This window comes from Christiangramia portivictoriae DSM 23547, from assembly GCF_000423045.1.
In the GTDB taxonomy this organism is placed as follows: Bacteria; Bacteroidota; Bacteroidia; order Flavobacteriales; family Flavobacteriaceae; genus Christiangramia; species Christiangramia portivictoriae.
Window position 1 is genome coordinate 425539 of record NZ_KE383972.1, and the last position, 115343, is coordinate 540881.

Below are 115343 nucleotides of genomic sequence, written 5' to 3' on the forward strand. Positions count from 1 at the left end.
TCAGGTATAAGTATAAGTCCCAGTCCAAAGAATATCGCAAAAAATATAACCTGAAGCATATTTCCATTATCGCTGGCAGCACCAAAAATATTACTTGGCACAAGATCCTCGAGAGCCTGCAAAGGTCCGGCATCCTTCTGCTTTTGAGCATCGGTAATTCTAACCGAAGCGTCCCCCTCATAGCTGGCAATAAGATCACTGCGTGTTTCTTCACTAATTGCTTTTCCTGGCGCAATAAGATTGACTATAAGCAAACCAATGGAAACTGCTATAACGGTGGTGACTATATAAGTAGCAATGGTTCTTGTCCCCATTTTGGACAACTTGGAAATATCTTTTAGATCTGAAATTCCCTTGATAAGTGACGCCAGGATCAAGGGCACCGCAATTAACTTTAAGGCATTGATAAAGATATTTCCGAAAGGTTTGATCCAATCCTCAGTAAAGTCTGGTCCCCAACTAAAATTAGTCATGATAAGTCCAAAGATGACCCCTGCAGCCATTCCTAAAAGTATCTGCCAGTGCAATGCGAGTTTTTTCATATACCTGTTGTTCTACTATTAAATTTTAGATGATTTATTCTGAAGAAAATAGTCGGCCATCACTATGGCTGCCATGGCTTCTACGATTGGTACTGCGCGGGGAACAACACAGGGATCATGTCTTCCTTTTCCCTGCATGTCTACCTGTTCGCCTTTGGAATTGATGGTTTGTTGCTTTTGCATAAGCGTGGCAACTGGTTTAAATGCTACCCTGAAATAGATATCCATCCCATTGCTTATTCCTCCTTGAATTCCACCGCTTAGATTTGTTTTCGTAGAGCCATCCTGATTAAACTGGTCGTTATGCTCACTACCTTTCATAGCAGTTCCGGCAAACCCACTACCGTACTCAAAACCCTTGACAGCATTGATGGAAAGCATCGCCTTCCCAAGTTCAGCATGTAATTTGTCAAATACAGGTTCTCCTAAACCTTTTGGCACGTTTTTAATGACACAATCTACAATTCCACCCACAGTATCACCGCTGGAGCGAATCTCTTTAATGTAACTTTCCATTTCTGAAGCCTTAACAGGGTCTGGACAGCGAACCGGGTTATTTTCAATTTCTGAAAAATCCAGATCCTGATAGTTCTGGTCGAGCTCAATATGCCCTACTGATGATACGTAAGCATTAAACTGAAGTGAACTCAAAAGTTGCTTTGCTATGCTTCCTGCAACTACCCTGCATGCCGTTTCTCTGGCTGATGATCTTCCGCCGCCGCGATAATCCCGAACACCATATTTTTCGTCGTAAGTGTAGTCGGCATGGGAAGGCCTGTAAGTATCCTTTATGTGAGAATAATCCTTGGATTTCTGGTTGGCATTTTTGATCACAAAACCAATAGGCGTTCCAGTGGACTGTCCTTCAAAAATTCCTGAAAGAAACTCCACGGTGTCCGGTTCTTTTCGCTGGGTTACGATAGCAGATTGCCCGGGGCGCCTTCGATCCAGGTCATTCTGGATTTTATCAAGATCTAATTTTACACCAGCAGGACAACCATCAATCACACCGCCAATGGCCACACCATGAGATTCACCAAACGTAGTTAATCTAAAAAGTGTACCTATAGAATTTCCTGCCATTTATTCGATTTTGAACAAATGTAATTTTTTAAGAACATATTTGAAAGTGGAATCCTATATATTACTAATAGTGCCACAAGGTCTCGTGTAATTTAGAAATATGATAGGTCTTCTATACCGTATTAAGAACTGGCAGATTCTCCGCTTTTATCTCTCGCAAGTACTTCAGTAACTCTGTTCAGGAGCGTATCCATATCAAAAGGCTTCGGAATAAATTCCACGGCGCCTACAGATTTACAAAGTTCACCAACATTATGCAGTGCAGACATCATGATGATAGGCACATGCGCAACTTCCGGGTCTGCTTTGAGTTCTGCACAAACATCAGTTCCATCTACACCAGAGATAAGCTTATCCAGCAATATGAGTTCAATATCATTTTTGATGATATTTTCCTTGGTCTGCTTAGGTTGCTGAGATACAGTGACTTTATGATCTGAAAACTCAAGTATATCTTTAAGCATCAGTCCAATAGTTTGATCGTCATCTACAATTAAAATTCTGGCCATTACTGTGATTGATTTAAGGGTAGTAGAAAAGTGAATTCTGATCCTGTTCCAGGTTCACTTGTCACTGTTATTTTTCCTTGATGTTTTTCAATTATTTCATTTGACAGATATAGTCCAATCCCGAAGCCTTCATAGGTGTCATCATTATTGCCGGAGACTCTGTAGAAACGTTTGAAAATTTGTTGCTGTTCCTTTAAGGCGATCCCAATGCCGTAGTCTTTAACACTTACGGCTGCCTGGTTATCCTGAGTCTTAAAAATTCTTACCGATACCTTTTTTGCATCTGGAGAATATTTGACCGCGTTGGTTATTAGATTTGATATCACCTGCCCTATTCGCTCCCTATCTGCTCTAATTTCAATATGTTCTTCATGGTCTATATCTATCTGCATTTCGCAGTGAGAGAATGACAGATCTTCAATTACGGTTTCAACCTGTTTGTTCAGCTCAAAGTCGCTGAGTTCCAGAATAAGTTCATTTTGCTCAATTCTGCTTAGATCAAGCATTTCTGAAATTAACCGGATGAGCCGTTCAATCTGACTCTCGATTCGATTTAAATATGGTTTTACTGGAATATCTCTGGAATCTGTTTTAATTTTTTCAGGTAAAACAGTTTGTAGTAACTGAATATACCCTTTAATGGAAGTTACAGGAGTCTTCAGCTCATGACTTACTAGTTTTAAAAAGCCTTCCTTGTGCACTTCTTCATCTTTCATACTCTGGATTTCGGTACAGGAAGTAATCCAGGATGAAATTGTATGATTTCCTTTAACAGGAACAGATTTCATTAGATGCCATCTGTACTCGTTCTCCTTATTCAGAAGACGAGCTTCAAACTCAAATTCCCTGCCCTGCTCTTTAAATTGACTTAGCTCCTTATCCAGATGTATATATTCCTCTGGGTGAACAAGGCTTAACCAGCCTTTATTCACAAGTTCTTCCGGTTCAAGACCGGTATAATCCAACCAGTTTTTGTTATAATAAAACGAATCCCCATTTTCTGTAGCGATATTGATCTTATTCGGGATCAGATTTACCAGTTCTCTGAATTGGGCTTCGTTCTTCTTGATCTTTTCATTGAGCAGTGCCTGGTTTGTCACATCACTTGAAATGTTGGCAACACCTATGATGTTTCCGTCACCATCTCTTTGCGGTTGATATATAATATCAAAATATCTGTCTTGTTGAACTCCATCGATAGTCAGGGAAACATGTTTTTCGCTGGCGTGAAAAGCTTCGCCTGTTTCATACACATGGTTTAGCAGGTCTACCAGGCCCTGTTCTTCTATTTCAGGTAATACTTCCAACAGTGGTTTTCCCAATACATCCTTTCCCTTTCCCCAAACCTCAATAATAGCATCATTAGCCATATCGACAATATGATCTGGTCCAAGAAAAATGGCTATTAAACTTTCTGAAGAATAGAAAAGATCATGGAATTGCTGCTGACTCTTTTTTAGATTATCCTGTGCAATTTTGCGTTTGGTAATGTTTTCAATACTTAATAATATGCAATGTTCATTTTGATCTGATAACTTGATCTTGCTGGCGTTTAATAGCAAATGCTTTACTTGCCCATTGCTTCCATCCACCTGCATCTCAAAATTATTCATCTTACTACCGGAAGGCAGTATCATTTCCAATACGTTTTGCAGCTGCGGAATTTTCCACTGTGAAATGTCAAGCTCGTAGATCAAGCGATCAACAATAGCCTCTGAAGTGGTCTTAAAAGTTTTGCAGAAATTTTGATTGGCAAAGACAACTTTCAGATCACAATCCAGTATAACAACAGGGTGATGCAAATGGTCGATAACAGACTCCTTAAGTTCTAAAAGATTATTGGAAAGCGATCTTACGGTTTCTACACCAGCAATTGAATTCGCATTCTCCAGCTCTCGAATTTTACGGTTGGCCTGTTGTAGGTCTTGCTCAAGTTGTGCAATTCGGGATTTATCGTCCATTAAATCTGTAACATTCTAAAACAATTAATTCCATTTTTACCAAACGCTAAATTTACTGTTTTGAACGAGTCGGCATCTACAATGTCCTGGTATTAACAAAACTTTGCATTTTATATTAGAGCATGGTAGAGAATGCTAACCGGATGTTGGGCTGTCCTTCCGGTTCCCCTTGATCTGATGCCTGCAACTTGTACCATTCGCAGAAATGATCGTATTTTCTTTAGATTTTCTAATGGCTGGAAACAGGCTGTTTTCACCAATCCTCATACTAATTTCATAATGTTCTTTTTCATAGCCAAAAGAACCTGCCATCCCACAGCAGCCGGAGGGAATGATTGTTACCTTATAATTTTCAGGTATATTCAGAATATCAAAGGTTCTAGAAGTATTGGATAGGGCTTTTTGATGACAATGACCGTGAATTTTGATAGTTGCCGGTGCCTGGGTGAACTGCTCCTTACTAATGTTACCGGCTGAAAGCTCCTGTTTTAAAAATTCTTCGACGATAAAACAATGATCGGCCAGATTTTTTGCAGCTTGCTTATCTCTAGCCAGTCTTAAATACTCATCCCTGAAGCTTAAGATAGCTGAAGGCTCCACTCCAAGTAATGGAGTTTTATGGTTTATAATAGGGTTAAATATCTGAATATTCTCATTAGCAAGTTTTTGAGCTTCGTCCAGAAATCCTTTGGAAAGATAGCTTCTACCACTCTCGGGATGATCTGTCATTTCCACCTGGTATCCCAATCTGCTTAGAAGTTTAAGTGCATGTATCCCAACTTCCACATCCAGAAAATTTGTGAATTCATCATTAAAAAGATATACTGTCTTCACCGGATTTTTGACTTTTAACTGGTCTTTATGTGCCAGGTAATATTTCTTAAGTGTGGTTTTTGCAACTACTGGAAGTTCCCTTTCCTGTGCCACACCAAGTAACTGCTTGGCTATGCCGGAAGTAAATTTGTTCTGCATTACAAATCGGGATATTCCGGGAGCCTTGGACGCCAAAACGTTTTGCCTGGTAATGCCAGCGAATGTTCGATCCCTCAGACCAGGCTTATTCGATTTATAATATTGGTACTGAAATTCAGCCTTCAGAGCGGCCATATCTACATTGGATGGACATTCACTTTTACATCCTTTACAGCTAATACACAAATCCAAAACTTCCTTCAGCTCGGGTTGGTCAAATCTATTCTCCTTGTCTGAATTGGTAAGAAATTCTCTCAATGCATTGGCTCGGGCCCGCGTGGTATCTTTTTCATCCCTGGTAGCTCGATAACTGGGACACATGGTACCACCTGCTTCTACAGATTTGCGACAGTCTCCACTTCCATTGCATTTTTCAGCTAGTTTAAGCATTCCTTCAGCATCAGAAAAATCCATGATGGTTTCAATCTTTGGCTCTATTCGATCTGGCACATATCTTAAAGAAGTATCCATCGCCGGGGCGTCTATGATCTTACCTTTGTTGAAAATATAATCGGGGTCGAAAGCTTGCTTGAGCTCCTTCAGTAAAGCGTATACTTTCTGTCCATACATGAGCTCAATGAATTCAGCTCTTAATCTTCCATCACCATGCTCACCACTAAGAGAACCATTGTATTTTTTTACCAGCTTTGCTACGTCCAGCGTTATACTTCTGAATAAACCAACATCTTCAGACTTTTTCAGATTCAGTATAGGTCTTAGGTGTATTTCTCCTGCCCCAGCATGCGCATAGTATACCGCTTGCTGGTCGTAGCTCTCCATAATCCTGGTAAATTCCGCAATATAATCTGCCAGCACCGGTATGGCAACGGCTGTATCTTCTATACACGCAACCGCTTTGCGATCACCTTTCATATTGCCCAGTAATCCAAGGCCAGCTTTCCGAAGTTCCAGCGCAAGATCTATTTGGTCTCCATACAGCACAGGAAATGCATAGCCCAGATTAGCGTTCTGTAGAGTGTTCATCAAATCTTCAAGCTCCATTTCAAGTTTTTGCTGACTCTCTGCTCGTATTTCCAGCATCAGGATGGCTTCGGGATCATCCTCTATAAAAAACCTGTTCTCGCGATATTTTAAGTTATCACTGGTACAGTCCAAAATGATCTTATCCATCATTTCACAAGTAAAAAGCGAATGCTGCATGGCAGGAACAACGGCCTGCATACAAGCGTCTATAGATCGAAAATGTACAGCGATCATTGCCTTTTCCGGAGGAGGCAATGTATCCAGTTTTAGAGTGATTTCGGTAATAAATGCAAGGGTGCCCTCGCTACCGGCAATGAGATCGCAAATATTCAGTTTACGTTCGGTGTCCTGAAACACTTCGGTGTGCAATAGTTCATCCAAAGCATAACCAGTATTACGCCGATGCAATTGCATGGGAGGAAAATTACTGATAATTTCTTTCTGATTGTCTTCTGAAGCTAGGATCTCATAAATCTTACGATAGATATCTCCCTCCAATCCAGCGCTCTCTAATTTATGCTGAAATTCGGTTTTATCAAGATCTTTAAATTCAACTTCAGTTCCATCGCTCAACAGTGCTTTAAGGGATTTGATCCTGTCCCGGGTCGTACCGTATTTTATAGAAGTGGTTCCACTGGAATTATTACCTACCATCCCTCCTATCATACAACGATTGGATGTTGAAGTATTAGGACCAAAGAAAAGTTTGTGCTTATGTAACTTCCTGTTGAGATCGTCACGAATTACTCCGGGTTGTACAGTAACTGTCCTGTTCTCCGGATCGATCTTAATGATATCTGTAAAATGTCTTGAAACATCCACCACAATACCGTCTCCGGTACATTGCCCAGCCAGGGAAGTTCCGGCGGTTCTTGGGATGAGTGTAGTATTGTTTTCCCTGGCAAACTTTATGAGATGAATTAAATCATTTTGAGATTTGGGAATGCTTACCGCTAAAGGAATTTCCCGATATACAGAAGCATCGGTCGCGTAAATAGTTCTCCAGAGCTCATCAGTATATAGCTCACCATCCAGGTTTTTTGCAAGTTTCAACAGGGAATTCTTCAATTTCATACTCAAATTTAGCAAGTTTCAGAATACCTGCTTAACAGATTCTTAATTAATATTAACAATACATTTACTAGCCTGAACGTTCTCATATTGGTAAACGGCATAAATTTGCCGTGATGAATATAAAACAATCAAAAATGAGAAAAGTAGTTCTTTTTGCAGCTTTAATTTTCGGAGCTGTTTTTCTGAATGAGGCAAATGCACAGCAAATCTCTCAAAACGCACTTGGTTTAAGAGTGGGTGATGGGGGTGGATTTGGAGCTGAAGTTTCATATCAGAGAGCAACACGTGAGAACAACAGGTTGGAGTTCGATCTTGGATGGAGAAATGACAGTAATTACGATGCCATTAAGCTTGTTGGGTTGTACCAATGGGTTTGGAACATTGAAGGAGGTTTCAACTGGTATGCTGGTGCTGGTGCAGGACTTGGGAATTATGACGATAACCGGAGAGGTGATATAGATCGTAACGATGGAGTTTTTGCTTTACTGGCAGGTAACGTTGGGATAGAATATAATTTTGACTTCCCCCTATTATTATCGCTGGATTTCAGACCTGAAATTGGATTCTCAGATTATGATGATCACGATGAGTTTACTCCAGATATCGCTCTAGGTATTAGATACCAATTCTAATTGAAAAGAAGATATAAATAAAAAAGGAGCCAGCCAGCTCCTTTTTTTATTTATTGCTCAATGCTATATTATAAAGCTCTTCGTACCTGGGAACGATCATATTAATGTCAAAATCCCGTGCTGTTTCCCCAGCCTGACGTTTGAACCTTTGTAAATCTTCATCGTTTTTCAAAATGGAAACAGCGCTTTTTGCCATGGAATCCACATCACCCACATCATGCAAAAATCCTGAGACACTATCCTTGTTCACTTCCGGTAAACCACCTGTATTGGTGGAAATTACAGGGACTGAGTGAACCATTGCTTCAAGAGCAGCCAAACCGAAACTTTCTGTTTCTGAAGGTAGCAGAAACAGATCAGAAAAGCATAATATTTTATCAATCTCATTACTCTGCCCCAAGAAAAGAACTCTATCTTTAATGCCCAGTTCTCGAACCAGTTTTTCGGCTGTTTCTCTTTCCGGGCCTTCTCCTACCATCATTAATCTGGCACCAATAGACTTCTGAATTTCGAAGAATATCTTCACCACATCATCCACCCTTTTGACTTTTCTGAAATTACTCACGTGAGTAATGATCTTCTCATTGGAAGCCGCCATCAATTCTCTCTGGCAATCTGTAAAAGTCTTTTTCTGAAATTTAGATACATCGATAAAGTTCGGGATCACCTCTATAGCTGTTCTTACATCAAAATGCTTTAGCGTATCTTCCTTCAGGCTTTGTGAAACTGAAGTAACATAGTCACTTTTATTAATACTAAAAGTAACTGCAGGTTTATAAAATGGGTGATTTCCAACAAGAGTGATGTCTGTACCATGCAAGGTGGTTACCATTGGGATCCTGATTCCTTCCTCTGCGAGCATTTTCTTTGCCATATAACCAGCATATGCATGAGGAATGGCATAATGCACGTGCAAAAGCTCTATACCATAATTTTTAATAACGTTGACCAGCTTACTGCTCAAAGCAAGTTCATAGGGCTGGTAATGAAACAATGGATATTCAGGAACGTTTACTTCGTGAAACCTGATATGGCTGGAGATTGTTTCCAGTCTTACCGGTTGCTTATAGGTTACGAAATGCACCTCGTGCCCACGTCTGGAAAGTGCTAGGCCTAATTCTGTGGCCACTACTCCGCTACCACCAAAAGTAGGATAACAAACAATTGCAATCTTCATTAATTAGAAATCTATAGATTCGTATATCACTTTCTGGATCTCAGACCGGATATCTTCCCTGATGAGCTTCCTGTTTGTTGAATCAGGAAAAGTTCTGTTTGATAAAAATACATAAACTATTTCTTCCTCAGGATCTGCCCAGGCAAAGGTACCTGTAAAACCACTATGGCCAAAACTTTTCATGGACACACAATTGCAAGTTGGTCCTGAGGTTCCAAGTTGTGGTTTGTCGAACCCCACGCCTCTTCTTACATCCTGTTCACAATAATAACAGGTATTGTACTTTTCGATAGTTTCTTCGCGTAAAAATCTTTTTCCGCCATAAGTACCGCCGTTAAGGTAGGTTTGCATTAATTTGGCAACATCATTGGCAGTACTGAACAAACCTGCGTGCCCACCTATTCCACCCTGCATGGCAGCGCCCTGGTCATGAACATAACCTCGAACAATCTGTTTTCTCCAAAGTTGATCATTCTCTGTTGGAGCTATCTGTAAACTATCAAACCTGGTTTTTGGTAAATATCCGGTATAATTCGCGCCCATTGGTTTGTAGAAATGCTCCTGAGCTATGTTCTGCAAGGAAGTTTCATAATAGCTCTCCAGGTAATATTTTAATAGATAATAAGGAAGATCACTGTATTTATAAGACCTTGTCTTTTCAAGGTCGCTAAGCCTGATGGTATTGATAATGCTATCACTAATATCCTTTCTTATAAACATATTATCTGCTACCTGCGTATTGTAAGTTTCAGAGGGTAGAGCATTATAATAGGCGGTAGAAAGCTCTTTGGTTTTAGGATCCAGAGTAGAGATATAGAACGGGATCCAGGCTTGCAGGCGGGCGTAATGCATTAACATATCCTGTAACCTGATATTGGATTTATTCGAGCCTTTGAGTGATAGCAGCAATTCTCCAAGTTTCGTATCAAAATCCAATACTTCCTGCTCATCCAGTTCCATGACCAACGGTAAAGTTGCAAGAATCTTGGTAAGTGAAGCCAGGTCATATACAGTAGTATCTGTCACCGGCAGATCTTCGTTATAAGTTTGATATCCAAAATTCTTCTGATATATCACCTTTCCCTGGCGGGCTACCAGAATTTGTGCCCCCGGGGTCATTTTTTCTGAAATAGCATAGTTGATGATACTGTCAATCTTCTGAAGTTTGAAAGAATTCATTCCGACACTTTCCGGAGTCCCGTAGGCCAGCCTGTTCAAATCCTTCGTATTAAAGCCAGTCCCAACCGGAAATTCATTTTGAATACTTACTGGAAGACGACCTTTAGCCTGAGCTGCTCCAAAGATTATCTGCCCTACTTTTTGCTGGGCAATTGGATGATTTTGATAGCCAACGATAATTCCTTCAATATTAGTGAAACTCTTGATATCGAGTAAGGCATAAGGTCTGGCGAAAAGTGCAAGGATCGTTTTATTTTTACGAGCTATCTCGTGCAACCACACCAATTCGTTATTGGAAAATTTATAGGATGCCCATGGACTAGCATTCGATTTATGAAATCCAATAATGACCCGATCATAATCCTCGAGTTTTTCCAGTAGTACAGCAAGCTTATCTGCCTGTACCCAATCTACCCTAGCATACTTTTTCAGTTGCTGAAGAAATATACTGCCATCGTCATCTCCAAAATTTACATAAGCGATTTTTTCCTGGGAAAGATCTTTAACCGGTACAACTGCTTTATTGTTTTTGATAAGGGTTACAGCATTTTCATAGAGTTTTTCCAGCAAAGCTTCGTCCCGCGAAGTATAAAGTTCCTCTATCAGGAAATTTGTATTAATTGGTTTAAAGTTGTGTAGACCAGCCTTATATTTAGCGTATAATATTTTCTTTACTGAAAGTGCCAGTCTATTTTCGCTGATTGTACCTGCATTCACCGCATCCATGATACTTTGAGAAGCCCTACCAATATCCTCACTCATAAGTAAGATATCATTACCTGCTCGAAAAGCATCCAGATCTACCTCGCCCGGTTCCATATTTCTTGAAACGCCTTTCATATCCAGAGCGTCAGTGAATATAAGTCCATTGAATCCCAGTTCCTTTTTTAAAATATCTGTGATAATATCTTTAGATAATGAGGCGGGTTTGCCATCCGTAGGCTCTAGGTCTGGAACATTAAGATGCGCTACCATGATACTGCTAAGCCCTTCCGGGATCAATTTCTTGTAAGGATATAATTCAACACGTTCGATCCTTTCCGCAGAAAAATTGATGGTTGGTAAGGTTTTATGAGAATCGCTATCTGTATCTCCGTGCCCCGGAAAGTGTTTTGCACTGCTAAGAGCACCTTCCCGATGCATTCCACGCATAAATACGAGTGATTTTTCAGTTACGTTCAGTTTATCTTCACCAAAAGATCTATTTCCAATGATTGGATTATCCGGGTTGGTATTAATGTCTACTACGGGAGCAAAGTTAAAATGCACTCCTAATCTCCTGGTTTGTTTGGATATGGCTGCTCCGGCTTCCTCCACAAGCTGATTATCCTGTATGGCGCCAAGTGTCATATTCCATGGAAGTGCAAAAGTACTGTCGAGACGCATGGCAAGACCCCATTCCGCATCCATTCCAATAAGTAATGGAACACTAGACATTTCCTGAAACTCGTTGGTTAACTGCGCCTGTTTTACCGGGCCTCCTTTAGAGAATATAAGTCCGCCAATATGATGTTCTGAAATCAACTTGCGAATACTATCAGCTTCATTCTCATTTTTTGACCAGATACTTGCCATAAAGAGCTGTCCTACTCGCTCCTTCAAATTCATCGAATCATAAGTGCTGTCAACCCAGCGTTTCTGGGCCGCATGATCTTTAGTGAACAGCGGGTTTTTTACTTGCGAGAAAGCAGAGATACTGAACAGAAAGAAAACCAGAACTGGTAATTTGAGGGGCAGGGATCTCAATCTCATTATTTCATAAAGCGTTTGTGCCAGCTTTCAGAAGCAGGAACCTCCCATTCTGAAAGATATTCGGCTTTGGTATTAACGAGATTATTGAACACGATCGTATTCATTGATACCGCTTTATCCTTTGCCATTTTTCTGAAATCGGTAAGAGTTTTATAGGCAACAAATTCTCCCTGTTTATAGGAAACATTCATTTTATCAAGCAGGTCTACTTTGTAATCTTTTTCTAACTGCTGTATGAATTGTACAGAAGTATCTATAGAGCAGCCTGTCGCAGCGTTCAGCTTTTGATCCAGGGCTATGGTAATAAATCTTTTGTACCTGATATCGTACGAAGCCTTAAGATCTCCACCATGAGCAGTCCACTTTTCAATGAACTCGTCTAACTTCAGGGAAATCTCCTGTAATTCCTCTTCAGTGAAAGATCTATTCGCCTGGTAAATCCAAACTCGTGAATCTTCTGGCAGGCTATCAAAAGGTACTAACATAGGCTAAATTTGTGTTCCCACAAATCTAATTGATTTCGCCCTGCAGTCAAATAGAGACCGGTGTTTTAACTTTTATAAACTTATAGTTCGTCTGCATTTGCAATCATTTCAGCAACATCCATAACCTCGATGCTATCTTCCTTCTCTTTATTCTTCACACCGTCTGTCATCATCGTATTGCAAAATGGGCAACCCGCAGCTATGATTTCAGGCTTTACCTCAAGAGCCTGTTCGGTACGTTCGATGTTGACATCCTTGTTTCCTGGCTCCGGTTCTTTGAACATTTGTCCTCCACCGGCTCCACAGCACAGACCGTTCTTTTTGCATTTGCGCATTTCAACCAGCTCCACTTCAAGCTTTCGCAGAAGATCTCTAGGAGCTTCATATTCGTTATTTGCCCGACCTAAATAACAAGGATCATGGAAAGTAATTCTCTTACCTTTAAATTTCCCTCCTTCAACTTTCAAACGACCTTCATTTAAAAGATCTTTTAAGAACTGTGTATGGTGAATTACATCGTAATTTCCCCCTAGAACCGGATATTCATTTTTAAGAGTATTGAAGCAGTGAGGACAGGCAGTAACCACCTTTTTTATCTCATAGCCATTCAAAACTTCTATATTCGTTGCTGCCTGCATTTGAAAAAGAAATTCATTTCCAGCTCTTTTTGCAGGATCTCCTGTACAGCTCTCCTCGGTTCCAAGTACAGCAAAATCAACGCCAGCTTTATGTAACAATTTTACAAATGCCTTGGTGATTTTTTTAGCACGATCATCGAAACTTCCTGAACAACCAACCCAAAATAAAACTTCAGGCTTCTTGCCTTCTACCATATATTCGGCCATTGTAGGTACCTTGAGTGCTTCTGCCATAGTATCGTTCTTTAAATAATTCTTATGTATTAATTTTCTTTGGCCCAATTCAAACGATCCATCTGGTTGTAAGGCCATGGAGCGCCGTTGTTTTCAATATTGGTCATCGCTATGGATAACTCGTTTGGAGCGGCACTCTGTTCCATTACCAGGTATCTTCTCATATCCAGAATAATAGACAAAGGATCGATCCCTACTGGACAGGCTTCCACACACGCATTACAAGTTGTACAGGCCCATAATTCTTCACGCAGGATATAGTTGTCCAAAAGTTGTTTCCCATCATCCTCGAATTTACCGTTTTTGGTAATATTTTCACCAACTTCTTCAAGTCTGTCACGCGTATCCATCATGATCTTTCTAGGTGAAAGTTTTTTCCCGGTCTGGTTTGCAGGACATTCTGAAGTACAACGTCCACACTCTGTGCACGTATACGAATTGAGCAACTGAACCTGGTTTAGATCAAAAACATCGGATGCACCAAATTTTTCTGGTTCTGCATCTTCTTCTCCTTCTGCAGGTGCAGCAAATGGATCTGCATTTGGATCCATCATCAAAGCAACTTCCTTCTGAACCGATTCCAGGTTATCAAATTTCCCCTGAAGGCTCAGCTTAGAAAAATATACGTTCGGAAACGCAAGTAAAATATGTAGATGCTTTGAATAATATAGGTAATTCAGAAAGAAAAGAATTCCTAAAATATGTAACCACCACGCAGCTCTTTCAATAATAATAAGTGTAGCATTGCTCATTCCGTCGAAAAGAGGAAGCAAAAACTGACTTACCGGAAAACTTCCCATTATTCCAGCCTCGGAAGCATAATGATCTGCTCCATTCAATTGAAGCTGATAATCTGTAGCATTCATAATAAGAAACAGCGCCATAAGCACCATCTCAAAATACAGGATGTAATTAGCATCGTTCTTTGGCCAGCCCTTAAGTTCACGACCTAAGAATCGATAGATGTTCAATGCGTTTCTACGAATCCAGAATATTACCACGCCAACGAATACCAGAAAAGCAAAAATTTCGAAGCTTGCAATCAACACATCGTACGTACCTCCTAAAAACGAAAAAATTCTATGAGTTCCAAAAATACCGTCGATAACGATTTCGAGAACTTCGATGTTTATAATGATGAATCCAACGTAAACAATGATATGCAAGAAACCAGAGACAGGTCTTTTCACCATTTTGCTCTGCCCCAAAGCAATGCGAGCCATTTTCGCGAATCTTTCACCGCTATTATCTGTACGATCGATTTCCCGACCTAACTTGATATTGCGGATAAGTCTTTTAATATTTCTGGCAAAAAAGCCAACGCCCGCTAACAGAGCGATCACAAATAGGATTTGCGAAACAATTTGCATGATGGTTTATTTTAAGGAATCTTTCGGTTCTTCGTAATCTCCAGGCTTCTTCCCGAAAACTGAGAAATGAACATAGCGCTTTGGATTGAGTTTTATATCCTGTAAGAGTTGTTCCAGCTGCTTGGTAGCCTGATCTAGATTGTTGTATACAGCATCATCATTGATCAATTTCCCTGCGGTTCCTTCCTTGCTGTTCAATTTGTTCGAAATTCCTTCAAAATCTGCGATCACCTTTTCAAGATCTGAGGTGATCTTTCCTATATCCATGGTAGATAAAGTGTCTGAAAACTTATTAAAGTTCGTAGACATTTCGTCAAGATTCGTAAAAGTTCGGTCTAGCTTAGCACTGTTTCCTTTAACGATACCCTGAAGTTCATCTGCGGTAACCCTAAAAGACGATACCGTAGCATCGAGGTTTCTAAAAGTTCCTCTAATATTATTTCTGGTAGAATCATCAAGAATCTCAGTAATGGCGGTCAACATGGAATCTGCACTGGTAATGGTGTTTTCCAGCTTATTTTGCAGTGGAGTAAGTTTGTCATTAACAAGTTCCATGATCCCTTCCTCCTTGTCACCCTGAAGCGTATCTCCAGACTGAGCCCATTCAGATTGTTGATCATATACGGGAACGATTGCCAGCGATTTTCCACCTATGATGCTACCACCATAAATATTTACCTTACTGTTTTTAGAAAACTGGAAATCATTCTTTACAGTAAAACTCACCACAAGCCTACCTGAATTATCTTTGAAATCTATACTGCTAACCTGCCCGACTTTGAGTCCATTGATGGTAACTTCAGAAGATGGCGAAAGTCCTTCAACATCATCATATTCAGCATAAAAAATTCGATTCTGGGCAAGAAGGTTTTCTCCTTTCAGAAAACTATAACCAAACAACAGAATGACTATCGCTACGATAGCTAGAACGGCAGTTTTTACCTCTCTGGAATATTTCAAAAGCAATTTTTTAAGTGAATACGCACAAATTTAGAAATAAAAATAGAAAAGCTGTTCTATTTTAGCTTTGATTTTAACGCATCATTAAGCGTTATTTTCTGCTCATTCCTAAAGGCTACGATATAACTATCTGGGTATCCACTTTTTACTGCTTCGGAGTGCATTCGCTGTATTTTCAGATAATCTGAAGTTGCACCATAATAATACTTATAAAGTTTCCCTTCTTTCTCCCTGCTTACATCTTTAATCCCCTTGAAATTATAAGGTTTGGTGTCCAGTTTTTTAGATCCAGCCGCTAGCTGCACCCGAAAGAGAATATCTTTGAAAACCTGAGACTCTGGTAAAACGCCCTGATCAACAGTTTTATTCGATTGATCTGCAGATATTTGCTCAAGGGTATTTAAATTAATGGTTTTACTATATTCCAGGATCGCATTCGTGATAGCTCGAGCCATGTCATCCTTCCCTCTGGAACTATTTAAATAAGGCCCTTCCTGATTATTAGTTAGAAAACCTGTTTCCACCAGCACACTTGGCATATAGGTTTGATGCAATACGATAAGCCCCATTTGCTTCACTCCTCTATTCTTCCTTTTCAGCGTGTTGGTGAATTGTTTCTGAACAAGGTCTGCCAGAAGAATACTTTGATCAAGATATTCCTCCTGCATAATCGTAAGTCCAATAGTAGATTCTGGAGAATTTGGATCATAGCCAGCGTAAGTGACCTCATAATTATCCTCCAAATAGATTACAGAATTCTCCTTTTTCGCCACTTCAAAATTTGTTTCGTTTCGGTTGAGACCCAGCACGAATGTTTCGGTTCCTGAAGCCTGTGAATTATGGGAATTACAATGAACGGATACAAAAAGATCGGCATTGGCTTCATTGGCAATTCTTCCTCGCTCAAAGAGTTCTACAAAAACATCAGATTTTCGAGTATAGACCACCTTGATATTCTTATATTTTTCAAGCTCAGCACCAATCTTTAATATAATGCTAAGAGCTATATCCTTTTCCTTATAACCATTACCCATATTCCCGGGATCTTTCCCACCGTGACCTGCATCCAGAACCACCACAAAATCATCCATATTAGGAGGAATTTCAGCAGAGAAAGTTGCTGTTGATGTTAAAAAGAAAAGACTTGTGAATACGAAAAGTTTAAGTAAGTTCGTTCTCATAGAAAGCTAACGCTAGTGTGGGGTGAATATTTTATTACTATTTTCCTGCAGTCTCAAAACTCAGCTAAAAAAATATATGTAATTTTGGATTTGCAAAAAGCAAGCCAATCCGTACAAAAATAGCACTTAAAGCATTGCAAACAAATATCCCCAATACACTTTTTTGCTTAGTTTTCGCGCTATTTATGACCTCCATTTTACCTGCCCAGGAGATCGGAAATAACTCGATTCCCGTTGAAAGTCAAAAGGATAGCATAGCTCCGGCAATTACTTCTGAAGAGATCGTTCAAAACCTGCAGGCGACCGATACCGTAAAACAGGATTCAGTTAAAAAATCTCAGTTTATTACCGATGTTGTGGACTATAGCGCTAAGGATTATATGCGCTTAAGCCCTAAGGAGAATAAGATATACCTATATAATGAGGCGAAGATCATATATGGCGATATGACCATTGAAGCCGGACTCATTGTAATTGATAATAACAAGAATGAGTTCTTCGCCTATGGAATAGAGGACTCCCTGGGAGAATATATCCAAAAACCCATTTTCACCCAGGCTACTAGAAAAGTGGAACCAGATTCGCTTCGATTCAATTTTGATACAGAAAGAGCTTTGGTTTATAACTCCCGAACCCAGGAGGCCGACTTTAATGTGAAAGGCATGGTGACCAAGCGTGAAAATGATTCGGTTTACTTCATGAAGAACGTAAGGTTTACCACTTCTCAGGATGTAGATGACCCGGAGTATTTCTTCTATGCGAGGAAGATCAAGTTCGTACCTGAAAAGAAGATCGTGACCGGCCTGGTGAATATGTACATTGCCGATGTTCCAACTCCCTTAGGACTTCCTTTTGGATATTTCCCGTTAACAGATGAGGAAACTTCAGGCTTCATCATTCCGTCCTTTGGTGATTCCCAGTATGGATACAACCTTCAGAATGGTGGTTATTATTTTGCCATTAGTGATTACGTGGATCTCCTGGCTCTGGGTAGTTATTACACAAACGGGTCATATACGCTGGAATTTTCTTCCAATTATGCGAACAGGTATAAATACCGCGGTAACGCGAGAGTGAGATTTGAGAAATTATTTACAAGCGAAAGAGGTTTTCCAGATTTTGCAGAAAGATCCAGCTATAACATCCAGTGGTCTCATAGCCAGGACCCAAAAGCCAGTCCCAACTCAAGGTTTTCAGCTTCGGTGAACTTAGGAAGCAGTGAATATTATGCTGAATCCATCAACCAGGCGAATACAGGGAATTACCTGAACAACGAACTGAACTCATCGGTCTCCTATAGTAAAACCTTTCCTGGTGAGCCACAGGTGAATTTAAGTCTGGCAGCCCGACATTCTCAAAATACCAGGACCAATTCGGTAAACCTTAGTCTGCCTACCTTGCAGCTAAGCATGTCTCGTATTTACCCCCTAGCTCCTGCAACAGGAAGTAAGAAAGGATTTATAGAAAACATCAATCTGCAGTATAATTTACGCGCAGAAAACCAGATCAATACTGCAGACTCCCTTTTTCTGACTCCGCAAATGTTTGATGACGCCAGGCTGGGAGCACAACACAGTATTCCGCTAAACACCAACTTCAAGCTCTTTAAATATTTAAGTGTTTCTACAGGAACCAGTTATGAAGAAACATGGGTTTCAAGAACATTTGAAAGATCCTATGACCCAGTACTGGATGACGTGGTGATCGATACCATACGGGGATTTGATTCTTATCGCACCTATAACTTTAACACCAGCCTTGGAACCACTCTTTATGGTTTTAAAAACTTCGGAAAGGATAAAAAAATACAGGCGATCCGCCACGTAATGAGACCTTCGGTAAGCTACAATATTAACCCAGGGTTTGATCAATTTTACGATCGATACATTCAGGAATCTGAAGATGAGAACGGTGAAATATTTGAAGAAATCGTAGATTATTCGCGATTTGACGGAACTTTATATGGAGCGCCGGGAAGAAATTTCTCCAGTTCGCTAGGTTTCAGTTTAAGCAACACCATAGAGGCAAAAGTAAGATCGAAAGACAGCACTGCCATAGAACCTGAAAAGATCACTTTACTTAATAACTTCAGTATTGGTACAAGTTATAATCTCGCAGGAGATTCCCTGCGCCTGTCTCCAATTTCACTTCGTGGATCTATTCCGGTAATCAAAAACAAGCTGGACATTAACTTTGGCGGGAATCTGGATATCTATGCGCTGGATAATAATAATAGAAGAATCGACAAGCTGAATATCGAAAATGGCGGAAGTTTGTTTCGTTTGACTGCAGGAAACGTAAACTTTGGCTATTCTTTCTCCAATAAAGATTTTGAAGGCGTAGAAGAGGAAGAAACCGATGATATGGATAATGAAACCTATAGAAACGGTGGCCGTCCAGATGATCTATTTGGAACAGGAATGGGCGAAGATGGCAGACTTTTCGACGAAGATCCATTTGAAGGTGAAGAAGAGGAAAACGAAAATGGCTGGTATAACTATAATATTCCATGGGATGTACGGGTGGCGTATGCTATGAATTACACCAATTCTGCCCGGCAGAACACCGTATCAGCACATTCGTTGATGTTTAATGGAAATATAGAGATCGCACCAAAATGGAAGATTGGAGCAAGTACAGGATATGACCTGGTAAACAGCGGGGTAACTCCTACCCAATTGCGTTTTCAACGTGATCTGGATAGCTGGTTGATGAGTTTTAGCTGGGTGCCTTTTGGACCAAGAAAATCCTGGAACTTCCTCATTAGGATCAAGGCAAGCGTCTTAAGTGACATAAAATATGAAAAGCGACGAGATCGCGATAGAACCTTATAAAATTATTGAGCAATGAAAAAGATTATCAATACAGACAACGCACCAGCTCCAATAGGCCCTTATAACCAGGCAATATTTGCCGGTAATACCTTATACATTAGCGGACAGATAGCGATTGATCCTTCCACCGGAGATTTGAAAACCGAAGATCTGGAAGCTGAAACCACACTGGTTTTAGAAAATTTAAAAGCTATACTCACTGAAGCTGGATTGAGTCTAGATCATGTCATAAAAACCTCTATTTTTATAAGTGACATGAATAACTTCGGAAAGATTAATGATGTCTATTCCAGATATTTTGATTCTGAAAACGCTCCAGCAAGAGAAACTGTGGAAGTTGCAAATCTTCCGAAATTCGTAAATGTTGAAATAAGCGCGATCGCAGTTAAGTTCTAATCAAAGGCCCTGAATCAACAGTCTTGCGGTCGCCGGATTGGTCGCCAACGGAACATTATGCACATCGCAAAGGCGCATTAACATGAAAATATCTGGCTCATGTGGATGCTTATCCAGTGGATCTCTGAAAAATATGACCATGTCCACCTGTTTTTCAGCAATTCTGGCAGCGATCTGAGCATCACCACCTAAAGGCCCGGAAAGTAATTTCTCCACTTTGTAACCGGCTGCTTCGGTTTTTCCACCCGTAGTCCCCGTAGCAATGATCTTGATCTCTTTGGAATGGAGGATCTCTTTAAATTGATTCAGAAACTGAACCATTTCAGGTTTCTTCCCATCATGGGCAATAATCGCAATTGTTTTCATTAAGTTGAGAGGATTTCAGAAATACGTAAAAGGTCTTTGTTAATCGTATGCTTACCCTTTAAAGCCTTGTCCAGACTGCAGCTTTCAATTTCATTGTTCATCATTCCTACCATCAGGTCTCGTTTTCCATCCAAAAGCAATTCCACAGCTTTGACACTCAGCCTGCTGGCCAGTACTCTGTCGAAACAGGTGGGTCTTCCTCCTCTTTGAATGTGTCCCAGCACTGTAACCCGTGCGTCATAAAAAGGCAGGTTCTCCTTGACATATTCTGCCAGCTCAAAAACATTCTTTCCTATTTTATCACCTTCAGAAACTACAACGATACTGGAGGTTTTTCCAGCTCTCCGGCTTCGCTCCAGTGAATCGAGCAATCTATCCAGACCAAGATCTTCTTCAGGAATCAAAATCTCTTCAGCTCCAGCGCCAATTCCGGTATTAAGCGCTATAAATCCAGCATCACGCCCCATAACTTCCACAAAGAAAAGTCTGTTATGAGAACTTGCGGTATCACGTATCTTGTCAATCGCCTCAATTACAGTATTCAATGCTGTATCGTAACCAATGGTATAATGCGTTCCAAAAATGTCATTATCGATAGTGCCTGGTACACCAATCACAGGATAATTGTGCTCTTCACTAAACACCTTACCTCCGGTAAATGTTCCATCACCTCCAATAAGGATCATAGCGTCCACGCCTTCTTTCTTCAAATTGGCAGCAGCCTTCGCCCGCCCCTCTTTGGTCATGAATTCCTTGGATCGTGCCGACTGTAATATGGTTCCTCCCTGGTTGATCGTATTTCGCACACTACGTGCGTTTAGTGGAATAAAGTCTCCCGAGATCATACCCTGGAAACCACGATAATATCCAACACAATCTATGTGGTAATATGCGCAGGTTCTAACCACCGCTCTAATGGCAGCGTTCATACCCGGAGAATCTCCTCCGGATGTCATTACCCCAATCTTCTTTAATTTCTTGCTCATGAATGCTTTTCTTGATCATCTAAAACTACAAACTTAATTTTAGGAAGCCAATCATTTGTTCTGCTAGATTTTCGTTAATTCTGAAGTTTTCAAATCACTCATTTTCGTCTTCAGATTTAAAATTCATGAAATCCGGAGCAGGTGACGGCGTTGCTGGTTCTTTTTCTTCTTCTTCTTCTGAATCATTAAAACCTTCAATAGTGGTGTTGGCGATCTTCCTGATCAATTCCTTGAAGGTATCAAAGTCTACATTATAGGATAACCCAACTCCCTGGGTAAAACCTATCTCTTCACCAATAAATTGAATGTTATTTTCACGGTTGAAGACCGATGCCCTTAAACTACCATCTGCATTTAAAAGGAAGTCGATCTCCAGGTCTCCAATAATCACGGACTCTGTTACTCCGCCAATGGGCACACCCACCTGGCCGTTGATTAATACACGATCTGATATCTGGGTAGATAATGTCAACCCAAACCTGTCCACGGTTTGTTGATCTGGTGTACGATCACCCTGTACGTAATTAACACCTACCTGGAATTTACCATCATCATCAGCAAAAATATCGTTAACAATGCTGGATGCTCTTTCGGCCAGGGTACCGTAGATTGCCGCTCCACGCAATCCAAACTCACTGTAGAACGTTCCCTGGGTTACCAGGAACAAAGCCTGTAATTCTGTAGTAGCCCTGTCGTCGATTCTATACTGCAATTCAGATTTTACGGTTGAACTGGCACTTGGAAAATCTATAGCGAAGCCAATTTCCGGCTGAGCGATCTCGCCCTGCAAATTAATAATGACATCTACCGGAATCTTCCTGTTTACCGAGGGGTTTTCCAGTAAAACTGCCGGGTTTGCATTGAGAGAATATACCGCACTTACATCCAGTTGCGCATCCATAGGGTCTCCGTCCCAGTTAATGCTACCTCCAGTTTCTACCGTAAAAACCTTTTGAACCAGTCCGGCATATTTAAAATTATACACACCTTCATAAACAATGAAGTCGCCCCACATATTAAATTTACCATTGGTATTGATTTCCAGCAGCAGGTTTCCGGAGCCACGGCCCCGCAAAGTGCTACCACTCGTCTGGTCTACCACTACTTCAACTTCAGCATCATTGGTGATGTCAAGATCAAAGACCAGTTCGAGACCTTTTACTTCTGGAATTTCAATTTCTTCACCGGCAAGTCGGGCTGCTTTTTCCTCCGGACTCAAAAATCGTATAAATGAATTATCTCCCACAGATTCAGTATCACTTAGCGGAATCTTGAAAACAGTACCACGCTCGGTCGCCGCATTCACTTCTATCACCAGCTCATCTGTTGGTCCCATGATCGAGGCTTCCCCATCGATAAAGGCGGTTCCATAATAAAGAGCATCTTCGTCTGCCTCTGTATCCAGTACCAGCATCCGGTCTGAAACCAGGGTGAGATCCAGGAACCATTCAGAGAAATTGCGGTGAGAGATAAGGCCGTCCAGAGTTCCTCTGGTATCAAACTTGGTATCCACAATATCTATGTTATCAAAAACAAATTGCTGTTGGGTTAAATCTACTTCTGCATTTTGCTGAAAATCTATATCTACATTCAGGTAAGGAATCCTTAGTCCGGCATCTGCAAGGCTTAACGATCCTGAGAAATCGGGGTTTTTGTAATTTCCGGTCACAAAGGCCCGCCCTGTGGCAAAACCTCGAATATCTGTAAGCACATCTGCTCCCAAAGGAGTAAATACGCCCATGTTTAGACGGTTCATATTCACTTCCAGATCGATTCTTGGTTCGCTACCGTTCACATTAATATCACCAATGGCAGATAATGACTCGATCCCCTGTTTTTCGAGCTGAGCGTAAATGGAATAATTACTAAGATCCTGGTTTCCGGTGACATCCAGAGCCAGATTACCCATTACCAGATCATTTACTTCAAATTTATCAATCCTCAAATTTGAAACCGGGAAATAAGCACCGTCTTCCTGAAGTAGTTCCAAATCACCATTAAGAATCCCAGCCAGGTCCAGGCTATCAATTTCTGGAGTGATCTTGCCAATATCCACTTCACTAAATTTCATTTTAAAGTTCTTGTAAGTGCTGTCACGCATATTCCCACTAAGCCTGATCTCCTCGTTTTTATGACTCATCACCAGAGAATCTATCTGCAGATCCCGGAAACTGTTATCAAAAATAATTTTGTTGCTGCGATCGCTATTTTCATTAAGGTACCAGACCTTTTCTTTGAACTTAAAATCTGATCGCTGGATACCCACCACAGATTTAGTATTCTCATTGATCGTATGAAAAAGGTTCAGGTTAAATTCATCAGTATTATTCTTTCCTCCTTTAAATTCTGAACGAATAAATAGAGTGTCACGCTGGGTCACATTAATAAAGCTGAACTCTGAGAATTTGTAAAGATCTGTTGAAACGCTATCGGCTTCGAAGAAGGTATTGTAAATAGGGTTAGTATTATCGACCTGCAGATTGATATCTTCGGCCATATTTTCAAAGAAATCGATTCTGGGCGATCTGAAGGTTAGTTTGAATTCAGATTCATCAGACTCCACCCTGCCACGAATAAACGTATTTGGTGCCAGTTCAATCTCAGGATAAAAAACTTCGACGATCTGGTTATAGATGTCAAAATCAAACTCCATATACTGGTTGGTCGTGATCGTTTTCGGTTGGTAATTAGTATAAATACTTCCTATGGAATTCTCAATAAGCGCCCCAACCTCATTCACTTTAAATATTCCGCTTACTTCTCCATTAATCACATCTGGAGAATTGATCGTAATCGTTCGCACAGGACCTTCAAATGAGGAAGCTATGTTGAGATCATCAAAATAATAAAGATCGTTCTGGTTTTTGTAGGAGGTATTCAGCAACAAAATTTTCCCAAAAGCATTGTCAATATTGGTTCCCTGCATGTTCATGATGACGTCACCTTTAAAGACTGATACCGTATCTCTATTTACAAAATTAAGTGCATGTAGATCTGCATATCCTACAGAAGCCTCAAAATCATATACATTAATTTCTTCTGAAACATCTGCCAGACCATTAAATTCCATTTCCAGATTTGGATCATTCGATTTAAAATATCCATTAAATAGAGGATTCCGAAGGTTCCCCATGATCTGGATGTTCGAATACGCATAATTATTGAATTCCAGTTTGGTAATGCTTCCTTTTAGCTGCGTGTTCAGGTTTTCCTGGTCCAGGCCTTTTCCGTCAAAATCGATATCGAAACTTGCTTTTCCCAGTTGAGAATTACCAATCAGGCGACCCAGATTAAAGTTTTTAAATATCAGTTTACCTTTGTAACTTGAGGCAGCTGAATTATTGAAATTATTCAGCTCAAAATCTGCATCTGCCGATCCAAGTTGAGTGCTCACGATCACATCTGCATCCAGAAAACCGTTTGTTACCACCGTATTTCCTTTGATATTCACATTCCCAAAATCCCGAAGCGTTTCCGGTAACTGTCCTGCCAGTGCCCCTGGCAGAAAATTGATCATATCGTAGTAATTGGTATTGAAATCTGAAAAACTACCGTCTAACTTGAATGAATTTGGTTCATCTGAAAATGATCCTACCACCTGAAAATTCCCATATATCTCGGTTCTGTCCAGACCCTGGAGACGGAATCCTTCCAATTGAAAATCATTTAAAGTACCCGCAAGTTCTGTCTGGAATTTTACAAGTTGATTTTCTCCAAAACCATCGTAAAATGTGATCAGGTCATTCGTATTCAGAATACTTTCACGAAACCTGGCTTCTACCTGTACGAGGTTTTCAAAATCTGAAAAATCTGAAAGGTCATATTCAAAAGAAAGATCTGCATCCACCAGGGATCCGGGAGTTTGCAGGATCATATTTTGCAGGCTCATCCTGTTTGGATCGTAATGGAAAAGTGTAGAAAGCTGATCTATTCTTATTCCGCGATGTTCATAGCCTCTAAGCATTCCAATATCTATATCAATATTGGAATTGAATATTCGCAGCTCATTGGCGTAAATATTAAGATCATCCACTACCAGAACATCAGAGCGGTCCAGGTTTTCATCTATAAAACTATAGCGGCTGTTCGTGATCTGCACATCTTCCGCAGTAAGCTGAAAATCCTTCGGGTCACCTGTGGGTTCTTTCTGAAGTTTTTGAATGAGCACGCCAAGGTTATCACGATCTTCACCTTTATACCTGCGCATATGCATGTTCAGGCCGTCTATTCTTGTATCACCTAGCTCTGGAGCGTTACTCATAAGTTTAGAGTAACTTAGAATGGAAGAGCTTATCTCATTTGCCGTAAATAAGGTATCCTCATGATGATCTTCCACGTAAATGTCATTCAGCAGAATATCGCCGAAATAGCTAATAGAGACCCGACCAATGTTGATACGAACATCGCTATTCTCCTGAAGAGAGGTGGTAAGTTTTCGTGCTACCGAAGTCTGAACAGCAGGAATGGAAAACACGATCAATAAAATAATGAATAACAAAACAAGTGCAACCACTGTTTTCGTTAGTATTTTCCAGAATTTTTTGATACGTTTTTATGTTTTAACTTTGCGACTAATTTACAATATCTATTCCCAAATAAATCTGATGGCTGATCATTTAATAAACATTCTCGCAATAGAATCCTCCTGTGATGACACGGCGGCTGCCGTAATCTCCAACGGTAGAATTCTTTCCAATATTGTTGCGACCCAGGAAGTACACAAACAATATGGCGGAGTTGTTCCAGAACTTGCCTCAAGGGCGCATCAACAGAATATAGTTCCAGTGATCCACCAGGCTTTGGAAAAGGCAAATATCGACAAAAAAGATCTCTCTGCAATCGCATTCACCAGAGGTCCGGGACTTATGGGCTCGTTGCTTGTAGGCACCTCTTTTGCGAAGTCTCTCGCGATGGGCCTGGAAGTACCTCTTATTGAGGTAAACCATATGCAGGCACATATCCTGGCACATTTTATTGAAGAAGATGGTTTTGACAAGCCTGAATTCCCTTTTCTGGCGATGACCATAAGCGGTGGTCACACCCAGATCGTTAAGGTTTCCAATTATTTTGAGATGGAAGTTATAGGTGAAACTCTTGATGACGCTGTTGGCGAGGCATTTGATAAAAGCGCAAAAATTCTGGGACTGCCCTATCCTGGTGGTCCTTTGATCGATAAGTATGCCCGGGAAGGTAATCCCAAAGCATTTCAGTTTCCAAAACCTAAGGTTGATGATCTAAACTTCAGCTTTAGTGGATTCAAAACTGCAGTTTTATATTTCGTTCAGAAAAAGACAAAAGAAGATCCAGAATTTATTGAGAACAACCTGAAAGATATTTGCGCCTCCATACAATATGCGATCGTGGGAATTCTTGTGGATAAACTGAAGAAAGCAGTGAAAAGAACCGGGATCAACCAGGTAGCCATAGGTGGCGGAGTTTCAGCAAACAGCGGTATACGCCAGGCTTTAGTTGATGCCGAAAAAAAATGGGGCTGGAAATGTTTTATACCTAAATTTGAATATACTACAGATAACGCTGCCATGATCGGGATCGCTGGCTATCACAAGTATCTACAGCAGGATTTTGCAGATTTTTCAGTAACCGCACAGTCGAGATACAAAATTTAACATGCAATTATTCTATAATCCAGATATTTCAGAAAATGATAAGCAGGTAATATTTCCAAAGGAGGAAAGCAGACATATCGTTAAAGTATTGCGAAAAACCGAAGGAGATGAATTAAGCATTACCAATGGAAATGGGGTGCTTTTTAAGGCGGAGATCATACAGGCAGATATGAAGCAATGTGTTGCCAGAATAAGTTCTTCTGAAAATCAGCCACCACCACCCTATTATTTACATATGATCGTTGCCCCTACCAAGATGAACGATCGCTATGAATGGTTTCTTGAAAAAGCCATGGAGATTGGGGTACACGAAATCACTCCGGTAATTTGTGATCATAGCGAACGCAAAACCGTAAAACTGGAACGATACCAAAGAGTACTTCTAAGTGCCATGAAACAGTCCCTGCACCTGCACTTCCCAAAATTAAACGAACCGGTTAGTTTTGCTGAATTGATGCAGAAACAATTGCAGGGCAATAAACTGATTGCACACTGCGAGGAAGATGAAAAGAAACCCTATCTTCAAAACAAACTCAAGACAGGTGGAAGTGTTCATATTCTCATTGGACCTGAAGGTGATTTCAGTCCTCAGGAGATCCAAACTGCAATGGATGGAGAGTGGCAGCAAGTAAGCCTGGGAGATAGCAGGTTACGTACAGAAACCGCCGCGATCGCAGCCTGTCACACGGTTGCCCTAATCAATCAAACCTCATGAGCAGGCTGGCATTTGTCATCTTAATTTTTGTATCCTTATCATGCAAGTTAAGCGCACAGGAAATTGCGGTTCTTAAATATAATGGTGGCGGTGACTGGTATGCCAACCCTACTGCTCTACCCAATCTCATAAAATTTTGTAATAAGTATTTACAAACTTCATTAGACGAAAAGCCAGAAACGGTCGCTCCCGGAAGTACAGATATCTTTCAATATCCATTCATACATATGACCGGGCATGGAAACGTGATATTTAGCGAGGCAGAGATGAAAAATCTTCGGGAATACCTGGTGAGTGGAGGATTTCTTCATATAGACGACAATTATGGGATGGATGAATACATCAGACCTTTGCTGAAAGAATTATTTCCGAATCAATCTTTACAGGAAATTCCTGTAGATCACGAAATTTTTAAAAATCATTATAAGTTCCCAAACGGCCTTCCCAAAATCCACGAACATGATGCGCAAAGACCTCAGGCTTTTGGAATTTTCACAAACAGTAGATTAGTGCTCCTTTATACAGTTGAAAGTGATCTGGGAGATGGCTGGGAGAGTCAGGAGGTTCACAATGACCCCGAAGAAGTCAGGGTAAAAGCTCTGCAAATGGGCGCGAACATTATTAAATACGCATTTGAAAATTAACTATGCAGCTTACTCACGACACCACTAATTTTAACTCGAAGAAATTCCCGGTAATTTTACTTTTGGACAATATCACCAGCGAGGCGAACATTGGCAGTATCTTTCGGCTGGCAGATGCCTTTGGAGTTGAAAAGCTGTTATTTCATGGAACACCACCTAATCTTGACAGTAACCGGTTAAAACGCACGGCCAGAAACACCCATAAAACGGTAGACTTCGAAGTGTACGAGGACGCTACACCAATGATCACAGATCTCGTGGAAGATGGTTATAAGATGATTGCAGTCGAGATCACTTCGTCAAGCCAGCCAATATCAGATTTTAAAGCCGATTCTGAAAAAATCCTTTTAGTAGGCGGAAACGAGAGGCATGGTATTTCCGAAGACATTTTAAAAAACTGCGATTTGGCATACCATATCGAGATGTTCGGGAAGAATAGCAGCATGAATGTCGCCCAGTCCCTGGGAATTGCTTTGTATGAAATTACAAAAGTACTGTGCAGTTAATCTAGAAATAATATATTTACGCTGTGAAAGCAAAAGAATTCGCGAACGGTATTTTAAGGGCAGTGGGTATCATGATAGGTATCGTCCTGGCGCTTTATTTTCTATGGGAAATCCAATCGGTGATCGTATATATCGCCATTGCCGGAATTATTGCTTTAGTGGGGCGACCCGTCGTTATTTTTCTTCGGAATAAACTCAAACTCCCCAACCAGATTGCCGTGATCATAGTATTACTGCTGGTCTTATCGATATTTGTGGGTATCATTTTTGTTTTTGTTCCCATAATCATTGAACAAAGTAAATATCTGGGACAAATCGATGTAGAAGCTTTTAAAAGCGACCTTAACGATCTGAATGATCAGGTTAATAATTACCTGGGCGTAAACGAATTAAATTTAATCGAAGGTTTAAAAAGAAGTGAATTTGTAAGAAACTTTGATGTTGCCCTCATTCCGGAATTTCTGAACAATGTTTTCGGGATTTTAGGAACTACCCTGGTCGCCGTGTTTTCGATCATCTTTATTTCCTTTTTCTTTCTGAAGGATTCCAAATTAATGCTGAACAGTATTCTGGTATTTGCAAATCGTGGTGATGAGAAGAAGTTTCAAAGAGTTTTTAATAAGATCAAGGTATTATTAAGTCGCTATTTTGTAGGGTTAACAATGCAAATTGCCGTTTTGTTTTTCCTCTATTCTATTCTGCTAAGTGTTTTTGAGATTAATAACCCCATTGCGATCGCGTTTATTTGTGCGTTCCTGAATCTTGTTCCTTACCTTGGACCGCTTTTAGCCGGAATTTTAATGGCTTTATTCGTTATTTCCAGTTTTCTTGGAGCAGATTTCAGCAGTATTATTCTCCCCAGATTGATCTACGTAATGATGGGATATGCGATTTGTCAATTAATAGACAATTTTATTTCGCAACCTATGATCTTTGGCGCCAGTGTAAAATCTCATCCTTTAGAAATATTCCTTATCATTCTCATCGCCGGCCTTTTGTTCGGGATCGCAGGGATGGTGGTCGCGGTTCCATTTTATACGGCGTTAAAAGTAATCGCCAAGGAATCTTTGAGTGAATACAAGATCGTGAAACGATTAACCCGAGACCTGTAAAGCTGATGCTAAACAAGGCCCTTTTGGACGAGGAGGTACGGTCATTTATCAGGGAAAATCAACAAAAAGATCTGCCTGAATTGATTTTGAAAGGCAGTCCATTTTCTCAAATTAGCATACAGGAACTTGCAACGCAAATAAAAGGAAGACGTGTTGCAGAAAAAAAGTTTCCGCTGCTTTTCCATAAACAGCGTATACTGTATCCGCCAAAACTTAACCTGGAACAGACTTCATCACAAATTACAGCTGAATACAAAGCAAGCCTGGTAAAAGGCGACTCCGGAGCCGATCTTACCGGTGGTTTGGGTATAGATACCTATTTTCTGTCAAAACGATTTGAAAGTTTTCAGTATTACGAGATGAATAGAGATCTCTCTGAAATTGCTGCCCATAACTTCAAGGAACTGGAAGCTACCAACATTAATGTTCAACATGGGAATAGCATCCAGCTATTAAAAGATACTGAACAGAAATTTGACTGCATCTATGCAGATCCTGCGAGAAGAGATGAACGTGGCTCTAAAGTCTACCAACTCTCTGACTGTTTACCTGATATCCCTGAACATCTTGATTTTTTGCTGGAAAAGTCACATCGCATACTACTGAAAACTTCGCCCATACTTGATATTAAAGCCGGATTGCGTGAACTACATTCTGTAAAAGAGATCCACGTTGTAGCTGTAAATAATGAAGTAAAAGAAGTGATCTGGCTCATTGAAAAAGACTGGAATGCCGATCCAGAACTCACAACCATCAATTTCCAGGGTAAGAAGCTGCAGAAGTTTGGTTACGACACAGGAATCAAAACCCTGGGTGCAGTGCTTTCGCAGCCATTAAAGTATCTATATGAGCCGAATGCCGCGATCATGAAAAGTGGTTTATTTACTGAAATAAGTAACTCTTTCAAAGTTCCAAAGCTTCATCTTAATTCCCATTTATACACTTCAGAAATATTGCGGAAAGAGTTTCCTGGAAGGATATTTCAAATAACTGATATTAAGAGATATAGTGATAAGGACCTAAAGAAAAAATTGAAAAATACAAAAGCCAATGTTACTACGAGAAATTTCCCAGTTTCAGTAGAAAATATCCGTAAAAAATACAGAATACAGGACGGTGGAAGTGTTTACATTTTCTTTACCACAAATCCTGACGACGAGAAGATCGTGATCTTCTGCAAAAAGGCCCAACTAGCGTAGGTCGTAAAAGATCTTAGGCTTTCTACTACCTGCAGGAAATTTTAACTGCTGAAGTTCTTTAGAATCTTTTGAAATAATTTCGGGAGTCACATTTAGGCCTGCTTTTAAATGTTTCTTCAGAACATCGAGTTCACTAAAACTTTCCGGTATTAAGATCTGTAGTGTATCGCCGCCAATTTGGTCGAGGGAAACTTCGATAATGAAATTTTGGAGCCCGTTGAATTCATTCAAAATTTCAATAATATGCTGTGGGTACAGGCTAACGCCTTTTAGCTTTATTTTTTGCTGCCTTCTGCCAATAACAGAACCCAATCTTCTTCCATTTCTTCCGCAAGCGCAGGTTTGATCTGTATAAGTTAGCATATCGCCTGTTGCAAATCGAATAAGAGGCATCGTTTTCACCTTTAAAGGCGTGACTACTAATTCCCCTACTTCACCTTCAGCCACATGATTGCCATCCTGATCAAGGATTTCAGTGTATATGAGATCTTCCTGGACGTGATTGCCCTGATGGTGTTCACATTCAGTAAATGCAGTTGCCATCTCTGTAGAGGCATAGGTTGAAAACAACTTGATATCCCAGAGAGAAGAGATCTTTTTTCCGAGACTATTCAGCTTAAAATCTGAAGTCCTTAGTGGCTCACCAATACAAATTGCCGCTTGAATAGAGCAATTTTGATAATCGATCCCATTCTCTTGTGCATACTGAATCAGCTTCAGTAAAAAGGATGGAACTGCGATGATATAAGTTGGTTTGAACCTGAAAACACTTTCCCACTGTAAGGCTGGCAGCCCGCCTCCTGTTCTTATCGCTCCTGCGCCCAGTTTTCTAAGGCCCAGAAAATAAGCCATTCCAGCCATAAATCTTCGATCCAGTGTTGTGGTGATTAATACTTTGTCAAGCTTAGTAATCCCGGCAAGTTTGAATGAAGCAGCCTCATTCATGGCAAGCCTGTTCAGGTCATGCTCGTTCAAATAAAATGAAACAGGTTTACCAAGAGTCCCACTGGTGGTTACATGATCGATAATTTCTTCCTGAGGAACAGCTATGAAATCACAGTTTTGTTGCTGAAGCTGTTCTTTGGTAGTCACCGGTATTTTTCTAAAATCCTTATATGAGCTCATTGCCTCAAGGTATAAAGCCTGCTTCTTAAAAACATCCTGATAGAACCTGGAATTTTCCAAAGCATACTTTAATTGTTGCTGAAGTTCCTGCCAATGCATACTTTGATCCTTCTTTTGCACAATTACTTATTTAAATTTTTCTGCTGGATTTTCTAATCATTTTTTCCACTTCTTTCAAATCTGGAACCGTGGTGATTTCTCTTTTCCTGGCCTGTTTAAAGTGGATCAACGCCTTTTTATATTCTTCCTGATCATAGTATATCTTTCCAGCTAGATACCATGCTTCCCAAAAATTAGGATTAAGCTTTATCAATTTCCGGGCCTTGGCCTTTGTCACAGAGCTGCCACCGTTAATTGCTCGTTTCACTTCACTCTCCAGTTTTCTGAAAGCTTCGTAATCCTGGTATTGTTTAGTCTGAAGAAAATCACTTTTAGCAATATTCAGCTCTTTTGTAGCTACAGAACTTTTCACAGGACCGTTCTTAAATTTTGAGAATACCTGTTTGAGATCATAATGTATAAATTCACCCATCTGGTAAGGATTTGAACTCACCCAGACTTTTCTTTCAGAAGGTTTGAAAACGATCCCATGATGTGCCAGAAGCTGATTGATGGCTTTTTCATTTCCCATACCAATGGAACTTCCATCCTGTCCCTGTCTATCTCTTAAAATTTGTACAGCGGTTTCCGGATTCAATTTCTTTTCCTGATCAAGTAATTGCTGCATACGGTCGAACCTGTACTGCGTATGACTTTCCTCGCGAGTCAGCTTATTATTCTTATCTGTACTATAGGCTGCGCTTTGAAAATGATTGCTGCAAACAAGTTGGTCACGATTCTCTACTTCATACACTCCAAAGTTACCAGGAGAGACTTCGATTAAAACTGTTCTTTTTTCCTCACCACTTCCAATCATAATAGATTCTGAAACAAACACATCACGTTTTTTCGCAATGGCTATTGCCTCCTCGATGGATCCCGCATATTGTAAAATTTCGCGGGCTAACAGACTAATGGGAGTTTTTGCAACCAGCGGCATTCTGGATTTCCCGGCATTGATGGTTACAGTGATTCCCTGCATGTTCATTCCGCTCAAAGCACCTATCATCCCGCCCCAGGTATACATCATAAATCGGTGCCCATTATCAGGTTTCACAAATGCTGCGATCTTTTGTTCTCCAAAATCATCACCGGCATAAAAATCGAAATTTCTACCTATTAATAATTCTCCATCACTGGTTTTGCCATCCCAGGCTGCAAAACTTGTACATCCCACCAGCATGAGATCCTGTAAAGCATGACCTATATCATGAGCGCCGTGAAAATAAAGCATGCGAATATAGCCTGGTGCAAAATCATCATATTTTTCCAGTCCGTACCTGGAGACGCCATAGATTTCCTGTTTATATTCTTCGGAAACGTGAAGATATAATTTGCGGTTAAACCAGCTTACGAAGGTTTTCAGAAATCCACGATAATTATCTGAAGGCACCATTTCTTCCAGCTTGGACATAAAAGCATTTTCCTGGTGGTGAATAAGTTCGCGTCCAAGGCTCCCGTGCGCTACTCCTCTTTCCAGCGCGTTGCCTTCCAGATACATTTCCCAAACACCAAGATCATTCTGGTAAAGCTGATTCCTGCCTAAACTATATAGACTATCTGAATGTTTAATTCTTGTAGTATCGATTGCCTCGAGTCCGCTAAGATCTGGCCTGTGCTGCATGGACTTTTTGATTCCGCAGGAACTAAATAGAAGCAGTATTAGAATATGTACAAGATGATTCTTCATTAACTAAGTTTACGATAAATAAGAATATCGTTCTGTCGATAAACAAGTTCAAAGTTTTGATCCAGTAGCCAGCGTGTTGAGGTTTTGGTATCAACAAACAACATAGAATCGGCATATTTAGAGAGATCTTTCAAAAGCGCAGAATCCTGAATTTCACCCTGAATAACATAATTTTTCAATAATGGAAAATCGTTTAGATCTTCCAGTATGTAAATCTTTTCCTCCCAGGCTCTGTATGCATTCCTGGCTCCAATCCTTGGCAATTCTTCAGGCTCAAAGCTATATACCTCCATTTCAGGATATTTCTTCTTGAGGAACAATGGCAGTATTCCTATTCCTGAATTTAGTACAAGAACTTCGTCTGCTTCAGCAAGATAACGTGAAATCTTTAAAAACTTTTCCCGGTTTTTTCTGATTTCAGCTTTTGCTTCAGAATAAGTCGAGTGAAAGCGGTAATGCTTTAGAATTGCATGTTTATGATAGAGCTTTTCAGCAATAGAATTGTCTTTATTTCTTCTGAAGGAAATTGATGCAGGCTGCTGAAAGATCAATTTTCTGAATAGACTACGCTGTAATATAAAACTTACTGAAACAGCCGTAAGTACACCAATGATCGAAACTATCGAAATAGATCGTAGAGCAGGATGAACTGCAAAAATGAGCGCTCCCATTCCCAGCAAGGTTGTGATCACCGATAAAAGGATGGAGGCCTGGTAAGTCTGTAACTCAGATGTTCCTGTTTCATATTCCCTGAGACATGAATTAGTTATAAAAATACTATAGTCGAGGCCGAGCCCAAAAATAAAACTCGAGATGATGATATTTAGAATATTGAATTCAATATCGAAAAAATACATAATCCCCAACGCGCAGATCCATGTAATCACTATAGGCAGCAGGGTAATGATACTTAGCAGGAGATTTTGATAGAACAGCAGAAGTATGATAAAAACCGCGATGACAGAGGCGGCTATCAATATATTGAAATCGGCTTTAAGATCCCCTAAAAAATTCTGATTGATCGCCTTTCTATCCAGGGCCACCACTCCCGGTACATTTTCGAAATAGGTCATAAAACGCTCCACTTTATCCTGCTCGAGGTTGACAGTGCTGGTAACTGTGGATAGATTAGCGTCCCGGGATATAAAATCGTTGAGATACAAAGAGCCTGCCTGCTGATATTCTTTAAGCCCTATACTGGAATAATTCTTCTGCAGTACCTCCTCAAATTTGCTGAAACTATTGGATTTAAATCCGAAATCACTGGAGATCTCATCGAGTTGGTTTTTCAGTGAATCCTGCCTTTTTACAGTCCAGAAAGTATTCCATTGTTCGATATGCGAATCCTGGGTATCTGTGGAAAGCACAACTCCTCCAATACTACTGAAATTTCTGATATCGCCTTCCTGTTCGAAATTTTTAAGGTCCTGGTAAAGTTCATTATTTCTGTAAAGCGCCTCATCCAGTGAATTCCCATAGGCTACCAGCAGAATGGTCTTTCCCGATCTTCCCGCTAGTGCTTCCAGTTCAGTTTCTACTTTCTTAATATTTTCAGGCTGGTAGTTTAGCGCTGAGAGATCTTCATTAAAACTAACCTTTGTAAAAAACAGCAGAGAAACTAAGAACAATCCTGAAAGCAGGTACACCAAAGGTTTAAACCGGGAGTAATCCAGGCCTGCGATTTTGTCTAGCCAGGTTGTCTTGGATGGGATAGTATCTGGAGTGTATAATAGCGGAATGAGAATGAGTGCAAAGATCGAAGAGAAAAGTACACTTAAACCTGCAAAAATTCCCAGATCACGCAGCGCTGTACTTTTTACAAATACAAGGCATAAAAATGCAACTGCCGTAGTAAGACTACTCATAATGACTGGTCTGGTGATTTCGCTGTATAGCTTTTTTACATCAGAACTATTTCGAAGATGAGTTAAGATATGCAAAGAATAATCCAGTGTAATCCCCAGTAATATTGCCCCAATTCCTAAGCTTATGGCCGAAACTGAACCCTGTGCAATGTAGAGTATCGCAACAGCCGTAATTCCGGCAAAAAGACCCGGCACGAATAACAGAACCGGAACATAGAATTTTCTGTAATAAACCACCAGCAGTATAAGCAATATGGCTACGGTAATCATCACAGTGGTACGAATGTCTTTTTTAATCTGTTCTGCATTGGCTACCGAATAGCGCAGACCTCCAAAGTAATCTCCAGTAACATTGACGTAATGTTTATTAAGCGATTCGATTTTTTGATCCAGTTTGCTCGTGAATTCTTTATTCCTGTTAGATTCTGAAGCTGGATAAACGGGATCTATGAAAAAAAGGATGTTCCTTTGATCCAGCGTTATGATATAGTTCTCGTATAAAACGTATTGATCACCTACCTGTAATTCCTGCAAGCGAGCCAGACCAAGACTGGTAAGGTTCAATGGATCTGAAAGGAAATATTTCTTGGTTACGAAACCAGTGGGCGAAATTAGTTGTTTGTAACCAGATTCTATACTGGCAGCGATACTGTCTGGATGGGTTTTACGCTCTATTTTGGAGTAATCCTGATCGTTTAGAAAGATCGGCAAATTAGACTGAACAAAATTATAGATCTGGTTAATGTCCTGATTCGGGATCTTAGCTTTTACATCGGTTACATATTCTGAAAGTTCAGAGTTTAAAAATTCTGACATTTCATCGGCATAAGCGACCAGACTGTCCCGGTCTGCATTTTCATTTGCTTTGACCCGAAATATGATTTTGTCTGAAAATTTCGATTCGTCCAGAATTGTTTTTACAAGATCCTGATCGCTCCCGGATGGAACAAGTTTAGTGATATCTTCTTCCAGCTTGATTCCTGAAGCAAGAAAGGACATCAACCCGAGATAAATGAACGAGAGAACCAGCGCCAGATTTTTTCTGCTGTGTAATATATTGTAGAGTTTACAAAACAATCTAGACATTCGCAGCTTACTTTGATTTGAGAACAGAAAAGAGACCGTAAAACAGAATCCAGATGATAGCGGCACTAAGGCTGGCCAGGGTGATACTTCCCGCAATATACTGGGTTAGTCCTAAAAAAAGATCCTGGCCAGAATTGAAATTTTCCAGGTTCAATTGCCAGTCTAAACCTTTACCTAGAATAAAACTTCCCATCTGGTAACTCAGGTAGAGAAGAATTGGAATAAAAGGCGGTATGCTTATATTACTAAATAAAAAGGCTATAGGCTTATTTAATCCTAAAAGCGCTGCTAGGGTAAACACAAGTAACGTATGTAATCCCCAAAATGGTGAGATACCCACAAATATTCCCAAAGCAATAGCAGCAGCCTTTCTTTTTGGGGAGTCCTGGTTTCGTAATATATCCTCTTTGAAAAATTTGCTTATTCCTTTTTGCTTAAACTCTTTATATTTATTCCTCGGATGTATGTAAAAAAAACTGACTAGTACGAAATACATATACAGCAATACAATGCGTACAATATCCCAGAATGGCCGGAAATGAGTTACCCGCTCATAAGGATCATAATGCACTTTAATGGGAATATTCTTCACTTCCACCTTTTTCCATGCCGACTTCACCAGAACCTCGATCTCCAGTTCAAATTTCCAGGTGATCAATTTCAGAGAGTTTACGAGCGAAACCGGGTACAGTCGATAACCGCTTTGAGTATCCTTTAATTCCTGAGTGGTGACCACCAGGTACCAGAAGCTGGAAAATCGATTACCTTTGCTGCTTTGTCCTGGAATACCTGCCTGCGCCATATTTCGATCGCCTACCAGTAATAGTTCTGGGTCTCCAGGTTGTCGTTTTTCAAGTTCTAACAGGAATTTCTCCAGGTCGGCAGGGTAATGCTGCCCATCTGAATCTATGGTAATGGCATAATCATATCCAAGCTCAGCTGCTTTTTTGAAACCGCTTTTAAGAGCAATTCCCTTTCCCCTGTTTATCGTATGTTCAACAATGTTAGCCAGTTGAAATTGTTGAAGGATCTCATGGGTAGTATCGGTGGATCCATCGTTAATAATAATGATGTTACTGGTATAAGTAGCAAGTTCAATTAAAAAAGCATGAAGCGAATGATCATTGTTGTAAGTAGGAACAATTACACAACATTTTTGCGCATCAAAACGCTCTTGAAGAATAGGCAGTGTACCCAATTTATTGGCTTTGGTACAAAAATATCATTTATATAAAGAGTATTTGTCTGCTCCCTAACAAATTTAATTTACCTCGTAAAGCGCATTGATTTTTGTAAAGATCTTATCTTCACTTTTTGCAATCCCTTTAAGCTCGTAGTATTCACCTTTTTTTTCCAGATTGGATTCCAGAACAAGTTCATCGTTGTGCGTAGGATCAAAAACGGCGGTAAACTTTACATTACTGGCTCTTTTAAGACTAAGTTTTTCTTCTGAAATTCTTTCGGCTTCCTCCTTGAACAACTGCATAAGCACCACGCCCGGGGTCACTGGTCTACCCGGAAAATGACCTTTATAAATTTCGTGTGCTGCGTTTACTTTCAAACTTGTTTGTATGATGTCACCATCTTGAACAGAATCGACGACTGTATATAAATTTTTCAAAATCTATTATTTATGTTGGAACACCGAAGCAGGTATGTTCTGATTGATTTTAAAATTACTCAATTTTATTTCGGTATAATCGCCTGATGGTTCTAAAAGCTTGACTTTTTCAATATATTTTTCAGCATTAAAGAACACCCATATTTCAGAAAACATTTCAGCTAAATTCTCATCTTTTGGGATTAAACTTGCTTTGGTTATGGTTCCTTCTTTGGAAAAAGTTGTCCTGAAAAGGCTTTCCATTTCCAAAATACGACCATTAAAACTTCCGGAAACCAATTCACCCATTTTCGCGAAAATTTCGCTATGGCCTGTATTCATTTTTCTGGATTGCCCATCTTCAATAATATATAAACTTGCATCCTTAAATAACAGCTGGTAATCGTAGGGAGCAGTATAAGACCACTTCAGTTTTCCAGGGCTGGCAAACCATATATGACCACCGCTTTCTACCGTTTTTTCCATGGTTCTCATATACTTCAGCTGCCTGAAGTCTGCCTGGAGATTCTCAATGGTTTCAGCTTTACTGGAAACCGATTCTTTAAAGTTTTTAGCTTCCGAAGTAGAAAAGGTCGCATTCTGAGCGAATAGCTGGCAGCTAAAAAGTATCACTATGAATTTAAGTATACGCATCAATATCTAATAAATGATCTGGCCGGATAGCCGCTAAATTTTTCTGTCTCAGAAATACCAATAACTGTTCCAGTACTTCAACCGTTTGCGGAATGTTATCGTGCAAAAGTATTAAATCTCCCTGATTTAGGTTCCTGGTAATACGATCATAAATTCTACCTGGTGAACTGGTAATCGCGTCATAAGGTCTTACACTCCAGCCCACGGTGGTGTGACCGGTTGCCAAAATAGCCCTGGAAACCTTTGGATTAATCACACCAAAAGGCGGCCGAAACAGCCTTGTACTTAATCCAGATACTTCAGTGGCAATACGATCGCATTGCTGAATTTCAGCAATAATCGCGCGTGTGGATAGAAAACCGAATTTTCGCGTATGGGAATATGTATGATTTCCAACAACATGCCCTCTTTTAATGATTTCACGGTAGATTTCGGGATGCTGCTTAATGTTCTTACCAATACAGAAAAATAAAGCTTTTACCTCATAAGCATCAAGAACATCCAGGATCTTCAGGGTATTGGGATGTGGCCCGTCATCAAAACTAAGTCCTATACCCTGCTTCCCTCCGCCAGAATGGAGGGTATGCTGAAAAAAATTGGAACGGATATTCGTGGACAATATTAAAATGATGCACACATAAATGACCACCACCACTAACACGAACCATCCCGACCAGTAATCGTTTAGAGCTCCCAGAACACTGCCAAGAAGCACGAAGCTAAAGATGGTTCGAAGAATTTTATATTTCAAGGTCTTTCCAGTAAGATGAATCCGTGATTTCTACCAAGATATTGGTTATAAATTAGAATTCGTCTGAATTTTGAAGCCGACTTTGAGTTTGCCCTAAATTTCTTCGGAATCTTTTGGTGCTGAAGTACAGAAACTGCAAGTGCGCAACCAATTGCCGATATGGAATTGTTCTCCCCTGTAAGCGATTTATAATTTAGCTGTAGAATATTATTGAAAATACCCTGCTGAAGAATCTGATAATAATCGTCAAACCTGTGATCGCCATTATTCCCAAGCACCACGGCATCCATCTGTTCAGGTTTTAAATCGAATTCAGAAAGAAACTCGACTACTTTTTCTTCAATTTCAGAAGATTGAATCTCATTTATAATTTTTGAGCCAACACAATTTGCCAGTGATCTTGGTGTTTTTTCCCGGGAAATACTGAAGAATGCTGCACTTTCAGAAATAATACTTCCAGGGGAACTGCTGGGAAATAGCTCTTTATTTAGGATAGTCTCTGCCTTGATCTGCCCGTCAAGTTTTTGGAACCCGGTAAATTTTTCTGAAGTTTCATCCACTGCTCCAATTAATACATTTTGAATATCCTCATCCAGTTCGAGTTGCATTTGAGCATCCAGAAGGCAACTTTCAAAGCTCACTGAATTCTGAGTATAAGTCATGTTATATCCATTGCATTTCAGAAAAAGTGCGATCTGCCCGCTAACCGTGTTATGAGTAGACTGTATAAAAGATGTTGGTGTAAGCAACTGCTCCTTGCTTTCTTCTATCTGCTGCATAAACTTTTCGGTATCCTGCATACAACCCTGTCCGGTGCCTACCAGGATCGCATCAGGACATTCCAAACCAGATCTGGAAAGCGACTTTACAGCAGTATAAATCCCCATTTTTACCGCTTTGGACATTCTGCGCAATAACATAGGTTTGATTAGTTCCCTATATGGGCGAACAACGGCTGAGAGTATATTTCCCTGGATATCTATGATTTCTGCAGAAGTAAGAAAGTCATCTGGCTGCGCAGAAATATTAGACATGCCATTAATGTACATACTACTCATGTTTACTGAAAATTAATGAAGTACAGTTCCCTCCAAACCCGAAGGAATTTGACATTACATGGTCTACCTGATGTTTTCGATTCTCCCTGACAGGAATTAAACCATCTTCCATTATATTCTGATAATTGAGATTGGCAAAAACCTGCTGTTCCTGTATAGATAAGATCGAAAATATAGCCTCTACAGCTCCTGCAGCTCCCAGGGTATGCCCTGTAAATCCCTTGGTAGAACTAAACTTTGGAACAGTTTCCTTAAAAATACGTTTTAAAGCATTGGTTTCAGACAGGTCGTTGTTTTGCGTGCCCGTGCCATGAGCATTGATATAATCAATATTTTGCGCCTCCATATTTGCCATCTTCAAAGCTTTGTTCATGGCTTTAAAGGCTCCCTCTCCATCTTCTGAAGAAGCAGTCTGGTGAAACGCATCGTTGGCATTCCCGGCTCCGGAAATTTTTGCCAGAATTCTTTGATCGCTAGTCGCATCTTCGGCTTCCAGCAATAAATAGGCTGCCGCTTCCCCGAGATTGAGTCCGTTTCTATCCCTATCAAAAGGCTTCGCCGGTTCATCGGACAGTATTCGAAGGGAATTGAAACCATTCAGCGTAAATTTTGTCAAACAGTCACTTCCTCCAACGATCACTTTACTGTACCTGCCCGACTGAATTAACCTGGCTCCGGTCATGATCGCATTTGCAGAAGACGAACAAGCGGTACTAATAGTGGTGACCAGTCCCTGGATGCCGAAATATTCTGCGATCTTTTGCGTAGTATAACCGGGATGTTGCGCCTGTATATATGGTCTTAGAGCTGCTTTCTCATCGAAAAGATCAAAATACTGCTCGGTTTTATCGATGCCACCAACACTGGTGCCAGAAACGAAAGCGGTATTTGCATTATCAGCCAGTTTTCCAGAATTTTCGAAAATTTCAGTGATTGCTTTGATACCGAGTAATGATGCACGGGTAATACCCAGGCTTGCAGTAAGTTTTAATTCCTCCAGTAATTCGGCATCGGTAATTTTGATCTCTCCAACCGGGAACTGGTGACCTGTTTGCAGAATATCAGGTTTTGACAACCCGTCTGAATTGTTTTGTAAAGATTGAAGATTAGCCGTTACGCTCGAACCAATGGCAGAAACTATGCCCATCCCGGTAACGACAACAGTTTTCATAGATTATTTGGTACGATGTTTTTCAATAAAATCGGCCATGGTATTAATTGAATTGAAAATCTGTTTCCCCTGGTTGGGGTCGGTTAATTTGATCCCATAATCTTTCTCCAGCAAAACAATCAATTCCAGGGCATCGATGCTGTCTAGCCCAAGTCCATCCCCAAAAAGGGCTTCGTTGTTTTCAATATCTGCAGGTTGCATATCCTCCAGATTTAGTTGTTCAATAATGCTTTCTTTAAGCTCAGTATGTAGGTCACTCATGTGTAGTAGCGTAGATTTTCAGCAGCTGTCCCCGTTGAGATTGCAGATCTTCAAGACCGGCGACATGCCACAAAAATACATCATATTCATTATTGTGCAAGTTTAGCCAGCCACAAAGCACATTTTCGCAGGCTGAATTTTTAAGCTGAATTTCAGCGTAATCCAGGATCAAAGCCGGATCAAATTTTTCGCTGATAAAAAATGCATTTTCAGACTGAATTTGATGTCTGATGCTTATTTCCCCCAGCACGATATTTGGCAATGTATAAACGAAAACTGAGGGTGAAGCAAAAGACTTCATGCTATCCTGAAAGCGTAGATCTGTATCCAGACTGGAACTGGAGTTTGAAAAAATCAATCCGGTATTTTTCTCTATACTAACTTTTTCTGAAAGTAATTCAGCAGCGATCAATCCAGCCTTACTAAGACCATCCATCTTAAAGAACTTAGGATAGGTGATTCCAAAGAATTTATAGGCATCACCGAGAAATTTAAATGGATCTATCTGTTTCTCTGTTTGAAACAATAAGCCTTCAGCAGCCGTGATGCTGTTATTCTGAATTTTTATAAAGTCGATATGTTGATCTTTACTCATGTGCTTCCGTTTTTTCAAACAGCATGGCAATATTACAGCCTCCAAATCCAGAAGCTGTTTTAAGAGCTGTACCAAGTTCTTTCTGCGAAACTTCCGTAGTAATATTTAAGGGTACAGAGGTACCCAGATTTTCGAAATTTTTCGAAATGAGCATTTCATTATTTAGCATGCCATGTTTTAGCATGATGGATTCTATGAGAGCAGAAGCGCCCAAGGTATGACCCAAATAGCCTTTTAAGCTATGCAAGGGAACGTGATCAAGCTGGGACCTGCTGAAAGCCAGTGCCTCCATTTCATCATTATACACAGTGGCGGTTCCATGGGCTGAAATAAAATCTATTTCTTCGGAAGAAATTCCGGTAAACAGCTTCAGCCTGCTAATTGCCTGATACAAGCCCTCTCCGTCTCTGCTCGGGCCAGAAATATGGTTTGCATCATTGGTTGTAACCGCATGTATGAATTCGATCTCTGTATCTTCAGAAGGTTTTGTGTCCAGATAAACGGCTGCAGCTGCTTCTCCCAGACTGATTCCGTTTCTTCGGGCGTCAAATGGTTTACAGGCCAGTTCACTCATCGCCTGAAATGATTGAAAACCCGATAGCACAAAATCTGACACCAGATCTCCTGCTGCTACTATGGCACTATCAAATTTTCCATATTTAATAAAATCTGCCGCGGTTTTAATGGCCAGGCCTCCAGATATACACGCATTGGAAACAACAATTGGTTTTTGCTGAAACTCGAAAAAGTCGGCAACTACCTGTGCCATTTTCCAGAGTTCAACTCGTTCTTTTGTAAATGCATCTGAGTTCAGCAAGTCGATGTTCCCTTTGGTAGTGGCAATGACCAGGGCTGTATGTTCAAAATCGATTGATTCTTTGATCACTACATCATTTATGGCAAGAATCAGCATTTTCTCCAGCTTGCTGTAATTTTTGCAATTACCTATAAGTGAGAAACTATGATCAATAATGTCGTTGTCCAGAATCCCGGCGTAATACCCGGAAGGATATTTAGAAGTGGGTTTTTGCAGCTTCAAAGCTGATTGTTGCAATCGTATTTGCTGTAGGTTCGTTCCCGAGCCAAAGCCCATAGGAGAAATTATACTATCAGATTTTAAAAAAACCTGTCGCATTTACAAGTTCATTTTTGATTTCCAGGATTGATAAAATTCAGGATTGGTGAGCGATAGTTCATTATTTTGATCCAGGAACACCTGCACAGTTTTCCCGGTACATATCAATACATCTTCTTTAAATATCCTGTAATTAAAGATCATTTTCGCGGCTGCAGCATTTTCAAAACTTGTTTCCACAACAAACTGGTCTCCATAGGCCAGAGGCTTTTTATGCTCACAATTTGAAGAAACTATAGGGGTTGAGTAACCATATTTTTCAGCGTGCAGATAGGAAATGCCATGCGTATTGCAAAAATCTTCCCGGCCCTGTTCAAAATACCTGAGATAATTTCCGTGCCAGACGATCTTCAGGGGATCACATTCATGAAACTGCACTTTAAGCTTTGTGGTATGGGTTAATATGTTGGACATTAATCGACCGTTACCGTTTTCATTTCGGAAATAGCGATTACCTCTCCCCTCTCATTTTCGGTTCGGGCAGAGACGGAAGTTACATTCATGATCTCGTGCAGAATCTCCACATAAGTCATAATGCTTTCCCCTATCAAAGGCAGATCAAGTATCTCTACAGTTTTAATAACACCTATAAATCCAGTTTTAGGCTTCGAATTTCCGCTAAGGGATCCCTGATATCCACGATGAAGGGACATGCTTTGTGCCATGTGTTCGATCAAACCACTTTCCGATAATTTTCCATTATCAAGCATTAAGCTATCCTCCGGAATCGTAAAACCGGTGACTCCTGTTAAATTAGTGTATTCAAAAAGTGTGTCTACAAACACAAATGGTCTTTTTTGCGGAATAAGTTTTAGAATTTCTTCTTCTGAACGTATTGGATGATGTAATAAGTTTTCTGCCATAGCTAACTGAAATCGTTCCAGTAATCATAATAATTATACCATTGGTGGGGATATGCTCTCACCATTCTTTCCAGATCGTCAAGATAAGATTTTAAAATTTCTTTCGTCGTAAAGCGCTCAGGTTTATAAGGGCGTGCAAAAAAATGATAGTGAAAATTCTTTTCCCGCATAAGATGTACGAATAAAACCGGAATTTTATTCCTGGCAGCGAGCTTGAAGGGACCTTCGGGAAATTTCACATGCTCTCCTAAAAATTCCGCTTCCAGGGTTGCCGAATGATCCATAAACCTGTCTGCAGCAAACACCAGTAATTCCTGGTTGTCCAGTGCGTTTTTCATCGCGAAAACATGACTTAGATCATCTTTCATCACAATCACTTTTACCTCAGTATCACCGGTAACAGATTGCAGGTATTGTTTGATTTGTTTATGTTCAAAATCGGTCACCACCAGATTTACGACTGCTTCGGCATGGCGTTCTTCAAAAAAATGTTTGGCAAGGTTAAAATTACCTATATGAGCTGTAAGCAATATTCCGCCTTTCTTCTGCTTCAGCAATGATTCGATATGCTCCACTCCGTCAAACTCAAAGCTAAATTTGTTTTTAAAACCATTGGTGATAGCAACTCTATCCAATTGTATTCTTCCAAAGGTAAAATAGCTGCGGTATACCTGGAAAGCCGAACTAAGTGGAGAATAACCCAGTCTTTTTCTGAAAAGATAATAGGTACTGCGTGTCGAAGAAAAGGAAAATATTATAAAATAGGCAGCCACGAAAAGCAGAACGAAATAAGCAGCCAGGAGGCCGAAGCTTTTAATAATCTTTACATAGATCCTGAAGCCAAGTAAAGTTCCCCGGGATTTGCCTTTCCAAGTTGCCATGTTTATGAGTAGAGTCCGCCGTTGATATTGATCACTTCGCCGGTAATATAGGAAGATCTATCTGAAGCCAGAAAACTTACCAGGCTGGCGACTTCTTCAGGATCTCCGAAACGGTTCAAAGGAATTAACTGCTTGTACTTTTCGGCATCAAAATCTTCGGTCATTTCGGTATTGATAAATCCGGGAGCAACAGCGTTCACGGTCACTTTTCGCTTTCCAATTTCCTGGGCGAGTGCCTTGGTTGCGGCGATCACCGCACCTTTTGCAGCAGAATAATTTACCTGTCCAGCATTGCCTTTCAAACCAGAAAGAGAAACCATATTAATGATCCTGCCGTTTCTAGCTCTCAGCATATCCTTCAGGACGCTTTGGGTCACGTTGTAAAAACCCTGAAGACTGGTTTCCAAAACTGAATTCCAGCTATCCTTAGACATGAATATAAAAAGTCCGTCATCACTAATCCCAGCATTATTAACCAGAACCTCAATGCTGGATTCCTTGTTTTCAGTTTTCCAGGCACTTAACATTTCTGAGACTTCAGAAGCATTGGCAACATCAAATTTGAGCAAGTCACAGGAAAGGTTCAAGGCTTCAATTTCCTGTTTAACCAGCTGTGCAGCCTGGTCATTAGATCTATAATTCAGTAATATGTTGAGTTGATGATCCCTGGCCAGTGCCATACAAATCGCCTTTCCTATACCGCGGGAACCACCCGTTACCAAAGCAAATCGCTTCTTAGTCATAAGCCTGCTGAGTTTTAAGATAATCCTTCAATCTTTTCATGTCTTCGTACAGCACCCTGTCCTCTTTTATCTGCGGAAATATTTTTCGCAAATCGCTAATTCTTAAACTTGTTGCTGAAGATAAGTGTTCATCATAGTCCAGAATATAAAGTGCCTGAAGAATGGTTGCGATTTGAGTAGCAAGAACTTCATAGCAATTATCGATCACTTTACGGGTCATCAGTGCTGAATTTGCTCCCATACTTACTATATCCTGATTATCATTGTTGTTGGGAATGCTATGAACATACATCGAATTGGAAAGCATCTGGTTTTCAGCCGTCGTGGAGACAGCTGGAAACTGCGCTCCCTGCATACCAAAGTTCAAACCTAATTTTGAAGCGTTTACAAAAGCTGGTAAAATATCATTCAGTTTTGGATTAAGAAGATAGTTGATCTGCCTTTCAGCAAGCATGGACATTTTTGTCATCACCAGACGCAGCTTGTCCATTTCCAGCGAAATATAATCCCCGTGAAAATTTCCACCATGATAAACCTGTTCGGTCTCCACATCGATAATGGGATTATCATTGGCAGAATTTACTTCTTCCAGTAAGATCTTTGAAGTATGTGAAAGAGTATCTTTTACTGGACCAAGCACTTGTGGCACACATCTTAAACTATAATATTCCTGCACCTTTTCTTTAAATAACTCGATTTTAGCATGATCTGCATTATAAAAATCTTCTTTCCTGGACCTGGTAAGTCCGGAATCATTTAAATGCTTTCGCATAAGAGCTGCGATTTGCTGCTGACCTTTATGTAGTTTTGCCCTGTTCAATTCTTCGGAAAGATGATCATCATAAGCCTTTACGATTTCGTTGATCACAGAAGAACAGAAAACAGACCAGTTTAATAATTGCTCTGCATACAGAGTATTTACCAGTCCGATACCGGTCATCGCAGATGTTCCATTCATGATCGCCAGGCCTTCTCTAATGCTGATCTTTGCTGGTTTAATATTCATTTCCTGAAAAACCTGGCTGGTATTTCTTCGTTCTCCATTATAAAATACTTCTCCTTCACCAATCAGCACCAGGGCAAGATGTGCCAGTTGCACGAGATCACCCGAAGCGCCAACGCCGCCATGTTCAAAGATCAAAGGTGTGATCCTCAAATTGAGCAATTCTATAAGAACATCTGCCACAGAAATATCAATTCCAGACTTGCCCAGGCTAAGAGTATTAAGCCGGGCTAACATCAAAGCACGCACATCGATTTTAGAAAGCACGGCACCTGCACCGCTGGCATGACTTCTTATTAGATTTAACTGTAGATTGACAGCATCCTCATTGGCAACCCGATATTGTGCCATAGGACCAAACCCTGTATTGACACCGTAAATCACTTTATTTTGGGAAAATTTTTCCAGGAATTGATGACTGGCGATCATTCTATTACGCGCATCAATGCTTAGCTGAACCTTTGTCTGCTCCAGAACAACCTGTTGAAAATCTGAAAGTGTAAGTTCTTTGTCCAGGGTAATCATAAAAAGCTGCTTGGTTACGGGATTAGATTTGCTTCACTTCGCGCAAATGTAGCATTTTTACTGGTAAACCTGAATCCTGAATATGTAACTCCTCAGGAAGAAATTCAGAGGATTGGACGAATTTTATCTAAACATTTCCAGAATTTTACCAAACTTCTGCTGAAGTTAATAAACGGTTAGCATTATAGAAACTGTCCTGAAATTTCAGGAAGAAGAGATACATTAGTCCAATAGATCTACCAGCAGGTAAGATCGATTGCTTATATCTCACGAAAGCTCTGTCCTGAATGGCAGAGCTTTTTATTTTTGTAAATTTCAGCTATCATATTTTCTAGTAGCTTTGTAGGGCGAGATCATGAAGAAAATTAATTACGACGTTATAATTATTGGTGCTGGCCCTGCCGGAATGGTAGCCGCCGGCTACCTGGAAAAAACTGCTGTTTCTGTAAGAGTCTTGGAAAAACAACACTTCCCAAGATTTACTATCGGTGAAAGCCTGATTCCACGCTGCATGGACAATTTCGCGGAAGCTGGATTACTGGAAGATCTTCAAAAAGAGAACTACCAGAAAAAAACAGGGGCTCGATTCATTAAAAACGGGAAAATAGCTGAATTTGATTTCAGCAAAAAATTCGGAGCTGGCTGGGACTGGACCTGGCAGGTTCCCAGAGCGGACTTCGATTTGAAGTTAACTGAAAGTATCCAGAAAAGGGGTGTCGAAATTGATTTCGGGATGGAAGTGATATCTGCTGCGTACAATGATGGTCAGTGGGATATAGTCTATAAAAATCCTGACGGCATCTTAGGAAGTTTGTCATCCAGATTTATAATCGACGCAAGCGGAAATGGACGTGTGCTCGCAGGGTTATTAGAATTGGAAGCTCCCGCAAAAATTTACAATCATTCCTCAATTTTCACTCATATTCAGGAAGAAAACCGACCGGTTGGGAAAGAAGGCACACAAATCACTTTTGAAATCATCAATACTGGCGTATGGTTCTGGTATATACCGTTCTCGAACGGCATTTCGAGTTTGGGTTTTGTGGGAGAAAATGACTGGTTTGAAACATTTTCGGGCTCCCAGGATGAAATATTCAAACAGATGCTGAACCAATGTGAGTTCTATAAGGATCGCTTTACAGGACAAAAACAGCTGTTTGAGCCAGTGAAATTATCTGGTATTTCAAAAAATGTACAGCTTCTGCATGGAGAAGGATTTGCTTTGGCAGGAAATTCAGCAGAATTTCTTGACCCGGTATTCTCTTCCGGTGTTGCATTCGCCACAGAAAGTGGGTTACTTAGCGCAAAACTGGCCACAAGGCAACTCGGTGGGGAAGTTATAGACTGGGATAAGGAATATACCCAGCATATACAAAAGGCCATCAATGTTTTTGCTACTTATGTTAAGGAGTGGTATACAGGAAGATTACAGGATATATTTTTCACTGACAACGCCAGTGAAAAAGTAAAAAAGCAGATTTGCGCTGTTCTTGCTGGTTATGTCTGGAATTCTAAGAATCCATTCGTTAGAAATCATGATAAAGCCATTCGAAATTTGCATAGGCTTCTACACGCAGAAAAAATTAATTGATATTTAGAAAGCTATTTGATTGAAGTCAAGTAGTTTAAGGACTATGACTAGAAATAAGCTTATTTTTTATTTCAAAAACACGAAAAAGGTTTGGTTGGTACGTAAGTAAAACTTAGATTTGCAACCGCAAAAATACTTGCGAAGTTCTTAAATAACGGAGAGGTGGCAGAGTGGTAATGCAGCAGCCTGCTAAGCTGTCATCCTTCTTGGATGCCCGGGTTCGAATCCCGGTCTCTCCGCTAGATTTTTAGTCTGTGGTTCTTTTATTCTCTTTTCGACCGGAAAATTGGAATAAGTTTCCTCCGCTTCCCGGATATTCAATAGAATAGTTTGGAACGGAAAAGACTAAAAACACTTTTGACCTTTCGGGGTGTAGCGTAGCCCGGTTATCGCGCCTGCTTTGGGAGCAGGAGGCCGCAGGTTCGAATCCTGCCACCCCGACAAAAGCCTGTCAATCTTTCGATTGACAGGCTTTTTTTTATTACTTCTATCCAGTTTTCATTCCCAGAAGCATTTAAATTTTTACTCATAGCAGGTGCGATGATTGGTCATAATATTGATCTTGTAAGATTTCAGTAAAAAATTCCTACTTCTGTAGATCATAAACTTTGAGATCAGACTGATATATTGTAAGCATGATTATGAAATTTTCTTAATCATTTCAGTCTAACCAGCAAGAAATACTAAGTTTAGAATGGATCAAGAACAGCTCGATAACTTGCATAAAATACGGCTTCGTTTCATATTCAAATCATCAATTTTTTATACCTAACATTCAGAATCAAATTGATTTTACTGTTTAAACAACCTGTAACTATTCGATAGTGAGCGAACCAAGGTTTCAGTAATAATAGACGAAAAAAAAGCCCGCCTTTGATGACGGACTCTTAAATCAATTTTTGTTCTAATTATTAGGCTACACTAATGGATGGGTGTTTAGCCTTGATTAGCATATATACACCGTAGGCAACCAATCCAATGGCTACAATCCCTAAGGCAACACTTCCAAATTCGTTTTGAATAAATCCAAATGCATCGGTTTGTGTTCCTACATTACTTCCACTAGACAAACCAGACTTAAGTGTTAGATAGGCCATTAACCCAATGATAATACCACGTGCAGTATGACCAACTTTTCCAGCGTTGATAAGCAGTTTCTGTTCCTTTCTGTCCAAACCGGCTTCTTCAACTTCTTCACGAAATTTGTTGGAATAAGCTCTATATAAATCGTAAATAGCTTTAATAGCCATCCCTATTCCTATAATAATAGCTATGGTGTCACCATTAGATCCAGACATGATACCACCCATCATTCCGCCGGAACCTCCTGAAGAACTGCTTCCAAAAGCAAGTTTGAATGAATAGAATGCAAGTCCACCATACAGAAGTCCGCTAATGAAATAAGCTACCCGTTTTGCATAACCTTTCATATTATTTTCTATGTCCCTGGGATTCGTAAACACCTGATACATTCTCCAGAAAACATAACCCAAAAGACCAAGACCCATTAATACCAGTAAGATTTGCCCATATGATTCTCCAGCTAGATACTCTAAAGCTCCTTTACTTCCGGATTTCTGACCTCCCTGGCCAAATGCAGCCATTGCGGTTAAGACTCCAATTAAACAATATACTGCTCCTTTCGCAGCCATTCCAAACCGCGCAAAATTCTTTTTCTTACTACTCATTTTAATAATTTGATTGGTTAATCATTTTTAAAGTTATTGGAAATTGCTTGCCCGAATCTGAAATTCGAAAAAATTTAGGCTAATTTTAGCTTAATATGATTCGTAACATCAAGTCATTTTGATGAATTTAAGATTTCAGGCCTTTTCTATGAACTTACGATGATCTTTCAACCATTTATTTAATTTGATGGACTCTGCTTCAGTAGCTCTCTTTTGAGTCGCCTGATTGATCCACGTTCCTGACTCTGTTTCCAACCTGAACATTTTATCATAACTGTATACAGTAGTTCCAAATATCTTGATGTATTTGATGCTTTTGATCTTATAACCACTATCCTCTTTGGAAATATTAACCAGATTCATCTTAATTGAAAATTTACTTTAATAGTTCAGAAATTAATTAGCAAAATTAGTTTACAATGTATACCCATTCACCCAATGCTTTGTTAAGATTGACCTTCAGCATTAATTGGGATAAGAATTGAATTGATTGCGGTATAGATAGGAGTCTGGAAATTCATGTTTCATTTTCTACCTGGTAATCACTCAAGAAGTTTAATAGCTGATTACGTATAACTTACGCTTAAATGTTAATTCTTAAATTTTTCTTAATTTATTCTATTTCTCTTTTTAACTTTACGGCAAACCGAACAAAAAAATCCCCACCCTATGAAAAGATTGAACTGTTTGTTTGTAATCTTCGCTGTATTTTTCCTCGTATCCTGTGATACTGATAATGATGACATGCAACTTGTAGAAACTGAAATGATCGCCTTAAATGAGATCTTACTGGATACTGAATGGCGAATCACCAGTTTTACTGAAAATGGTCAGGACAAGACCGATGATCTTGAAAACTACACTTTTGTTTTTCAAAGTTCGAATGAACTGTTGGCAGATTCCAATCTTGGGTCTTTTAATGGTACCTGGAGAGTCTCCAATGATGCAGGCTCAGAATTTGATCCTTCAAATGATCTGGATTTTATGATCTTTTTTACTCCGAATGGAAAACTTGGAGAACTTACCAACGCTTATGATGTCATTTCTGCAAATGGATCTGAAATTAACTTAAAGCTGGAAGCAAATGCCGATGGCAATTATGGTTTTTTATCTTTTGCCAGAAATTAAGTAGCGCCTCTAAGCTTAGCCTGGCTTAATATTCTTTAAATTGCCTGCAAAATATAAGTATGAGTACATATAAAGCGGCAGACTCCCGATATGATCAAATGGAGTATCGCCGATGTGGCAAAAGTGGTCTGAAATTGCCTCTACTTTCTTTAGGTCTGTGGCATAATTTCGGAGATCATGATGATCAGGATAATGCAAGAGAAATTTTACACACGGCATTTGATAACGGAATCACGCACTTTGACCTTGCCAACAATTACGGTCCTCCATATGGCTCTGCTGAAAGTAATTTCGGGAAGTTCTTTAAGCAGGATTTCAAGCAGTACAGGGATGAGCTTATCATTTCATCAAAGGCCGGCTGGGATATGTGGCCAGGACCTTATGGAGATTTTGGATCCAGGAAGTACCTGATCGCAAGTCTGGATCAATCTCTGCAAAGAATGGGGTTGGAATATGTCGATATCTTTTATCATCACAGGCCAGATCCGGAAACTCCATTGGAGGAAACTATGGGTGCCCTGGACCAGATCGTAAGAGATGGAAAGGCGCTTTATGTTGGAATCTCCCAGTATAATGCTGAAGATACGGCCAAAGCCGCAAAGATTTTAAAGGAACTTAAAACTCCATTTATAATCCACCAGCCCCGCTACAACATGATCGACCGCTGGGTCGAAGATGGATTGATGGATACTCTTGAAGAAAACGGACTCGGCAGTATCGTATTCTCTCCTCTGGAGCAGGGAATACTTACCGGGAAGTATCTAAATGGAATACCAAAAGATTCCAGAGCTGCTACGGAAGGAAGTTACCTGGATAGCTCGCAAATTACAGACGAAGTAGTTTCGCAAATACAACAGCTGAACGAATTGGCCAAAAATCGAGATCAAAGCCTCGCACAAATGGCAGTTGCCTGGTTGTTAAAGGACGAACGGGTAACCTCTGTCTTAGTTGGAGTTAGTAGAAAATCCCAGCTTGAAGATAACCTGAAAGCGATTAGCAATATTCAGTTTAGCGCAGAAGAGCTTGAAAAAATTGATGAAATTCTCAATTTTTAAAATTTGCTGAACTTCTTGCGGTCTACTTTATATAGACTTCCAGAAGTTCTATTTTTTCAGAAGATATATCCAAATCACTGGTTTTTGCCGGTATTAAAACAGATTCTCCCGCTTTGATTTCTTCGGAATAATCTCCAATAATAATTTTTCCTTCCCCTGAAACACACATATAGATCACAAAAGAATCCAGCTCGGTGAGATCCTTTTTCAGATTACCTTTTACCGGAAGAAAATTGGTAGTAAAATACTCACAGCTCGCAATTTCTGAAGATTCATTTTCCACCTGGTCATAATGTAGCTTATAATCATCCTTCTTTTCAAAGTCAATCGCATCAAGTGCAAGATCGGTATGTAGTTCACGGCTCTTTCCCTGGCTATCCACTCGATCCCAGTCATAAATTCTATAGGTAATATCTGAAGTTTGCTGGATCTCTGCAAGTAAGATCCCTCCTCCTATTGCATGAACCTTCCCGGTATTAATGAAAACTGAATCACCTTTCTCTACTTCTTCAAAATTGAGAATATCCAGTATCTGTTTGTTGTTCAGATGATCCAGATATTCCTGCTTACTGATCGTTTTTTCAAATCCAATATTCAATTTGGAATCTTTATCTGCCTGCATCACATACCACATTTCAGTTTTGCCAAATGAATTATGTCTTTGCTTAGCCAATGCATCATTAGGATGTAGTTGAACTGAAAGATCTGTCTTTGCATCAATAAACTTGATAAGTAAAGGGAATTCATCTCCAAATCTTTTATAGATCTCCTTCCCCATAAGATCTGCCTTAAACTTCTTGATAAGATCTGTAAGTTTCTGCCCTTTTTCCGAGCCATTACTAACTTCAGAAATAAAGTCCTTTACCCCGGAAATCTCCCAGCTTTCACCAATATTTTCCTTGTCGGACTCTTTATGAAGAATATCACGCAGCTTGTTGCCACCCCATATTTTTTCCTGAAGAATGGGTCTGAATTTAATTGGATAATCTAACATACCTGAAATTTTAAAATTTATCAATCTTGTACAGATCTCTGTATAAGCGCTCCTTATGTTTGTTTCCCACAGGATTCATATCGATCTCTTCAATCTTTTCAATAGAATAACCTTCAAAGGTTTTAAACAATTCTTCTTTCTCTTCTTCTGTAGCTAACAAAAGGAATTCAGATTCTATGGGTTTTTCATAACCCGTACCATTGTAAAGAATATCGATAGGCTGACCGTATTCCCAGATCAATTCCGGAGTAAAACCACGAAACTCATATACGTTGAGCTTCAATTGCTCTCTGTACATATCGACGATACTGATACTTTGATATGCTGGGTTCTCCTCTATTTTTGAAGCTATAGGTAATCCAAAAAATACGATACTTATAATAAACCACACCGTAAGATAAAAAACTGCTTTGATCTTTTTAGTCTTTAGGTACCAGAAAATTAAAATTCCGATAGAAAACAGAATAATAGAGATCATTATATACCAGCCAAGAAAATTCTGGATCTGTTCACCAAAATAAAGATACCCCGCCAGTGGAAACAAGAGTCCGATCAATGCAATTAGTCCGAAATTGAAAAAAACGATCCAGGTTTCCTTTCTTGGCAACATATCAAACCTACGGAATAAGTACTCAATATAGAAGGCAGTATTTAACGCCATTGGCAGCATTACAGGAAGCAGATATCTCGATTTTTTTTCCGGGATAATAGACAGAAGCACCACACCACATAGCGTCCAGATAAGAGTAAACAAATAGGCTTTCTTATCGAAAACCCTATTTTTAAGATAAGGGTATAAAAGTGCGACGAAACTGGGAATGGTCCAGATACCGCTTTGGATCACGAAACTCCAGTAATAATAAAACGGTCTCACATTATAATCCAGCCAGCGACCGGTTTCCTTTTCTGTGATTTCAGATACAGCATTGGTATCAAATAGAAATACATATAAAGCCCAGGACGCGCCTAAAATGAACGCGACACTCACTGTTAACAATATAGGTTTCCAAGTAACTTTCAAACTTTTATAGCGATATGTCAGGCCATATGCGATCAAAAATGGCAGTAACAGCGCATACATGGATACCGGACCTTTACTTAGAAAAGAACAACCAATAAAGATTCCGCTAAACAGGGCATTTCGCCATAACTTACCTGTACCCTGAAAGATCTGGAACAAACAGTAAATTGCCATGATCATCCAAGCATGCGTATGAATATCCCACTGCCCGTCTCTACCTGAAAAGAGTATATAAAAACTCGTGGCAGCAATGAGTCCACTTAAAAACGCATATTTCTGATTCTTACTATACCTGAAAGCCAATTTGTATAAAAAGATACTCACGACACTTCCCATGACTGCCGCCGGCAATCTCGCGGCGATCAGGTTCTTCGTACCAAAAATCAACATACTGACTGCGGTTAACCACGTGGGTAAGGGAGGCTTCTCATAACGTGGTTCATTATTAAGGGTTGTAAAAATCCAGTGATCCAGGTGTATCATTTCCCGGGCTGTTGTAAAGTTCCTGGCCTCCATGATATTTACAAAAATGGCATCGAGATTTACGAAGAAAATCGCGAAACAAACAAATAGTAAAAGCAGTAAATAATTATCCCTTAACTTCATTCTTCTGGATATAGATATTTCGAAGATACATAATAACACCAAAACTATGACCGGCGAGTAACACTGGGTCTTCCCGAAGGATCGCATAGTAGATGATCAACGAGGAGCCGAGTAAACTCAATATCCAGAACCCAAGAGGTAAGGAAGACGATTGTCTTCTTTCAGAATATGCCCATTGGTAGATAAATCGAAGCGTGAATATAAGCTGTCCTGCGGTCCCGATGATTAACAACCACAGCGGAATATCCACATTGCTAAGTAAAGCTGCTGCATCATACTGGTTATTATTAAACCCATATATCACTACTATAAGAGGAAAGATCCAAAGAAAGTATCTCACAAACTTATTAATCTTATTCCAGTCTCCCTGCAATTGAAGATTCCTGATATATATAAAATAAGTTAGTGTTTGACCTAACATAATGGCAAAGTCATCTCGAAGATATCCATAGATAAATAAAAGAAAGGACGCGAAAAGACTTACATGCCAGAAGAATTGCGGGGTAACCACCCGTTTATTCTTTTCTGAAAGCAACCATTGCGCAATCATTCTACCAGAAAACAGTAATTGTGCGATAAATCCCAGCAGGTAAATTATCCAGTTATTCATACTGAAATAGATCGTTATTTTCCAAAATTAAAGCGTTCGTGGGACAATGCTGTTGATTGATTTAATGAGATCTTTAAGTTCATGATTCAGCAGGCAAATGTAAAATAATATTCGATTTGCAACCTATTTTACCTCTTACCGATTTTTTCTCATATTTTAACTAAAACTTGCTGTGGTTCAGGAATTAATTAAAAGTTCAAATTATATTTGAGAACCCAATCTATTTGACTACCCCTGCTTTGGCTAACCAACAAAACCAATGGTATGCTACAGCAAGAACATTATATCCAAAGTACCGAGGAGGAGATCGCTCATATAGAATCTGTAAAAAAGTCTATAGAAGAGCTTCGAGAGTCTGGGAACTTTTTCAGTGTTTCTCTTCAAACGCTTGAATTGATAAGAAGATTCAATTATTTATATATACAGGTATTCGAAAAAATGGACGAAAATCCAAGTCTGTTACATCAATTAGTAGTAGCCGCAGAGGGCCTTGAAAAAAAATTGGTGATATTGGACTAATTTTTCAAATCGTATCTGTACTGAAAATCAAAAACTTCCATTTGGAAGTTTTTCTTTTTTTAGAATAACCCCAATATTTCCTAAAAAAAGCATTGTTTAATATATAAAGTGGTTTATATTTGCAACCGCAAATCGGTGGCATAGCTCAGCTGGATAGAGCACCTGCCTTCTAAGCAGGCGGTCCCAGGTTCGAATCCTGGTGCCATCACGAAAAGCCTTCCTTACGGAAGGCTTTTTTGTTTTTCTAAACTTCCCTCCGTTTCCTAATTTATATTAAGTCAGTCATAAAAATTTGTCAAAAGATCACAGATAGATTTTGAACGGCTAATTCTTCCTAAATTGGAGTAAACTAATCAATCTAAAATCAACCATATCCTCTCTAAACATGCTGTTTAGGGAAGATTTAAAAATAAGTTTTCAAAATATGCAGGAAATACCTGATCTATCTGAAAATTCTATTCAACAAATCTTAACAATTCTTAAGGAAAATAAAGAGATAAGCTGTATGCTGCCCGGTATGGGAATTCTGCATATAGAAAAAGAGTTACCCTACCTGGTTATCTACCGGAAAAAACCGAATGATAAAGGCACTAAAAGGTTTATTACCAGTGAATCTTCTTATATGGTGATTGGCAACAAAGATTTTGAAGGTTATCAAAATTTATTGATGGCAATTTCCAATTTACTATCAGTAGAAATGAAATCGTATCTACTATTTGAAATTTACGCTGGTGAGGAAGGTTCTCAAAAACTCCGAATTAAAGGACCTGCTGAAAAGCTTCCAACCAGTCTTGAAACCCTTCAGAAGGATCTACTAACAATTAACGAGATTTTTACCGGATTATATCTGGATACAGAACTCGTTGATACGCTGCATCGTCATGCGGATGATTCCGAAGACCTAATGAGTATTGAGGATGCTAAGAATTGTGGTGCCGTTATGGTTAGTCTTGAAATTCCGCCGGTTTATAGAAGTGAACAAAATAAATTATACCCTGTCTTTTTCAGAAATTTCAAAGATTTTCTTATCAAGGCGATGCACAGGTCATTTTTTGACTTTATCAGGGTTCAAACCACGGGCGGAGTGGCCAGTTTCAATGCTTTGGGACGTAAATATTTAAAGCAGGTCGTTTTCGATATAGATAAACAGCTTGCGGATATCGAAAGATCTTATCAATTCCTATGGCTTGTTTCCCCTTCCAATATTCACGAGATCAAACAGAAATTTTTTGAAAGTAACTATCAACAGGTTCTGGACTATCATTACCGTCTCCTACCCGTGGATCCTGATATTCTAAAACGCAGGCTATACAATCTCAAGATCGAAGATATTGACGATCCTGCAATGTCTTTCCTATTTCGTGAGAAGCGTGAAGAGCTGGATATGCAGATAACCATGCTGGGCGAACGAGGGTCAAATAATTTTATGTACGACAGTATTCGTCTTTATAAAGGTGTGGATAGGCAACTGTGCGAGGAGGCTCAGGATATTTTAAATCAGGTACCGGAAGAAACCTATAGTGTCTCCAATGACATCTTAGACGCAAATGCGTTCAGCAGCCTGGCACGCAAAGAATTTGATTACTATAAGGAACAGGATGCGAACTTCAATTGTAAGGTTCACATTAGAAAAGATGTGAACGTCATGATGGTTTCCCATGGTGAATTATACATTCCTGCAGACTACGAAATGAGTAGAATCGAAGCCGAAGCGCTCATACAGCATGAGGTTGGAACACACGTTCTTACACATTACAATGGGAGCAGACAGCCATTGAAGCAGTTAAGTATCGGGCTCGCAGATTATGATCCCTTGCAGGAAGGCATGGCCGTAATGTCTGAATTTATGGTAGATGGCCTTACAGCAAACAGACTCAGGATCCTGGCCGGAAGAGTTCTGGCAGGCCAGGCTGTTGTCGAGGGTGCCAGCTTCCAGGAAATATTCAGATTATTGAAAACGGATTATGGATTTTCTGCGGAAAGGGCTTTTAATATAACATCCCGAATCATGCAGGGTGGCGGCTTTATCAAAGATATTATCTATTTAAAAGGTCTTGTTCTTCTGAAAGAACATCTTAAAACCAATGATGACTATGAAATCCTGCTTGCAGGAAAGTACGGGATCAAGCACACGAATATCATCAGGGAACTAACCGATAGAAAAGTACTGGAACCGTTGAGAATAAAACCACGGTTTCTACATAGCGAACAAATGTTCGCAAAATTAAAATTAATCAGGAATGGCTTAAGCCTTCCACAAATGGTATGTAAATGAAAATATGTTTTGTATTAAATGATGTCGCAACAGAGAAGGATGGTACATCGAACGCACTTATGCAGATGGCTCATCAAAGAGGACACGAAGTTTATGCAATGGGTGTTGGTGATTTTAATTTTCACCACGATAAACCAATATCTATTAATTCTACTCAACCACCAAAAGACACTAAAACCAAGTCTACCAAGAAATTTCTGGAAGCATTACAAGGCCCCAAGGCTATAAAAAAGCAGATTGACTGTACCATTCTGGATGTACTATTCATTAGAAATAATCCTACAGAGGAAGAAGGTAGACAATGGGCTGAACAGGCCGGAGTGGCCTTTGGAAGAATGATCCAGCAACTGGATGTTCTCGTCTTAAACGATGCCTATGCCCTATCCCACGCGTTTATCGATAAATTATACTTCGAAGAGTTACCACAGGAAATTAAACCTGCTTCCATTATAACCAGGGATAAAGATCAACTTTTAGATTTCTGGGAAAAACAGAACAAGAAAATGGTCTTAAAACCTCTTGAAGGTTCTGGCGGACAGGATGTGTATCTAATCGATGAGCATGAAAAGAATACCAACCAGATCATTGACCATCTAAGTTCGCAGGGGTATGTGATCGCACAGGAATTTTTACCAGACGTGAAGGATGGTGATGTACGCGTTTTGCTTCTGAATGGAAAAGTGATGGAAAGAGATGGTGAAAAAGCAATAATTAGAAGAGTTGCTGGCGAGGGAGAATTCAGAAGTAATTTTAGTCTTGGCGCTACTGCAGATAGCAGCGAACTAACTCCGGAAATGCAACGTATCGTTGATCTCACCGCACCTAAACTAATTCGTGACGGGTTGTTTTTTGTAGGACTTGATATCGTAAAGGACAAATTGATCGAGATTAATGTTCTGAGCCCGGGTGGAATGGAACATTTTAAAGATATAGGTCTTTCACCTTTTACAGATTATATTATTGAAGCGATAGAAAGAAAAGTAGAATACAAGAAGATGTATAAAGGTCAGTTAAGCAACAGGACTCTGGCCACAATGGATTAATTTTTATGAAAGAAAAGCTAGAAGAAAACGTAAACAGGATCATAGGGGAATATTCATCAGGAAAACCCGGGCCGTTATTATTCGTCACAGCCGGAATTCATGGAAATGAACCAAGTGGTGTATTTGCATTAAAAGAAGTTTTTAAGCAACTTGACAAAGCTAAGCCTGAGATCGAAGGTAAAATTGTTGGAGTCTCCGGAAACCAGAAAGCGCTGAACGAAAATAAGCGGTACATAGACGAAGACCTCAACAGAACCTGGACTGAAGAAAATGTCCAGAAAAATGATCCTCAAACACATGAACAAAGAGAGATGTTCGAGATCATTGAAGTACTTAATAAATATTCTGAACAGGATTATTCAAAACGCTACTTTCTGGACTGTCACACTACCTCATCTGCAAGTTTGCCTTATGTTTCAGTTCAGGAAGTAAACGATAATGATGAATGGGCACATCACTTTCCAACGTATATCATTAGAGGTTTTAGTGATATCATTACCGGAGACATAGATCACTATTTAAGCAGAACCGGAATGACCGGTTTTGTATTTGAAGCTGGTCAGCATACAGATGACACTTCGGAAGAAAATCATGAAGGGGTTATCTGGCTGGCTCTGAAGGAAGCAAATAAATTAGATCTAACAGAAATTGCTACCTACCCGGAGTGTGTTGAAAGATTTAGTAAGAAAAACGCTCCAGAGCAGAAAACCTTTGAAATTATTCATCGCCATGGTTTGGAAGATGGAGATATTTTTGAAATGAAAGAAGGCTATGAAAACTTTCAGAAAATCGAAAAAGGCGAACTATTAGCCGAACAGAACGGTGAGAAAGTTTATAGTGAATGGGATGCTTATATATTCATGCCGCTATACCAGGCACAGGGGAACGATGGTTTCTTTGTCGTACAGAACGTATAGGAATAAAGCAGCCAAATGGCTGCTTTTTTTATTTCTGAAACTCCAGACAAACCGGAGTTTTGATTTCAAAAATGGGCTCCTGTATCTTTAACTTTCCATTTTCAGGATTGATTGTATAAGTGGTAATATTTCCAGTATCCTGGCTGGCGGCATACAAGAACTTTCCAAAAGGCGAAATTGCAAAGTTTCGGGGTGTTTTTCCCGCTACCGGGACAAAGTCAACATTCTTCAATTTGCCGCTTGCCTGGTCTATACTAAAAATAGCGATACTATTATGACCACGATTGCTAGCATATAGAAATTTTCCCTCTTTTCCTATATGAATATCTGCTCCAGAGTTTTTGTCCAGATAACTTTCTGGCAGAGAGCTAATATGCTGTACGATTTTCAATGATCCGCCTTTTAAAACCTGATAGGTCGTGATGGTAGAATTAAGCTCATTAATGCTATACACATAATTGCCGTTTCTACTCAGGCTTAAATGTCTTGGTCCAGCTCCTTCAGGAAGTTGAATCTTAAGGTTTTCATTCTCTGTAAGCTTTCCGGTGGCCACGTCAAATTCATACACCAGGAGTCGGTCATTTCCCAGATCTGAAACATAGGCTGTCCTGTTATCACCGCTTATTTTAACTGAATGAGCATGAGCGGTTTTCGCTTCAGGAAGTTTTAGTTCATTGATTTTCTTTAGTTTTCCATCAGATTCAACCTGGTAAATAGCTATGACTCCACCCATATAGTTACTAACAAAGACAAATTTACCAGACCTGTCAAGCGCAATATGGCAGGGAGCGTATCCTCCCGTGGAAAGTTTGCTCACTTCCTTTAGGCTTCCATTTTCCTGAATCTGATAAGAGTAAATATAACCAGATTGATCGTCTGCAGGACCCAGCTCACTTACTGCAAAGAGAAACTTTCCCTGGCGTCCCGCCTTTACAAAGGATGGATTGACTATTTTGGCCTGGGTTCCACAATTAGTAAGACTGCCATTGTCAGGATCCTGGTGCAACAGGTAAATACCTTCGGCCTTACCATCCACATGGCCTTCTTTCTTTGTATATGTTCCTACATACATTCTATTGATCTTCTTACCTGTATCAGCTTCAGTTTGAGCTGAAGTTTTGGAACTGATAAGGATGAATATACTACATGCTGTAATCTTTGCGATTCTGGTAAGTTTTAAAGCCATTTTTTTCGTTTAAAGTAATAAAGCATTAGAAAGAATATGACGATCATGACTCCCCAGAGTACGAAGTAACTATACTTCCATTGCAACTCTGGTATATATTCGAAATTCATTCCGTAGATACCTGCGATAAAGGTAAGCGGAATAAAGATGCTCGCCATGATCGTAAGCACTTTCATGACTTCATTCATTTTATTGCTTATAGTGGTCATATACATATCCATAAGGCCCCAGATCATTTCGCGGTAGATCTCAATATTTTCAGAGATCTGGATGATATGGTCGTAGAGATCACGTATATAGTTTCCGGTTTGTGGATCTATGATCTGGCTATCCATTTTTTCCAGCCTGCTTATGACTTCCCGTAATGGAAACACCGCTCTTCTAATTCTCAGAATGTTTCTTTTAAGGTCCTGGATCTCATAAACAATATCATCGCTGGGTTTGGAAGTAAATAGACTTTCCTCCAGTAATTCGATTCGATCGCTTAAATCATCGATCACCAGGAAATAATTATCTATAATGGCATCCAGAAGCGCAAACATGAGATAATCTGCCCCTTTAACTCTTATCCTTCCTTTAGAAGTTTCCAGACGTTCACGAATAGGATCAAAAACATCACCATCAGACTCCTGGAAAGTGATCACATAGTTCTTTCCAACGATCATGCTTAAATGCTCATTCTCTATTTCTCCATCTTTGTGGTAAAGCATTTTCGCCACTATAAAGAGATAATCCTGATATTCTTCAATTTTAGGTCGCTGCCCGGTGTTAACAATATCTTCCATGACCAATGGATGTAATTCGTAGTAATCACCGAGTTTTTCGATTTCCTCAATATTGTTTAATCCATCGATATTAAACCAGGTAACGCTTTTTTCGTCTACATAATTAAAAGCATCATCGGGCGAAGTCGAAGTATACCTTTCATATTGCTGGGAGTTATAATCAATAACCTCTAATTTGGTTTCTGAAGTTTCTTTGTGACCAACATAGGTCATCGTTCCAGGTACCTGGTTTACCGTTTTGGTATTCTTAGGTCGCTTTAACAAAAGGTTTCTTCGTTTCGCCATATACACTTTGAATTTTTATAAAAATAGGAATAATCTCTCAATACCCTCTTTTACTCCTCTCCTATCAGTAAATTATTTGCTGCTGAAAATTGAGCTGACTGCTGGTTGTTCTGAGCCTTTAATTTTACCTTTGCGCCATGAACGAAGTTAAGCTGCTGGCTACTCTGAAGGAGTATTTTGGATATGAGAAGTTTAGACCACTACAGAAGAAGATCATCCAGTCTGTCTTTGATGGAAAAGACAACCTGGTGATCATGCCAACTGGTGGTGGAAAATCTATCTGCTATCAGCTTCCCGCAATTTTACTACCTGAAATCACGCTGGTTATCTCTCCGCTCATCGCACTTATGAAAGATCAGGTGGATGGTTTGAACGCCAATGGTGTTCCAGCCGCTTACCTTAACAGCAGCCAGACAGAACAACAACGAGAAGCTATATTCAGGCAGATTGAAAATAAAGAACTCAAACTTATTTATGTTGCTCCGGAAAGTCTGCAAATTGTAGATCGTTTCCTGGTAAATGGAAAAGTTAGTCTTATCGCCATCGATGAGGCCCATTGTATCTCCAGTTGGGGACATGACTTTCGCCCGGCATACACGCAACTTGGATATCTGAAGAATCGATTTCCATCTACTCCTATACTGGCGCTAACGGCAACGGCAGACAAAGCCACGAGAAATGATATTTGCCGACAGCTGAATATTCCTTCAGCCAAAAAACATATTGCTTCATTTGACCGGAAGAATCTTAGCCTGGAAGTGAAACCCGGAATTAAAAGATTTGATCAAATCTCAAAGTTTCTTAGTAATCGTAAGTCTGAAAGTGGTATCATTTATTGCCTGAGCCGTAAAACTACTGAAGAGCTTGCTTCCAAACTAAAAGCTAAAGGTTTCAAGGCCGAAGCATATCATGCAGGACTCGATCATGATGAACGTTCCCAGATTCAGGATGATTTTATAAACGATGAAAAACAGATCATCTGTGCCACGATCGCGTTCGGGATGGGTATCGATAAATCAAATATTCGCTGGGTCATCCATTATAACATGCCCAAAAATCTGGAAGGATATTACCAGGAAATTGGACGCGCCGGGAGAGACGGGCTGGACTCTGAAACTCTGCTCTTTCATTCTTATGCTGATGTGATCCAGCTTCAGAAATTTGCTTCGAATGCGAAGAATGAAGAGGTACAATTGGCTAAACTTGACCGGATGAAGCAGTATTCTGAAGCACTTTCCTGCAGAAGGAAGATCCTGCTTGGATACTTTGGAGAGTATCTTCAGGAGGATTGCGGAAATTGTGATATTTGCCGTAATCCCCCGAAATTCTTTGATGGTACGATCATCGCTCAAAAAGCACTTTCCTGTATCTATCGTTTAAAAGCTTCAGAACCAATATCTGTGGTTATTGATGTTTTGAGAGGTGCTCAAAATGAAGTGGTTCGCAGGCATAATTACCAGGAGCTCTCTACGTATGGTATTGGAAAGGACGTTTCCTGGCAAAACTGGCAGCAGTATATTATCCAGTTAATAAACCTAGGCTTACTGGAAATCGCTTTTGATCAAAATAATCACCTTCAGCTTACCGAGAATGCAAGATCAGTTCTCTTCAGTAAAGAGAAGGTCTTTCTCGCAGATGTCAAACAACAGGTGGAGAATGCTGAAAAGGCTAAGAAAGTTTCGGCTTCCGACTCTCTTTTTGAAAAACTAAGACAGTTAAGACTTTCCATTGCGAAAGAAGAAGATATTCCAGCGTACCTCATTTTTAACGATGCTGCCTTAAAAGACATGGAAAAACAGCGACCCATGTCTGATGCTGAATTCCTGTTGATCGACGGAGTTGGACGTAAAAAAATGGAAGACTATGGCTACCGTTTTATCAAGGAGATTATAGCCTTCAGTAAAAATAAAAGAGAGAATAAACCGAAAACTAAACGTTCCAAAAAAACCAATACCTATAAAGAAACTTTGGAATTATATGATCGCGGATTTAGTATCGAGGAAATGGCTAAAGAAAAAGGAGTTTCAACCAATACGATCAACGCGCATCTCATCAAACTTTATGATGAGGAAGAGGAGATTAACCTGCATCAGTTTGTTCCAAAAGCAGACCTTAAAGCAATCGAAAAGGCAAAAAATGATCTTGATGATCCTAACTCCTTAAAGACCTACTTTAATCATTTTGAAGGTGCAATTCCTTATGAAACGATTAAGCTGGGCTTAAAGATCATAGCCGATAAATAAACGGCTAATCAAATTCCAGTTTTCGAAGGATCAATCCCGATGCCGGGGCGATAAAGTCCATTTGCAAATGTGGCGTGTCTGGTTTCAGGCTTTCTTTAATTTGCTCAAGACTCAATTCCCCACGTCCTACCTGTATTAGCGTACCCATCATCAATCGAACCTGGTGACGTAGAAAACCAGATGCGTGAATATGAAAAATATAAGAGTTTTCAGGAAAAAAATTAGCGGTATACAGTGTGTTTTCGACCAGTTCAGATCGTAGCATCTCACGCTCGAAGGTACTTTTTTCAGAAACCCGTACGCAATAATTCTTGAAATGATGCCTGCCCTGAAAAAGTACTGCCGCTTCTTTCATTTTTTGAATATTCAGGTCTTCCTGAAAATTGGCCATAAACGGCGCGCAGAATGGATGGAACTTCTCTCCAACGCTAAATAGATAAGCATATTCCTTCGTCTTGGAATCCTGGATGATATTGAATTTATCATCCACCTCTTCTATGCTTAAAGCTCGAATATCCTGGGGTAGATTTTTATTAAAGAGTTTTAGAAACTCCTCAAGGTCGTCCAGTGGTTCATGATCAAGAAATAATTCGAATGCCGACTCCTCTGCAGATACCATGGCGTCTGTACGACTGGTACCAAGAATTTTGTATTTCGCATCTGGCATGATCCAGCCAAATGTTTTGGTAATAAGTCCTTCAACAGTTTTTACGTCTGGCTGTTTTTGCCATCCATGCAACCGATAACCTAAATACTGTACTTTTATAAAATAATAAAATCTTTTCCTAAACAAACGCTTGATTTTTGCGCAAAGATATCCAAAATGAACTGTAAATCCAGTTACTCTAAGTTTCAGGCGCTCCAGGCTTCAGAGATTTCAGTAATTATAATTAAATTGGAGTCCAGATAAGAGATTTTAGAATAAAGCGGGCGAAAACTGTCTCCTTTATTCCCTTCGGAAGAAATTCTGAAGATCAATTTGAATATTAAACCAGTTCTCAAAATATGAAATACTACCTTTTAATTCTTACTTCGTTTTTAGCCTTTTCGACCGTAAATTCACAAGAGCGGGATAGCCTTACTGCTGAAGATTATTCGAATGCAGAAAAGTTTTTAAGTTATCAAACCAATAGCAAGATTTATCGGAGTTATGTCTATCCTCAATGGCTGGAAAATGGCGATTTCTGGTACCGGGTCACTACTCGGGATGGTTCAGAATTTATTTTGGTTGAAAGCAAGACCGGCAAGAAAACTACTTTTGGTTCCAAAGAAGAACTACTTGCAAACCTTGATTCAGGTACCGAAGAAAATGCCAGGTATTCACGAACCGAAGTTGCCTCACCAGATGGTAAAAAACTGGCTTATATCAAGGACTGGAACCTTTGGATGAAAAATATTGACACCGGTGAGGAAACGCAGTTAACCAAAGATGGAATCGAAAATTATGGTTATGCTACAGACAATGCCGGTTGGAGAAAGAGTGACAAGCCAATTCTGCTATGGTCTCCAGATTCTAAAAAGATCGCCACTTACAGGCAGGACCAGCGTCATGTAAGTGATATGTACCTTGCTTCTACTAAAGTTGGAGCTCCAGAACTTCAGCAGTGGAAATATCCACTCCCGGGTGATGAGAAAGTTATTCAGATCGAGCGTATCATCATAGACACAGAGAATTTAGAGATCATTCCGTTAAAAATTCCGCAGGATCCAAGAAGAGGAACTCTTTGTGATGATATTAGCTGTTCCGGAGCATTCGATGATAACCAGTGGAGCCAGGATTCCAGGGAGTTGGCCTTTGTTTCCACATCAAGAGATCATAAGGTAGCAAAGTTTAGAATTGCAGATGCAACTACCGGGGAGGTTCGAGAAGTTTTTGAAGAAAAAGTGGATACTCAGTATGAATCTGGACAGGGAAGTATCAACTGGAAATACTTCCCTGAAACCAGCGAAATTATCTGGTATTCTGAAAGGGATGATTGGGGTCACTTATATCTATATGATTCAAAAACCGGAAACCTGAAGAACCAGATTACCAAAGGGGAATTTGTGGTTACGGCAGTTCTGGAGTTTGATGCGGAAGATCGCATGGTCTATTTTATGGCAAATGGGAAGGATCAGTCAATGGATCCCTACTTCGCTCAGTTTTACAGCATTCGCTTTGATGGCAAAAAGCTGCAAAGCCTTACTCCTGAAGATGCAAATCACAGAATCAGCATCTCTCCAGACAGTAGATACTTTGTAGACAATTATTCCAAACCAGACACTCCTAACAAGGCTGTCCTGAAAAAAATGAATGGTAAACAAATCGCTATGCTGGAGCAGGCAGATATTGAAGATCTGGAGGCTGAGGGCTGGAAACCGGCCAGGCGTATTAGCGTGAAGTCCAGGAATGGAGATTGGGACCTTTACGGCCTCATGTTCACACCAACGCATCTCGATGAGAATAAATCCTACCCCGTGGTGAACTATATTTATCCAGGACCTCAGGGTGGCGGAGTTGGTTCCCGCTCCTTTTACCCTAGCCGTAGTGATCACCAGGCGCTGGCAGAATTAGGCTTTATAGTGGTCATTATCGATGGTACCTGTAACCCAAATCGATCAAAATCCTTCCATGATGCCTGCTACGGAAATATGGCAGACAACACCCTGGAAGATCAGATCAGCGGACTAAAGCAATTAGCTGAAAAGTATTCTTACATGGATCTGGATCGCGTTGGCATCTGGGGACATTCCGGTGGTGGATTTGCCACTGCTGCCGCACTTTTTAACTACCCTGAATTTTATAAAGTAGGAATCTCTGAATCTGGAAATCATGATAACCGTAATTATGAGGATGACTGGGGTGAGCGCTATATTGGTTTGCTGAGTAGTAATGAAGATGGCACCTCTAATTACTCAAAACAGGCCAACCAGAACATGGCAGAGAATCTGGAAGGCAAATTGCTTCTGGCCCACGGAGCCATGGACGATAATGTGCCGCCTTATAATACCTACCTGGTCGTGGATGCGCTTATTGAAGCAAACAAGGATTTTGATCTCATCATTTTCCCGCATGCGCGTCATGGCTTCGGAAAAGATTCGTATTATATGATGCGAAGACGCTGGGATTATTTTGTAGAACATTTAATGAAAGCCACTCCTCCTCCAAATTATGAACTGGGACCAAAATCTTAACGAATGCAACCAAAGATAATAGAAATCGACGCTGTTAAACTTGCCGGAATCAGTAAGGAAACCAGTATGGCCAATGATAAAACAGAAGTACTCTGGAAACGCTTTATGAGTATCAAAGTAAAGACTCCGGTCCTTGCCAATCGTGACCTGTACTCTGTAGAGCAATACGACGAAGCTTTCTTAAGAGGAGAATTTGATCCTCAAACAAAATTTGAAAAATGGGCAGCTGTCGAAGTCAATGATTATTCTGAGCTGCCTGAAGGTCTTGAGAAACTGGAACTTGAGGGTGGGCTCTACGCCATCTTCAGACATCGTGGAACGGCACAGAACTTTGCCGGAACTGCAAAATACATTTTTGAAGACTGGCTTCCTAAGTCTGAATATGAGCTTGATCACCGTGCGCATTTCGAAATTATGGGAAGCGATTATAAAGGACCTGATGATCCTGAGTCTCTCGAGGATATTTATATTCCGGTCAAGCTAAAAAAGTCATAGACAGTATGCTTTCTGATGCTTCGGAAGTAGATTTGCTTAGTCAGTTTAAAGGATTTCTGGAAACGCCTGATATTCGTAAGATTTACAGCTCTGCCATTCCTGTATTCGAATTTCCTGAAGTTAAGATCACTGCAGAACTTATAGCAGCACTTGAAAAAATTGCCCACCCCAGAAACTCGGTTTTGGGAAAACGGATGGAAAGCTTTTTTGAGATCGCCATTCAGTTCTCTGATAGATATGATCTTATTGCTTCCAATATTCAAGTAAATCAACATAAGATCACCCTGGGAGAACTTGACTTTTTAGTCTATGATCGACTAAAAGATCAAGCCCTACACGTGGAACTTGTTTATAAGATCTATATCCTGGACCCAGAAGCAGGCCGGGATGAAGAGATGCTTATAGGCCCTAATAGAAAGGATTCGTTTCTGGAAAAAATGCAGAAGATCACGAACAAACAACTGCCATTATTAAACCATCGCGAAACACAAAAATATCTTGATAAATTTGGACTGGATCCTGGCAACATTGAGCAACAAATTTGCTTTAAAGCGCAGTTGTATTCCAATGATTCTGATGTAAACTATCATAATGGAGCTTATCTTAGTCTTCAGGAATTTCAGGAATTGGAAAAAAAGGACAGCTTTTTCTACGCCCCAAAGAAAAACCTTTGGAGTTCCAGGCCCGAATTCTGTAAGCGTTGGCACTCGTTTGCAGAAATATTAAAAGAGATCGATCAACTTTTTCAGAAGAAAAAATCGCCTCTTATCTGGATGAAGTCTGCTAATGGCTATTCTAGCTTTTTCGTAGTATGGTGGAAATAAATTTGGCTATAAATTTTTAAACACGTAGCACTGTTTCATGGCGCCAAATCTCGCGGAAATCTTGATCTAAGATCATTTAAGATAACAGGAAATGTAATATCTGTATCAAACTTTTCTTAACCTCCTTTGAAACAAGAAATCCAGCAATAGCTGGCTACCAGGCTCAAAATTCGTAACCGACTGATTATTCGCGTGGACGATGGAGGAATATATTGTTGCACTATGCTGAAATGATTAAAATTAATAGCTTTGCAATTCAAATCACTTCTATGCGTCCCGAGTACAAAGAGGCAGTTAAGGCATCCTATTTTAGTATTGCGGGAAATGCGCTGTTAGCTATTGCCAAAGCTGTTACAGGATTCTTTGGTAATTCTTATGCTTTGATCGCAGATGCCATAGAATCCACTACCGATGTATTTTCATCTTTCCTGGTTCTTTTAGGGATCAGGTACGCCAATAAACCTGCCGATGATAATCATCCCTACGGTCATGGAAAGGCAGAACCTCTAATCACTTTTATGGTCGTTGGATTTTTAATTGTTTCAGCTACGATCATCGCCTATGAAAGCATTAAAAATATACAAACACCTCATGAAGTTCCTGAGCCCTATACGCTCATCGTCCTGGCGGTGATCATTATTATCAAGGAATTGTCCTACAGGTTCGTTTCTAAAAAAAGCGATGAGACAGATAGTTCTGTACTCAAAGCAGACGCGTGGCACCACAGAAGCGATGCTATCACATCTTTTATGGCTTTCGTTGGAATAAGCATCGCCCTGGTGATGGGAGATGGTTATGAAAACGCCGATGACTGGACGGCGCTGTTTGCTTCAGGTTTCATTCTGTTTAATGCCTATTTGATCCTAAGGCCTGCACTGGGAGAAGTCATGGATGAGCATCGTTATGTGGATATAGAAATGGACATTAGAAGCGTCGCCCTTGGAGTTTCCGGAGTTGTAGAAACAGAGAAATGTTATGTTCGCAAAACGGGCATGACATACCATATAGATTTACATATTGCGGTTGATGCCAATATTACCGTAAAGGAGGGTCATTACATAGCACACGAGGTGAAGGACCAAATCCTGGAGAATGTACCACAGGTAGCAGATGTGCTTATTCATGTGGAACCTGACGATGAACTTTAAGTTAGTTCACAATATTTTGAGACTAATTAAGAAAGATTTAGTAGTAAACACGGGGCTTCCGCTTTGATGTGGCCAACAATAGACTTACCTTTTCAATACCAAAAAATTAAAGATATGTCTATGATTAATGAACAGGAATTTAAGGAATTAGCAAACTTCAAAAATGACATCTGCGTGTCTATTTTTATTCCAACCCAACGTGGTGGAAAGGAAGTTCTCGAACAAAAAAATCTCAAACATTTACATTCACTCTGGACTGAAGCAAGTAAGAAACTTTCAGCTAAGGGAGTTGAAAAAAGCACATTAGATCAAATGTCTGCGAAGTTCGAAGAACTTCTGGCCGACAAAGATTTCTGGAGACATCAGTCTGATGGACTGGCCGTTTTCGCAACTCCAGAATATTTTAAGACTTTTAGTCTTCCGGTAAATTTTGAAGCATACACATATATTTCCGAAGAATTTTATGTAAAACCATTAATTCCGGCGATGAATGGCGATGGCAAGTTTCATGTTTTATCCTTACAAATAAGCGATGTTCAATTATACGAAGCCAGTAAATATTCTATTACTCCCATCGACATCGATGATCTTACCCCATCTCAACTTGAGGAACGTGTAGGTTACGATTATAAAGAAAAAGCTTTGCAATTCAGAACGCAGGGAGCTGGAGGAGAAAAAACCCAGTTTCACGGTCACGGAGGCAGCGAGAGAGATGAAAAGGAAGAGATCAAGCAATTCTTTCGTGCGGTAGATCAGGGATTACAAAATTACCTGAACAAAGAAAAATTACCTTTAATCGTTTACTGCCAGGATTACCTATTTTCGATCTACAAGGAGGCCAATACCTATAATCATTTGGTCGATGAAGTTGTAGATGGTAATCCAAATGACTCCGATCTCCTGGGAGTACATGAAAAATCCTTAAAGGTTGCAGAAAAATTTCTGGATGAGGAACGAGATAATAAACTAAATAAGTACAAAGAGCAGAGCCAGACTGAAAATACTTCTTCAGCACCAAGCGATATCATGGCGGCAATTTACCAGGGAAGAATTGACACCCTATTTGTTGAAAATAGAGCCGAGATATGGGGAACTTATGACGAAGATCAGATGAAAACAGAGATCGACGAGGAACAAACCAGCGAAAACATTTCGCTGATGAATCTGGCCGCAAAGAAAACCATAGAGATGGGCGGAAACGTCTATTTGATTCAGGATTACCTGATGCCTGAGAAGGAATCCAAAATGAATGCACTTTTCAGGTTTTAAGAATCTGTAAAATGAAAGCCCAGATTTATTTCCGGGCTTTTTTATTTTCTGTACCTGGCAAAAACTGAATTAAACCTTAACTTTATCCAACCAAACCAGAAAAATGGATACAAACTTAGCCGTGCTTATAGACGGGGATAATATCCCTTCAGCACATATAAAAGAAATGATGGAAGAGATTGCCAAATACGGTAATCCTACGATCAAAAGAATTTACGGGGACTGGACCAAGCCTCATTTAAATAAATGGAAAAGTGTACTGCTTGAAAATGCCATTCAGCCAATTCAGCAATATGGATATACGCAGGGAAAAAACGCGACAGATTCTGCCATGATCATCGACGCCATGGATATACTTTATTCTAATAAAGTAGACGGCTTTTGCCTGGTTTCGAGTGATTCAGATTTTACCCGTCTTGCTACCCGCCTTCGTGAAGCAAGTATGAAAGTTATTGGCATTGGCGAAAAAAAGACACCAGATCCATTTATCGTTGCCTGCGATAAGTTCATCTATATCGAGATCCTGAAAAATAATGCCAAGGACAATGAAAACGACAAGGCCAAATCGAAGGAGAATAAAAAACAGAACGTAGACAAGATCACTCCAAAGGTGGTTCGACTTATCTCGCAAACTATTTCTGATGTTGCCGATGAGGATGGTTGGGCATTTCTTGGGGATGTGGGTAGTTTGCTTCAGAAAAAGCAGCCAAATTTTGATTCTCGTAATTATGGCTTTCAGAAATTAACACCAATGATCGATTCGATCGAAAAGTTTGAAATAGAATCCAGAGAAAATTCCAATTCCCGTTTTAAACTGATCTATGTAAGAAATAAATAAATGCAAATGCGGAATATCAAGAAACTACATAAAGCTGAATACCGTCCCATAGGAGATCTGAAAACCTGGTCTCCAATGCCTACCAGGCAATTGCAGATGCTGGATCCTTTTTTGTTTCTAAATCATCATGGTCCGCAAACCTATTCGGCAAACAACCAGGGATTGCCGTTTGGCCCGCACCCACATCGAGGTATGGAAACTGTCACCTTTATCATGAAAGGAGATATCACCCATAAGGATACCGGAGGTCATGAAAGTGTCATTGAAGCCGGTGGGGTACAATGGATGACTGCTGGAAGCGGACTCCTCCATGCTGAAGTTTCTTCGGAAGAATTTAAAAACAATGGGGGTGAGCTGGAGGTTCTTCAATTATGGGTAAATCTTCCGCAACGATTGAAATTGATGGAGCCTCAATACAAGGGGCTTCAGAAGGACCAGATTTCTATCTGGGAAAATGAAGAAAGATCAATCAAAGCCCAGGTGGTTTCAGGGAATTTTAAAGGAATTCGCGGAGCGTTTGACACTCCAACTTCTGTTGATCTGGCAGTGGTGGATTTTAACGCAAACACGACCCTGGAACAGGATATTCCCAGGGATGAAACGATCTTTTTTTATGTAGTTTCCGGAGAATTGACCGTAAACGAAATTCCGGTACCAGCCCTGCATCTCGCTGAATTTTCCAATAATTCTGAAATTCTGAATATCACTGCTACAGTAGCAAGCAAATTATTGATTGGTCATGCTAAACCATTTAATGAAAAAGTCGTTTTTGGAGGACCATTTGTCATGAATTCTGAAGAAGAGATTCGACAGGCTTACGATGACTTTCACTCCGGAAAAATGGGCAGCTGGAAATAAATTTTCAAAATTTCACTCTATAGATTTCTAACGAATCAGGCTGAAATGACCGGTTAGATTAACCTTTCCGCCTTGGATCAGGCTAAACCAGTATTCTCCAGCAGGCAGATCGTTATTTTCGAATTTGCCGTTCCAGCTACTATTTTTAGAGTCTAGAATGGTATATAATTTTCCATACCTGCTGTAAATCTGTATGTAATAGTCTGAGGTTAATCCGTGAACGGTCCATGAATCGTTATAACCATCACCATTTGGAGTAAAGAAAGGATCATATCCAAAAATGGATATCTCTCTGGAAACAGTTTGGCAACCTTCAGTATCACGAACAAATAAGACGTGATTCCCGGGCGATACATCACTAAATACTGAGATCTGCTGAAACTGACTGCTGTCATCAAGCGCGTATTCATAAGACGAATTTCCAGTGACTTCGATCTCTACGCGAATTTCATTACCCAGATTAGTGATATTTACCTCCCGAATTACAGCTGTTTCTACAGGATTTATCTCGAAATTTCTTGATGCTGTACAGGCATTCTGATGACTCACTTCCACTTTGTAATTTCCAGGTTCAGAAACATAAATGGACGAGCCAGACTGCGGAATTGGTTCTCCTTCGTAGAACCATTGAAACAAAGCCTCTTCATAAAGACTGGAATCCAATCCAGATTCAAGTAGCAACAGATCTTTTGAGTCACTGCATATACTTAATTCAATATCATCCGGAAGTTCTATTGCTCCTAATAGCTGGACGGGTACAATTGCAAAACCGAGACAATTATTATCCTCCAGTAATTTGACATATAACTTATCCTGCGATAATTCAGAAAAAGAGAAGTTTGTCACAATTTCAAATTCGTCATTTAACGCATGCTCTGCACTGGAGTAGATCTGGAAATTAGAAGCATTTGTATTCTGATCAATTAAATGAGCGGTTAAGTCGGTGAGTGCTATCTCAGGATCATTAGATTCTTCGACGGAACATATTTCGAAAGGGGTCAGAGAAATTTCAGCGTTTATCGTAAGTGTGATTTCTGCAATTTCAGAGCAACCAAAACCATCATGAACGGTTCCAAAAACTGTTCTCGCTTCAGAAATGAAATATTCGGGATCAGCAATTGGATTTACTGCATTTTCAGCATCGGTCCTACTCATAAAAAACTCCTCGATCGTTGTTCTCTGGTTAGGATTCAGAATTTGAGACGCACTGTCATGTAAATTGTACTGCGCAGTTTCAGTAGTAGAAAAACCACAGGCTTCAAGTACGGCCGAATTATAATCAATCTGGGGATAATATTCCACAATTATATTTCCCTGAGCGATACAGCCTTCAGAAGAAGTTATTTGCACGGCATACTCGCCAGGTTTATTTATACGTAGCTGACTATTAGTCTCTCCAGGCAGAAAATTACCATTCCTGTACCACGCCACCTGATCTCCGGCAGCTGTAGCTGGTTCCAAGACAAGAACTTCGCCATAGCAAAGGGCATCGTTGTTCTGAACCAGACGATCTGGTCCAAGATCTGCACTGGATTGAAAGCTTCCGGCTTCCAGGAATACTGCAGAATCGTATTTGTCATTGAGATCATCTGCAATTACCAGTTTTACATGATATGTTTCACCAGGTATCACTTCTGCAACCGCATTCAGAACTTTCGTTTGACCATCAAAGATCGTTTCAGCATTAAAATTGAACCTGTCGAAATATGCTTCATTAACAGCCGGACAATTTTCAGAAATAAATGGATGGACGGTGGTGTTCAGGATAGGCGTTTGAGTTCCGGGAACCACCGCAAGGTTTTTATACGAGGTTTCATCTGCCTTCCGAATAAAGAATCCAAAAGCATCAGAAAACTTACAGGTAACCGAATTATCAAACTGGTATTCTTCCGAAGCGAACAAATATCGAAAACTGATACCGGCCACATTGGGTACAAAATCGAACTCTATGATCGTAGCGTTATAAGAATCTATGCCGAGCTCTGCCTCCAGTTGTGCATCGCCATCCCAGCCGGAATGAAAGTCATTCGCCAGACTTGATGTGGGCTCTGAAATTGTTTCAAGTTTTCCCGTGCTTAAAACCAATCCATTACTAATTGGAAATCCTGTGCCAGCTGCATCAAAATACCCGAAACTTTTACTGCCATCGGTAAAATTTGCTCCGTAAACATTGGTCACCACAACATCTGTAATGCAGTCACTTTGTATGAGTAACTCTTCAATAAGTTCCTGTGCAGTATATCGATCCTGATCGACCTGAATGCTCTGAGAGAAACTCAGTGCAGGCAGGAACAATAGCAGGATCAATTTTCTCATACAAGTCTCCAGGCTATTTTGAATGTCTTTTTCTAAGAACTTTTACAATATCCTCCAGTCCGTAACCTTTGGCTTTTAAAAGGATCATATAATGAAACAACAGATCTGCACTTTCATTTAAAAAGAGGTTTTCGTCATGATCCTTGGCTTCAATCACCACTTCCACAGCTTCTTCACCAACTTTCTGGGCGATCTTATTGAGCCCTTTATCAAACAGGGAAACCACATAACTGTTCTCGTTTTCCTGTCTGTTTTCCTTTGGTGTTTCACTTAGTTTCTTTCTACTGGCAATAATACCTTCCAATTCTGAAAGAAAACCGTATTCTGCTGAGTTTTCCTCAGCCCAGCAAGTGTCGGTTCCCTTATGGCAAACAGGACCTTCAGGACGAACTTTGATCAATAATGTATCCCTATCGCAATCAAGTTTTATGGAAACCAGGTTCAGGAAATTACCACTTTCCTCACCTTTGGTCCAGAGTCTCTGCTTGGTTCTGCTGAAAAAAGTCACTTTTTTAGATTCGTTGGTTTTCAGATATGCTTCCTCATTCATGTATCCAAGCATCAAAACCTTTCCAGTATCCTGATCCTGAATGATCGCCGGGACTAGTCCGTCGTTATTTTTATTAAAATCGATATCCATCATATTATATTCTTACCGGGATTCCGGAGTTTTTAAGACTGTTTTTTAGATCTGAAATTTTAATTTCCTTAAAGTGAAAAACGCTTGCAGCCAAAGCAGCATCTGCTTTACCTTTCTTAAAGGTATCTTCAAAGTGCTGAATATTCCCTGCACCTCCAGAGGCGATGATCGGGATATTCAACTCTTCTGAAAGTCTTGCCAGGGCTTCATTAGCGAATCCATTTTTTGTACCATCATGATCCATGGATGTAAATAGAATCTCACCAGCCCCACGGTTTTCCACTTCCTTTGCCCATTCAAAAAGATCCAGTTCTGTCGGTACTTTTCCTCCCACCAGATGAACCGACCATTTGCCGTCAATATTTTTAGCATCTATGGCGACCACCACACACTGACTCCCAAATTTTTCTGATAACTGGTTGATAAGATCAGGATTCTTTACTGCGGAAGAGTTTATGGACACTTTATCTGCACCATTCTTCAGAAGTATGTCTACATCTTCTACGGAAGAAATTCCGCCACCAACGGTAAATGGAATATTAAGTTGTTCTGCTACGTCAAGAACAAGTTTTGCCAGCGTTCTTCTTTTTTCTTCAGTGGCTGAAATATCCAGGAATACCAACTCGTCTGCTCCCTTTTCAGCATACGCTGCGGCAAGTTCCACCGGATCACCGGCATCTCGCAGGTCAACAAAATTGACGCCCTTTACCGTTCGGCCATTTTTAATATCCAGACATGGAATGATTCTTTTTGTAAGCACAGGATTAAAATTTCAAGGTTTTTGAGTAGCGACTATCAATCAATCTACTATTGTTCGTTTTCTAAAATATAATTTTCAAGCTGCTTGAGGCTAATACGATTTTCATAGATCGCCTTTCCAATGATCACACCCTCACAACCCAGCTCTTTTAACTTCGGGAGTTCATCGAATGCTGATATTCCGCCAGAAGCGATCAGGCCAATATCCTTAGTTTCCTCCAGTATTTCAGTATAAAGTTCGAAAGAAGGCCCTTCCAGCATCCCATCTTTGCTTATGTCTGTACAGATCACATATTTGATACCTTCAGCTTCAAAATTCTGAATAAAGGGGATCACCTCCTGTTTGGATTCTTCCAGCCAGCCTGAAACCGCGATTTTCTTATTTCGGGCATCTGCTCCAAGAATGATCTTTTCAGCTCCGTATTTCATGATCCAGGATTTGAAGATCTCTGGATTCTTTATTGCAATACTGCCGCCGGTAATCTGTTTCGCACCACATTCAAAAGCGATCTCCAGATCTTGGTCTGTTTTGAGTCCGCCCCCAAAATCCACTTTCAAACCTGTTCTGGAAGCAATCGATTCCAGAATTTTATGATTTACGATGTGGCTCGATTTCGCTCCATCAAGATCGACCAGGTGAAGATATTGGATACCGTGATCTCCAAAGGACTTGGCTACCTCCAGTGGATCCTCATTATAAATTTTCTTCGTGTCGTAATCTCCTTTGGAGAGCCTTACACACTTGCCGTCGATAATATCTATCGCAGGAATTATTCGCATATTATAGGTTCAAAAAGTTCTTTAAAATTTGTTCTCCGGTTTTACTGCTCTTTTCAGGGTGGAATTGTACGCCATAGAAATTGTCCCTGTTAAGAGCAGTAGAATAATCAACACCATAATTTGTCCTGGCAATTTCATCACTGCATTCGGGAACGTAAAAACTATGAACCAGGTAAACATATTCCTCGGCAGAAACATTTTTAAAAAGTTTTCCTTGAAGTTCGGTGATCGTATTCCAGCCTATTTGCGGTACTTTCAGGTTTCCAAAAAATTTCTTTACTTCCGCATCGAAGATACCCAAACCCCTGGTATTTCCTTCTTCCGAAGATGTACACATCAACTGCATTCCTAGGCAAATTCCAAGTACCGGTTGCTTCAAATCTGGAATAATCTTGTCTAATCCAGTGGATCGCAGCATTCTCATGGCGCTTCCTGCTTCTCCAACCCCTGGAAAAATAACTTTATCAGCATTTTGAATTTCTTCCACATTGCTGGATAGAATAGCTTCAAAACCCAGTCTCTGAACAGCAAACTTAATGGACTGTATATTACCTGCCCCGTAATCGATAATCGCAATTTTCATTATAGCATTCCTTTTGTGGATGGAAGGATCATTTTTTCTGTATCTCTTTTAACCGACATTTTAATCGCCTTGGCAAAAGCTTTAAAAATAGCTTCGATCTTATGATGTTCGTTAGAACCTTCAGCTTTGATATTCAAATTAGCTCTGGCACCATCTGTAAAAGACTTGAAGAAGTGAAAGAACATTTCCGTAGGCATTTTACCAATCATTTCCCGCTTAAAGTCTGCTTCCCAAACCAGCCAGTTTCTACCGCCAAAATCAATGGCCACCTGGGCAAGACAATCGTCCATGGGCAGACAGAAGCCATATCGTTCCATTCCAAGTTTATTACCAAGCGCTTTATGAAAAACTTCTCCAAGCGCGATAGCTGTATCCTCGATGGTATGATGTTCATCTACCTCCAGATCACCCTTTACCTTGATCGTAAGATCCATCTGTCCATGCCTGGCTAATTGATCCAGCATATGGTCAAAAAAGTCGATACCGGTACTAATATCGCTTCTGCCGGTACCATCCAGATTCAGATCGATCTTAATATCTGTTTCATTCGTTTTTCTTTCGATCCCCGCTGTACGATCCTTAAGTTTTAAAAATTCATAAATTTCCTTCCAGGAAGCCGTTTTTAAAGCGATATTATCATAAACTAGCTCTTTCTTCTTAGAAATTTCATCTGCCGCCAGTTCTTCATGCGTATCGATAAAGATGCCCTTTCCTCCAAAATTCATGGCAAATTCCATATCTGTTAGCCGGTCCCCGATCATAAATGATTGCTGAAGATCATAATTCTGATTATTGAGATATTTTTCTTCCAGAAGTCCGGTATTGGGTTTGCGGGTGTTCGCATTGTCTTTTGCAAATGTGCGGTCGATCAACTGCTCAGAGAATTCTACTCCTTCGCTCTCAAATGTCCTGATTATAAAATTTTGATAAGGCCAGAAATCTGATTCAGGAAAACTATCGGTTCCAAGTCCATCCTGATTGGTGACCATCACCAGTTCATAATCCAGTTCTTTGGCTATTTTATTCAGATAGGTGATCGCTTCAGGATAAAATACCAGTTTGTCGATGCTGTCGATCTGGTAATCTTCAGGTTCGTGGATAAGAGTTCCATCCCGATCTATAAACAATACTTTTTTCATGATTCTAATTCTTTGAAGGCTTTTAGTAGATTTTGGTTTTCTGAAGCTGTTCCAACTGTGATTCGAAGACAGTTTTCGCAAAGAGGCTGCTTGCTTCTATTTCTTACAACAATGCCTTTACCGATCAATTCCATATATCTTTGATCTGCATCATCTACTTTTATAAGCAAAAAATTGGCATCTGAAGGAAATATTTTTGCAACATATTTTAACTGAAGTAATTGTTTAGATAAAGCATCCCTTTCGCGCTTAATATCAATAACTTGCTGTTTTATTTTTAAATAATTCTGAAGACCTTCCAGAGCTTTTTGCTGAGTTAGTTCATTCACGTTGTAAGGAGGTTTGATCCTGTTCAAAATTTTAATGATCTCTGCTGAAGCGAATAGCATTCCCAATCTAATCCCGGCCATCCCGAAAGCTTTGGAGAATGTTTGAGTGATGAGAAGGTTTGGATATAAATCAAGCGATTGAGACCATCCTGCATCGTCTGAAAAGTCTATATATGCTTCATCGATCACGACCAGACCATTAAATGACCTTAAAAGCTTCTTTATAGTTTCAGCATTAAAAGAATTCCCGGATGGATTATTCGGGGAACACAAAAACAATAATTTGGTATTTGCATCTAAAGCTTCCAATATTGCATCTACATCAGGTTCAAATTCTGAAGTTAATAGCACTTCCCGATTTTCAATATTATTAATCCCAGAAAGCACCTTATACATTCCATAGGTTGGTGGCAAACTTATAACGTTATCCTTTCCAGGTTCACAAAACGCCCTGAATATAAGGTCCAGAACTTCATCACTTCCATTACCCAACAGCATTTGCTTTTCAGGAACTCCCTTGATCTCTGAAATTTTGGATTTCAAAAGCATTTGTTGTGGATCTGGGTAACGATTTAATCCGTTTTCAAATGGATTTTCATTCGCATCCAGAAATATCATCGCTTTACCATCGGTTTTATATTCATCTCGGGCAGAAGAATAAGGCAGAAGGCTTTTTACGTTGTCTCTTACAAGACTATTAAGATCGAAATTCATCAGGCTTCCAGGGATTTTAGTCTAAGAGTTACAGCATTTTTATGAGCCTGTAATCCTTCAGCTTCAGCCATTGCTTCAATTGCAGGGCCAATATTCTTAATTCCTTCTTCTGAAACTTTCTGATAAGTGATCTGTTTCATAAAACTATCCAGGTTTACACCGCTGTATTGCTTCGCATAACCATTAGTTGGCAAAGTATGATTCGTACCTGAAGCATAATCGCCGGCACTTTCAGGAGCATAATTACCAATAAATACAGATCCCGCATTTATAATATTTTCCACAAAATAATCTTCATTTTCAGAACATACTATAAAATGTTCCGGGCCATACTCATTTATGAGCTCCAAAGCGGTCTCTTCGGTATCAACCAGAATAAGTTTGGAGTTTTCGATCGCCTGTTGCGCAATGGCTTTTCGAGGTAATTCTTCGAGCTGCTTCTCTACTTCATCACTCACCAGCCCAAGCATTTTTGCTGAAGTACTTACCATGATCACCTGGCTATCCACTCCATGTTCTGCCTGGCTTAATAGATCTGAAGCTACGAAGGCAGCATTTGCTGAGTCATCTGCATACACCAGCAATTCTGATGGTCCCGCAGGCATGTCTATAGCTACCTGGTATCGGGTAGCAAGTTGTTTTGCTACGGTCACAAATTGATTTCCTGGCCCGAAGATCTTGTACACTTTAGGTACACTTTCGGTACCAAAGGTCATTGCTCCAATCGCCTGAATTCCGCCAATCTTAAAAACCTGGGTTACTCCGCATAATTTCGCTGTGTATAAGACCGCAGGATTCACGTTACCATTCTTATCTGGTGGTGTACACAGTACGATCTCCTCGCAACCGGCAATATTTGCTGGAGTTGCCAACATTAGAATGGATGAAAATAAGGGTGCTGTTCCTCCGGGAATATAAAGTCCCACCTTCTGTATCGCCTTTTTTTCCTGCCAGCATTTTACCCCATTCATGGTTTCCACCACAACTCTTTCGGTTCTTTGCGCTGCATGAAATATTTCGATATTCTTTTTAGCCAGTGCTATGGCTTCTTTCAATTCCTCTGAAATTTCAGCTGAAGCCCGCTCTATTTCAGAAGTAGAAACCTTAAAAGTATCGAGATCAATTCCGTCGAAAGCTTTCGTATATCTTCGAACGGCAGCATCTCCCGTAAGCCTGATTTCTTCAAAAACCTTGTGCACGGTTTGCTCAATATCGGCGACGGTTTGAGTTGGCCGCTTTAATATTTCGTTCCACTGGGATCTGTCAGGATTGTTGATCGTTTTCATTATTCTAAATTAAAGTACCATAGTTTCTATTGGTGCTACCAGAATTCCTTCAGCACCATTACTCTTTAGTTCGTCCAGAACTTCCCAAAATCTATCTTCATTAATCACGGTATGGATCGAACTCCATCCCTTCTCTGCCAAAGGTAAAACAGTTGGGCTTCTCATCCCCGGCAACAGGCTGATAATCTTTTCCAGTTTATCATCCGGTGCATTTAATAATATATACTTGGAAGTTCGGGCATTCAATACAGATTTTAATCTGAATTGCAGTTTTTCCAGTATTTGCTTACGCTCTTCAGAAATCTTAGGAGAGATGGCCAGCACCGCTTCACTTTTGAGCATTACTTCCACTTCTTTGAGTCCGTTTTTAAACAACGTGCTTCCGCTGGAAACTATATCGCAAATAGCATCGGCAAGTCCAATATTAGGAGCAATTTCAACAGAACCATTAATGATATGAAGATCTGCAGAGATCCCTTTTTCCTCCAAATAGTCCTTTACGGTATTCGGGTAGGAAGTAGCAATTTTGAGTCCGTCAAGATCCTGTATGCCATTGTATTTGAAAGACTTTGGAACCGCGAGGGAAACTTTACATTTGGAAAAACCCAGCTTTTCACCTCTAATGATATCCTTACCTTTTTCTATAAGCACGTTCTCACCAATAATGGCAACATCTACAACACCATCTCTCAAATATTGAGGAATATCACCATTACGCAGGTACATTACTTCCAACGGGAAATTTCTGGATGAAGCTTTTAGTTGCTCTTTACCATTATCAATGGAGATACCCGCATCTTTTAAAACTTTGATAGAATCATCGAATAGTCTTCCTGACTTCTGTACGGCGATTCTTAATTTTTGCTGACTCATAATTTAGTTAGTATTAGGAATAAAAAAACCCGCTTGATTTCTCAAACGGGTTATGATATTATAGTTAGTGTTACAACATATCAAATTTACCTCGCTTGAGCGTGGAGTAAAAGATGATGATGATGTACATTAAAATTCGTCATTGTGATGCCAAAGCTAAATAAAATTCTGAATTATAAAACCAGTTTTTTATTTTTTAATATTTGTTTATTAATTGTCTCCCAGAATTATTGGCATTCCACCTTCTCCAGATCCAATGACAACTACCTTACTATTAGGTGATTTCGCAAGTTCTATAGTCGCCTGTATTCCTTTTTCCTGCAAAACCTTGTCGGTAAGAGACTCACTCAGAATTCTGTTGGCACGTGCTTTACCTTCAGCATCAATTCTTTGTCTTTCTGCTTCCTGTTCTGCTTTCGAAAGTCTGAATTCATACTCAAGAGACTCCTGTTCCTGTCTAAGTTTACGTTCGATTGCATCCTTGATCGTAGATGGTAAAGAAACATCCCTTACCAGGACTTCGTTTACCTGTACATACTGATCCTCCAGAAGTAGATTGGTTTCATCAAAAATTTCCTTCTGAATTGCCTCTCTTTTGCTGGCATAAAGTTGCTCCGGATTGTAACGCCCAACTACTGCCCTGGTCGCAGATCTTATCGCTGGCTGAAGCAGACGTTGAATATAAGCCTCTCCTTTTTCCTGATGCAATTTACCCAGGGCTTCATATTCTGGCTGAAACCATACTGAAGCATCTAAACTAATTTCCAGACCATTAGAAGATAATACTGTCATTTCCTCATCGATAGATTGCTGACGTACTTCGTAAACAAAAACTTTGTTCCAGGGTGCAACTACGTGAAATCCTTCAGAAAGAGGACTTCCTTCAGTTACAACACCACCACCAAATGTTTTGTAAAGAACCCCGGCTTCTCCCGAGTCTATGGTAACAGTAGATTTTGCAAGTAAAATAATTACAATAACAAGCCCGATAAATAAAGGGATGCCAATTTTAGGTAATCTTTCCATAATAATTTTTGAACTTAAATTAGACCCTTATATTTTCGGTAAAACCATTCCAGAGCAAGGGCAAGCACAATAAGAAATAGCAGGTAGTACCAGTCTATCAAAGGTACGGTTTTTTGTTCGCTTTTAAGAACTGGCCTGTGACTATCATTTTTCATTAAATAGTCCTCAAAAACTTTGAATTGATCATCATAAAACAAGCGTGAATTATTATTCAACTCTAAAAATTGCATTGCCGCAAGGTTTGCAGTATGTTTTTGTTCTTCCGCATTATAATCAAGTATATTGAAAGCTCCTCTTTTCTGTAAATCCATATCCTCCATCTTCACTGTATAAGTATAACTTCCTGGAGAAAGATTCCCGATCTCAGCTACATATTCAAGATTTCTGGAAACAAGACCTGTATTCATAACAGGGTTGCCAAGGCTGTCGGATACCTCAATTTCTAAACTGGCATTGGAATCAAAGCTGTAATTCTCATCATAATAAGTAGCTTTAATTTCTACAAGCTCATTTTCCATGAATGATTGAGGATGTTCCGTGAGCAATCTTTCACTGGACTCCGCAGAGCTCAGATTCTGTACAAGATCTCCAATAAATGTGTTGAACCGATCAAAACTCTGATCCTTCCGGAAACTGGCAGCTCTCCATCGCCAAATATTTTCTCCGGTTAACAAACCAATTTTTGGCTGAATTCTGGAAACAGCGAGTAGCGGACTATCGGTTTCAATTCCCTCAATCTTTTGATACAGCTGCACAGCATAACGATTTGCATCTACCTCAGTATTTCCGAAGGCAATCTGTAAGGGAGGAAGACTTTCATAATCCAGGTGTTTCGGTTGGTAAATAACAAAATTCTCATTCTTCACGGGAAAGACATCCTGAGGCTGATTGATGCTGTTCTTTGAGAACCCTAATTGAAGTTCATTCATAAATTGCCAGTCGGTTTCGGGACCGGTTATGTATAATTTTCCAGCCTTCAATCCTGAAATCGACTCTATAGTTCTTTGAAAGTTTCGATTTACATTGTGTAGCACAAATAACTGTATATCAGTTAATTCAAGATTATTAAATTTAGTAATGTATTGTATCTCGACTTTACGTTGTGAGTTCGATTCAATAGCAGTCTTCAAAGCTCCCAGATCTGGATGAGGGCCCGGACTGATAATCATGATCTTTGAACTTTCGTCTACAATTTCCACCGAGAAGTTTTTGGTGTTGTTTCTAATGTTCTTCTCATCAGGCAATTTACTTAGTCGCACCGTATAATTTTTCAAACCGGTACTCCTAGCTTCCAGTTCAGCATTTACAATAGGCGATCTATTATTTTGAGAAAGTTCGATATTTTGTTGATAAACTACTTTACCTGCACTTTCAATCTGTAGTTTTACCTTCTGCTCATTAGATCCCAGATAGTTCAGAAAAATTTCAACCGGAAATTTATTATTGAGAAAAGCATAGCGGTTATTATTAATTCGCTCAATAGCCAGATCCTCATAACTACTCGTATCACCAACGATCACAGGTAACAGCTCGGTAGTTGCGGCAGACTTGTAATACTGAAAATCCCTGCCTGTATTCTGGTTTCCATCACTAAGAAGAACAATCAGACCTTTTTCGTTGTTCAATAGATCTTCCGCCTGACCCAGAGATTTTTGAATATCAGTAAGTTCTTTATCGAAGTTAGATTGACTGGCTGATGGTACCAGTTCTCTTCCGAAGTGATAATTAACAATTTCAAATTTATCGTTTAATTTTTCTGAAGAGAGAATCTTCTCTTCAAAATTGTGAAGCACAGAATCTTTCCGAAGAAATTGAATGGATTCTGAAGCGTCAGATACTATGATTAGCTTCTCTTTTACTTCGAAGCTTTCGGTGTGAGTGATTTTGGGGTTAATGAGCAGTAAAAGAATCAGAAATAAAGAAAAACTACGTAGTCCGAAAAGTGCAAAATTGCCGGAACTTTTCGTGTTCTTATAAAGATTCTGATAAAAAGAAAACCCCAGAGCTATCAAAAGCGCCAGGGTTATATATAATATCGTCTGAATGTTCATTAAACCAGGTTAGTCCTGTGAAAATACAAATTCTATAATGATTTACTTTCTGAATAATTTAAAGCTTCACGAATCTTATATAGTCAATTTAGCAGGTCTTAATTTGAAGCAGATCTTCTTTTAAAATTGAAATTCACTCCATTTAAAGGGAATAAATTTCAGAAGAAAGGCTAGTCCCACTCCCATTAGTGCCCCTGCAAAAGTCCGAAATAGGGAACCCTGAGGCAACAAATAGTAGCGATGCCAGATATGACCATTATGGCAAGTCCCTTCCATTGACTCCAGTTTAATTTCAGGTTCATAAGATTATTCAATTAAGTATGCATTCCGCCATCTACATGGATCACCTGTCCGGTTACATAAGAACTTAAGTCACTACCAAGATACACACAAGTATTTGCGATATCCTCAGGCTTTCCACCTCGTTTTAACGGAATAGAATCTCTCCAGCCCTGTACTGTTTTCTCATCAAGCTTTTCGGTCATTTCAGTTTCAATAAATCCAGGAGCCACCACATTGGTTCTAATATTCCTTGAACCAAGTTCCTGGGCCATCGATTTTGAGAAACCAATAATTCCCGCTTTGGAAGCTGCGTAGTTTGATTGTCCCGCATTTCCAGTAACACCAACTACAGAACTCATATTAATGATACTACCAGAACGTTGCTTAAGCATGGTTCTTTGTACGGCTTTAGTCATATTAAATATGGACTTCAGGTTCACCTCGATCACCTTGTCAAAATCTGCTTCGCTCATGCGCATCAAAAGATTATCCTTGGTGATACCTGCGTTGTTGATCACGATGTCTATAGATCCAAATTCAGCATTTACATCATCGATCAATTTCTGAGCTTCTTCGAAACTGGCAGCATTAGATTGATAAGCTTTGGCTTTTACACCTTTAGCTTCCAGTTCTTTTGCAAGATCTTCAGCAGACTGTGCCGAAGAATTATAGGTGAATGCGACATTGGCTCCGTGCTCGGCGAAAACCTGAGCGATTCCTTTTCCAATACCTCGACTACCACCTGTGATGATGGCATTCTTTCCTTGTAGTAATTTCATATAGATTGATCTTGGTTAATTGTCTTTTCAAATATAGCAAAAGCCCAATGCTTTGCATAAAAAAACCCTTCTTAGCGTCTAAGAAGGGTTTTATATAAATTCGGGTTTGCTTATCCTTTAAGAACTTCAGCAACCTTCATCCCTATTTCAGCAGGCGAATCAACCACATGGATTCCATTCTCCTTTAAAATTTTCTTTTTGGCCTGAGCGGTATCTTCGCTTCCTCCAACGATCGCACCAGCATGTCCCATGGTACGTCCCGCAGGAGCAGTTTCACCAGCGATAAATCCAACAACCGGTTTTTTGTTACCGTTTTGCTTTACCCATTGTGCAGCATCTGCTTCCAACTGACCTCCAATTTCACCGATCATAACGATGCATTCAGTTTCATCATCGTTCATCAATAATTCCACTGCCTCTTTCGTAGTAGTCCCAATAATTGGATCTCCACCAATTCCAATGGCAGTAGTAATTCCAAGACCTTGTTTTACAACCTGGTCTGCAGCTTCGTAAGTAAGTGTACCAGATTTAGATACGATTCCTACTTTTCCTTTTTTGAATACGAAACCTGGCATGATACCAACTTTCGCCTCTCCCGGAGTGATCACACCTGGACAGTTAGGTCCAATAAGTCTGCAATCACGGTCTTTAATATAATCTGAAGCTTTTACCATGTCTGATACAGGTATACCTTCAGTAATTGTAATAATCACTTTAATTCCAGCATCGGCAGCTTCCATAATGGCATCTGCAGCAAAAGCTGGCGGTACGAAAATGATAGAAACATCTGCTCCAACCTGCTCTACAGCTTCAGAAACTGTATTGAAAACTGGCTTGTCAAGATGCTTTTGTCCTCCTTTACCAGGAGTAACTCCACCAACTACATTTGTACCGTATTCTATCATTTGTTCAGCATGGAAAGTACCTTCACTACCGGTAAAACCCTGCACGATTACTTTAGAATCTTTATTGACTAAAACGCTCATAAGTGTCTTTTAATTTTGGAACACAAAAGTATGTTTTTAAATATAAAACCTAAAGTCATTTTATAGATTATTGTAAGAAAAAACCATAAAGTTGATATAAAATTAATCTTAAATGAAAAATCCCGATGAGTCTACATCGGGATTTCTAAATTTATCTACTTCCAGTAATTTTTATGTATCCTTCGGAATCTCCCGTTTGATGCACATGAATATTTGTATAATTATTGGATTCAATAGTTCTCTTTGCTTTCCCGACAGAAACCTTTTTTTCATTCAGGTAAAAAGAGCCTCCTTCAAGTTGAATTTCCTCCAGCGTTTTTAAAGGATCTGGAGCCGCTGGTGGTGCTGGTGGGTTTGGTACCGACGTTTGTGATAACCTTCCGGCCTTCGTAGCCTTAGGACTTTTGGGAGGTTTTGGTGGTTTTGGAGCCTGTTGTGTTTTCACTGACTTTGGCGGTTTTGGCGGTTTTGAAGACTGATGATCTTCACCATGATGTCCTGGAGGGGGCGGCGGAAGTATGTCATGACCGCTAACTCTAGACATTCTGCTTTTTCTGAATTCGTCATTTAGCATTTCCATAAAGCCTGGTGCAGGATCTGTGACTTGCATTCTAAAATTGAACGCTTCAAGCTCTTCATCTGTTCTTCCTTCTGAAAGCTTATCCAAAATTTCACTTAACTTATCAGGATTCGTATTTACTCCGTTCACTCGAAGCCTGTTACCAATTACCTGAATGCTGAATAGATTTTTTCTGGTTTCTTTAAAATCGCTTTTTGAGCGTTTAGAGACTGGCTCTCTGCCTTCTATAGACCGTACTGGTGGCGGAGGAGGTGGTGGTGTTCCAGCTGTATCTGGAATGCTTGGCGCTAAAAATTCAGTTCCCGAAATTCTGGATAGTTCTGTTTTACGATACTCCGCATTAAGTTTTTCAATAAAACCGGTAGTTGAATTAGCGAAATCTGCATAAAAGTATGGATATTTCAGCTGCCATTCGTTCCAGTTCTTTGTAACCTTATCCAACTCCTCTGCAAAATTTTCAAGGGAAACAGGCTGATCGTACAAAAGAATATCTTCATTGTTCACAGTGATATTAACCGACTTTTTCTTCTGAAGTTCGATCAATTCAAGGCTCTCATCAATAGACAGCACTGGTTTCGCTACAATTTCCTCATTGAAAGTGTAGATGCAGCCGCCAAGAATTGGTGCCAGCAGCAGCATTTTCATACTCAGTCGTCTGGCTGAAAGATTTTTTGTCATCATAAGTATTCGTTTTTTGATTAATGAATGATTAATGGGACTAGCCAGAACATTAGGTTCCTGTCCCCGGCTGTAACCTAAAAGAAGCTCACTATAATCTCTCAGGTTTTGATGTTTATTAAGCACCTGCTCATCGGCAAGGAACTCGTGATTTAATTTGACACTCTTTTTGATAAAAATGAACAAAGGGTTAAACCAGAAAATTACATGCATCAATTCCAGAAGTAGCAAGTCCCAGGAATGCTTCTGGTCTACATGCGCTTTTTCATGTGCAATTACTGCTTCTGAAATTTCTGAACTCTCAAACTCACTTTTTCTGAAGAATATGTAATGTAGGAAACTAAAAGGATTTGTCGCGGTGAGTAGCAGCACATAGATATATGGCAAATCTTCTTTTCGCTCTGCAGACTTTATTATTCGAAGCATTTTATTGATATTCCGAAGAAACCGGAATAAGAATATTATAAATCCAACGAGATAAACTGTCAGCCAAATTGTATTTCCATGCTGCTCATAAAAACCTGGGTCTGAAACGACAGATGAATTCTGGGTCTGGGTAATTATCATAGAAGGTTCTTCAGTAATGTCTGGAGCTGCAACCTCGTATGAGAAACTGATAAGCGGCAGGATAGCTGATAATATCAGAATAAAGAGCAGGTAAAAACGCTTGAACATGTTGGACTTTTCAGCTTCCAGGAAAATTTTATAGAAACCGAAAAGGACCACTAAACAGCCCGCAGATTTTAAGACATACTCCAGCATCTCAGTCCTTTTTTAATTTATCATCAATCAGTTTTCTCAATTTTTTCAGCTCTTCATCTGTAAGATCGGTCTCTTCTGTAAAAAATGAAGCAAACTGAGCGGCTGAGTTGTCAAAGAAGGATTTGATCATTCCATTCATTCTCTTCGAAAAATAGGTTTTCTTACTCACTATGGGATAATATTCCCTCGACCTGCCTATTTGCTCATAGGCGACAAAACGTTTATCCTGCATTCTTCTAAGCAAAGTTGCAATAGTCGTCGTAGCAGGTTTGGGATCTGGATAAGCTTCAATGAGATCCTTCATAAATGCTCTCTCCTTTTTCCAGAGGTGTTGCATTAATTCTTCTTCAGCATTCGAAAGTGACATAAAGCTATAGATTGATTCTCTACAAATGTAGAATAAATATTTATTTCTACAAACATAGAATGAAAATATTATAAAAAAACCCTCTATGGTTAAGAGGGTTAAAAAATTTTAGGACCAGGGATCTTCGTCGATCTCTTCACCAAGCTGACTTATCTGTACTCCTTTGAATAGCTTTCCGTCTTTGAGTTCCCACATCGCGACGAAATGCGCCAGTGGCATTTCTTCTTCAGGGTTTTCAATGGTACGTACGAAATAGGTGAAATGAATTGCAGCTTCACTGCCGTTGGAGATGATCTTTTCAGTCTCAGCTCGTAATGATTCGTATGTTTCTGAAATCTCTCTGGTAATCTCAGAAATACCTTCCAGGTTTAATTTTCTGAATCCTGTAGAACCGTACCAACGTAACTCAACATCTTCATGAAGATAAGCCTTTAAAACCTCCTCATCTTTGTAGAAATTGGATTCGTAAAATTTGGATACAATATCTTTAGTCTCTAGATCCATAAATCTTATTTTAATTTTTTGACAATCTCCGGCAACTGTTTGATCGCCGCATATTCTCTTAGTTTTGTTCGTACTTCACCAAAAGGCGTGCCCCAATAAGTGGTACCAGGTTCGGTATCTTTTGAAACGCCGCATTGTGCCATTAAAACCGTTCCGGTAGCAATTCGAACATCGCTTCTAATTCCAACCTGTCCCCAGATAGTGACATCATCTTCTACCACCACACAACCTGCAATTCCAATTTGAGATGCTAATAAACAATTTTTTCCGATAATAGTATCATGCCCTATCTGAATTAAATTATCCAGCTTGGAACCCTGCCCTATAGTAGTATCTCCAGTTACACCACGATCTATCGAACAATTGGTGCCAATTTCGACCTGATCTTCCACCACTACTCTACCACCAGATAGTAATTTATCAAAACCTTCCGACCGCTTTTTATAATAAAAAGCATCTCCTCCAAGCACCGTTCCACTATGAATGATCACATGATCACCAATCACGCAATTATCGCCAATAGTCACATTTGCGTGGATCAAACAGTTCTTGCCAATAGTAACATTGTTGCCTATAACGGCATTAGGCTGCACGACTGAACCCTCTCCTATCCTGGCAGATTCTGCAATGCTCGTGTGAAGTTTTGCAAATGGTTTAAAAAATCGTGTTAGCTTATTAAAATCACGAAAGGGATCATCAGAAATCAGCAAGGCTTTCCCTTCTGGACAGTCTACTTCTTTATTGATAAGAATTACCGTTGCTGCAGAACTCAAGGCTTTATCATAGTACTTCGGGTGATCTACGAATACGATATCTCCTGGATTTACCACGTGGATTTCATTCATGCCCAGAACAGGAAAATCTGCTGGACCTACAAATGAACAATCCAAAAGTTCTGCAATTTGGGAAAGCTTGTGTTCTTGAGGGAACTTCATAAATTACTCCTTAATTCTCTCTTTATAGGTACCTTTTTCAGTCTCGATCTTAATCTTGTCTCCTTCATTAATAAACAAGGGTACGTTCACCTCATATCCAGTTTCTACGGTTGCAGGTTTAGTCGCATTGGTAGCTGTATTACCTTTAACTCCTGGTTCAGTATGCGTAACTTCCAGGACAACACTTCCTGGCATTTCTACTGAAAGTGGCATATTATCTTCTGTATTGATAAGGATCGTAACCACTTCGCCTTCCTTCAAAAGCTTCGGCATATCCAGGGCATTTTCTGTAAGCCTGATCTGTGTATAATCCTCCACGTTCATGAAATGAAAGAATTCACCATCTTCATAAAGAAACTGAAACTTATGAGTTTCAACACGAATATCTTCGATCTTATGCCCTGCGGAAAATGTATTATCAAGAACTTTCCCTGTAGTAACACTTTTCAACTTGGTTCTAACAAAGGCAGGACCTTTTCCCGGTTTTACATGTAAAAATTCAATGATCTTATAAATATCGTGATTATAACGAATACATAGACCATTTCTAATATCACTGGTAGTAGCCATAAATTTTTAATTTGAACTGAAGTATCCTTTCATGATACCCCTTTGTGAGTTTTTAATAAATTCTAATATTTCGTCCCTTTCTGCGGTTGCCTGCATTTCAGCTTCGATGATCGCGACCGCTTGGGTATTGTTATAGTTTTTCTGATACAAAATCCTGTAGATATCCTGGATTTCCCTGATCTTTTCCGTAGAAAAACCTCTTCTTCTTAGTCCGATGGAATTAATCCCAACGTAACTCAAAGGTTCCCTACCTGCCTTTACAAATGGCGGAACATCTTTTCTCACCATGGATCCTCCGGTAACGAAAGCATGCTTACCAATACTGCAAAACTGCTGGATCGCTGCCATTCCCGCTAGAACCACATGATCTCCAACGTTTATATGTCCGGCCAGGGTACTGTTATTCGAAAAAATGCAGTTATCTCCAACAATACAGTCATGAGCCACATGGCAATACGCCATAATCCAGCAGTTGTTTCCAATCACTGTCTTCATTCTATCTGTAGTTCCCCTGTTAATGGTCACACATTCCCGAATGGTAGTGTTATCGCCAATTACAGTAAGCGTATCTTCGTCGTTGAATTTCTTGTCCTGAGGCACCGCTGAAATAACCGCTCCTGGAAAAATACTACAATTCTTACCAATACGCGCACCTTCCATGATGCTAACATTGGAACCAATCCAGGTACCTTCTCCAATCACTACATTATTATGTATGGTCGCGAAAGGTTCGATCACCACGTTCTTGGCGATCTTGGCTCCCGGATGCACATATGCTAAAGGTTGGTTCATAGTTATTATTTTGATTTTACAATTTGTGCCATCAGGATAGCTTCAGTCGCTAATTGTCCATTTACATAGGCATAACCCTGCATCTGGCATATCCCCCGACGAATTGGAGCCAGTAACTCCAACTTGAATATTAGGGTATCTCCAGGCACTACCTGTCTTTTAAACTTTACATTATCGATCTTCATAAAGAAGGTTAGATAATTTTCAGGATCCGGCACCGATTTCAGTGCGAGTATACCACCGGTTTGAGCCATCGCCTCTACCTGTAATACTCCTGGCATGACTGGTTTTCCCGGGAAGTGGCCCACGAAGAATGGTTCGTTCATGGTTACATTCTTCATCCCGATCACGTGACTATCTGTAAGCTCGTAGATCTTGTCTACCAAAAGAAACGGAGATCTGTGCGGGAGCGTATTCATAATATCGTTCACATCCATTAAAGGAGGTTGTGAAAGATCGATCTTAGGAACATTATTTCGTTTTTCAGCCTTGATGACCTTGGCTAATTTTTTAGCAAATTCGGTATTAATAAAATGACCAGGTTTGGTCGCGATGATCTTACCTCTAATTCTTGTACCAGCCAGAGCCACATCTCCAATCACATCCAGCAGTTTGTGTCTTGCTGCTTCATTTGGATGATGTAAGGTCAGGTTGTCCAGAATCCCGTTAGGTTTAACTGAAATATCATCTCTATCGAAAGCCACTCTCAGTTTCTCTAGAGTATTTTCACTAATCTCCTTGTCTACGTATACAATAGCATTATTAAGGTCCCCCCCTTTAATAAGCCCATGCTCCAGTAAAGTTTCTATTTCATGCAGAAAACTAAATGTCCTGGAATCGGCAATCTCCGTCTTAAATTCTGAAATGTGCTCGATAGAAGCATTCTGAGTACCCAGTACTTTCGTTCCAAAATCAACCATGGTCGTCACCTGGTATTCATCTGCAGGCATTAGTATAATTTCTGAACCATTATCATCACGATAGCAAATGATGTCGGTCACAACAAATTCATCTCTGTCTTCTTCCTGTTCTTCAGTACCAGCTTTCTCAAGAGCTTCTACAAAAAATTTGGACGAACCATCCATAATTGGAGGTTCAGGAGCGTTCAGCTCGATGTATAAGTTATCAATTTCCAGTCCTACACATGCAGCTAGCACATGTTCTGAAGTCTGTATGGTCACACCCTTTTTATCAAGATTGGTTCCACGCTGTGTATTCACAACATAGTTCACATCTGCCTCTACTTCTGGCGACCCTTCCAGATCTGTTCTTCTGAAAACGTATCCGGTATTTACCGGCGCTGGTTTAAACGTCAGCGTTACTTCTTTTCCAGTATGCAGGCCAACGCCCTCAAGAGAAATCTCTTCCCTTATGGTTCTTTGTTTTGAAACCTTATTAGCCATTATTAATCTTTTTTTCCAGTTGGTGAATTAAATTCATAGTTTTAGGTAGGTTTTTGAAATGTATATAGGATTTATTGTAATCGCCGTAACCAAATGCCGGTGATCCCTGAAGCATTTCGTCATCCTTGATATCTCTACCTATCCCAGATTGTGCCTGTATCTTGACACGATTTCCTATCGTTAAGTGACCGGCGATACCAACCTGACCTCCAATAAGGCAATTCTTACCGATCTTGGTAGACCCGGCTACACCCGTTTGTGCGGCAATGGCTGTATTTTCACCAATTTCCACGTTATGCGCTATTTGTATATGATTGTCCAGTTTCACACCTTTTCTAATAATCGTGGAACCTAAAGTTGCCCGATCTATGGTGGTCCCGGCACCAATGTCTACATGATCTTCTATAATCACATTTCCAATTTGAGGAACCTTGCTGTAAGCACCGGTTTCTTCAGGACTAAATCCAAAACCATCAGCGCCCACGACAGCACCACTGTGAATGGTCACATCATTGCCAATGATACTTTCAGAATAGATCTTCACTCCGGCAAAGATGGTGGTGTTGTCTCCTATCTGTACATTATCACCTATATAAGCATTCGGATAGATCTTTACATTTTCACCCAGTTTTACCTGGTCTCCTATATATGCAAAAGCACCGAGATAAAGTCCGTCACCGTAAGTGGCAGATTCAGCTACAAAACTGGGATTTTCGATTCCCGACTTATTCAATTTGATCTGGTTGTAATATTCCAGTAAAGTTGAAAAAGCCTTGTAGGCATCCTTTACTTTAATTAGAGTGGTATTTACCGTTTGCTCAACTTCGAAGTCTTCATTAACGATCGTAACGCTGGCGTTCGTAGTATACAAAAAGCTATTATATTTAGGATTACTTAGAAAGGTGAGAGAGCCTTCACTCCCCTCTTCTATTTTGGCAAGTTCAGAAACTTCGGCTTCCGGATTCCCTTCCACCGTACCTTCCAATATCTCGGCAATTTGTTTTGCTTTAAATTTCATTCTGGCAAAAGTAAAAAAAATGAACTAATCTTTAACTTTTGGATAACACATATAGTATTTGGTCACTGTATTCGTAAGAGCTTTGAGATTAAACTGGTCTGAAACCTTTACTACATCGCATATTTTACCATTTTTATGTAAAATATTTATATTATCCTTTTCTCTTTTGTAGGCCAGATTTGCAATCTCGCCATCGAATACAAAATAGGACGCTTCTTTTTCTGAAATATTATATTTTTTCTGAAGCGCTTTTTTGCGTTGTTCCAGTTTTTCCCTTGATGGACGCTTCTTTTTGATCTTACTCTTCAGAAGCTTACGATTAATGATCATTTCACAGAGATTACTGAGCACAAAATCTTCTGAATACATCCATTCTTTCATCGCTGAGATCACGTCATTATCATCCAGCCTTGAAAACATTTCCAATGTGTGAGCATCAAAATGCTGTCGCTCCACTTTATTCTGAAGAAAATACAATAGGCTACCACTTGCGTGCAACTGATGGCCATCGTCTATTAATTCCTTGGCGCGTTTCAAAACTCGAATAAGCAATTGCTCTGCCGCCAGACTGGTTTTATGCAAATAGACCTGCCAGTACATCAAACGCCTTCCTATCAAAAATTTTTCTACGGAATAAATACCCTTTTCCTCTACCACCAATTCATCATTTACCACATTAAGCATGGTGATAAGGCGTTCGCTATTGATATTCCCTTCTACAGCACCAGTATAGAAACTATCGCGTTTCAGGTAATCCAGACGGTCCATGTCCATCTGACTGCTAATTAACTGATTCATAAATTTACGCTCATAACTACCCTTAAAGATCTGAATCGCCAGAGTTAAACTTTGGTTAAATTCAGCATTCATCTGTTCCATGAACAACAGTGAAATAGTTTCATGATCTACTCCTTCCACCAGGCTGTGCTCCATCGCATGACTAAAAGGACCATGCCCGATGTCATGCATTAGAATAGCAATAAGTAAAGCCTCTTCTTCTTTATCTGAAATCTCTACGCCTTTAATTCTTAGTATTCTAACAGCCTTCAACATTAGGTGCACACAGCCCAGAGCATGATGAAATCTGGTATGATGGGCACCAGGATAGACCAGATAGGATAAACCCATCTGGGAAATTCTTCGTAGTCTCTGGAAATATGGATGCTCGATGATCTTAAAGATCCGTTCATTGGGAATGGTAATAAAACCGTAAATTGGATCGTTTAATATTTTGAGTTTAGTTTGTGAAGCCAAGCTTTTATGATCTAATGTTCAAAACAAAGATACATATATGAACTTAGCCGCGGTAATAAGTTCTGTTTCAATTATAATGGTTCTCTTCGGAAGCCATAACAATCAAAATTATGACGATAAAGATTCTTTGGGTCGATGATGAAATTGACCTTTTAAAACCACATATATTATTTCTTCAGAAGAAAAACTACGAGGTACAAACCTGTAAAAGTGGAACTGAAGCGCTGGAACTGATCGAAGAGGAAAATTTTGACATTATTTTCCTGGACGAAAATATGCCTGGTCTTACCGGTTTGGAAACCCTGGCTGAAATCAAAGAGCGCCGGGAAACGGTTCCAGTGGTAATGATCACTAAAAGTGAAGAGGAATATATAATGGAAGAAGCGATAGGCTCAAAGATCGCAGATTATCTAATCAAGCCGGTTAATCCTAATCAGATCTTGCTGAGTTTAAAGAAAAATCTGGATCACTCCCGACTCATTTCTGAAAAAACTACATCTAACTACCAGCAGGAATTTCGAAAAATAGCCATGGAATTATCTCAGGTGAACTCTTATGAGGAATGGGTTGATCTATATCAGAAATTGATCTACTGGGAAATTCAGTTAGAAGAAATAGAAGACTCAGGTATGTTCGAAATCTTGGAATCTCAGAAACAGGAAGCAAACAACCAGTTCTTTAAGTTTATTTCAAGGAACTATGAAGATTGGTTTCAACAGGGAGGTGAGCCTCCAGTGATGTCTCATACTTTATTTCAGAAAAAAATACTGCCGGAAATCAAATCTGGAGAACCAACATTACTAGTGGTCGTCGATAATTTAAGATATGACCAATGGAAATCTCTGGAGCCAATTGTTACCACGCATTACAAGAAAGAAAAGGAAGATGCCTACTTCAGTATTTTACCAACCGCAACTCAATATGCACGAAACGCTATTTTCTCCGGAATGATGCCAAGTGAGATGGAAAAGCTATTTCCAGAATATTGGAAGAACGATACTGAAGAAGGAGGTAAAAATTTACACGAAGCTGATTTCTTAAGAGAGCAATTAAAACGTTTAGGAAAAGATCTCAGATATGAGTATCACAAGATCACCAGTTTAAAGGCAGGAAGAAAACTGGCAGATAATTTCAAAAGTCAGAAATCCAACGATCTTACGGTAGTTGTTTACAATTTTGTGGATATGCTCTCTCATTCTAAGACCGAAATGGAGGTGATCAAGGAGCTTGCTTCTAATGACAAGTCCTATCGCAGTCTAACTCAAAGCTGGTTTAAGAATTCACCCTTGCTGGATATTATCCAAAAAGCACAGCAACAAGGTTTTAAATTGATCATTACCACAGATCATGGAACGATAAATGTGAAGAATCCTTCAAAGGTCATTGGTGATAAGAATACAAGTTTGAACCTAAGATACAAAACAGGCAGGAGTCTGACTTACGAGAACAAGGAAGTGTTTGCTATAGAGAACCCAAAATCAGTTCATCTACCAACCATTAATATGAGTAGCTCTTATATATTCGCCAAGGAAGATCTGTTCTTTGCATATCCTAATAATTTCAATCATTATGTAAGCTATTATAAGAATACATATCAGCATGGAGGAATTTCGTTAGAAGAAGTTGTAATCCCGTTTGTAGTCTTAAATCCAAAATAATCGATAAACGGCATTTATATAGGTTGAAATACATGCTTCTTCATTGTACTTATTTGAATATCAAAAACATACGGCGGTATAACCTTTTTTTATATATCTTTATCATCCCAAATCTGACATTTTGAATTTATGGAGTTAACCTACGAACTTCACGAACTGGATCGAGCGGTAGAACACATTCTACAGAACACAAAGAGTAGAACACTACTTTTCTACGGCGAGATGGGTGCAGGCAAGACGACTCTTATAAAAGAGTTAGCAAGAGCACTTGGCGTCCAGGACGCCGTTTCCAGTCCTACGTTTTCATTAGTTAACCATTACGAGTCAGATCAGGGTGCGGTATATCATTTCGATTTTTATAGAATTGAATCTGATATTGAAGCATTAGATATAGGATTTGAAGATTATCTTGATTCTGGAGACTGGAATTTCATAGAATGGCCTCAAAAAGTAGGGAAACTACTTAGCGAAGACCATCAAAAAGTGCATATTCGGGTAGCTTCGGAAAATTCAAGAGTGTTAAACTTAAGTTAACGAAATCAAAAAAAGTGAAATTCGCTGCTAAAAAAAGTTTGTAAGAATATTATTACTTTTAGAGATATTTTATAAACCTGATTTAATAATTTATATTCGTTAAACGATTTATAAACAGATTTAAACTAACATATTTAAAGTTTTAAAAGCGATTTTTCAGGTATTTTATGCCCTGAAAAAGGGCGCAAAGGTACGATTAATGTTTTAAACCACAGGATTTTAAGTTGTTCTATGTTTGTCTCAGAACAAAACGAAACAACCATATTAAAATCTTATATTATGAAACTTAAAGCAGTACTTTTCGCAGCAGCAATATTTGGAGCAGGATTTTTTGTAACTTCAACTACAAATGAAAACGACACCAAGAATGAAATTCAAAAACAAGCTGTCGACAGAAGGCTCATCAGGGTTCCTACTAACGGGTAGTATTATCGCAATATTTATTGCTTTTACACCATACTTGTTTTATATATATGAAATTTTCCCAAACGGGCCCGTTTGGGAAACTTCTTTTTTTACATATGAGTCTAAATATTATCTAGATGTTTTAACTGCCGCTTGGACTTATACTAGCAAGCTGGTCCCTCTCTCCTTGCTTTTGATATGGTTCTTTACCTGCAAACATTGGTGGTATCATGTGATTTTGGTACCTCTAATAATGTATACCTATCAGCTTCTATCAGTATTTTATGAAGATGTTTATCTAGATGTAATTGCAATGGACAGTGGTGACTTAGTGTTCATGGCTCCATTCTTCATCATTATTCTATCAATTGTATATCTAGTACGTATAAAAATTTTCGATAGAATTTATGGATTGGATCTCTCAGAATTAGATGAAACTGAAGTTTCTGTATTTTCCAATATTTCGGATAAAGACCGAAAAGAATTAAAAGAGTTCCAGGAATATGATGAACACCTGGAACACTCCAATGTACTTGTTGAAGACTACTACCGTAAACTTTAGTTTATATTTTCCAATTCCATATTAAGTTGTAATTTAACTGCTTTAACCAATCACTATGGGCAAACAGCAGGTTTCACCTTTTACTAAAGAACAACTAATACCACAGGAAGAAACTCTTGAAATCTACAAGAAAAAAGGTGAGTTATTCATAGGCATCCCGAAGGAAACCGCATACCAGGAAAAAAGGATATGTTTAAGTCCAGATGCGGTTGCTGCCATCACCGCACATGGCCATCGAGTGATGATAGAATCTGGCGCTGGGAAATGGGCCCGGTTTAGTGATAAGGATTATTCAGATGCCGGGGCAGAAATCACCAAAGACACTCGAAAGGTATTCTCCTGCCCTACTATATTAAAAATCGAACCGCCATCTCTGGAGGAACTCGAGAGTATTAATCCGCAAACAACAATTATTTCTGCCCTCCAGATTAAAACCCAATGCAAAGAATATTTTCAGAAGCTGGCAGAGAAAAGAATTACCGCTCTTGGCTTTGAATTTATACGGGATGACGATGGCTCCTATCCAATTGTAAGAGCCTTAAGCGAGATTGCCGGAACAGCCTCTGTACTTATAGCATCAGAGATCATGAGTAATCATGCAGATGGAAACGGACTCATGTTTGGAAATATTAGCGGGGTTCCACCCGTAGAGGTGGTCATCATAGGCGCGGGCACCGTAGGTGAATTTGCAACCAGATCTGCTATTGGTTTAGGAGCCGGTGTTAAGGTCTTTGATTCTTCGCTAACAAAACTCCGAAATATTCAGGCAAATCTTAGCAATACATTCTATACCAGTACCATCCAACCAAAAAATTTATCAAAAGCTCTCAAACGTGCAGATGTTGTGATTGGTGCTGTTCGAGGCAAAGATCGCAGTCCGGTGTTAATTACCGAGAATATGGTGCAAAGCATGAAAAGAGGAGCAGTCATCATTGATGTAAGCATCGATATGGGTGGTTGTGTAGAAACCAGCGAAATCACCAGTCACGATGAACCTATTTTTACCAAGCATAATGTAATTCATTATTGCGTTCCCAATATTCCTTCCAGGTATGCCAGAACCAGTTCTCTCTCAATTAGTAATATTTTCACTCCTTATTTACTACACATTGGTGAAGAAGGCGGACTGGAAAATACATTAAGATTTGATCGTGGTTTACGCAATGGTTTGTACTTTTACCACGGAATTTTGACCAACAAATCGATAGCAGAATGGTTCAATCTTTCCTACCGTGATATAAATCTTCTGATTTTTTAATTAATGAAACTGATACATCGCTTTGGCTATTTTGGCATCGGACTATTCTTCGGAATTGTGCTTTTAATTTTCTTTCTAGGTGGCAAGAATGCATCCTGCGATTATTCTCCGAATGCCCGTGTACTCAAAAACATAAAGATCAAAGAAAGAAAATGGTCTCAAGAATCTTTAAGTTTCTTCCAGGATCAAAAAATAGATACTTCCTACATTTCTGAAGTACTGGAAAAAGGCGATGTTGACTTCAACTTAAGTGATACCGACGCGAAACCATGTAATGTTTATTTTGTTACCGGAACTCGTGAAACCCAAGAATTAGAATTCAGAATCCAGAATTGCGATAGTATTGCTACGATTCAGAAAGTAAAAATTAGAACGGTCGAATAAATTCGACCGTTTTATAAACTATTCCATGATTTGCTCTGCGTGAGCCTTGGTTTTCACCTTTTCTATCACCTCTTCAATTATTCCATTTTCATCAATAATAAAGGTAGTACGGTGAATACCTTCATATTCCTTTCCCATAAATTTTTTGGGTCCCCAAACTCCGTAAGCCTGGATTACTTTTTTATCCTCATCGGCCAATAAAGGATATTTAAATTCATACTTGTTTCTGAAGTTTTGCTGCCTTTTTTTGGAATCGGCACTAACACCCAGAATATCATAGCCTTTAGCACTCATCGCTTCATAGTTGTCACTTAGATTGCAGGCTTCTGCAGTACAACCAGGCGTACTAGCCTTCGGGTAAAAAAATAAAACAAGCTTTTTACCTTTATAATCACTTAATGCGATGTTATTACCATCCTGATCTTCAGCTTTAAAATCGGGTGCCTTGTCCCCGGCCTTTAATGTTGTCATAATTCTTACTTTTGCTTAAAAATAATGCTTTATGACCAAAAAGGAAAAGGTTCAGTTTGTTATTGATACGCTGAATGAAATTTATCCTGAAATTCCAATTCCTCTGGATCACAAAGATCCCTACACCTTATTGATCGCTGTTTTGCTTTCAGCACAAAGTACAGATGTAAAGGTGAATCAAATCACACCTTTGCTATTTGAAATCGCAGATACACCTGAAAAAATGGTAAAATTAAGCGTCGAAGAGATTCGGGAGATCATTAAACCTGTTGGGCTGTCGCCCATGAAGTCTAAAGGAATTCATGGACTTTCCCAGATACTTCTCGATAAGTACGATGGACAGGTCCCAAAGAGCATTGAAGCCTTGGAAGAACTTCCGGCAGTTGGTCACAAAACCGCCAGTGTGGTAGTTGCTCAGGCATTTAATATACCTGCATTCCCTGTGGATACCCATATTCACCGACTCATGTATCGCTGGAATTTAACCAATGGGAAGAATGTGGTACAGACTGAAAAAGATGCAAAAAGACTATTCCCGGAAGATCTCTGGAACCGCCTTCATTTGCAAATTATCTGGTATGGCAGGCAATATTCACCGGCACGTGGCTGGAACCTGGATAAAGATATCATTACCAAAACTATAGGAAGAAAAAGCGTCATAGCCGAATACAACAAAAAGGCAAAAAAATAAAACCTGCCATTTGATGACAGGTTTCTTACTAGTTGAGAAGTGTTTCAAACTTCATGTTTCGATATTCAACGACTTCCAAAGCTTTAGAATAATTGAGTAAAAACTCTATTGTTTCTTTTGCTGGTTGTGGTTGAACATTTTTTGCTTCTTTCGAAGATTTTTTAAAGTAGAGTTTCCCCATATGTCGTTATCTTTTGGTATTTATAGATTAACGACATTCACTTCATATTATTGCGAAATTAGTTCGTTAAGATTAAATTTCGTTTCTCGATTATTTTACGAAGATTGATCAAAGCATAACGCATTCTACCCAAAGCCGTATTAATGCTTACACCTGTACGGTCTGAAATTTCCTTAAAACTCATGTCCTTGTAAATTCTCATGGTTAGCACTTCCAATTGATCTTCCGGCAGCTCTTTAATTAGTTCCTGCACATCAGACTCGATCTGTTCTTTTATAATCTGAGTTTCTGCGTTGTGGTTACCATCGCTAAGAACTGAGAAAATATTGAAGTCTCCACTATTGTCAAACTTGGGCATTCTCTTGTTTCTTCGGAAATGGTCGATTACAAGATTATGTGCAATTCTCATCACCCAGGGAAGAAATTTACCTTCTTCGTTATATTTACCGCGCTTCAATGTTCGAATAACTTTTATAAAGGTATCCTGAAAAATATCTTCAGAGATATCTTTATCGTAGACCTTTGAATAAATAAAGCTGTAAATTCTTTGTTGATGACGACTAATAAGAGTTCCTAGTGCGTTCTCGTTTCCTTCCAGATAATCACGTACAAGTGAGGCATCGGTGACCTTAGTGTTATTCATACCAGTTACTTTAAATTTCAGGAACAGATCCTGAGGTTAGGTTATTTAGAGTTTAAAAGTAACTGTGTTGTATAGGCGTATAAATATTGGTTATGCACCAAATATAGCAACTAAAATTTGAGAAATGCAAACAAAAGCTTAATATTTTAACAATACTATAGGCTTTTCTCAGCTTTCCACTCCGCTTGATAATGAGTAACTTTGCAGCCTTATAAAGAGAGAATGACTGTAGATATAGCCAATGTTGACCCGAAGAAAAATATTGTTATTAAAGGTGCAAAACTGCACAACCTTAAGAACATAAATGCAATTATTCCAAGAAACAAGCTTGTTGTAATTACAGGACTATCCGGCTCGGGAAAGTCCAGTCTTGCATTTGATACACTTTACGCGGAAGGTCAGCGGCGCTATGTGGAAAGTCTTAGCTCTTATGCCAGGCAATTCCTGGGAAGACTGAACAAGCCTAAAGTTGATTCGATCAAAGGGATTGCTCCTGCAATTGCCATTGAACAAAAAGTCAATTCAACAAACCCAAGATCCACGGTTGGTACTTCTACTGAAATTTATGATTATCTAAAATTATTATTTGCCAGAATCGGTAGGACCTATTCTCCAGTTTCTGGTAACGAAGTCAAAAAGGATACTGTTACAGATGTAATTAACTATGTAAAGGCATTTCCTGAGCGTGAGAAACTACTTCTGCTCGCTCCTATACATCTGGAAGAGGGACGTTCACTGGAAAATAAGATTAAAGTGCTGGCTCAACAGGGCTATAGCAGGATTAAAACGGGTGATTCGGTTGTACGTATTGATGAGACCGATCTAACTTCAGCGAAAATTGATGACACATTTCTAGTTGTAGATCGTATTATCACAAAAGATGAAGAAGATTTTTTTAATCGACTGGCAGACGCCGTCGAAGCAGCATTTTTTGAAGGTAAGGGTGAATTGTATATAGAGAGAATATCAGATAACAGCTCAAGACACTTCAGCAATAAATTCGAATTGGACGGCATTAGTTTCCTGGAGCCAAATGTACATTTGTTCAGCTTCAATAATCCATATGGAGCCTGTCCAAAATGTGAAGGCTATGGGGATGTTATTGGAATCGATGAAGATTTGGTGATACCTAATACTGGTTTGTCGATTTATGAAAATGCGATTTTCCCATGGCGAGGTGATAGTATGAGCTGGTACAAAGATCAATTGATCAAGAACTCTCACAAATTCGATTTTCCTGTACATAAACCATACTTCGAGCTAACGGAGGAACAGAAAGATCTGGTCTGGAATGGTAATCAATATTTCGAAGGATTGAACCAGTTTTTTGAATTTCTGGAAAGTAAAGCGTATAAAATTCAGAATCGGGTGATGCTTTCCAGGTATCGTGGAAAAACAAAATGTTCCGCCTGTAAAGGGAAACGTCTTCGACAGGAAGCCCATTATGTAAAAATTAATGGTCATAATATTACAGACCTGGTTGAAAAACCTTTGGACAAAGTTCGGGCATTCTTTGAAGATCTTCACCTCAATGAATATGAAGAGACAATTGCCAAAAGACTACTTCAGGAGATAAGAAACCGACTTCAATTTCTGTCCAATGTAGGTCTTGACTATCTTACTTTGAATCGTAAATCCAATACGCTTTCTGGTGGTGAATCTCAAAGGATCAACCTGGCTACATCTCTTGGTAGCAGTCTCGTGGGTTCTATGTATATTCTTGATGAACCTTCTATTGGTTTACATCCTAAAGACACAGAAAAATTGATTGGGGTGCTACAACATTTAAGGGATCTTGGGAACACGGTCATTGTAGTAGAACACGATGAGGAGATCATGAACGCGGCAGATGAGATTATCGATATTGGACCGGAAGCTGGAACCAATGGCGGCCAAGTAGTTGCTACGGGTAATCTTAAAGAAATTCTCAAGTCCAATTCCCTTACTGCTGAATATCTGAACGGTAAAAAGACCATTGAAGTCCCCGCAAAAAGAAGAACTTCCAAAAATTTTATCAAAATTCTTGGAGCAAGGGAAAACAACCTTAAAAATATAGACGTTCAGATTCCATTAGGTGTATTTACGGCCATCACAGGGGTTTCAGGAAGTGGTAAAAGTACCCTGGTTAAAAGGATATTTTATCCCGCCATTCAGAAAGAATTGGGAGGCTACGGGGAAAAAGCAGGTCAGTTTTCTGGAATTGAGGGAAATTTTAAAAATCTTGGAAGTGTCGAGTTCGTGGATCAAAATCCAATTGGTAGATCTTCAAGATCGAATCCGGTGACATACATTAAAGCATACGATGATATCCGCAATCTTTTTGCTTCTCAGAGACTGGCAAAATTACGCGGATTTCAGCCAAAACATTTTTCCTTTAATGTAGACGGTGGAAGGTGTGAAACCTGTAAAGGAGAAGGCGAAGTGACCATTGAAATGCAATTTATGGCAGATGTCCACCTGGAGTGTGAGACCTGTAATGGTAAGCGTTTTAAAAAGGATGTACTGGAAGTAAACTTTCACGATAAGAATATCGATGATGTACTGAATATGACCATCGATGATGCAACCGCATTTTTTGAAGATCATGATCAGGATAAGATCGTCAAAAAATTGAAGCCATTGAAGGATGTAGGATTGGGTTATGTGCAATTGGGACAAAGCTCTTCTACTCTTTCTGGTGGTGAAGCGCAGCGAATCAAACTGGCATCTTTCTTAGTAAAAGGAACCACAAAAAGCAAGGCTCTTTTCATTTTTGACGAACCAACTACAGGTTTACATTTTCATGATATCAAAAAGTTGTTGAAATCCTTCAATGCACTCATTTCCAAAGGTCATTCAGTCGTGGTAATAGAACATAACATGGATCTTGTAAAATGTGCAGATCATGTGATCGATCTGGGACCTGTAGGTGGAGAAAACGGTGGTTATTTAATTGCCACTGGTACTCCGGAAGAAGTTGCTAGAGATAAAAATTCAGTAACCTCCCCATATCTTCTAGAAAAATTAAAATAACTCAACCTATAGTTTCCCAGTAGTTTAGCTCCATAAATTATCTGATAGTCAAGACCTGAATTGTTAGCAGTTTGCTTTTGGCATGAGCTTTGTATTTCGTTAAGAAATGTTCTTAATTAAAATACTACTACTATGAGAAATCTGACCCTATTTATCGTTTGCCTGTTTGTGGGATGGTCAGTTAGCGCTGAAAACTCGCATTCCGAAATATCTCAAAAAGCTACTTATCCTAATTTTTTTGATGATTCATTCATCTTTATTGAAGGCGGAGTAGAATTCGCTGTTTATCCAAATGGAGAATTCGATTTCTTTTATAATCCAGAATTTCGAAGAGGAAATCATGTTAGTATTTCAACACCCAATGTAAATATTAGTTATAACTCAGGATACAATTATGAGCCTTTTATCCAGTATGATGATTATGGCGCAGTGATCCAGATCGAGAACGTTCCAGTTTATTATGACTATTATGGCAGGATCATCCAGGCCGGGAATGTTGTAATGAATTATAATCAATTTGGAATGCTCGCCCACGTAGGATCATTGAAATTGTATTATAATAATTTTGGACGGGTGATTCGACGTACTGGTTATATCAATAATTATAATCGTCACTATGTACGCAGACCATGGCATTCGTATTATCGTAGACCTTCAGTAAATGTTAGCATCGTTTTTAATCAGCCGTACAGAGCTTATTATCAACCGCATCGTGTAAGCTACAATCATTACACGACGATTTACAATAACTATTATAAAACAAATAAGCGTCAAAGGAACTTTTACAGACCTTCCCAGCGTGTTACTCAGTATCACTACGGAAAGCAGGTAAAACAGAAACGTGATCTTGCACAGTATCGAGGTCGTACTACTAAAAGTGATCAATTGGTTAGGAACAGGCAACAAGCTGCCCGATCAAAAGCTTTTGAGAACCGTTCCAGAAACTCTAGAAGCAATAGGATACCTACTATTGATCGTACTTTGACTAAGAATAAGAGATCTAATGATTACAGCGCAAGATCTGAAAGAAGTACCAATTCCAGAGGGCGTGTCTCTTCAGAAAGTAAAAAAGCAGATTCCAGATCGATCAATAGAAACACACGATTGGATACCAGGCCTGCTAATAATAGCGTGCAAAATTCCGGTCGTTCTACAGCTGTCCGGAAGAATGAAAGATCTCCAAAAGTTCAGAATAAAGCTCGTTCTGCTGAAAGAAATACAAGGGTGCAACGTCCAACCAGACAGAGATCTGAATCGACAAATGCAAGATCTTCAAGCAGGTCTAAACCTTCTGTACAAGAGAGAGAAAATAATTCTTCCAGAACTAGAAGTTCGGCACGAAAAATGAATAATATAAAATAGATGACGAGTTCATAATTTAATTTTTTGGTTGGTTAGTTAGAAAACCCCTGATGCTGCCTTGCGGATGGGGTTTTCTCGTTTATGATATTTTGAGAAGTTTATCGATGATCACATTAATTTCCGAAGAAATTTTAGAGAAATAAATGATCAATGCATATATAATCCCTGAAATCGAAACTTTCAAAAAGATGTCAAGCAACGGAATTTCTGAAAGATTGATGAAGTAAAATATAGCTGTTAAAGCAGTTGTTAGCAACAACATGTACCATGTGGACCTTGAGAAAGGCTGAATCCTGAATTTTGTATAGACCAGGAAAATTTTGAAAGTATTGTATATAAAGAAAGCGAGAAAACTGGCCAGCGCGGCACCTTCCAGCCCGAATGCAGGAATCATTAAATAATTCAGAATAAAGGCGAGCAGGACGAGTATAACTCCTATTCCCAGTACAATCCTGTAATAATCTGAGTTAAAAAGAATACTATTGTTATTACCCAACAGGTTGTCGTAGAGCTTAACAACTGATATAAGAAGTACTACCAGCACAGAAATCTGATATTGTTTGGGTATTAATAAATAGAGAGCTTCGACATTGGTAATAATCCAGATAAAAATCAGTGCACTTATAATTAGAAGATTGAGAGAGCTTTTTCGATAGAGACTTTTTAAACCTTCTTTGTCTTTATTATTCAGCATTTCTGCAGTCATTGGGTGTGTGATCTGGTGCATTGCCTTTTGCGGTACAGAGATCACGGTCGCGATATACACCGCAATTCCATAGATCGCGACATTTTCGATAGGCATATAATACTCTATCATTACCTTATCAAGATCCAGCAATACGGTAGCGACAGATGCAGCGATTAGTATCAATGCGGAGTACTTCAGTAATCTGGAAAGATTTTCAGGAGCTTGGAGGCTAATCCTGGGAGGATGCAAAGAGAAGGCATACAAAGCCATCACAAGCATTCTGAACACGAAAACACCAGAGATAGCGTAGATAAATGCAGCAACACTAATCCAGTTCTTATAAACCATTAGCAGGAGCACACTTATACAAAATCTATGAAACACCTCTTTCATAAAATTTCCAAAAGAACTCTTGTAATAAATCTTTGACCAGGCAAAAAACACTTCGAAATAAGCAGTGGCAAAAGCGATCAAAAAGATTAACCAGATATAGGGCTGTATCAAACTGTTTTCACCCTTAAAATATTCCATTAATTCGGAGTAAAATAATACTCCGCATATTCCAATAATCAGGGCAGATATCGCAGGCAGTACCAGTATTAATGTTAGCAGGCGATCTTGCTCAATCCTGGTTTTGTATGAGGTAAAGAATTTAATTAAAGTACTGTGCACCCCGAATACGAGAAAAGGCCAGATGAGATTTGCTGCTGAAAGCAGATAACTTACTAAGCCATAATATTCCTTGGTAAGAAAGTAAGTGAACAAAAAGAGCGTATTTACAGCACCAATGGCAAAACCGAGGTAGGTAGTCACCATGTTTTTTATGGACTGATTAATGATTATTCCCATTAGATTCGCTCTATTAGATCTGCCAGGTCTCTGGTGAGTTCCCTACGATGAAATTTGGAAATATCACTATTTAATTTCTCCAATCCATACGTTTGTTGTCTTTTAAATTGATCGAGAATCCAGGATTTAATTTCGATTTTATCACTGAATAAAAAGTAATTTCCGCTTTGGGTATCCCGCACCATGTTGCCCGCTTCCCAGTTTTTAGGACCTATGGCCAGAATTGGTCGTTTGGATGCAAAATATTCGAAGACCTTACCCGGAATGATACCCCTGGTTTCCATGCTGTCTATCTCTAAAAGTAATAGAATCGAAGCCTGGTTTTGCATTCTTAAAGCTTCTTTATGAGTTACGTAACCTTCAATTTGGAGATGCTCCTGTAATCCCAGATCTTCAATAGTTCTTTTCACTTCTGAACTAATTTTTCCAGCCAATCGTATCTTAAGCTTATTTCTGAAATCTGAATTTTCCTTCGCAATTTCAGCTATAGCCTTCCACAAAACTTCTGGACTTCTTCCTGCAAGCAACGATCCGATATGGGAAATCTCAAAATCTTCTGAAGTGTATGATACTTCCGGCAATTGATCGAAACCGTTGGTGATTACGTGAACAGGTCTATTGGTTTTTGACTCAAATTCTGCTTTGGTGGTCTGGCTGGTAGTAATTAACAGATCTGCTTTGTTTAGTACATCATGTTCCAGGTTGAGATGCTTTTGTCTGCTAGCTTTTGTAAGCTTCAGTTTTTTGTGGTAACCAATTTCAGTCCAGGGGTCTCTAAAGTCGGCAATCCATTTTACACCTGTTTGTTTCTGAAGTTCGAGTCCTATTAAATGTAAACTATGAGGCGGCCCGGTTGTTATAAGTACATCAAAATCCTCTTTCCCCAGTATGGAGTTTAGAAAAGCAACGGAAGGTTTGATCCAGAATTTTCTGGCATCCGGAATAAAGAAGTTCCCGCGTATATATATCATTAATTTTTGCAGAGCGCTTTGCTCCTGCTCTTTGGCTATAATCCCGGAGCTAATTGTTTTAGAATCTGCTTTCGAAAATATCTCTGCAAATCTATAGGGCTCAAAAATTGGCTGTTTTATAATTTGTAATTCCTGAGGAACTTCAGCAACAAGACTTTCATCTGCCAGGGGATAACTGGGATTTTCAGGAATGTATACTACCGGTTCAATATTAAATTCTCTTAGATAGGTTACGAATTTCAACCAGCGCTGAACTCCCGGTCCTCCGGCAGGTGGCCAATAATAAGTAACAATAAGAGCCTTTTTCATTCAAAGATTTAAATTCGATTACGATTTTTGAACTCGTAGCCAATACCACCCAGAAGTACCAATCCAAACAATACAGAACTAACGAGCGCAATGGTACTTCCTGTCTTGACAACCGCAGGTTCAAATTTGAAGGTTATCTCATGTGTGCCTGCTGGAACGTTCATAGCTCGTAAAGTGTAATTTGCCTGTATATGTTCTACTTCTTTACCATCAATATATGCCTGCCATCCAGGTTGATAATAGTTTTCAGAGAATACAATAAACTGAGCAGAATCAGACTCGTACGAATACTTTAATTCATTCGGCTGCTGTGACACCAGGTCAATTTTAGTATCAGAGCTATATACAAATTCGTTACTTACAAGATCTCTAAACTCGGTATTAACAACCGCCGTATTTCGCAGGTTGACGTTCTTTAACATGAGAATCTCTTCATTCTGTGTGTTCACCCATTTGATCGCCTCGACCGCCCAGGCATTCCCGAAAGCTTCAGGATTTTGCTGCGCCTGCACACCGTTCTCCGTAGGAACTATAAAGTATTTCACATGAAGCATGCTTAAAATCTCCATGTCATTCTTTGCGATATAGAAGTCAAAAAGATCCTGAATCCGGCCAGGTTTTGCGGCATGGTATCCACCTAAAGCATTATGATAATAGGAAGTTCTACCCGTATTAAACGGACTTCCGGAAAGGTCGAAAACCCGGTAATGGGTTGTATCCTGCATGATCTGATCATCTGCTTCATACCGCTCGTATGGCTGGTCTATTTTCCTGGATTGTACAAAGTCATTACTGTTCACATAGCGTCTGTCTACTCCTATTAAGTCTACAAGGAATAGAATTGCAAAACCTGCAATTAGTAAATTTGACTGTATTTTATCTTTCAAATAGGCCCAGATCAAACCGACTGCTATACCAATAAATAGCAAAGATCTCATGACATCATTAAAGAAAATGTCTTTTCGATCTTCTTTCAAAGCGTTGATAAAGTCCATTCCAAATTGCTCCCTGTACAAAGAGTCATTAGCACCCGCAAAATCGAATACCGAACTTAGCAGTAAAAATAGTATCAACAGTCCTCCGGAAATAAAACCAGAATATTTAAGGGCATTCAACTTAGCTTCAAATGATATTTTCATGGATAACAATTTATGAAGCCCTACGATCGCCAGAAGTGGTAAACATAATTCAAGCAATACCTGTATTGATGAAACCGCACGAAATTTATCATATAATGGCACAAAGTCTATAAAAGCGCTGGTCACGGGATTGGATCCGCCAAACCAGTTTTTTCCCCAACTAAGGATCAATGCGAGAATACTACCTCCAGCGACCCACCATTTAAGTTTGCCTTTGATAAGAAATAACGCAAATATGAACAAAAAAATCACACTTGCTCCAATATAAGCAGGTGCACCTACAAAAGGCTGATCTCCCCAGTACGTTGGTGCAGATTTCACGAAATCACCGGCCTGGGCCGGGGCAGCACCGAGCTTTAGAATGGCTTCATATAAATTGGAATCGTTTCCAATATTTTCTGAACTCCCGCCTCCAAGCAATCTTGGAACCATCAAATTAAAGCTCTCAAATATCCCGTAGCTATATTCAGTAATATAATCGTAACTAAGACCCGATTCTGGTTTAGAAGACCCATCAGGTGTAATATTTAAATCAGACTCTCCTCTGGTGCTGTAATTTGCGTATTCGCTCGTAGCCAGCAGGCTTGTAGCGTTCATGGCCAGTGCGAGAATCACGGCAAGCACCATAACTCCAAGCGATTTGAAATAATTCGCGATCCAGGCCTTTTTAAAAGCATCTATAAAGTACACGATACCAAGAACTATGACCAGAAGCAATAGGTAATAGGTCATTTGGTAATGGTTTGCCTGAATCTCAAGAGCCATTCCTATGCTTAATAGTAAAAATCCCCAGACATTCCGATTTCGAAAGATGGAAATGATCCCTGCAAGAACTACAGGCATATAGGCAATGGCATGAGCCTTTGCATTGTGTCCTATTCCCAGTATTATGATGAGATAGGTGGAAAAACCAAATGCAAGAGAACCAACAAAAGCTACCCGATAATCTACTTTTAGACAAAGAAGTAAAATATAAAAGCCAATAAAATACAGAAATAGATAATCTGCTGGTCTCGGTAAAAATCTTAAAACAGAATCCAGCTTTTTGATGTAGTTATGAGGATAGTATGCCCCAAGCTGAAAGGTTGGCATTCCACCAAAGGCAGCGTCTGTCCAGTAAGGCTCTTCACCCGTTTTTTCCCTGAAGTCTGTCTGCTCTTTTGCCATCCCGATATACTGAATGATATCGCTTTGATAGATTTCTTTTCCCTGCAAAACAGGATGAAAGTAGAAAAGGGATAAAACAACAAATCCTGCCAGAACTAGCAGGTGTGGTATGAATTTCTTAATATCGGGCATTCACAAGTGTTTTAAAACTGAAAATTTTAAGAGCAAGTTCGATAACCTGCTGAGTCTCGAAATTAATCAATTTCTTCGTAATCGATATATTCCCCTACTTTTTTATCCTTATTAGATGTAACTTTAGGTTTCTTACCAATAGTTGTAGACTTTGAGCTCGATCTTTTTGAAGTCGTGCCGCCAAATTGCTGACCGAACTGTTGTCCGAATTGTTGTTCGAACTTTCTGCCCATTTTCCGCATGAAATATTTCAGAATCATAGGGCCAAAAAATCGAATGATTATTTTAAATCCGAAATATATAAGTAGTACAACGAGAACAAATTTCAATACTCCAGATAAGGATGCTTCTAACATTCTAATGCTTTTGACAAAAGTAAAAATTAGCGTTCAGATTGAAAGCCGCTTCATCAATAAAATTATAATAAAACTTATATCTTTGATACAATTAACCCCGCAAGTTATGCGCACTACATGCATCTACAGCCTGTTTTTTCTACTAGCAGGCTTCAGTGTTCAGGCACAATATACTGAAACCATAAACTCCAATCGCCCGGGACAGTCTCAGGGTGCTTTTTCAGTAGGAACCAATGTAATACAGCTCGAATCTGGCTTCTATCTCGGGAATGATATGCACGAGGGTCTTGGAGCAGACATCGATATCTGGGGTGTGGATTATCAACTTCGTTATGGGTTGCTAATGGAAAACCTGGAGATCAATCTTACCGGTGCGTTCGAGAATCAGGA

103 protein-coding genes and 3 tRNA genes (2 of these 106 only partly in view) are annotated in these 115343 nt (G+C 39.6%); 37 read left to right on the top strand and 69 right to left on the bottom strand.

Annotated features, from left to right (window positions below; genetic code table 11):
• From G529_RS0114565 to G529_RS16020, 5 genes are all read right to left on the bottom strand, one after another.
• Positions 1–542: the beginning of a dicarboxylate/amino acid:cation symporter gene (locus G529_RS0114565; protein WP_026916228.1), read on the bottom strand. The gene continues 778 nt to the left of window position 1, outside the view; only the first 542 of its 1320 coding nucleotides appear in the window; its start codon is at positions 540–542; the stop codon falls past the left edge of the window.
• Positions 543–560: 18 nt separating this feature from the next.
• Positions 561–1625, bottom strand: a complete 1065-nt coding sequence (aroC, locus tag G529_RS0114570) for a chorismate synthase (RefSeq protein WP_026916229.1) — start codon at positions 1623–1625, stop codon at positions 561–563.
• A gap of 122 nt (positions 1626–1747) precedes the next feature.
• Entirely contained in the window at positions 1748–2134 is a 387-nt protein-coding gene (locus tag G529_RS0114575; RefSeq protein WP_026916230.1) for a response regulator, read from the bottom strand.
• On the bottom strand, positions 2134–4095 hold the full coding sequence (locus tag G529_RS0114580) for a PAS domain-containing sensor histidine kinase (protein WP_026916231.1): 1962 nt from the start codon (positions 4093–4095) through the stop codon (positions 2134–2136). Before G529_RS0114580 ends, G529_RS0114575 begins: the two co-directional genes overlap by 1 nt.
• 135 nt (positions 4096–4230) lie before the next feature.
• Positions 4231–7125 carry an FAD-binding and (Fe-S)-binding domain-containing protein gene (locus tag G529_RS16020; protein WP_340139890.1) on the bottom strand — a complete coding sequence of 965 codons (2895 nt, stop codon included), beginning with the start codon at positions 7123–7125 and terminating at the stop codon, positions 4231–4233.
• 134 nt (positions 7126–7259) lie between these two features.
• On the opposite strand from G529_RS16020, the gene G529_RS0114590 reads away from it, so the two are divergent.
• On the top strand, positions 7260–7757 hold the full coding sequence (locus G529_RS0114590; protein WP_026916232.1) for a hypothetical protein: 498 nt from the start codon (positions 7260–7262) through the stop codon (positions 7755–7757).
• 46 nt (positions 7758–7803) lie between these two features.
• Here the strand turns inward: G529_RS0114590 and bshA are convergent, their stop codons facing one another.
• The 7 genes from bshA to G529_RS0114625 form a co-directional block, all read right to left on the bottom strand.
• Positions 7804–8934 (bottom strand): N-acetyl-alpha-D-glucosaminyl L-malate synthase BshA, encoded by a 1131-nt coding sequence (bshA, locus tag G529_RS0114595; RefSeq protein WP_026916233.1) that lies wholly within the window; start codon positions 8932–8934, stop codon positions 7804–7806.
• 3 nt (positions 8935–8937) lie between these two features.
• Positions 8938–11865, bottom strand: coding sequence for a serine hydrolase domain-containing protein (locus G529_RS0114600; RefSeq protein ID WP_026916234.1), 2928 nt, complete (start codon positions 11863–11865; stop codon positions 8938–8940).
• Entirely contained in the window at positions 11865–12350 is a 486-nt protein-coding gene (locus G529_RS0114605) for a hypothetical protein (protein ID WP_026916235.1), read from the bottom strand. Before G529_RS0114605 ends, G529_RS0114600 begins: the two co-directional genes overlap by 1 nt.
• An 80-nt stretch (positions 12351–12430) precedes the next feature.
• Positions 12431–13222, bottom strand: coding sequence for a (Fe-S)-binding protein (locus G529_RS0114610; RefSeq protein WP_026916236.1), 792 nt, complete (start codon positions 13220–13222; stop codon positions 12431–12433).
• A 29-nt stretch (positions 13223–13251) separates the two neighbouring features.
• The gene (locus G529_RS0114615) at positions 13252–14592 is read right to left on the bottom strand and encodes a 4Fe-4S dicluster domain-containing protein (protein ID WP_026916237.1); all 1341 of its coding nucleotides are present in this window, start codon (positions 14590–14592) and stop codon (positions 13252–13254) included.
• 6 nt (positions 14593–14598) lie between these two features.
• Positions 14599–15552 (bottom strand): MlaD family protein, encoded by a 954-nt coding sequence (locus tag G529_RS0114620; protein ID WP_026916238.1) that lies wholly within the window; start codon positions 15550–15552, stop codon positions 14599–14601.
• Positions 15553–15608: 56 nt separating this feature from the next.
• Positions 15609–16733, bottom strand: a complete 1125-nt coding sequence (locus G529_RS0114625) for an N-acetylmuramoyl-L-alanine amidase family protein (protein ID WP_026916239.1) — start codon at positions 16731–16733, stop codon at positions 15609–15611.
• Positions 16734–16918: 185 nt separating this feature from the next.
• Here G529_RS0114625 and G529_RS0114630 point away from each other — a divergent pair, with 185 nt between their 5' ends.
• Together G529_RS0114630 and G529_RS0114635 are read left to right on the top strand one after the other, a co-directional pair.
• On the top strand, positions 16919–19567 hold the full coding sequence (locus tag G529_RS0114630; protein ID WP_245566937.1) for a putative LPS assembly protein LptD: 2649 nt from the start codon (positions 16919–16921) through the stop codon (positions 19565–19567).
• A 12-nt stretch (positions 19568–19579) separates the two neighbouring features.
• Complete coding sequence (locus G529_RS0114635; protein WP_026916241.1) at positions 19580–19963, top strand: RidA family protein; 384 nt, start codon at positions 19580–19582, stop codon at positions 19961–19963.
• On the opposite strand, the gene G529_RS0114640 is transcribed toward G529_RS0114635, so the two are convergent.
• The 3 genes from G529_RS0114640 to G529_RS0114650 all read right to left on the bottom strand — a co-directional run bounded on the left by G529_RS0114640 (position 19964) and on the right by G529_RS0114650 (position 25828).
• Entirely contained in the window at positions 19964–20329 is a 366-nt protein-coding gene (locus tag G529_RS0114640) for a methylglyoxal synthase (protein ID WP_026916242.1), read from the bottom strand. It lies immediately after the preceding gene.
• Positions 20329–21315 (bottom strand): 6-phosphofructokinase, encoded by a 987-nt coding sequence (pfkA, locus tag G529_RS0114645; RefSeq protein ID WP_026916243.1) that lies wholly within the window; start codon positions 21313–21315, stop codon positions 20329–20331. The genes G529_RS0114640 and pfkA overlap by 1 nt, the downstream gene beginning before the upstream one ends.
• A gap of 94 nt (positions 21316–21409) precedes the next feature.
• Positions 21410–25828, bottom strand: coding sequence for a translocation/assembly module TamB domain-containing protein (locus G529_RS0114650; protein ID WP_245566938.1), 4419 nt, complete (start codon positions 25826–25828; stop codon positions 21410–21412).
• 91 nt (positions 25829–25919) lie between these two features.
• Between G529_RS0114650 and tsaD the strand changes: the two genes are divergently transcribed.
• The 6 genes from tsaD to G529_RS0114680 are packed head-to-tail and all read left to right on the top strand — an operon-like array spanning position 25920 to position 31118.
• Entirely contained in the window at positions 25920–26942 is a 1023-nt protein-coding gene (tsaD, locus tag G529_RS0114655; RefSeq protein WP_026916245.1) for a tRNA (adenosine(37)-N6)-threonylcarbamoyltransferase complex transferase subunit TsaD, read from the top strand.
• 1 nt (position 26943) lies between these two features.
• The gene (locus tag G529_RS0114660) at positions 26944–27657 is read left to right on the top strand and encodes a 16S rRNA (uracil(1498)-N(3))-methyltransferase (protein WP_026916246.1); all 714 of its coding nucleotides are present in this window, start codon (positions 26944–26946) and stop codon (positions 27655–27657) included.
• Positions 27654–28301 carry a DUF4159 domain-containing protein gene (locus G529_RS0114665; RefSeq protein WP_026916247.1) on the top strand — a complete coding sequence of 216 codons (648 nt, stop codon included), beginning with the start codon at positions 27654–27656 and terminating at the stop codon, positions 28299–28301. Before G529_RS0114660 ends, G529_RS0114665 begins: the two co-directional genes overlap by 4 nt.
• A 2-nt stretch (positions 28302–28303) precedes the next feature.
• A complete protein-coding gene (locus G529_RS0114670; RefSeq protein WP_026916248.1) occupies positions 28304–28807 on the top strand; it encodes a TrmH family RNA methyltransferase in 504 nt (167 codons plus the stop codon).
• Positions 28808–28830: 23 nt separating this feature from the next.
• Positions 28831–29919: an AI-2E family transporter gene (locus G529_RS0114675; protein ID WP_026916249.1), complete on the top strand. Its 1089-nt coding sequence runs from the start codon at positions 28831–28833 to the stop codon at positions 29917–29919.
• A gap of 23 nt (positions 29920–29942) precedes the next feature.
• Positions 29943–31118, top strand: a complete 1176-nt coding sequence (locus tag G529_RS0114680; protein ID WP_245566939.1) for a class I SAM-dependent methyltransferase — start codon at positions 29943–29945, stop codon at positions 31116–31118.
• Here G529_RS0114680 and flxY read toward each other — a convergent pair.
• The 17 genes from flxY to flxA all read right to left on the bottom strand — a co-directional run bounded on the left by flxY (position 31110) and on the right by flxA (position 48223).
• Positions 31110–32363 carry a flexirubin biosynthesis putative acyl-CoA ligase FlxY gene (gene flxY / locus G529_RS0114685; RefSeq protein WP_245566940.1) on the bottom strand — a complete coding sequence of 418 codons (1254 nt, stop codon included), beginning with the start codon at positions 32361–32363 and terminating at the stop codon, positions 31110–31112. The two genes, G529_RS0114680 and flxY, sit on opposite strands and share 9 nt — an antisense overlap.
• 10 nt (positions 32364–32373) lie before the next feature.
• The gene (locus G529_RS0114690) at positions 32374–34032 is read right to left on the bottom strand and encodes an acyl-CoA--6-aminopenicillanic acid acyl-transferase (RefSeq protein WP_026916252.1); all 1659 of its coding nucleotides are present in this window, start codon (positions 34030–34032) and stop codon (positions 32374–32376) included.
• Complete coding sequence (locus G529_RS0114695) at positions 34032–36983, bottom strand: MMPL family transporter (protein ID WP_026916253.1); 2952 nt, start codon at positions 36981–36983, stop codon at positions 34032–34034. The genes G529_RS0114690 and G529_RS0114695 overlap by 1 nt, the downstream gene beginning before the upstream one ends.
• Positions 36984–36990: 7 nt before the next feature.
• Positions 36991–38181, bottom strand: a complete 1191-nt coding sequence (locus G529_RS0114700) for a DUF2062 domain-containing protein (RefSeq protein ID WP_084509797.1) — start codon at positions 38179–38181, stop codon at positions 36991–36993.
• A gap of 63 nt (positions 38182–38244) precedes the next feature.
• Positions 38245–38604 carry an ApeI family dehydratase gene (locus G529_RS0114705; RefSeq protein ID WP_245566941.1) on the bottom strand — a complete coding sequence of 120 codons (360 nt, stop codon included), beginning with the start codon at positions 38602–38604 and terminating at the stop codon, positions 38245–38247.
• Positions 38605–38610: 6 nt separating this feature from the next.
• Positions 38611–39237, bottom strand: a complete 627-nt coding sequence (gene lolA2, locus G529_RS0114710) for a flexirubin biosynthesis/transport protein LolA2 (RefSeq protein WP_026916256.1) — start codon at positions 39235–39237, stop codon at positions 38611–38613.
• Complete coding sequence (locus G529_RS0114715; protein ID WP_026916257.1) at positions 39224–39988, bottom strand: polysaccharide deacetylase family protein; 765 nt, start codon at positions 39986–39988, stop codon at positions 39224–39226. The genes lolA2 and G529_RS0114715 overlap by 14 nt, the downstream gene beginning before the upstream one ends.
• A complete protein-coding gene (locus tag G529_RS0114720; RefSeq protein WP_026916258.1) occupies positions 39985–41046 on the bottom strand; it encodes a beta-ketoacyl synthase chain length factor in 1062 nt (353 codons plus the stop codon). The genes G529_RS0114715 and G529_RS0114720 overlap by 4 nt, the downstream gene beginning before the upstream one ends.
• Positions 41039–42217, bottom strand: a complete 1179-nt coding sequence (locus G529_RS0114725) for a beta-ketoacyl-[acyl-carrier-protein] synthase family protein (protein WP_026916259.1) — start codon at positions 42215–42217, stop codon at positions 41039–41041. The genes G529_RS0114720 and G529_RS0114725 overlap by 8 nt, the downstream gene beginning before the upstream one ends.
• 3 nt (positions 42218–42220) lie before the next feature.
• Positions 42221–42478 carry a phosphopantetheine-binding protein gene (locus tag G529_RS0114730; protein WP_026916260.1) on the bottom strand — a complete coding sequence of 86 codons (258 nt, stop codon included), beginning with the start codon at positions 42476–42478 and terminating at the stop codon, positions 42221–42223.
• Positions 42471–43073, bottom strand: a complete 603-nt coding sequence (locus G529_RS0114735; RefSeq protein WP_026916261.1) for a hypothetical protein — start codon at positions 43071–43073, stop codon at positions 42471–42473. The genes G529_RS0114730 and G529_RS0114735 overlap by 8 nt, the downstream gene beginning before the upstream one ends.
• Complete coding sequence (locus G529_RS0114740) at positions 43066–44208, bottom strand: beta-ketoacyl synthase N-terminal-like domain-containing protein (RefSeq protein WP_026916262.1); 1143 nt, start codon at positions 44206–44208, stop codon at positions 43066–43068. The genes G529_RS0114735 and G529_RS0114740 overlap by 8 nt, the downstream gene beginning before the upstream one ends.
• Positions 44209–44622: an acyl-CoA thioesterase gene (locus tag G529_RS0114745; protein ID WP_026916263.1), complete on the bottom strand. Its 414-nt coding sequence runs from the start codon at positions 44620–44622 to the stop codon at positions 44209–44211.
• Positions 44622–45071, bottom strand: a complete 450-nt coding sequence (locus G529_RS0114750; RefSeq protein ID WP_026916264.1) for a hotdog family protein — start codon at positions 45069–45071, stop codon at positions 44622–44624. Before G529_RS0114750 ends, G529_RS0114745 begins: the two co-directional genes overlap by 1 nt.
• A gap of 2 nt (positions 45072–45073) precedes the next feature.
• Complete coding sequence (locus G529_RS0114755) at positions 45074–45952, bottom strand: LpxL/LpxP family acyltransferase (protein WP_026916265.1); 879 nt, start codon at positions 45950–45952, stop codon at positions 45074–45076.
• Positions 45953–45954: 2 nt separating this feature from the next.
• On the bottom strand, positions 45955–46695 hold the full coding sequence (flxB, locus tag G529_RS0114760; RefSeq protein WP_035696165.1) for a flexirubin biosynthesis SDR family reductase FlxB: 741 nt from the start codon (positions 46693–46695) through the stop codon (positions 45955–45957).
• On the bottom strand, positions 46688–48223 hold the full coding sequence (gene flxA / locus G529_RS0114765; RefSeq protein WP_026916267.1) for a flexirubin biosynthesis tyrosine ammonia-lyase FlxA: 1536 nt from the start codon (positions 48221–48223) through the stop codon (positions 46688–46690). Before flxA ends, flxB begins: the two co-directional genes overlap by 8 nt.
• 355 nt (positions 48224–48578) lie before the next feature.
• Here flxA and G529_RS0114770 point away from each other — a divergent pair, with 355 nt between their 5' ends.
• The 3 genes from G529_RS0114770 (at position 48579) to G529_RS0114780 (ending at position 50255) form a co-directional block, all read left to right on the top strand.
• On the top strand, positions 48579–49814 hold the full coding sequence (locus G529_RS0114770) for an NAD(P)/FAD-dependent oxidoreductase (protein ID WP_026916268.1): 1236 nt from the start codon (positions 48579–48581) through the stop codon (positions 49812–49814).
• A gap of 156 nt (positions 49815–49970) precedes the next feature.
• Positions 49971–50053, top strand: a tRNA-Ser gene (locus tag G529_RS0114775).
• A gap of 127 nt (positions 50054–50180) precedes the next feature.
• Positions 50181–50255 (top strand) — tRNA-Pro (locus G529_RS0114780).
• A gap of 470 nt (positions 50256–50725) precedes the next feature.
• On the opposite strand, the gene G529_RS0114785 is transcribed toward G529_RS0114780, so the two are convergent.
• Positions 50726–51502 (bottom strand): DUF1206 domain-containing protein, encoded by a 777-nt coding sequence (locus G529_RS0114785; RefSeq protein WP_026916269.1) that lies wholly within the window; start codon positions 51500–51502, stop codon positions 50726–50728.
• 135 nt (positions 51503–51637) lie between these two features.
• Entirely contained in the window at positions 51638–51865 is a 228-nt protein-coding gene (locus tag G529_RS0114790; RefSeq protein WP_026916270.1) for a hypothetical protein, read from the bottom strand.
• Positions 51866–52171: 306 nt separating this feature from the next.
• On the opposite strand from G529_RS0114790, the gene G529_RS16305 reads away from it, so the two are divergent.
• On the top strand, positions 52172–52630 hold the full coding sequence (locus G529_RS16305) for a hypothetical protein (protein ID WP_051201473.1): 459 nt from the start codon (positions 52172–52174) through the stop codon (positions 52628–52630).
• A 59-nt stretch (positions 52631–52689) separates the two neighbouring features.
• Positions 52690–53685, top strand: a complete 996-nt coding sequence (gene mgrA / locus G529_RS0114800; protein ID WP_026916271.1) for an L-glyceraldehyde 3-phosphate reductase — start codon at positions 52690–52692, stop codon at positions 53683–53685.
• A gap of 22 nt (positions 53686–53707) precedes the next feature.
• Here mgrA and G529_RS0114805 read toward each other — a convergent pair whose 3' ends face one another.
• The 3 genes from G529_RS0114805 to G529_RS0114815 are packed head-to-tail and all read right to left on the bottom strand — an operon-like array spanning position 53708 to position 56916.
• Positions 53708–54679, bottom strand: a complete 972-nt coding sequence (locus tag G529_RS0114805) for a type I phosphomannose isomerase catalytic subunit (protein WP_026916272.1) — start codon at positions 54677–54679, stop codon at positions 53708–53710.
• A gap of 10 nt (positions 54680–54689) precedes the next feature.
• Positions 54690–56306 (bottom strand): ArnT family glycosyltransferase, encoded by a 1617-nt coding sequence (locus G529_RS0114810; RefSeq protein WP_026916273.1) that lies wholly within the window; start codon positions 56304–56306, stop codon positions 54690–54692.
• Complete coding sequence (locus G529_RS0114815; RefSeq protein WP_026916274.1) at positions 56290–56916, bottom strand: lipid-A-disaccharide synthase N-terminal domain-containing protein; 627 nt, start codon at positions 56914–56916, stop codon at positions 56290–56292. Before G529_RS0114815 ends, G529_RS0114810 begins: the two co-directional genes overlap by 17 nt.
• A gap of 264 nt (positions 56917–57180) precedes the next feature.
• On the opposite strand from G529_RS0114815, the gene G529_RS0114820 reads away from it, so the two are divergent.
• The 5 genes from G529_RS0114820 to G529_RS0114840 all read left to right on the top strand — a co-directional run bounded on the left by G529_RS0114820 (position 57181) and on the right by G529_RS0114840 (position 61670).
• Complete coding sequence (locus tag G529_RS0114820) at positions 57181–57435, top strand: hypothetical protein (protein ID WP_026916275.1); 255 nt, start codon at positions 57181–57183, stop codon at positions 57433–57435.
• A 134-nt stretch (positions 57436–57569) separates the two neighbouring features.
• Positions 57570–57643 (top strand) — tRNA-Arg (locus tag G529_RS0114825).
• 216 nt (positions 57644–57859) lie between these two features.
• On the top strand, positions 57860–59710 hold the full coding sequence (locus G529_RS0114830) for a peptidase MATCAP family protein (RefSeq protein WP_026916276.1): 1851 nt from the start codon (positions 57860–57862) through the stop codon (positions 59708–59710).
• Entirely contained in the window at positions 59707–60753 is a 1047-nt protein-coding gene (locus G529_RS0114835; RefSeq protein ID WP_026916277.1) for a glutathione synthetase, read from the top strand. The genes G529_RS0114830 and G529_RS0114835 overlap by 4 nt, the downstream gene beginning before the upstream one ends.
• A gap of 5 nt (positions 60754–60758) precedes the next feature.
• Complete coding sequence (locus tag G529_RS0114840; protein WP_026916278.1) at positions 60759–61670, top strand: succinylglutamate desuccinylase/aspartoacylase domain-containing protein; 912 nt, start codon at positions 60759–60761, stop codon at positions 61668–61670.
• Positions 61671–61698: 28 nt separating this feature from the next.
• Here G529_RS0114840 and G529_RS0114845 read toward each other — a convergent pair whose 3' ends face one another.
• Positions 61699–62856, bottom strand: coding sequence for a lactonase family protein (locus G529_RS0114845; protein WP_051201474.1), 1158 nt, complete (start codon positions 62854–62856; stop codon positions 61699–61701).
• The gene (gene corA / locus G529_RS0114850; protein ID WP_026916280.1) at positions 62847–63926 is read right to left on the bottom strand and encodes a magnesium/cobalt transporter CorA; all 1080 of its coding nucleotides are present in this window, start codon (positions 63924–63926) and stop codon (positions 62847–62849) included. The genes G529_RS0114845 and corA overlap by 10 nt, the downstream gene beginning before the upstream one ends.
• A gap of 137 nt (positions 63927–64063) precedes the next feature.
• On the opposite strand from corA, the gene recQ reads away from it, so the two are divergent.
• Positions 64064–66169 carry a DNA helicase RecQ gene (gene recQ / locus G529_RS0114855; RefSeq protein ID WP_026916281.1) on the top strand — a complete coding sequence of 702 codons (2106 nt, stop codon included), beginning with the start codon at positions 64064–64066 and terminating at the stop codon, positions 66167–66169.
• A 4-nt stretch (positions 66170–66173) separates the two neighbouring features.
• Here recQ and G529_RS0114860 read toward each other — a convergent pair whose 3' ends face one another.
• Complete coding sequence (locus tag G529_RS0114860) at positions 66174–66962, bottom strand: tRNA pseudouridine synthase A (protein ID WP_026916282.1); 789 nt, start codon at positions 66960–66962, stop codon at positions 66174–66176.
• A 212-nt stretch (positions 66963–67174) separates the two neighbouring features.
• On the opposite strand from G529_RS0114860, the gene G529_RS0114870 reads away from it, so the two are divergent.
• The 7 genes from G529_RS0114870 (at position 67175) to G529_RS0114900 (ending at position 74775) form a co-directional block, all read left to right on the top strand.
• Positions 67175–69343: a S9 family peptidase gene (locus G529_RS0114870; protein ID WP_026916283.1), complete on the top strand. Its 2169-nt coding sequence runs from the start codon at positions 67175–67177 to the stop codon at positions 69341–69343.
• A gap of 3 nt (positions 69344–69346) precedes the next feature.
• Positions 69347–69838 carry a GyrI-like domain-containing protein gene (locus G529_RS0114875; RefSeq protein WP_026916284.1) on the top strand — a complete coding sequence of 164 codons (492 nt, stop codon included), beginning with the start codon at positions 69347–69349 and terminating at the stop codon, positions 69836–69838.
• 5 nt (positions 69839–69843) lie between these two features.
• Positions 69844–70662 carry a DUF1853 family protein gene (locus G529_RS16030; RefSeq protein ID WP_051201475.1) on the top strand — a complete coding sequence of 273 codons (819 nt, stop codon included), beginning with the start codon at positions 69844–69846 and terminating at the stop codon, positions 70660–70662.
• A 269-nt stretch (positions 70663–70931) separates the two neighbouring features.
• Positions 70932–71810: a cation diffusion facilitator family transporter gene (locus G529_RS0114885; RefSeq protein ID WP_026916285.1), complete on the top strand. Its 879-nt coding sequence runs from the start codon at positions 70932–70934 to the stop codon at positions 71808–71810.
• A 114-nt stretch (positions 71811–71924) separates the two neighbouring features.
• Positions 71925–73079: a baeRF7 domain-containing protein gene (locus G529_RS0114890; protein WP_026916286.1), complete on the top strand. Its 1155-nt coding sequence runs from the start codon at positions 71925–71927 to the stop codon at positions 73077–73079.
• A 103-nt stretch (positions 73080–73182) separates the two neighbouring features.
• Positions 73183–73917, top strand: a complete 735-nt coding sequence (locus G529_RS0114895; RefSeq protein ID WP_026916287.1) for an NYN domain-containing protein — start codon at positions 73183–73185, stop codon at positions 73915–73917.
• A gap of 6 nt (positions 73918–73923) precedes the next feature.
• Positions 73924–74775, top strand: coding sequence for a pirin family protein (locus tag G529_RS0114900; protein ID WP_026916288.1), 852 nt, complete (start codon positions 73924–73926; stop codon positions 74773–74775).
• A 27-nt stretch (positions 74776–74802) separates the two neighbouring features.
• On the opposite strand, the gene G529_RS0114905 is transcribed toward G529_RS0114900, so the two are convergent.
• From G529_RS0114905 to G529_RS0115010, 22 genes are all read right to left on the bottom strand, one after another.
• Positions 74803–77091, bottom strand: coding sequence for a T9SS type B sorting domain-containing protein (locus G529_RS0114905; RefSeq protein WP_026916289.1), 2289 nt, complete (start codon positions 77089–77091; stop codon positions 74803–74805).
• 13 nt (positions 77092–77104) lie between these two features.
• Positions 77105–77731, bottom strand: a complete 627-nt coding sequence (gene hisIE / locus G529_RS0114910; protein ID WP_026916290.1) for a bifunctional phosphoribosyl-AMP cyclohydrolase/phosphoribosyl-ATP diphosphatase HisIE — start codon at positions 77729–77731, stop codon at positions 77105–77107.
• Between the two features lie 4 nt (positions 77732–77735).
• Positions 77736–78491 (bottom strand): imidazole glycerol phosphate synthase subunit HisF, encoded by a 756-nt coding sequence (gene hisF / locus G529_RS0114915; protein ID WP_026916291.1) that lies wholly within the window; start codon positions 78489–78491, stop codon positions 77736–77738.
• Positions 78492–78538: 47 nt separating this feature from the next.
• Complete coding sequence (hisA, locus tag G529_RS0114920; RefSeq protein ID WP_026916292.1) at positions 78539–79270, bottom strand: 1-(5-phosphoribosyl)-5-[(5-phosphoribosylamino)methylideneamino]imidazole-4-carboxamide isomerase; 732 nt, start codon at positions 79268–79270, stop codon at positions 78539–78541.
• 1 nt (position 79271) lies between these two features.
• Positions 79272–79853, bottom strand: coding sequence for an imidazole glycerol phosphate synthase subunit HisH (gene hisH / locus G529_RS0114925; RefSeq protein ID WP_026916293.1), 582 nt, complete (start codon positions 79851–79853; stop codon positions 79272–79274).
• The gene (gene hisB / locus G529_RS0114930; RefSeq protein WP_026916294.1) at positions 79853–80992 is read right to left on the bottom strand and encodes a bifunctional histidinol-phosphatase/imidazoleglycerol-phosphate dehydratase HisB; all 1140 of its coding nucleotides are present in this window, start codon (positions 80990–80992) and stop codon (positions 79853–79855) included. The genes hisH and hisB overlap by 1 nt, the downstream gene beginning before the upstream one ends.
• Entirely contained in the window at positions 80989–82035 is a 1047-nt protein-coding gene (hisC, locus tag G529_RS0114935) for a histidinol-phosphate transaminase (protein ID WP_035696166.1), read from the bottom strand. The genes hisB and hisC overlap by 4 nt, the downstream gene beginning before the upstream one ends.
• Positions 82035–83321, bottom strand: a complete 1287-nt coding sequence (hisD, locus tag G529_RS0114940; RefSeq protein WP_026916296.1) for a histidinol dehydrogenase — start codon at positions 83319–83321, stop codon at positions 82035–82037. Before hisD ends, hisC begins: the two co-directional genes overlap by 1 nt.
• Before the next feature lie 9 nt (positions 83322–83330).
• Positions 83331–84194 (bottom strand): ATP phosphoribosyltransferase, encoded by an 864-nt coding sequence (gene hisG, locus G529_RS0114945; RefSeq protein WP_026916297.1) that lies wholly within the window; start codon positions 84192–84194, stop codon positions 83331–83333.
• A gap of 210 nt (positions 84195–84404) precedes the next feature.
• Positions 84405–85220 carry a prohibitin family protein gene (locus G529_RS0114950; protein WP_026916298.1) on the bottom strand — a complete coding sequence of 272 codons (816 nt, stop codon included), beginning with the start codon at positions 85218–85220 and terminating at the stop codon, positions 84405–84407.
• A 14-nt stretch (positions 85221–85234) separates the two neighbouring features.
• A complete protein-coding gene (locus tag G529_RS0114955) occupies positions 85235–87271 on the bottom strand; it encodes a hypothetical protein (RefSeq protein WP_026916299.1) in 2037 nt (678 codons plus the stop codon).
• 314 nt (positions 87272–87585) lie between these two features.
• Positions 87586–88332 carry a 3-oxoacyl-[acyl-carrier-protein] reductase gene (fabG, locus tag G529_RS0114960; protein WP_026916300.1) on the bottom strand — a complete coding sequence of 249 codons (747 nt, stop codon included), beginning with the start codon at positions 88330–88332 and terminating at the stop codon, positions 87586–87588.
• A 110-nt stretch (positions 88333–88442) separates the two neighbouring features.
• Positions 88443–89318: a succinate--CoA ligase subunit alpha gene (gene sucD, locus G529_RS0114965; protein ID WP_026916301.1), complete on the bottom strand. Its 876-nt coding sequence runs from the start codon at positions 89316–89318 to the stop codon at positions 88443–88445.
• 151 nt (positions 89319–89469) lie between these two features.
• The gene (locus G529_RS16310) at positions 89470–91338 is read right to left on the bottom strand and encodes a M56 family metallopeptidase (protein WP_051201476.1); all 1869 of its coding nucleotides are present in this window, start codon (positions 91336–91338) and stop codon (positions 89470–89472) included.
• 1 nt (position 91339) lies between these two features.
• A complete protein-coding gene (locus tag G529_RS0114975) occupies positions 91340–91705 on the bottom strand; it encodes a BlaI/MecI/CopY family transcriptional regulator (protein ID WP_026916302.1) in 366 nt (121 codons plus the stop codon).
• Positions 91706–91813: 108 nt separating this feature from the next.
• Complete coding sequence (locus G529_RS0114980) at positions 91814–92209, bottom strand: nuclear transport factor 2 family protein (protein WP_026916303.1); 396 nt, start codon at positions 92207–92209, stop codon at positions 91814–91816.
• A 5-nt stretch (positions 92210–92214) separates the two neighbouring features.
• Positions 92215–93144, bottom strand: coding sequence for a UDP-3-O-(3-hydroxymyristoyl)glucosamine N-acyltransferase (locus tag G529_RS0114985; RefSeq protein WP_026916304.1), 930 nt, complete (start codon positions 93142–93144; stop codon positions 92215–92217).
• 3 nt (positions 93145–93147) lie between these two features.
• Complete coding sequence (gene efp, locus G529_RS0114990; protein ID WP_026916305.1) at positions 93148–93714, bottom strand: elongation factor P; 567 nt, start codon at positions 93712–93714, stop codon at positions 93148–93150.
• A 6-nt stretch (positions 93715–93720) separates the two neighbouring features.
• A complete protein-coding gene (gene lpxA / locus G529_RS0114995; RefSeq protein ID WP_026916306.1) occupies positions 93721–94506 on the bottom strand; it encodes an acyl-ACP--UDP-N-acetylglucosamine O-acyltransferase in 786 nt (261 codons plus the stop codon).
• A gap of 5 nt (positions 94507–94511) precedes the next feature.
• Complete coding sequence (locus G529_RS0115000) at positions 94512–95909, bottom strand: bifunctional UDP-3-O-[3-hydroxymyristoyl] N-acetylglucosamine deacetylase/3-hydroxyacyl-ACP dehydratase (RefSeq protein ID WP_026916307.1); 1398 nt, start codon at positions 95907–95909, stop codon at positions 94512–94514.
• Entirely contained in the window at positions 95902–96927 is a 1026-nt protein-coding gene (lpxD, locus tag G529_RS0115005) for a UDP-3-O-(3-hydroxymyristoyl)glucosamine N-acyltransferase (RefSeq protein ID WP_026916308.1), read from the bottom strand. The genes G529_RS0115000 and lpxD overlap by 8 nt, the downstream gene beginning before the upstream one ends.
• Before the next feature lie 24 nt (positions 96928–96951).
• The gene (locus tag G529_RS0115010; RefSeq protein WP_026916309.1) at positions 96952–98181 is read right to left on the bottom strand and encodes an HD domain-containing protein; all 1230 of its coding nucleotides are present in this window, start codon (positions 98179–98181) and stop codon (positions 96952–96954) included.
• 107 nt (positions 98182–98288) lie between these two features.
• Between G529_RS0115010 and porX the strand changes: the two genes are divergently transcribed.
• The 6 genes from porX (at position 98289) to G529_RS0115035 (ending at position 102982) form a co-directional block, all read left to right on the top strand.
• Positions 98289–99839: a T9SS response regulator signal transducer PorX gene (porX, locus tag G529_RS0115015; RefSeq protein ID WP_026916310.1), complete on the top strand. Its 1551-nt coding sequence runs from the start codon at positions 98289–98291 to the stop codon at positions 99837–99839.
• Between the two features lie 129 nt (positions 99840–99968).
• Positions 99969–100373: a tRNA (adenosine(37)-N6)-threonylcarbamoyltransferase complex ATPase subunit type 1 TsaE gene (gene tsaE, locus G529_RS0115020; RefSeq protein WP_026916311.1), complete on the top strand. Its 405-nt coding sequence runs from the start codon at positions 99969–99971 to the stop codon at positions 100371–100373.
• A gap of 279 nt (positions 100374–100652) precedes the next feature.
• A complete protein-coding gene (locus G529_RS16575) occupies positions 100653–100799 on the top strand; it encodes a hypothetical protein (protein WP_157514692.1) in 147 nt (48 codons plus the stop codon).
• Between the two features lie 316 nt (positions 100800–101115).
• Positions 101116–101340 (top strand): hypothetical protein, encoded by a 225-nt coding sequence (locus G529_RS16755; protein ID WP_245566942.1) that lies wholly within the window; start codon positions 101116–101118, stop codon positions 101338–101340.
• A 55-nt stretch (positions 101341–101395) separates the two neighbouring features.
• On the top strand, positions 101396–102598 hold the full coding sequence (locus G529_RS0115030) for an alanine dehydrogenase (protein WP_026916313.1): 1203 nt from the start codon (positions 101396–101398) through the stop codon (positions 102596–102598).
• 3 nt (positions 102599–102601) lie between these two features.
• A complete protein-coding gene (locus G529_RS0115035; protein WP_026916314.1) occupies positions 102602–102982 on the top strand; it encodes a DUF4258 domain-containing protein in 381 nt (126 codons plus the stop codon).
• Between the two features lie 18 nt (positions 102983–103000).
• On the opposite strand, the gene bcp is transcribed toward G529_RS0115035, so the two are convergent.
• Positions 103001–103453, bottom strand: coding sequence for a thioredoxin-dependent thiol peroxidase (gene bcp / locus G529_RS0115040; protein ID WP_026916315.1), 453 nt, complete (start codon positions 103451–103453; stop codon positions 103001–103003).
• 31 nt (positions 103454–103484) lie between these two features.
• Here bcp and G529_RS0115045 point away from each other — a divergent pair, with 31 nt between their 5' ends.
• Positions 103485–104144 carry an endonuclease III domain-containing protein gene (locus G529_RS0115045; protein WP_026916316.1) on the top strand — a complete coding sequence of 220 codons (660 nt, stop codon included), beginning with the start codon at positions 103485–103487 and terminating at the stop codon, positions 104142–104144.
• Positions 104145–104172: 28 nt separating this feature from the next.
• Here the strand turns inward: G529_RS0115045 and G529_RS16630 are convergent, their stop codons facing one another.
• Together G529_RS16630 and G529_RS0115055 are read right to left on the bottom strand one after the other, a co-directional pair.
• Positions 104173–104325, bottom strand: coding sequence for a hypothetical protein (locus G529_RS16630; protein ID WP_169513798.1), 153 nt, complete (start codon positions 104323–104325; stop codon positions 104173–104175).
• Between the two features lie 58 nt (positions 104326–104383).
• Positions 104384–104968, bottom strand: coding sequence for an RNA polymerase sigma factor (locus G529_RS0115055; RefSeq protein ID WP_026916317.1), 585 nt, complete (start codon positions 104966–104968; stop codon positions 104384–104386).
• Between the two features lie 222 nt (positions 104969–105190).
• Between G529_RS0115055 and uvrA the strand changes: the two genes are divergently transcribed.
• Both uvrA and G529_RS0115065 read left to right on the top strand, forming a co-directional pair.
• Positions 105191–107980, top strand: a complete 2790-nt coding sequence (uvrA, locus tag G529_RS0115060; RefSeq protein WP_026916318.1) for an excinuclease ABC subunit UvrA — start codon at positions 105191–105193, stop codon at positions 107978–107980.
• A gap of 132 nt (positions 107981–108112) precedes the next feature.
• A complete protein-coding gene (locus G529_RS0115065) occupies positions 108113–109342 on the top strand; it encodes a splicing factor U2AF large subunit (protein WP_026916319.1) in 1230 nt (409 codons plus the stop codon).
• A 79-nt stretch (positions 109343–109421) separates the two neighbouring features.
• Here G529_RS0115065 and G529_RS0115070 read toward each other — a convergent pair whose 3' ends face one another.
• From G529_RS0115070 to G529_RS0115085, 4 genes are all read right to left on the bottom strand, one after another.
• Entirely contained in the window at positions 109422–110879 is a 1458-nt protein-coding gene (locus G529_RS0115070) for a polysaccharide biosynthesis C-terminal domain-containing protein (RefSeq protein WP_026916320.1), read from the bottom strand.
• Positions 110879–112159 (bottom strand): glycosyltransferase, encoded by a 1281-nt coding sequence (locus tag G529_RS0115075; RefSeq protein WP_026916321.1) that lies wholly within the window; start codon positions 112157–112159, stop codon positions 110879–110881. Before G529_RS0115075 ends, G529_RS0115070 begins: the two co-directional genes overlap by 1 nt.
• 8 nt (positions 112160–112167) lie before the next feature.
• Positions 112168–114597, bottom strand: coding sequence for a YfhO family protein (locus G529_RS0115080; protein WP_026916322.1), 2430 nt, complete (start codon positions 114595–114597; stop codon positions 112168–112170).
• Between the two features lie 62 nt (positions 114598–114659).
• The gene (locus tag G529_RS0115085; RefSeq protein WP_026916323.1) at positions 114660–114953 is read right to left on the bottom strand and encodes a DUF4834 family protein; all 294 of its coding nucleotides are present in this window, start codon (positions 114951–114953) and stop codon (positions 114660–114662) included.
• Between the two features lie 106 nt (positions 114954–115059).
• On the opposite strand from G529_RS0115085, the gene G529_RS0115090 reads away from it, so the two are divergent.
• Positions 115060–115343, top strand: partial view of a transporter gene (locus G529_RS0115090; RefSeq protein ID WP_026916324.1) — the beginning only. The gene runs 682 nt beyond the window's last position; 284 of the gene's 966 nt are visible here — the first part of the coding sequence; its start codon is at positions 115060–115062; the stop codon falls past the right edge of the window.

Coding starts and splice junctions, on each gene's coding strand:
- aroC (WP_026916229.1), bottom strand. CDS start 1,625: ATGGCAGGAAATTCTATAGGTACACTTTTTAGATTAACTACGTTTGGT.
- G529_RS0114575 (WP_026916230.1), bottom strand. CDS start 2,134: ATGGCCAGAATTTTAATTGTAGATGACGATCAAACTATTGGACTGATG.
- G529_RS0114580 (WP_026916231.1), bottom strand. CDS start 4,095: ATGGACGATAAATCCCGAATTGCACAACTTGAGCAAGACCTACAACAG.
- G529_RS16020 (WP_340139890.1), bottom strand. CDS start 7,125: ATGAAATTGAAGAATTCCCTGTTGAAACTTGCAAAAAACCTGGATGGT.
- G529_RS0114590 (WP_026916232.1), top strand. CDS start 7,260: ATGAGAAAAGTAGTTCTTTTTGCAGCTTTAATTTTCGGAGCTGTTTTT.
- bshA (WP_026916233.1), bottom strand. CDS start 8,934: ATGAAGATTGCAATTGTTTGTTATCCTACTTTTGGTGGTAGCGGAGTA.
- G529_RS0114600 (WP_026916234.1), bottom strand. CDS start 11,865: ATGAGATTGAGATCCCTGCCCCTCAAATTACCAGTTCTGGTTTTCTTT.
- G529_RS0114605 (WP_026916235.1), bottom strand. CDS start 12,350: ATGTTAGTACCTTTTGATAGCCTGCCAGAAGATTCACGAGTTTGGATT.
- G529_RS0114610 (WP_026916236.1), bottom strand. CDS start 13,222: ATGGCAGAAGCACTCAAGGTACCTACAATGGCCGAATATATGGTAGAA.
- G529_RS0114615 (WP_026916237.1), bottom strand. CDS start 14,592: ATGCAAATTGTTTCGCAAATCCTATTTGTGATCGCTCTGTTAGCGGGC.
- G529_RS0114625 (WP_026916239.1), bottom strand. CDS start 16,733: ATGAGAACGAACTTACTTAAACTTTTCGTATTCACAAGTCTTTTCTTT.
- G529_RS0114630 (WP_245566937.1), top strand. CDS start 16,919: ATGACCTCCATTTTACCTGCCCAGGAGATCGGAAATAACTCGATTCCC.
- G529_RS0114635 (WP_026916241.1), top strand. CDS start 19,580: ATGAAAAAGATTATCAATACAGACAACGCACCAGCTCCAATAGGCCCT.
- G529_RS0114640 (WP_026916242.1), bottom strand. CDS start 20,329: ATGAAAACAATTGCGATTATTGCCCATGATGGGAAGAAACCTGAAATG.
- pfkA (WP_026916243.1), bottom strand. CDS start 21,315: ATGAGCAAGAAATTAAAGAAGATTGGGGTAATGACATCCGGAGGAGAT.
- tsaD (WP_026916245.1), top strand. CDS start 25,920: ATGGCTGATCATTTAATAAACATTCTCGCAATAGAATCCTCCTGTGAT.
- G529_RS0114660 (WP_026916246.1), top strand. CDS start 26,944: ATGCAATTATTCTATAATCCAGATATTTCAGAAAATGATAAGCAGGTA.
- G529_RS0114665 (WP_026916247.1), top strand. CDS start 27,654: ATGAGCAGGCTGGCATTTGTCATCTTAATTTTTGTATCCTTATCATGC.
- G529_RS0114670 (WP_026916248.1), top strand. CDS start 28,304: ATGCAGCTTACTCACGACACCACTAATTTTAACTCGAAGAAATTCCCG.
- G529_RS0114690 (WP_026916252.1), bottom strand. CDS start 34,032: ATGAAGAATCATCTTGTACATATTCTAATACTGCTTCTATTTAGTTCC.
- G529_RS0114695 (WP_026916253.1), bottom strand. CDS start 36,983: ATGTCTAGATTGTTTTGTAAACTCTACAATATATTACACAGCAGAAAA.
- lolA2 (WP_026916256.1), bottom strand. CDS start 39,237: ATGCGTATACTTAAATTCATAGTGATACTTTTTAGCTGCCAGCTATTC.
- G529_RS0114720 (WP_026916258.1), bottom strand. CDS start 41,046: ATGAGTAGTATGTACATTAATGGCATGTCTAATATTTCTGCGCAGCCA.
- G529_RS0114725 (WP_026916259.1), bottom strand. CDS start 42,217: ATGAAAACTGTTGTCGTTACCGGGATGGGCATAGTTTCTGCCATTGGT.
- G529_RS0114730 (WP_026916260.1), bottom strand. CDS start 42,478: ATGAGTGACCTACATACTGAGCTTAAAGAAAGCATTATTGAACAACTA.
- G529_RS0114735 (WP_026916261.1), bottom strand. CDS start 43,073: ATGAGTAAAGATCAACATATCGACTTTATAAAAATTCAGAATAACAGC.
- G529_RS0114740 (WP_026916262.1), bottom strand. CDS start 44,208: ATGCGACAGGTTTTTTTAAAATCTGATAGTATAATTTCTCCTATGGGC.
- G529_RS0114745 (WP_026916263.1), bottom strand. CDS start 44,622: ATGTCCAACATATTAACCCATACCACAAAGCTTAAAGTGCAGTTTCAT.
- G529_RS0114750 (WP_026916264.1), bottom strand. CDS start 45,071: ATGGCAGAAAACTTATTACATCATCCAATACGTTCAGAAGAAGAAATT.
- G529_RS0114755 (WP_026916265.1), bottom strand. CDS start 45,952: ATGGCAACTTGGAAAGGCAAATCCCGGGGAACTTTACTTGGCTTCAGG.
- flxB (WP_035696165.1), bottom strand. CDS start 46,695: ATGACTAAGAAGCGATTTGCTTTGGTAACGGGTGGTTCCCGCGGTATA.
- flxA (WP_026916267.1), bottom strand. CDS start 48,223: ATGATTACCCTGGACAAAGAACTTACACTTTCAGATTTTCAACAGGTT.
- G529_RS0114770 (WP_026916268.1), top strand. CDS start 48,579: ATGAAGAAAATTAATTACGACGTTATAATTATTGGTGCTGGCCCTGCC.
- G529_RS0114785 (WP_026916269.1), bottom strand. CDS start 51,502: ATGAGTAGTAAGAAAAAGAATTTTGCGCGGTTTGGAATGGCTGCGAAA.
- G529_RS0114790 (WP_026916270.1), bottom strand. CDS start 51,865: ATGAATCTGGTTAATATTTCCAAAGAGGATAGTGGTTATAAGATCAAA.
- G529_RS16305 (WP_051201473.1), top strand. CDS start 52,172: ATGAAAAGATTGAACTGTTTGTTTGTAATCTTCGCTGTATTTTTCCTC.
- mgrA (WP_026916271.1), top strand. CDS start 52,690: ATGAGTACATATAAAGCGGCAGACTCCCGATATGATCAAATGGAGTAT.
- G529_RS0114805 (WP_026916272.1), bottom strand. CDS start 54,679: ATGTTAGATTATCCAATTAAATTCAGACCCATTCTTCAGGAAAAAATA.
- G529_RS0114810 (WP_026916273.1), bottom strand. CDS start 56,306: ATGAAGTTAAGGGATAATTATTTACTGCTTTTACTATTTGTTTGTTTC.
- G529_RS0114815 (WP_026916274.1), bottom strand. CDS start 56,916: ATGAATAACTGGATAATTTACCTGCTGGGATTTATCGCACAATTACTG.
- G529_RS0114820 (WP_026916275.1), top strand. CDS start 57,181: ATGCTACAGCAAGAACATTATATCCAAAGTACCGAGGAGGAGATCGCT.
- G529_RS0114830 (WP_026916276.1), top strand. CDS start 57,860: ATGCAGGAAATACCTGATCTATCTGAAAATTCTATTCAACAAATCTTA.
- G529_RS0114835 (WP_026916277.1), top strand. CDS start 59,707: ATGAAAATATGTTTTGTATTAAATGATGTCGCAACAGAGAAGGATGGT.
- G529_RS0114840 (WP_026916278.1), top strand. CDS start 60,759: ATGAAAGAAAAGCTAGAAGAAAACGTAAACAGGATCATAGGGGAATAT.
- G529_RS0114845 (WP_051201474.1), bottom strand. CDS start 62,856: ATGGCTTTAAAACTTACCAGAATCGCAAAGATTACAGCATGTAGTATA.
- corA (WP_026916280.1), bottom strand. CDS start 63,926: ATGGCGAAACGAAGAAACCTTTTGTTAAAGCGACCTAAGAATACCAAA.
- recQ (WP_026916281.1), top strand. CDS start 64,064: ATGAACGAAGTTAAGCTGCTGGCTACTCTGAAGGAGTATTTTGGATAT.
- G529_RS0114870 (WP_026916283.1), top strand. CDS start 67,175: ATGAAATACTACCTTTTAATTCTTACTTCGTTTTTAGCCTTTTCGACC.
- G529_RS0114875 (WP_026916284.1), top strand. CDS start 69,347: ATGCAACCAAAGATAATAGAAATCGACGCTGTTAAACTTGCCGGAATC.
- G529_RS16030 (WP_051201475.1), top strand. CDS start 69,844: ATGCTTTCTGATGCTTCGGAAGTAGATTTGCTTAGTCAGTTTAAAGGA.
- G529_RS0114885 (WP_026916285.1), top strand. CDS start 70,932: ATGCGTCCCGAGTACAAAGAGGCAGTTAAGGCATCCTATTTTAGTATT.
- G529_RS0114890 (WP_026916286.1), top strand. CDS start 71,925: ATGTCTATGATTAATGAACAGGAATTTAAGGAATTAGCAAACTTCAAA.
- G529_RS0114895 (WP_026916287.1), top strand. CDS start 73,183: ATGGATACAAACTTAGCCGTGCTTATAGACGGGGATAATATCCCTTCA.
- G529_RS0114900 (WP_026916288.1), top strand. CDS start 73,924: ATGCGGAATATCAAGAAACTACATAAAGCTGAATACCGTCCCATAGGA.
- G529_RS0114905 (WP_026916289.1), bottom strand. CDS start 77,091: ATGAGAAAATTGATCCTGCTATTGTTCCTGCCTGCACTGAGTTTCTCT.
- hisIE (WP_026916290.1), bottom strand. CDS start 77,731: ATGGATATCGATTTTAATAAAAATAACGACGGACTAGTCCCGGCGATC.
- hisA (WP_026916292.1), bottom strand. CDS start 79,270: ATGCGAATAATTCCTGCGATAGATATTATCGACGGCAAGTGTGTAAGG.
- hisH (WP_026916293.1), bottom strand. CDS start 79,853: ATGAAAATTGCGATTATCGATTACGGGGCAGGTAATATACAGTCCATT.
- hisB (WP_026916294.1), bottom strand. CDS start 80,992: ATGAAAAAAGTATTGTTTATAGATCGGGATGGAACTCTTATCCACGAA.
- hisC (WP_035696166.1), bottom strand. CDS start 82,035: ATGAATTTCGATCTTAATAGTCTTGTAAGAGACAACGTAAAAAGCCTT.
- hisD (WP_026916296.1), bottom strand. CDS start 83,321: ATGAAAACGATCAACAATCCTGACAGATCCCAGTGGAACGAAATATTA.
- hisG (WP_026916297.1), bottom strand. CDS start 84,194: ATGAGTCAGCAAAAATTAAGAATCGCCGTACAGAAGTCAGGAAGACTA.
- G529_RS0114950 (WP_026916298.1), bottom strand. CDS start 85,220: ATGGAAAGATTACCTAAAATTGGCATCCCTTTATTTATCGGGCTTGTT.
- G529_RS0114955 (WP_026916299.1), bottom strand. CDS start 87,271: ATGAACATTCAGACGATATTATATATAACCCTGGCGCTTTTGATAGCT.
- fabG (WP_026916300.1), bottom strand. CDS start 88,332: ATGAAATTACTACAAGGAAAGAATGCCATCATCACAGGTGGTAGTCGA.
- sucD (WP_026916301.1), bottom strand. CDS start 89,318: ATGAGCGTTTTAGTCAATAAAGATTCTAAAGTAATCGTGCAGGGTTTT.
- G529_RS16310 (WP_051201476.1), bottom strand. CDS start 91,338: ATGCTGGAGTATGTCTTAAAATCTGCGGGCTGTTTAGTGGTCCTTTTC.
- G529_RS0114975 (WP_026916302.1), bottom strand. CDS start 91,705: ATGTCACTTTCGAATGCTGAAGAAGAATTAATGCAACACCTCTGGAAA.
- G529_RS0114980 (WP_026916303.1), bottom strand. CDS start 92,209: ATGGATCTAGAGACTAAAGATATTGTATCCAAATTTTACGAATCCAAT.
- G529_RS0114985 (WP_026916304.1), bottom strand. CDS start 93,144: ATGAAGTTCCCTCAAGAACACAAGCTTTCCCAAATTGCAGAACTTTTG.
- efp (WP_026916305.1), bottom strand. CDS start 93,714: ATGGCTACTACCAGTGATATTAGAAATGGTCTATGTATTCGTTATAAT.
- lpxA (WP_026916306.1), bottom strand. CDS start 94,506: ATGAACCAACCTTTAGCATATGTGCATCCGGGAGCCAAGATCGCCAAG.
- G529_RS0115000 (WP_026916307.1), bottom strand. CDS start 95,909: ATGGCTAATAAGGTTTCAAAACAAAGAACCATAAGGGAAGAGATTTCT.
- lpxD (WP_026916308.1), bottom strand. CDS start 96,927: ATGAAATTTAAAGCAAAACAAATTGCCGAGATATTGGAAGGTACGGTG.
- tsaE (WP_026916311.1), top strand. CDS start 99,969: ATGGAGTTAACCTACGAACTTCACGAACTGGATCGAGCGGTAGAACAC.
- G529_RS16575 (WP_157514692.1), top strand. CDS start 100,653: ATGAAACTTAAAGCAGTACTTTTCGCAGCAGCAATATTTGGAGCAGGA.
- G529_RS16755 (WP_245566942.1), top strand. CDS start 101,116: ATGGCTCCATTCTTCATCATTATTCTATCAATTGTATATCTAGTACGT.
- G529_RS0115030 (WP_026916313.1), top strand. CDS start 101,396: ATGGGCAAACAGCAGGTTTCACCTTTTACTAAAGAACAACTAATACCA.
- G529_RS0115035 (WP_026916314.1), top strand. CDS start 102,602: ATGAAACTGATACATCGCTTTGGCTATTTTGGCATCGGACTATTCTTC.
- bcp (WP_026916315.1), bottom strand. CDS start 103,453: ATGACAACATTAAAGGCCGGGGACAAGGCACCCGATTTTAAAGCTGAA.
- G529_RS0115045 (WP_026916316.1), top strand. CDS start 103,485: ATGACCAAAAAGGAAAAGGTTCAGTTTGTTATTGATACGCTGAATGAA.
- G529_RS16630 (WP_169513798.1), bottom strand. CDS start 104,325: ATGGGGAAACTCTACTTTAAAAAATCTTCGAAAGAAGCAAAAAATGTT.
- G529_RS0115055 (WP_026916317.1), bottom strand. CDS start 104,968: ATGAATAACACTAAGGTCACCGATGCCTCACTTGTACGTGATTATCTG.
- uvrA (WP_026916318.1), top strand. CDS start 105,191: ATGACTGTAGATATAGCCAATGTTGACCCGAAGAAAAATATTGTTATT.
- G529_RS0115065 (WP_026916319.1), top strand. CDS start 108,113: ATGAGAAATCTGACCCTATTTATCGTTTGCCTGTTTGTGGGATGGTCA.
- G529_RS0115070 (WP_026916320.1), bottom strand. CDS start 110,879: ATGGGAATAATCATTAATCAGTCCATAAAAAACATGGTGACTACCTAC.
- G529_RS0115075 (WP_026916321.1), bottom strand. CDS start 112,159: ATGAAAAAGGCTCTTATTGTTACTTATTATTGGCCACCTGCCGGAGGA.
- G529_RS0115080 (WP_026916322.1), bottom strand. CDS start 114,597: ATGCCCGATATTAAGAAATTCATACCACACCTGCTAGTTCTGGCAGGA.
- G529_RS0115085 (WP_026916323.1), bottom strand. CDS start 114,953: ATGTTAGAAGCATCCTTATCTGGAGTATTGAAATTTGTTCTCGTTGTA.